79 protein-coding genes, 1 tRNA gene and 1 pseudogene (1 of these 81 running past the window's edge) are annotated in these 88,948 nt (G+C 48.1%); 48 read left to right on the top strand and 33 right to left on the bottom strand.

Translation table 11 applies throughout. The features are described from left to right. The first annotated feature begins 393 nt into the window (after positions 1 to 393). Positions 394 to 672 (top strand): hypothetical protein, encoded by a 279-nt coding sequence (locus V7051_RS04230; RefSeq protein WP_333873657.1) that lies wholly within the window; start codon positions 394 to 396, stop codon positions 670 to 672. Positions 673 to 893: 221 nt separating this feature from the next. On the opposite strand, the gene V7051_RS04225 is transcribed toward V7051_RS04230, so the two are convergent. The 6 genes from V7051_RS04225 to V7051_RS04200 form a co-directional block, all read right to left on the bottom strand. Further along, a complete protein-coding gene (locus V7051_RS04225) occupies positions 894 to 3,215 on the bottom strand; it encodes a heavy metal translocating P-type ATPase (protein ID WP_333873658.1) in 2,322 nt (773 codons plus the stop codon). 28 nt (positions 3,216 to 3,243) lie between these two features. Then, the gene (locus V7051_RS04220) at positions 3,244 to 6,402 is read right to left on the bottom strand and encodes a CusA/CzcA family heavy metal efflux RND transporter (protein ID WP_333873659.1); all 3,159 of its coding nucleotides are present in this window, start codon (positions 6,400 to 6,402) and stop codon (positions 3,244 to 3,246) included. Between the two features lie 17 nt (positions 6,403 to 6,419). Further along, positions 6,420 to 7,904, bottom strand: coding sequence for an efflux RND transporter periplasmic adaptor subunit (locus tag V7051_RS04215; RefSeq protein WP_333873660.1), 1,485 nt, complete (start codon positions 7,902 to 7,904; stop codon positions 6,420 to 6,422). Next, positions 7,901 to 9,262 carry a TolC family protein gene (locus tag V7051_RS04210; RefSeq protein WP_333873661.1) on the bottom strand — a complete coding sequence of 454 codons (1,362 nt, stop codon included), beginning with the start codon at positions 9,260 to 9,262 and terminating at the stop codon, positions 7,901 to 7,903. The genes V7051_RS04215 and V7051_RS04210 overlap by 4 nt, the downstream gene beginning before the upstream one ends. A gap of 95 nt (positions 9,263 to 9,357) precedes the next feature. Beyond that, on the bottom strand, positions 9,358 to 9,807 hold the full coding sequence (locus V7051_RS04205; protein ID WP_333873662.1) for a hypothetical protein: 450 nt from the start codon (positions 9,805 to 9,807) through the stop codon (positions 9,358 to 9,360). Positions 9,808 to 10,158: 351 nt separating this feature from the next. Next, entirely contained in the window at positions 10,159 to 10,950 is a 792-nt protein-coding gene (locus V7051_RS04200) for a sulfite exporter TauE/SafE family protein (RefSeq protein WP_333873663.1), read from the bottom strand. A gap of 114 nt (positions 10,951 to 11,064) precedes the next feature. On the opposite strand from V7051_RS04200, the gene V7051_RS04195 reads away from it, so the two are divergent. After that, a complete protein-coding gene (locus V7051_RS04195) occupies positions 11,065 to 12,288 on the top strand; it encodes a multifunctional CCA addition/repair protein (RefSeq protein ID WP_333873664.1) in 1,224 nt (407 codons plus the stop codon). An 87-nt stretch (positions 12,289 to 12,375) separates the two neighbouring features. Then, complete coding sequence (locus V7051_RS04190; RefSeq protein ID WP_333873665.1) at positions 12,376 to 12,858, top strand: YajQ family cyclic di-GMP-binding protein; 483 nt, start codon at positions 12,376 to 12,378, stop codon at positions 12,856 to 12,858. A 174-nt stretch (positions 12,859 to 13,032) separates the two neighbouring features. On the opposite strand, the gene V7051_RS04185 is transcribed toward V7051_RS04190, so the two are convergent. The 3 genes from V7051_RS04185 to leuA all read right to left on the bottom strand — a co-directional run bounded on the left by V7051_RS04185 (position 13,033) and on the right by leuA (position 15,998). Beyond that, positions 13,033 to 13,713, bottom strand: coding sequence for a helix-turn-helix transcriptional regulator (locus V7051_RS04185; protein WP_333873666.1), 681 nt, complete (start codon positions 13,711 to 13,713; stop codon positions 13,033 to 13,035). A 48-nt stretch (positions 13,714 to 13,761) separates the two neighbouring features. Next, positions 13,762 to 14,133 carry a VOC family protein gene (locus V7051_RS04180; RefSeq protein ID WP_333873667.1) on the bottom strand — a complete coding sequence of 124 codons (372 nt, stop codon included), beginning with the start codon at positions 14,131 to 14,133 and terminating at the stop codon, positions 13,762 to 13,764. A 185-nt stretch (positions 14,134 to 14,318) separates the two neighbouring features. After that, entirely contained in the window at positions 14,319 to 15,998 is a 1,680-nt protein-coding gene (gene leuA, locus V7051_RS04175) for a 2-isopropylmalate synthase (RefSeq protein ID WP_442919725.1), read from the bottom strand. Positions 15,999 to 16,168: 170 nt separating this feature from the next. Here leuA and V7051_RS04170 point away from each other — a divergent pair, with 170 nt between their 5' ends. The 4 genes from V7051_RS04170 to V7051_RS04155 all read left to right on the top strand — a co-directional run bounded on the left by V7051_RS04170 (position 16,169) and on the right by V7051_RS04155 (position 17,782). Further along, positions 16,169 to 16,636: an Lrp/AsnC family transcriptional regulator gene (locus V7051_RS04170; RefSeq protein ID WP_333873668.1), complete on the top strand. Its 468-nt coding sequence runs from the start codon at positions 16,169 to 16,171 to the stop codon at positions 16,634 to 16,636. 75 nt (positions 16,637 to 16,711) lie between these two features. Then, positions 16,712 to 16,966: a hypothetical protein gene (locus tag V7051_RS04165; protein WP_333873669.1), complete on the top strand. Its 255-nt coding sequence runs from the start codon at positions 16,712 to 16,714 to the stop codon at positions 16,964 to 16,966. Further along, positions 16,960 to 17,223, top strand: a complete 264-nt coding sequence (locus tag V7051_RS04160) for a hypothetical protein (RefSeq protein ID WP_333873670.1) — start codon at positions 16,960 to 16,962, stop codon at positions 17,221 to 17,223. Before V7051_RS04165 ends, V7051_RS04160 begins: the two co-directional genes overlap by 7 nt. A gap of 10 nt (positions 17,224 to 17,233) precedes the next feature. Then, on the top strand, positions 17,234 to 17,782 hold the full coding sequence (locus V7051_RS04155) for a histidine phosphatase family protein (RefSeq protein ID WP_333873671.1): 549 nt from the start codon (positions 17,234 to 17,236) through the stop codon (positions 17,780 to 17,782). A gap of 99 nt (positions 17,783 to 17,881) precedes the next feature. Here the strand turns inward: V7051_RS04155 and V7051_RS04150 are convergent, their stop codons facing one another. From V7051_RS04150 to rpsU, 11 genes are all read right to left on the bottom strand, one after another. Then, a complete protein-coding gene (locus V7051_RS04150) occupies positions 17,882 to 18,784 on the bottom strand; it encodes a type II CAAX endopeptidase family protein (protein WP_333873672.1) in 903 nt (300 codons plus the stop codon). Further along, a complete protein-coding gene (locus V7051_RS04145; RefSeq protein WP_333873673.1) occupies positions 18,781 to 19,542 on the bottom strand; it encodes a 16S rRNA (uracil(1498)-N(3))-methyltransferase in 762 nt (253 codons plus the stop codon). Before V7051_RS04145 ends, V7051_RS04150 begins: the two co-directional genes overlap by 4 nt. A gap of 2 nt (positions 19,543 to 19,544) precedes the next feature. Further along, the gene (locus tag V7051_RS04140; RefSeq protein WP_333873674.1) at positions 19,545 to 20,897 is read right to left on the bottom strand and encodes an adenosylmethionine--8-amino-7-oxononanoate transaminase; all 1,353 of its coding nucleotides are present in this window, start codon (positions 20,895 to 20,897) and stop codon (positions 19,545 to 19,547) included. Between the two features lie 50 nt (positions 20,898 to 20,947). After that, complete coding sequence (gene metF, locus V7051_RS04135; protein WP_333873675.1) at positions 20,948 to 21,805, bottom strand: methylenetetrahydrofolate reductase [NAD(P)H]; 858 nt, start codon at positions 21,803 to 21,805, stop codon at positions 20,948 to 20,950. Positions 21,806 to 21,944: 139 nt separating this feature from the next. Beyond that, entirely contained in the window at positions 21,945 to 23,237 is a 1,293-nt protein-coding gene (gene ahcY / locus V7051_RS04130) for an adenosylhomocysteinase (protein WP_333873676.1), read from the bottom strand. 21 nt (positions 23,238 to 23,258) lie between these two features. Further along, complete coding sequence (gene metK / locus V7051_RS04125; protein WP_333873677.1) at positions 23,259 to 24,422, bottom strand: methionine adenosyltransferase; 1,164 nt, start codon at positions 24,420 to 24,422, stop codon at positions 23,259 to 23,261. Between the two features lie 67 nt (positions 24,423 to 24,489). Next, positions 24,490 to 24,566: transfer RNA gene (locus tag V7051_RS04120), tRNA-Ile, on the bottom strand. A gap of 10 nt (positions 24,567 to 24,576) precedes the next feature. Then, the gene (gene rpoD, locus V7051_RS04115) at positions 24,577 to 26,385 is read right to left on the bottom strand and encodes an RNA polymerase sigma factor RpoD (protein WP_333873778.1); all 1,809 of its coding nucleotides are present in this window, start codon (positions 26,383 to 26,385) and stop codon (positions 24,577 to 24,579) included. Between the two features lie 54 nt (positions 26,386 to 26,439). After that, positions 26,440 to 28,218 (bottom strand): DNA primase, encoded by a 1,779-nt coding sequence (gene dnaG, locus V7051_RS04110; protein ID WP_333873678.1) that lies wholly within the window; start codon positions 28,216 to 28,218, stop codon positions 26,440 to 26,442. Positions 28,219 to 28,294: 76 nt separating this feature from the next. Continuing rightward, positions 28,295 to 28,744 carry a GatB/YqeY domain-containing protein gene (locus tag V7051_RS04105; RefSeq protein WP_333873679.1) on the bottom strand — a complete coding sequence of 150 codons (450 nt, stop codon included), beginning with the start codon at positions 28,742 to 28,744 and terminating at the stop codon, positions 28,295 to 28,297. A 16-nt stretch (positions 28,745 to 28,760) separates the two neighbouring features. Then, on the bottom strand, positions 28,761 to 28,994 hold the full coding sequence (gene rpsU, locus V7051_RS04100) for a 30S ribosomal protein S21 (protein WP_006890759.1): 234 nt from the start codon (positions 28,992 to 28,994) through the stop codon (positions 28,761 to 28,763). A 105-nt stretch (positions 28,995 to 29,099) separates the two neighbouring features. Here rpsU and tsaD point away from each other — a divergent pair, with 105 nt between their 5' ends. After that, positions 29,100 to 30,110: a tRNA (adenosine(37)-N6)-threonylcarbamoyltransferase complex transferase subunit TsaD gene (gene tsaD, locus V7051_RS04095; RefSeq protein WP_333873680.1), complete on the top strand. Its 1,011-nt coding sequence runs from the start codon at positions 29,100 to 29,102 to the stop codon at positions 30,108 to 30,110. Here the strand turns inward: tsaD and plsY are convergent, their stop codons facing one another. Further along, positions 30,111 to 30,683 (bottom strand): glycerol-3-phosphate 1-O-acyltransferase PlsY, encoded by a 573-nt coding sequence (plsY, locus tag V7051_RS04090; protein WP_333873681.1) that lies wholly within the window; start codon positions 30,681 to 30,683, stop codon positions 30,111 to 30,113. A gap of 141 nt (positions 30,684 to 30,824) precedes the next feature. Between plsY and folB the strand changes: the two genes are divergently transcribed. Continuing rightward, positions 30,825 to 31,184: a dihydroneopterin aldolase gene (gene folB, locus V7051_RS04085; RefSeq protein ID WP_333873682.1), complete on the top strand. Its 360-nt coding sequence runs from the start codon at positions 30,825 to 30,827 to the stop codon at positions 31,182 to 31,184. Then, complete coding sequence (folK, locus tag V7051_RS04080) at positions 31,181 to 31,666, top strand: 2-amino-4-hydroxy-6-hydroxymethyldihydropteridine diphosphokinase (RefSeq protein ID WP_333873683.1); 486 nt, start codon at positions 31,181 to 31,183, stop codon at positions 31,664 to 31,666. Before folB ends, folK begins: the two co-directional genes overlap by 4 nt. A 3-nt stretch (positions 31,667 to 31,669) precedes the next feature. Here folK and V7051_RS04075 read toward each other — a convergent pair whose 3' ends face one another. The 5 genes from V7051_RS04075 to V7051_RS04055 form a co-directional block, all read right to left on the bottom strand. Further along, positions 31,670 to 32,410, bottom strand: coding sequence for a pteridine reductase (locus V7051_RS04075; protein WP_333873684.1), 741 nt, complete (start codon positions 32,408 to 32,410; stop codon positions 31,670 to 31,672). Continuing rightward, positions 32,410 to 35,070: an aminopeptidase N gene (gene pepN / locus V7051_RS04070; protein WP_333873685.1), complete on the bottom strand. Its 2,661-nt coding sequence runs from the start codon at positions 35,068 to 35,070 to the stop codon at positions 32,410 to 32,412. Before pepN ends, V7051_RS04075 begins: the two co-directional genes overlap by 1 nt. Further along, positions 35,070 to 35,474 (bottom strand): DUF423 domain-containing protein, encoded by a 405-nt coding sequence (locus V7051_RS04065; protein WP_333873779.1) that lies wholly within the window; start codon positions 35,472 to 35,474, stop codon positions 35,070 to 35,072. Before V7051_RS04065 ends, pepN begins: the two co-directional genes overlap by 1 nt. Further along, entirely contained in the window at positions 35,474 to 35,995 is a 522-nt protein-coding gene (moaB, locus tag V7051_RS04060) for a molybdenum cofactor biosynthesis protein B (protein ID WP_333873686.1), read from the bottom strand. The genes V7051_RS04065 and moaB overlap by 1 nt, the downstream gene beginning before the upstream one ends. A 233-nt stretch (positions 35,996 to 36,228) precedes the next feature. Next, positions 36,229 to 37,596: a DegQ family serine endoprotease gene (locus V7051_RS04055; protein WP_333873687.1), complete on the bottom strand. Its 1,368-nt coding sequence runs from the start codon at positions 37,594 to 37,596 to the stop codon at positions 36,229 to 36,231. A 136-nt stretch (positions 37,597 to 37,732) separates the two neighbouring features. Here V7051_RS04055 and V7051_RS04050 point away from each other — a divergent pair, with 136 nt between their 5' ends. Then, positions 37,733 to 39,058 (top strand): cyclic nucleotide-binding domain-containing protein, encoded by a 1,326-nt coding sequence (locus tag V7051_RS04050; RefSeq protein ID WP_333873688.1) that lies wholly within the window; start codon positions 37,733 to 37,735, stop codon positions 39,056 to 39,058. 112 nt (positions 39,059 to 39,170) lie between these two features. On the opposite strand, the gene rpmG is transcribed toward V7051_RS04050, so the two are convergent. Both rpmG and rpmB read right to left on the bottom strand, forming a co-directional pair. Then, complete coding sequence (gene rpmG / locus V7051_RS04045; RefSeq protein ID WP_006890747.1) at positions 39,171 to 39,326, bottom strand: 50S ribosomal protein L33; 156 nt, start codon at positions 39,324 to 39,326, stop codon at positions 39,171 to 39,173. Positions 39,327 to 39,340: 14 nt separating this feature from the next. Then, on the bottom strand, positions 39,341 to 39,577 hold the full coding sequence (gene rpmB, locus V7051_RS04040) for a 50S ribosomal protein L28 (RefSeq protein ID WP_333873689.1): 237 nt from the start codon (positions 39,575 to 39,577) through the stop codon (positions 39,341 to 39,343). Positions 39,578 to 39,813: 236 nt separating this feature from the next. Between rpmB and gshB the strand changes: the two genes are divergently transcribed. The 9 genes and pseudogenes from gshB (at position 39,814) to V7051_RS03995 (ending at position 47,578) form a co-directional block, all read left to right on the top strand. Then, complete coding sequence (gshB, locus tag V7051_RS04035; protein ID WP_333873690.1) at positions 39,814 to 40,833, top strand: glutathione synthase; 1,020 nt, start codon at positions 39,814 to 39,816, stop codon at positions 40,831 to 40,833. Beyond that, complete coding sequence (locus V7051_RS04030; protein ID WP_333873691.1) at positions 40,808 to 41,686, top strand: TonB family protein; 879 nt, start codon at positions 40,808 to 40,810, stop codon at positions 41,684 to 41,686. The genes gshB and V7051_RS04030 overlap by 26 nt, the downstream gene beginning before the upstream one ends. 40 nt (positions 41,687 to 41,726) lie before the next feature. Continuing rightward, entirely contained in the window at positions 41,727 to 42,290 is a 564-nt protein-coding gene (locus V7051_RS04025; protein ID WP_333873692.1) for a YqgE/AlgH family protein, read from the top strand. Between the two features lie 91 nt (positions 42,291 to 42,381). After that, entirely contained in the window at positions 42,382 to 42,840 is a 459-nt protein-coding gene (gene ruvX / locus V7051_RS04020) for a Holliday junction resolvase RuvX (protein ID WP_333873693.1), read from the top strand. Further along, entirely contained in the window at positions 42,841 to 43,347 is a 507-nt protein-coding gene (pyrR, locus tag V7051_RS04015) for a bifunctional pyr operon transcriptional regulator/uracil phosphoribosyltransferase PyrR (protein WP_333873694.1), read from the top strand. 3 nt (positions 43,348 to 43,350) lie between these two features. Then, positions 43,351 to 44,292, top strand: a pseudogene (locus V7051_RS04010) (aspartate carbamoyltransferase catalytic subunit); the annotation flags it as partial. 122 nt (positions 44,293 to 44,414) lie between these two features. Next, the gene (locus V7051_RS04005) at positions 44,415 to 45,704 is read left to right on the top strand and encodes a dihydroorotase (protein WP_333873695.1); all 1,290 of its coding nucleotides are present in this window, start codon (positions 44,415 to 44,417) and stop codon (positions 45,702 to 45,704) included. Between the two features lie 136 nt (positions 45,705 to 45,840). Continuing rightward, entirely contained in the window at positions 45,841 to 46,725 is an 885-nt protein-coding gene (gene argB, locus V7051_RS04000; protein WP_442919627.1) for an acetylglutamate kinase, read from the top strand. An 85-nt stretch (positions 46,726 to 46,810) separates the two neighbouring features. Continuing rightward, the gene (locus tag V7051_RS03995; protein ID WP_333873697.1) at positions 46,811 to 47,578 is read left to right on the top strand and encodes an ATP-binding protein; all 768 of its coding nucleotides are present in this window, start codon (positions 46,811 to 46,813) and stop codon (positions 47,576 to 47,578) included. Between the two features lie 121 nt (positions 47,579 to 47,699). Here V7051_RS03995 and V7051_RS03990 read toward each other — a convergent pair whose 3' ends face one another. From V7051_RS03990 to proC, 4 genes are all read right to left on the bottom strand, one after another. Then, positions 47,700 to 48,692: a DUF4124 domain-containing protein gene (locus V7051_RS03990; protein ID WP_333873698.1), complete on the bottom strand. Its 993-nt coding sequence runs from the start codon at positions 48,690 to 48,692 to the stop codon at positions 47,700 to 47,702. A gap of 86 nt (positions 48,693 to 48,778) precedes the next feature. Continuing rightward, complete coding sequence (locus V7051_RS03985) at positions 48,779 to 49,081, bottom strand: DUF167 family protein (RefSeq protein WP_333873699.1); 303 nt, start codon at positions 49,079 to 49,081, stop codon at positions 48,779 to 48,781. Beyond that, positions 49,078 to 49,653: a YggT family protein gene (locus V7051_RS03980; protein WP_333873700.1), complete on the bottom strand. Its 576-nt coding sequence runs from the start codon at positions 49,651 to 49,653 to the stop codon at positions 49,078 to 49,080. Before V7051_RS03980 ends, V7051_RS03985 begins: the two co-directional genes overlap by 4 nt. Then, positions 49,653 to 50,480 (bottom strand): pyrroline-5-carboxylate reductase, encoded by an 828-nt coding sequence (gene proC / locus V7051_RS03975; RefSeq protein WP_333873701.1) that lies wholly within the window; start codon positions 50,478 to 50,480, stop codon positions 49,653 to 49,655. The genes V7051_RS03980 and proC overlap by 1 nt, the downstream gene beginning before the upstream one ends. Positions 50,481 to 50,605: 125 nt before the next feature. Here proC and V7051_RS03970 point away from each other — a divergent pair, with 125 nt between their 5' ends. The 27 genes from V7051_RS03970 to V7051_RS03840 all read left to right on the top strand — a co-directional run bounded on the left by V7051_RS03970 (position 50,606) and on the right by V7051_RS03840 (position 87,870). Next, positions 50,606 to 51,595, top strand: coding sequence for an SPL family radical SAM protein (locus tag V7051_RS03970; RefSeq protein WP_333873702.1), 990 nt, complete (start codon positions 50,606 to 50,608; stop codon positions 51,593 to 51,595). Positions 51,596 to 51,706: 111 nt separating this feature from the next. Further along, the gene (locus tag V7051_RS03965; protein WP_333873703.1) at positions 51,707 to 52,423 is read left to right on the top strand and encodes an SDR family oxidoreductase; all 717 of its coding nucleotides are present in this window, start codon (positions 51,707 to 51,709) and stop codon (positions 52,421 to 52,423) included. A gap of 293 nt (positions 52,424 to 52,716) precedes the next feature. Then, positions 52,717 to 53,829, top strand: a complete 1,113-nt coding sequence (locus V7051_RS03960) for a hypothetical protein (protein ID WP_333873704.1) — start codon at positions 52,717 to 52,719, stop codon at positions 53,827 to 53,829. A gap of 45 nt (positions 53,830 to 53,874) precedes the next feature. Next, on the top strand, positions 53,875 to 54,990 hold the full coding sequence (locus V7051_RS03955; RefSeq protein WP_333873705.1) for a hypothetical protein: 1,116 nt from the start codon (positions 53,875 to 53,877) through the stop codon (positions 54,988 to 54,990). A 628-nt stretch (positions 54,991 to 55,618) separates the two neighbouring features. Then, positions 55,619 to 57,766 carry an HsdM family class I SAM-dependent methyltransferase gene (locus V7051_RS03950; protein ID WP_333873706.1) on the top strand — a complete coding sequence of 716 codons (2,148 nt, stop codon included), beginning with the start codon at positions 55,619 to 55,621 and terminating at the stop codon, positions 57,764 to 57,766. After that, positions 57,763 to 58,779, top strand: coding sequence for a PDDEXK nuclease domain-containing protein (locus V7051_RS03945; protein ID WP_333873707.1), 1,017 nt, complete (start codon positions 57,763 to 57,765; stop codon positions 58,777 to 58,779). The genes V7051_RS03950 and V7051_RS03945 overlap by 4 nt, the downstream gene beginning before the upstream one ends. After that, positions 58,776 to 59,462 (top strand): restriction endonuclease subunit S, encoded by a 687-nt coding sequence (locus tag V7051_RS03940; protein WP_333873708.1) that lies wholly within the window; start codon positions 58,776 to 58,778, stop codon positions 59,460 to 59,462. The genes V7051_RS03945 and V7051_RS03940 overlap by 4 nt, the downstream gene beginning before the upstream one ends. Positions 59,463 to 59,465: 3 nt before the next feature. Continuing rightward, on the top strand, positions 59,466 to 59,900 hold the full coding sequence (locus V7051_RS03935; RefSeq protein ID WP_333873709.1) for a PIN domain protein: 435 nt from the start codon (positions 59,466 to 59,468) through the stop codon (positions 59,898 to 59,900). Beyond that, on the top strand, positions 59,897 to 60,088 hold the full coding sequence (locus V7051_RS03930) for a hypothetical protein (RefSeq protein ID WP_333873710.1): 192 nt from the start codon (positions 59,897 to 59,899) through the stop codon (positions 60,086 to 60,088). The genes V7051_RS03935 and V7051_RS03930 overlap by 4 nt, the downstream gene beginning before the upstream one ends. A gap of 22 nt (positions 60,089 to 60,110) precedes the next feature. Beyond that, positions 60,111 to 60,356 (top strand): hypothetical protein, encoded by a 246-nt coding sequence (locus V7051_RS03925; protein WP_333873711.1) that lies wholly within the window; start codon positions 60,111 to 60,113, stop codon positions 60,354 to 60,356. Positions 60,357 to 60,398: 42 nt separating this feature from the next. Continuing rightward, the gene (locus V7051_RS03920; RefSeq protein ID WP_333873712.1) at positions 60,399 to 61,709 is read left to right on the top strand and encodes an RNA-binding domain-containing protein; all 1,311 of its coding nucleotides are present in this window, start codon (positions 60,399 to 60,401) and stop codon (positions 61,707 to 61,709) included. Then, a complete protein-coding gene (locus V7051_RS03915; protein WP_333873713.1) occupies positions 61,702 to 64,905 on the top strand; it encodes a type I restriction enzyme subunit R domain-containing protein in 3,204 nt (1,067 codons plus the stop codon). The genes V7051_RS03920 and V7051_RS03915 overlap by 8 nt, the downstream gene beginning before the upstream one ends. After that, positions 64,902 to 66,506: an NAD-binding protein gene (locus V7051_RS03910; protein ID WP_333873714.1), complete on the top strand. Its 1,605-nt coding sequence runs from the start codon at positions 64,902 to 64,904 to the stop codon at positions 66,504 to 66,506. The genes V7051_RS03915 and V7051_RS03910 overlap by 4 nt, the downstream gene beginning before the upstream one ends. Further along, a complete protein-coding gene (locus V7051_RS03905; RefSeq protein ID WP_333873715.1) occupies positions 66,503 to 67,195 on the top strand; it encodes a potassium channel family protein in 693 nt (230 codons plus the stop codon). Before V7051_RS03910 ends, V7051_RS03905 begins: the two co-directional genes overlap by 4 nt. A 164-nt stretch (positions 67,196 to 67,359) precedes the next feature. Then, positions 67,360 to 71,391, top strand: coding sequence for a response regulator (locus V7051_RS03900; RefSeq protein ID WP_333873716.1), 4,032 nt, complete (start codon positions 67,360 to 67,362; stop codon positions 71,389 to 71,391). A gap of 174 nt (positions 71,392 to 71,565) precedes the next feature. Further along, on the top strand, positions 71,566 to 73,101 hold the full coding sequence (locus tag V7051_RS03895; RefSeq protein ID WP_333873717.1) for an ATP-binding response regulator: 1,536 nt from the start codon (positions 71,566 to 71,568) through the stop codon (positions 73,099 to 73,101). A gap of 119 nt (positions 73,102 to 73,220) precedes the next feature. Next, positions 73,221 to 73,949, top strand: coding sequence for a DUF1538 domain-containing protein (locus V7051_RS03890; protein WP_333873718.1), 729 nt, complete (start codon positions 73,221 to 73,223; stop codon positions 73,947 to 73,949). Next, entirely contained in the window at positions 73,946 to 74,725 is a 780-nt protein-coding gene (locus tag V7051_RS03885; protein WP_333873719.1) for a DUF1538 domain-containing protein, read from the top strand. The genes V7051_RS03890 and V7051_RS03885 overlap by 4 nt, the downstream gene beginning before the upstream one ends. Before the next feature lie 8 nt (positions 74,726 to 74,733). Then, positions 74,734 to 75,084: a P-II family nitrogen regulator gene (locus V7051_RS03880; RefSeq protein ID WP_333873720.1), complete on the top strand. Its 351-nt coding sequence runs from the start codon at positions 74,734 to 74,736 to the stop codon at positions 75,082 to 75,084. Beyond that, positions 75,081 to 75,488, top strand: a complete 408-nt coding sequence (locus tag V7051_RS03875; RefSeq protein WP_333873721.1) for a CBS domain-containing protein — start codon at positions 75,081 to 75,083, stop codon at positions 75,486 to 75,488. Before V7051_RS03880 ends, V7051_RS03875 begins: the two co-directional genes overlap by 4 nt. Before the next feature lie 82 nt (positions 75,489 to 75,570). Further along, a complete protein-coding gene (locus tag V7051_RS03870; protein ID WP_333873722.1) occupies positions 75,571 to 76,083 on the top strand; it encodes a disulfide bond formation protein B in 513 nt (170 codons plus the stop codon). Between the two features lie 9 nt (positions 76,084 to 76,092). Next, positions 76,093 to 80,397: a PAS domain S-box protein gene (locus V7051_RS03865; protein WP_333873723.1), complete on the top strand. Its 4,305-nt coding sequence runs from the start codon at positions 76,093 to 76,095 to the stop codon at positions 80,395 to 80,397. 74 nt (positions 80,398 to 80,471) lie between these two features. Next, entirely contained in the window at positions 80,472 to 82,595 is a 2,124-nt protein-coding gene (locus tag V7051_RS03860; protein ID WP_333873724.1) for a CHASE domain-containing sensor histidine kinase, read from the top strand. A gap of 48 nt (positions 82,596 to 82,643) precedes the next feature. Next, entirely contained in the window at positions 82,644 to 83,099 is a 456-nt protein-coding gene (locus tag V7051_RS03855) for a response regulator (protein ID WP_333873725.1), read from the top strand. After that, positions 83,096 to 84,376 carry a diguanylate cyclase gene (locus V7051_RS03850; RefSeq protein WP_333873726.1) on the top strand — a complete coding sequence of 427 codons (1,281 nt, stop codon included), beginning with the start codon at positions 83,096 to 83,098 and terminating at the stop codon, positions 84,374 to 84,376. The genes V7051_RS03855 and V7051_RS03850 overlap by 4 nt, the downstream gene beginning before the upstream one ends. Before the next feature lie 94 nt (positions 84,377 to 84,470). Next, a complete protein-coding gene (locus V7051_RS03845) occupies positions 84,471 to 85,277 on the top strand; it encodes a class I SAM-dependent methyltransferase (protein ID WP_333873727.1) in 807 nt (268 codons plus the stop codon). A 340-nt stretch (positions 85,278 to 85,617) separates the two neighbouring features. Then, positions 85,618 to 87,870: a primosomal protein N' gene (locus V7051_RS03840; RefSeq protein WP_333873728.1), complete on the top strand. Its 2,253-nt coding sequence runs from the start codon at positions 85,618 to 85,620 to the stop codon at positions 87,868 to 87,870. Between the two features lie 104 nt (positions 87,871 to 87,974). On the opposite strand, the gene V7051_RS03835 is transcribed toward V7051_RS03840, so the two are convergent. Beyond that, a complete protein-coding gene (locus V7051_RS03835; RefSeq protein ID WP_333873729.1) occupies positions 87,975 to 88,814 on the bottom strand; it encodes an outer membrane protein assembly factor BamD in 840 nt (279 codons plus the stop codon). 121 nt (positions 88,815 to 88,935) lie between these two features. Here V7051_RS03835 and rluD point away from each other — a divergent pair, with 121 nt between their 5' ends. Next, a protein-coding gene (rluD, locus tag V7051_RS03830; protein WP_333873730.1) for a 23S rRNA pseudouridine(1911/1915/1917) synthase RluD crosses the window boundary here: on the top strand, positions 88,936 to 88,948 show its beginning. It continues 932 nt past the right edge of the window; only the first 13 of its 945 coding nucleotides appear in the window; the start codon lies at positions 88,936 to 88,938; the stop codon falls past the right edge of the window.

Here is an 88,948-nt window from a genome sequence, read left to right as displayed (position 1 = left end):
TTTAGAGTCATTTTCCAGTATTTTTGTATTTGCCGGGTAATCACGAAACACAAAATTATATAAGAAAATCACATATTTGACCCATTACCAATTTTTCTTCGTCGGTCAAATTGACTTTATAGTTGATGGCTGGCATGACTGAACCTCGCTACGCCAAAGCCAATATTCATACCATAAATTAAATCCTTATTCTATCTATTCGGACCAGCGTGACTGAGTACTAGGTATTTGTACCAATTATGCTGTTGTTGAAGTTAGGATAGTTTAATCTTGAAAAAATATACAAAGAGTTAGTTAGAAAATGGGTTTATATGCCTACTCACTAAAATCGCGAGTGTCATTGTTTGCCGCCCCTGAACGAAGTGCAAAAAATTCTTTGAGAAGGATATTAATATGAAAACGTACACCCTATTATTCATATTCGCTTTTATAGCATTGAACAACTCCTTCGCGCTTGCCGTTGAAGAACAACAGAAGACAATGACCGAAAAGGAGATGCAAGAACGCCTGAAGCAGATGGAAAAGGAAATGACCGAAATACGCCAGACAAAGAACCCCGAAGAGCGCACGCGCCTAATGCATGAACACATGGGGCACATGCGCGGCATGATGATGGATGACATGGGTTGCGGCGGAGGAGACCATATGATGGGACATGAGCCAAAACAATAGCGTACCGCAGGTTGGGATTTGCTTCGTTCGACCCAACTTGCTTTACTGTTGCAAAAAAGGCAGAGAGGGTAGGCGCATGCTTTTCGTGTCCACCCGAATTTGGCTGCTGCTATCTCAGATGGATGCACGAAACACCGTAATTTCCGGAAAGGGTTGGCAAAACAGCGTTGCCACCTTACCGGATATATAAAACCGGATATTTTTATTTGTGCTAACAGGATCTAAGAATAATTATATTTAGCCTTTAGCAGCCTCAATCCGTTTGCAACAACCAATAAAGAAGCCCCCATATCGGCCGCAATGGCTTCCCATAACGTTGCAAGCCCTGCAAAAGCTAATAAGGCAAAAGCGGCTTTGATCGTGAGTGCAAAAATAATATTTTGCCGGATAATCGCCAGTGTTCTTTTGGAATGACTGATTAGCCAAGGGAGCTTGGACAGGTCGTCGCCCATTAAGGCAATATCCGCGATTTCTATCGCCGCATCCGAACCCAACACGCCCATGGCAATGCCCAGATTGGCCCGGCCCAGTGCCGGAGCATCATTAATACCATCACCGATCATCGCAACCTGTCCGTATTTTTCGATCATTTGACTAACGATCTCAACTTTATCGGTTGGCAGTAATTCCGCATGTACTTCATCAATACCGATTTGAGCCGCGATGTTATTAGCCGTGACCCGATTATCACCGGTCAACATAACCAGGTGTTTGATTCCCTTTTCTCTGAGCGATTGTAATATCGCTTTAATTTGAGTACGAGGCTGATCAGCGACGGCAATCAAGCCGCAAATGTGTCGATCGTTGCCAATCGCGATAACGGTTTGGCCGGTTTGTTCAAGTGCAATCGCTTTTTCACTGATTTCCGGAACTTCCTGACTACGCTCTAACAAATAGCGACGCGATCCCAGCCAGAAATCAGCCCCATTAAATAGCCCTGTGACACCTTTACCAGGTAGAACGGTCACGTTGTCAGCACTGGCAATACTGATACCCCTGTTTTCCGTGTAGCGTAAAATGGCTTTGGCCAGTGGATGATTGCTACGTGCTTCCAGTGCCGCAGCGCGACTTAACAGTTCTTCTTCGCTATGACCGTTAAAAGGGTAAACACCGGTAACTATCGGCTCACCGCAGGTCAGCGTTCCGGTTTTATCAAAGGCAATCGCATTAATATGTGCAGGTGCTTCAATATAAATACCACCTTTGATCAAAATACCTTGCCTGGCTGCGCTAGCCAATGCCGCGACAATACTGACCGGCGTTGAAATGACCAACGCACAAGGGCAGGCAATCACCAGTAACACCAAAGCACGGTAAAACCACTCGTTCCAGATGCCCTCTAAAAACAACGGCGGAATGATGAACACGGCCAGCGCCAGGATCATCACCGCCGGGGTATAAATGCGGGCAAACTTTTCCACCCATTGCTCGGCTTCCGCTCGCTGGCTATGGGCTTCTCCCACCAGACGAATGATATGCGCCAGCGTGGTATCCGAGGCGAGTTTGGAGGATTTGATTTCCAGTGTTCCTTCACCATTGATACTGCCGGCAAACACCTCATCGTCAACTTGCTTGGCAACAGGCATGCTTTCACCGGTAATCGGTGCTTGATTGACCGAGCTGAAGCCTCCAATCACATCGCCATCCAAGGGAATTTTATTGCCCGGCGCTACTATGAAATGGGTGCCGGTACCGACTTCTGCGGCGGGTACAATACGTTCCTGTCCGCGGTCATCCTTGATCGTAACCGTTGAAGGCGCTAAATCCAGTAGAGCTTCTACCGCATGACGAGCACGGCCAATGCTCCAGCTTTCAATCGTCAAGGACAGTGAAAATAAAAAACTCACGGTGGCAGCTTCAAACCATTCATCAATGAACATGGCACCGATGACGGCAACCATCATCAACAAATTCATATCGGCACGCAATCGTTTCAGCGCATAAAAAGCTTTAACCATCACATGCCGAGCACCGAAAATCACCGCCAGGCCAAACGCGATTTTTTCAGGTAAAGGCATCGCTTGCTGAGTATGTGCGTTAGCTAAGCTAGTGAGATAGTCAGTGATAACCGCCCAGTGTAACGACCAATTTTCAGGGTGGCTGAGAAAAGTTTGCGCATCACTAAAGCCACCGGCCATAGCGATATGAATCAACATGCCGACCATGATCAACAAACCGCTGACCATGGTATAAACAGTCTTCGAACGGTGTAGTTGTTTTACATCAGCTTGTGCCTGACCCGCTTGCCAGCGAGTCGCCTTCATGCCGGTTAAGGCAATCGCTTTAATGATGGTCTTTTCCGTCACCGGATCAGCTTCAGGCAACAGTGTCATTCGTCCGTTTAAAATATCAAAAACCAGCTTGTCGCTGCCGCCCGCTAATGGGCCTATAGCGCTTTTTAAAATGGCGACTTCTTCAGCGCAGTCCAGGCCTTCGATCTTGAAAGTCATGCCACTCGTAGGCATGGATACGCTTGGCTGACTGGTATCCGGTTTGTCTCCTGCACAAGCGCAGGATTTTTCTGATTGATTGCATGATTTCATCTATTTCTCTCCTCATTAAACCCAATCTTCATATTTCCCGTATTATGGAACCGGCTTGTTCGTCTTTGCGATGCGCGAGCCAGTATAGAATCGGTAACACCAACAAAGTCAGCATCGTTGACGACAGGATGCCGCCGATAACCACGGTTGCCAGTGGCCGCTGCACTTCAGCCCCTGTTCCGGTAGCAATCGCCATCGGCACGAAACCGAATGATGCGACTAATGCAGTCATCAGAACCGGCCGCAGTCGTGTCAAAGCGCCCTCATAAATCGCTTTATCCAGTGACTTGCCTTCGTCGCGTAGGCTACGGATAAAGGCAATCATGACCAGCCCGTTCAGCACCGCCACACCGGAGAGCGCGATGAAACCAACCGCCGCTGAGATCGACATCGGAATATCGCGCAACCATAACGCGATCAAACCGCCCGTCAGCGCAAAAGGGATACCGCTAAAGACCAGCAGACCGTCCTTGGCGTTACCAAACATCATGAATAATAGTGTAAAGACCAGCATCAAGGCCACCGGAACCACAAGCTGCAATCGCTGCGTAGCCGATTGCAATTGCTCGAACTGTCCGCCCCAAGTCGTCCAGTATCCGGACGGAGTCTTGACTTGCTGCTCAAGCTTTTGCTCGGCCTCGGCGACGAACGATCCGATGTCGCGACCACGCACGTTAGCACTTACAACAACCCGGCGTTTTCCATTTTCCCGACTGATTTGGTTAGGTCCTGGAGCTATTTCAAGACTGGCCACTTCAGCCAGCGGTATGTAGGTCGTTCGACCATCGCCGTTTTGCGTTCGTGGCAATGAGATTGGTAAACGTTTGAGGGCTTCCAGATCGCTACGCAGGTTCTCAGGTAAACGAACGATAATGTCGAATCGACGATCACCCTGGAACAAGGTTCCGGCTTCTGTTCCACCGATTGCGGTAGCTACAGCATCCTGAACATCGCCGACGTTCAAGCCATAACGCGCTGTTTTCTCTCGGTCAATGTTGACCGTGAGCATCGGCAGCCCTGTTGTTTGTTCGACTTTAACCTCTGATGCGCCGGGAATTTTTTCCATAACCGCTGATATTTTAGTGCCTGTGTCATTCAGAACATCCATATCATCGCCAAATACCTTGACTGCCACGTCGCTACGTACACCTGAAATCAATTCATTGAAACGTAGCTGGATAGGCTGGGAGAATTCGTAAATATTGCCTGGGAGTTTGTTGGCCGCTGTTTGCACCTCAGCCAACAATTCATCCCGCGTTTTATTCGGTTCAGGCCACTGATCGCTAGGCTTTAGCATGATATAACCATCCGAAATGTTGGGTGGCATGGGGTCTGAGGCGATCTCGGCGGTGCCGGTTCGCGCAAATATCCGGTCAATTTCCGGGAACTGCTGTTTTAGAGAACCTTCAATCTGCTGTTGCATAGCGACAGATTGCGACAAACTGGTGCCGGGGATGCGCATCGCCTGAATTGCAAAGTCCCCTTCATTCAGACTCGGCACAAACTCGCTGCCCATCCGCGTCGTCAAGAGACCCGATAGGATCACCGCGACGACAGCAAACGTCAATACCACGGGCTTATTAATCATCACCTGATCCAGCGCTACCGCATAAATACGTTTAGCCGTCTGCATCAGGCTATTTTCTTTTTCGGCAACTCTATCTCCAATAAAGAGAGCCACCGCCGCAGGGATAAAGGTGACCGACAGAATCATGGCGCCCACTAAAGCAATCACAACCGTGAAAGCCATTGGATGGAACATTTTGCCTTCCACACCGGTCAAGGCGAAGATCGGCAAATACACCACCATGATGATGATCTGACCGAACAAGAGCGGCCGTCGCGCTTCTTTGGCGGCAATAAAGACCTCATGATAACGCTCATTGCGGGTCAGAGTTCGGCCTTGCTGCTCCTGAGCATGGGAGAGCCGCCGCACACAATTTTCCACAATCACCACGGCGCCATCAATAATGACGCCGAAGTCGAGCGCCCCCAGACTCATCAGATTCGCGCTAACCTGGTACGTCACCATGCCCGTGAAGGTGAACAGCATTGACAGAGGAATCACCATCGCCGTGATGATGGCCGCGCGGATGTTGCCGAGGAACAGAAACAGAATCACAATGACCAGGACCGCACCTTCGGTTAGGTTCTTCTTGACCGTATTGATGGCTTTATCGACCAGCACGGTTCGGTCGTAGACAGTAATTGCCTCAACACCTTCAGGCAGCGTGCGGTTGATCTCCGCCATTTTTTTGTCAACGGCCTGCGAAACGCTCCGGCTATTTTGGCCGATTAGCATGAAGACCGTACCCAGCACCACTTCACGGCCATTTTCGGTGGCAGCGCCGGTGCGCAGTTCTCGACCAATCTCGACCTCGCCCACATCGCGGATACGGATCGGCACACCCTGCACACTGCCGAGAATGACATTTCGAATATCGTCTATCGAGTGAACCTGTCCTGGCGCACGAATCAAATACTGCTCGCCACGCTTCTCGATGTAGCCGGCACCGATATTGTTGTTGTTGCGATCCAGCGCCGTCACGAGGTCCTGTAAGGTCAAACCGTAGGATGCGAGTTTTTCCGGAATCGGTGCAACCTGATATTGCTTGGCAAATCCGCCGATGGAATTAATCTCGGTGACGCCGATTACATTGCGCAGTTGCGGTTTAATGATCCAGTCCTGAATCTCGCGTAAATCCGTTGCCGTGTAGGGCGAGCCGTCGGGCTTCTTGGCGCCGTCCTTGGCTTCGACGGTCCACAGATAGATTTCCCCCAGACCGGTCGAGATGGGTCCCATCACCGGGGTTACGCCGGAAGGCAGTTTATCTTTGGCTTCCTGGATGCGCTGATTAACCAGTTGCCGTGCAAAGTAAACATCAGTGCCGTCCTGGAAGATCACCGTCACTTGCGATAAGCCATAGCGCGACAGTGAGCGGGTTTGCTCCAGATGGGGCAAACCTGCCATGACGGTCTCGATCGGATAGGTGACACGCTGCTCGGTCTCCAGCGGCGAATAGCCCGGCACCGACGTATTGATCTGCATCTGGACGTTAGTGATGTCCGGAACGGCATCGATCGGCAGTACCTTGTAATTAAAGATACCAAGTACGGCCATGCCGAGCACGGCCAGAAGAACCAGCCAGCGTTGCTCGATAGCTAAATGGATGAGTCGTTCAAACATGTTGAAATTCCTTAGTATCAATGCTCATGTGAAGCTCCGGCTTTGCCTTGCTCGGATTTGATGACGAAGCTGCCATTGACAGCGTATTCAGTTCCCGGTTTGAGCCCTGCCACGATCTCAGTAACTCTGCCATCGGATAGTCCGGTCGTGACCGGTTGGGCGATAAAGCCACCCGGCACGCGAATAAAAATCGTCGGCTCATCGTTGATAGTCTGGAGGGCATCGGACGATACGGCGACCGGCACCTTCATTTCGTTGGCAACGATCTCGACAGTGATGAATAATCCAGGACGCCAGGCCATCTGAGGATTCGCCAATGTCACGCGGGCTTTGGCGGTGCGCGTCTGTTCGCCGAGAAGTGAGCCTACATAGGACACTGTTCCAGAGGCTACGGAGTCGAGCGCCGTAGCTTTGATCGAGACTTTTTTGCCGACCTGGACGACATTGAGGTCTTTTGCCGAAACGATGATCTCGGCCCATACGGACGACATATCGGAAATAGTGAAGATGCTCGCATCTTCCTTGACCGCCTCTCCCAGGGCGATATGCTTTTCGACCAACCTGCCGTCGAACGGTGCGCGAATTTCGTAGCGGTTGAGTGTACCTGAGTCGGCCGATACCTTTGGACTTGCGCCAAGCGCCAACAGCTTCTGTTGGGCATTATGTACGGCAATTTCAGCCTCGCTCATCACCTGTCTGGCTTGCAGGTAGTCCTGCTCTGCCGAGATCTTCGCTTCCCATAAGTGTTTTTCCCGCGCAAAAGTGGAACGGGCTAATTCCAGACGCTTTTGCGCCGAAAGCAACTCACTACGTTGTTCCGCCAATCCAGGACTTGCAATCACAACTAAGACTTGATCTTTTTTAACTTGCTCTCCAAGGTTGGCGGATATAGCCTCGACCACACCGGCAAGTCGGGGGACGACGTGTGAGGTTTTGTCTTCATTGAAGCGAATTTCACCGGGAAGCGACACTACACTACTAATGGATGCAGCACCCGCCGTCTGGATTGTTACGCCAGTTTCCGTAATCTGTTGATCACTTAACTTAATTTTCCCCTCTTCCTTGAGCAAAGAAAATTGATAGGACTGGTCATCATACTGAGCGCTCAAGGTCGCTTCGAATACATGCGGTTCTTCAATGGGCTGAATACTTTGTAAAAAATCTTTTTCCGGCACAAAATTGACTATCTCTTTCTCGCCATCCGGACGCGTTACAATCGCGGAAATCTTGACGGCACTTGGCGGGAGAGGTTTTTCGTTTTTGAGCGAATAGGCACGGAAATGCGCTTCACCACCGTCTTCTACCAGCGAAATTTCCAGCGCAAAGTCGCCTTTAATGAATAGCTCGCCACCATGCGGGCCTTTAGTCCGATCGGTGGCTTCTTCATGAGTCTCTTCTACTTCATTATTGACGATAGGTGCCTCTAGACGGAGGATAAAAAAAGCCAGCACGATGCCAACCGCAATCAAGCCAAAAATAGCCAAACCCTGTTTTTTTTTCATTGAACTGTCTCCTGTTTACGATAGGGCGGCGTTTCATCCAAACTGCCGCCGATTAAGCGTTCTAACTCAACTGCCGACTTGTGGTAATCGGAAAGCGCCAGTAAATACTGGTTTTTTGCGCCAAATAAGGTGCGCTGCGCATCCAGGACATCCAGAAACCCGAACTTACCGAGGCGGTAACCTTCGCGGGCCGCATCGTAGGCGCTTTGAGCGCCAGGTAAAATATCCTGCCGAAGCGCAGCAACTTCGGCATGGGCCGTGCTCAGCTTCTGATAAATCGTATTTAATAGGGTTGTGATTCTTACTTCTGAGCTACGATGATCTTCCTCCGCTCGGGTCAACCGGTGCTCCGCTTCACTGATACCGCCTTGGTTGCGATCAAATACCGGCAGCGGCATGGAGAACCCGACAACTAGCGCGTAATCATTGGGCATGAGGTACTTGCTTGCGCCTACAGTCGCGGTCACGTCCGGGACGGCTTTTGATTTTTCCACACTGATCAGCGCTTCACGTTGGGTAATTTCGGTAACCCAGCGGGCTAAATCCGGATTTTTATCAAGTCGTCGGAGCAATGACTCCAGTGAAGGTAGCGATATAACGGTATCTAAATCTCCCTTGACAGTCTCAAACCGAGGTTCTGTGTTGCCCCAGGTTGCAGCTAAACGCTTTCGTGCGGCTTCCAACTCTTTCTCGGCACGCAACAGCTCGAATTGAATTGAGGCAAAGACAACTTTGGCTTTGGTTTCTTCGACAGGAGAAACCTTGCCCGCTTGTACCCGTGCAGAGGTCGTTACCATCATCTGATTTGCTAATTCTTGAATTTGTTTCGTGAGAGTCAGATGCTGTTGAGCTGTCAGAACCTCAATGAAAGCCTGGGAGACTTGTGTTAGAACATCGACGCGCTTGGTTTCATAATCCCAATCCGCCAATTCTTTGGTTAGGGCGGCAGCCTCCATTCGGGCCGCACGCTTACCGCCCAATTCAATTAATTGACTGAGTTCTAAAGTCACCACATCGCCGTCAAATCCCTTGATGACTCGATTGCCAAAGTTTGCGGCATTAGCGCCGAATGTTGGATTCGGAAAAAAACTCGCTTGCAGGGCAGCGGCTTCCTGAGCGCGGGTTTCCCAGGAAAAAGAGGCCAAGTCTGGATTCTGGGTCAATGCCAAAGCCAGCGCTTGAGCTAAAAGCAAGGTTCCAGTCGGTTCCTCGGATGGGCTTGAAGTACGGTCTGCCCGGCTCTGGTCTTCCAGGTGGACGCGCGGTATTTTCCGGTCTATCGGATCAGCGCCGACCGGACCGGTGGTAAGTATTACACTGAGAGCGATGCCGAGTGGCAGCGCATAATTTGAGCACATGGATAGTCTCTCCGTAGCATGAATAAACGAACGCAGCAGACAAGCAGGCGCTAAACCTGCATCATCGACGACGGGTTACGGCTATGAAGAGATAGTTAAATCAGAAGAACGGTACTGCGTAAGCCAAGCAGGCGGGAATCGGTGAACAGCGGATCGGAAAAAAAAGGCCGCCGTGCAATGACCCTGGCGTAGGGGATAAGGAGAAAAACGAGGAAAACCAAGGGCAAAAGTCCAAGATCGACCGATGCTTTGGATAAATCTGTCAGAGGAATATGAGCGCCATGGTCATCTCCGACCACGGGAATGTCTTCGCAAGGTGAATCCATGTCCGTGAAATAGGCATCGGTCTCGGTCTTGGTTGGATAGACTTTATCCGTATCGGCACCATGATTATGACCGGCATGCTCCACGGCCACATGACCGTCCGTCCCGAAACACAGCACAAAGGCTGAAGCATCGCTATGGCCTAAGCCGAAATGGCCTAGAACCGCGAGCATCAGCACAAAAGAGAGCCAGGTTTTGGAGCGACGTAGCACATTATTCATTGTAACGAGTGTATCCCATCGCTAAAAAGCATTCAAGCCTTGAACTATTTGTCGATCACTTGCGCCATCTGTTTTTACTCAACTGAATAAGATTGCTTGGGGAAAACGATCTCGCTCCAAGCGCCGCAAAATGTTCGTCGTGATAACCGGCAAATACTTACCAGTTAGTCGTCATAACTCAAGTATTATGAGAGTAATCTTTTGGGGGGCGGATATACTTGGTTGACTGTCCGCTGTTGAGGCGGAACCGGATACTCGTTGCGCGGGATGCCAATGTCGCTTATATGTAAACAGCTTCCAACCTTTTTCGCTTTTTGATGTTTGAATGAAATCTTCTAACCGATTACGGTATCAAAACCAAATCAACTTAGCCGCCATTACAAACAACAGCAGCGAAAAATAACGTTTTAATTCTTCCGCGGGCAGTTTATGGGCCAGCTTGGCGCCTATCGGGGCGGTATATATGCTGGTCAGGACAATGCCCAGAAACGAGGGCATATAGATATAGCCTAAACTCCACTCAGGCAAGTGTAACGCATTCTTGCCTAATAGGGCATAGCCAACCGTTCCGACCAAGGCTAGAGGTAAGCCGCAGGCGCTGGCTATGGCTACCGCATTCCGCATAGGTGTTTGGAAATGTACTAAAAAAGGTACAGTGAGTGTGCCTCCGCCTATTCCCAATAATGACGAGAACAGCCCCATGATACCGGCCACACCCACATCCAAGGCTTTGGAAGGTTGCTTTTGTCCGGGTTTTGGCTTTAATTGCAAAGCCATTTGTATACCGACGGATAGCAAATAGATGATGAAGATAAAGCGTAATACGTCACCGGCTATATGGTCCGCGATTACCGCCCCGACAGCAGCGCCGGCCATAATGCCCGGTCCCAGGGCCAGCACTTTATCCCATAGCACGGAATTCAAACGATGATGCGCCAACAGTGAAGAGATCGAGGTAAAGATAATGGTCGCCAGGGACGTTGCTACCGATATGATCATAACCAGTTCCGGGGGAAATCCTTGCCCTGCAAACAATATCGCTAAAACCGGCACAATAACCAAGCCGCCGCCTATCCCGAACAGGCCGGCCATTAATCCTGAAACAGCGCCTAATAAAAGGCTGGTTAAAAAAATTGCTATCATTAGGGTTCCTCTAATTATGTATTAGTTGACTCGTCGGCCAGACCGGCCATTATGCCTTTTTTGGCATGCGTCTGTGCTATTCTAGGTGCATTATTAAACGGCTTGAGTAACTGAGTGGAAATATATCTTGTTGGCGGTGCGGTGCGCGATAAATTACTCGGACTCCCTGTTAAAGAACAGGACTGGGTAGTGATCGGCGAGACTCCTGAATCCATGGTGAAACAGGGCTTCCGGCCGGTGGGCAAGGATTTTCCGGTGTTTTTGCATCCGCAAAGCCGTGAAGAATATGCGTTGGCCAGAACCGAACGAAAAACCGCGCCCGGCTATAAAGGCTTTACGGTACACGCAGCGCCCGATGTTAGTCTGGAGCAGGATTTGATTCGCCGCGACCTGACAATTAATGCGATGGCAATGACGCCGCAAGGACAGCTTGTTGATCCTTACGGTGGGCAAAGTGACCTTGAACAACGTATTTTCCGGCATATCTCACCGGCCTTTGCAGAAGATCCGGTGCGAATCTTGCGCGTCGCCCGTTTTGCCGCCCGTTATAAGCATCTCGGTTTCTCGCTGGCTGAGGAAACCCGGATTCTGATGCAGGCTATGGTCACGGCAGGTGAGGTGGATCATCTGGTGCCCGAGCGAGTATGGGCTGAATTGTTTAAGGCGCTTAACGAAAAATCGCCGAGTGCTTTTTTTTATACCTTAAAAGATTGCATGGCCTTGGAGAAAATTTTTCCGGAAATAAATTGCTTATTCGGTGTGCCGCAGCCGGAAAAACATCACCCGGAAATCGATACCGGCATTCATGTCATGCTCTGTCTGGAGCAGGCTGCGCTTTTGTCGCCGAGTCCCGAAGTCCGGTTTGCGGCGTTAGTTCACGATCTGGGCAAGGGCGTATCGCCTAAAGAACATTGGCCGAGCCATCACGGTCATGAAGCTAAAGGGCTGTCTATCTTGGAGCAAATGTGCATCCGCTTACGCGTACCCAACTCGTTTAAAGTGTTGGCCTTGCAGGTCATGCAATACCATACTCATTGCCACCGGGCTTTTGAATTACGCGCATCAACATTAACGGATATGCTGGCTGCTTTAGGCGCTTTTAAGCCGGTCAATAAATTGTCTGAATTTATACTGGCTTGCGAGGCCGATGCCAAAGGCAGAACCGGGTTTGAAAATTCGCCCTATCCTCAAGCCGATCTATTGATAGGTGCAGCCAGGGCGGCGGCATCGGTTGACACATCGGCTATTTTGAACGGCGAACTTAAAGGCGCGCAAATCGGCGAGGCGATTCGACGCTTGCGAATCAAGGCCGTCAGCGAATTCATAAAATCCGAATAAAGCCTCCGGCACCGGCTGAATGGTGTTGAATAATGCCGCAAAGATCATTATAGTTAAATTCTTTTTGTTATTCTGTAATCATAAACCATGCCTTCTTTCGACATCATTTCCGAATTCGATAAACACGAAATTAAAAACGCCGTTGACCAAGCCAATAAAGAAGTGACCACGCGCTTTGATTTTAAGGGCACCGACTCAAGCTTTGAATTGACTGACGATAAATTGATTATGACGTCTGGATCGACGTTCCAATTGCAGCAAATGTTCAGCGTTGTTTGTTCGAAACTCAGCCGGCGCGGTGTGGATATTGCTTGTATGGAAGTCGGCGATCCCAAGCCCGGCGGCAAATCGGTGCGTCAGGAAATTACCATGAAGCAGGGGCTGGATAAGGAAGTGGCCAAAAAAATCGTTAAATTGATTAAGGACAAGAAACTGAAAGTCCAGGCCGCCATTCAGGGCGACCAAGTCAGGGTGACCGGCAAAAACCGGGATGATCTACAGGATGTGATTAAGATGCTGAGAGAAGAAAAACTGGAAATGCCGTTGCAGTTTGAGAATTTCAGGGACTAAAGCAACGCTCAATAAAGCCAAGGATAGAGTCACTAATAACGTCGTCCCACCACGTCAAGCCGATCATGCTTTAGTCCTGAGCGCGGCCGAAGGCTCAGTACGAACGGCTTGATGACAAAAAACAGTGATTTCGGAAAGATATTTTTAATCAAGTCCTAAGGCTTAAAACAGGCGTCACATACAGGTCATACGCTTGATGAAGTCCTGCAGGCTTTGGCCTCCAACGTCTATAAATGCAGCGCTTTCCTGTTGAATACTTTGAATTCGGTCCAGCCGGAAATTACGGAAATCGTCGCGCAATTCGCACCAACCGACCAAAGTCCAGACGTTTCCCCAAAAATACAGGCCCAGTGGCCGGATGCGGCGTAGGCTTTGTTCGCCGTCGGCTCGGCAATAGCTCATCTTTAACAAATGTTTGCCATCGATGGCTTTGCGGCAAATATCCAGGTTAATATCGAGATCCTGACGCTGACTGAAGCGCAACGAAAACAGTTTGCTGTCATCGATCTTATTCCGAAGTTCGACAGGAATGACCGCGGTAATTTTGTCCAGTGCCGATTGTGCCGAATAACCCAGCTCGGTTCCCGCCCAAGTCTTGGCCATCCGCGCACCGATGACCAATGATTCGATTTCGTCCGGGGTAAACATGATCGGGGGAATGTCGATGGTATGCCGCAACCGATAGCCGACACCGGCTTCGCCTTCAACCGGAACGCCGGACAAGCTGATATCCTGAATATCCCGATAAATGGTGCGCTCGGACACCTCCAGACGCTCGGCAAGCATTTTGGCGGTAACCAAGCGCTTGTTACGCAGGATTTGTACGATTTGAAATAGCCGATCGGCGCGTCGCATGGTTTTCGATAGGCGGCCAAGCCCTGGCCGCCTAAAAACCAATAATGATCAGGACGCTGAATACAAGCCGACGCGGTTGCCTTCGCTGTCTAAAAACAGCGCGAAGTAGCCGCAGTCGCCGTCATGAATCGGCGTTTTGGGCATGAGCACACTGCCGCCATGTTGAACGGCCCTGTCCAATGGAACGCTTAAATCCTCGCCGCCGTTGAAATAAATCACAGCGCCGGTTTGGCTGGGCTGGTAATGTTCGCCCTGCATCAGCATACCACTGACAGCGCCTTCCTCAGCGCTGAAAATCGCCAATTGATGCCCGCCCATTTCTTCATTTTTAAAAGTGGTTTGCAGAACATTTTGGTAAAAATCTTTAGCGCGCTGCAGATCAGTGACCGGAATTTCAAACCAGGTTGCTACATTATTCATTTTTATCTCCGTTGTTTTAAGTGTTAACGAGCAACTATGGTATGACAGCCCTCCTGACAGCGTGGTGTCAGTAGTGTTTACCACCTTAACAAAATTTGGATAGGATCGAATCAAGACTAATGCAATTATCCGATACAAATTTCCCGGCAGCAACAGCAAGACTGATGCCGGTCACGTCCGGTTACTCAACCGGAGGAAACGGCATTTACCGCCAGTCGATTGATGCCGCTGACCAGTGCTTTAATCGACGCGGTCACAATATTGGTATCCATACCAACCCCGAAATATTCACAGTGACTGTCAAATGGAGCCATTGCGATGAAAGCGCAGGCGCGGGCATCGGCGCTACAGTCCATGGAACGCTCCTCATAGCTGCGAACCTTGAAATCCATGCCGATGCCGCGCAATGCCTGTACGGACGCATCGATCGGGCCATTGCCTTCTCCGATAAAGACATGGGAAATCCCATCAATTTCCAGCGTGAGGCGGATGCTCTGGCCGCTATTATGCTCGAAAAGATGGTGCTCGACGTACTGAACAGGCTTGACGGTATCGAGATAAGTCAGGGAAAACAGTTGCCATAGATCGGCAGCGCTTATTTCCCCGCCGTGATTGTCCGTATGCTTTTGCACCACGCCGGAGAATTCGACCTGCAAGCGGCGCGGTAAGACCACGCCATATTGGGATTCTAGCAAATGGGCAATGCCGCCTTTCCCGGACTGGCTGTTGATCCGGATGACCGAGTCATAGCTGCGGCCGAGATCGGCTGGATCAAACGGCAGATAAGGAACATTCCAAACGCTATCGGGCTTTTGCGCGGCAAATCCTTTTTTGATGGCATCCTGATGAGACCCGGAAAAAGCGGTAAACACCAGGTCGCCGGCATAAGGATGTCGAGGATGGATAGGCAATTGAGTGCAGTGCTCAAAAGTGCGCGCCACTGCATTGATATCCGAGAAATCGAGACCGGGAGAAACGCCCTGAGTATAAAGATTGAGCGCCAAAGTGACGATGTCGACGTTCCCGGTCCGCTCGCCGTTACCGAATAGACAACCTTCGACGCGGTCGGCACCGGCCATTACTGCCAATTCGGCTGCGGCGACCGCCGTGCCGCGGTCGTTATGCGGATGAACGCTGAGGATGACACTGTCGCGACGGGCAATATGGCGGTGCATCCACTCGATTTGATCGGCATAGACATTCGGCGTCGTGACTTCCACCGACGACGGTAGATTGAGAATGATCTTGTTGTGTGGCGTCGCGTCCCAGGCGGCGCTGACTGCATCGCAGACTTCGACAGCGAAATCCAGCTCGGTCGCGGTAAAGGCTTCCAAGCTATATTCCAGCACCCACTCGGTTTCCGGGTGTTCGGCGATCAACTGCTTGACCAAATGTACGGAAGATACCGCCATAGCCACGACGTCAGCCTTGCTCATCGCCAACACCAGCTCGCGAAACGGTTTCGAGGTCGCGTTAACAATATGCACGATGGCCCGACGCGCACCTTGCAGAGATTCGATGGTTCGCCGGATCAGGTGCTCGCGAGCATGAGTGAGCACTTCGATACTGACATCGTCCGGTATACGATGCTCTTCAATCAGTTGGCGGACAAAATCGAAATCGGTTTGCGACGCCGATGGGAAAGCCACCTCAATCTCCTTAAAGCCGATGTCGCAAAGAGTGCTGAACAGGTGCAACTTGCGTTCCGCGTTCATCGGTTCGAACAGCGCCTGATTGCCGTCGCGCAAATCGGTGCTCATCCAGATAGGCGGCTTTGTGATGCTGCGATTGGGCCATTGCCGGTCGACGAGCGTGACCGGCGGAAACGGTTGGTACTTGCTGGAAGGATCTTGCAACATAATCATAGACTCCTGATGTTTGATGATAGCCGTATTTGAGACCAATAGAATATGCAAAACAGTCCGGCAGGCGATTGCTTTTATGCGCTAAAATTACACAATGATTGGCAGATAATTGCGTAACTTTTGCAAAATGTTAATATAAATTCCGACTATCAGAATTTTAGTGGTGATTTATGGAGCTTGATCGTTTTGACCGGCAAATACTGCGGGTACTGCAAACCGATGGACGCATCAGCAATCAGGAACTGGCTGACCGTATTGGACTCTCTCCGTCCCCGTGTTTGCGCAGGGTGCGGACGCTGGAAGAATCCGGCTTGATAACCGGCTACCGTGCTCTGTTGGATGCTAAGGCATTGGGACTAACGCTGATGGCCTTGATCCATATTTCCATGGATCAACACACGCCGGAGCGTTTCAACGATTTTGAAACGGCCATCAGTGATATTGCGGAAGTGATGGAGTGCCTGTTGATCACCGGCCAGTCGGCCGACTATCAACTCAAGGTGGTCGTGAAAGATTTAGATGCTTATCAGGAACTATTGCTGAAACGTATCACCGGTATAAAAGGCGTAAGCGGTGTGCATTCAAGTTTTGTATTGCGCCGAGTTGTCGATAAAACAGCATTTCCTATTACTGCATAGATATTTACACAAGTACCGGCTCTTTCTCCGGCGAGAGAGCGCTAAGTCTGTATTTAGAATGCAGAAATTGTGTAGATGGCTATAATCTACCGGGTAATTCGATCAAAAACACCTTTTGGCAGTTTGGATGAGATAAGGCAGCTCATTATTGATTGCTGCGAATTATTAACCGAAGGAGGGAAACTGATCTTGTCTTTCCGGGATTATTCAACAGCACTCTTGGGCAATCTGCGCTTCATCCCGGTAAAAAGTGACGACGCTAAAATACTGACGTGTTGTGTTGATTATGAAGTAGGCAGGGTGCGTGTTGCTATCCAACCGTATTGGTAGTTATTGCCTCTTATCATTTGGCACAGGAAATCGTCATCGGCGTCAATACGTACATCTGGCACGGGGCAGAGGATAACTGGTCGCCGGTCGCTATGGCGGAATATTTGGCATCGACGATTCCCGGTTGCTCATCAGCCGAAGTTTTTAACGGGCTGTCGGATTACTCATGCCTCTATCGGGCGGCGCCTGAAATATGCCGTCAGTTAGGTGCGGCTTCTGATGATCTGCGCTCGCCCTCATCACTTCAACAACATTAGGTTTTCTACGATGAAAATCATCCTCATGCGACACGGAAAGCCTGTCTTGGCCCCAACGGACCGGATTACGCCGGCCGAAATGGAGCGCTGGATTGAGCATTACAATCTCTCCGAGGTGGAAGCTGATAGCGCGCCCATCGCCGGATTGCAGCGGCTCGATTCCACTATCTGCATCGTCTCAAGTACTGCGCCTCGGGCGTTGTCATCTGTTCAGGCCTTGGGTTATACCGCGTCCGTTGTCGACGCCGTGTTCTGCGAGGCGCAACTGCCTTTTGCTCTTTGGCGCTTTCCTCGTTTGTCGCCTTTCGTTTGGGCGGCATTCTTCCGCCTGTTTTGGTTCTTTGGTTACTCGAGAGGTTCCGAGTCAGTCCAGGCGACTAAAACCCGAGCCAAGACGGCTGCCCGGAAACTTATTGCTCTTGCTGAGCAAGGTCCTGTTTTACTTGTTGGGCACGGTATTATGAATCGACTCATTGCCAAAGAGCTTATCGCTTTGGGCTGGACAGGCCCCAGCAAGCATCGGAGCAAATACTGGAGTGCCGGTGTTTATCGGTTTTAAACTTAACGCTACTCCAACGAGCTAATAACACTGGGCACAATCCCATTGTGTTTGAGAACGCTGAATAGTGACAATAAACGCTATGATTAAGGCGGTAAGCTAGCCATGATTGAAAGCCGTGAATATTTGCGGCCGGATTTTTTTATAAACAAAATAGCCGATGATGGCGAGGCTGAGCCAAACGGTAACCAGCGGTCCGACGACATAATTGTAGCTGCTGACCAGGTAAAGATATTCGGAGTTATAGTCGGTATTGAACAAACTGCCGTTCATTTTTATTTGCCATACCCAACCGGCATGACAGCCGATGCATAGACCTAAGCTCTCTTTTACCTGCGTCCTGAGCACGGCAAGAAAAGCGCCGACCGCCAGCAATGAAAAGAATGACGAGGTGTTTTTCGGATTCAGTACATTGGAAAATGCTTCACCTAACAGGATAAAGCCGCTTGATAGATGAAAATTCTGTTGGGATATTTCGGTTTTGCTATCCAGAAAATGCAGCGCCGCAAAATAAGCCGAGCTGATCAAAATTGCTGCAACAACCGGCATGTTCTTTTTTAAGCCGGCCAACAGCATGCCTCGAAAAATCGATTCTTCAACGACGGCAATCAGCAGGGACAACAATAAGGAAAGAATCGTTTTTTCAGCGATGAAACCGACAGTCCACGGCTGCGAGTCGTCAACAACATCGATACCGAGAACATACAAAACAATAAATACCGGCATCAGGGTAATCAATCCGATTCCGAATCCTTGCGGTAACTGCTTCAAAAATATCGGTCTTGCGCTAAATCCCAAGTCTTCTTTTTTAAATTTCAGGTAAGCCATTGCCGGAAAAATACTCAGCAGCAGGAGTATCTGCGTTAAGCGGGTGATTAATTTTCGTAATGCAGACGGATCATCCAGGCCCAGCGCGATCAAATAACCCAATAGACAAGCCGTTGATGTTGCCGCCAGCAAAACCAGCAAGGGCACTATTGAATAAGCAAGGTATCGTTTCATCGTTGACTCTCAATTTCCGGATTTGTAATGTTGCCAAAGTCGCCCCACAACATCTGGACAGCGGCTAGGGCGGCAAGCGATGCGGTTTCGGCTCTTAATATGCGGCTGCCTAAACGGACCGGAATAAAGCCGGAGGCTTTGGCCGCGTCTCGTTCCTGATTGGAAAAACCGCCTTCGGGGCCGGTCAGTAGAGTCACTTTCATGGTTTCAGGTTTTAACTCCGATAATGTCGTTTCCGCGTAAGGATCGAGAAACACTTTAAGTCCTTGCTGATTACCTACCCAGTTTTGCAGTTGTTCAACTTCCAGCAAAGGGGGCAGGGTGGTTCTGCCGCTTTGTTCGGCGGCATGTTGAACTATTTTTTGCCAATGCAACAAACGTTGCGGTTTTTTTTCGCCTTTGAATTGCACTACGCAACGTTCGGTCAATAACGGTGTGATGTGATTAACGCCCAGTTCTACGGCTTTTTGTACGGTCAGATCCATTCTGTCGCCTCTCGATATGCCCAGGCCCAATGTTACCTGTAGCGGTGATTCGACGCTCCGGTCATGCCATTGCCCGACATCAAGCAGCACGGCTTTCCGAGTGACTTCTATGATCGTACACAAATATTCTCCGCCGTGACCGTTAAACAAAATGACTTGGTCGTCTTTTTTCAGCCGTAACACTGTCCTGACATAATGGCCGTTGTCATCATCCAGTTCGATTAGTTTGCCTGTAGCCAGCGGTGCCGGCGTATATAATCTGGAAACTCGCATAATCAGTCCTTAACCGCCTGTTGTATGCCTTGCCAAGCGACTTCGGCGATTAACCTTAGCTGCTCTTCGGTCACAATGTAGGGCGGCATGAAGTAAATGACGTTGCCCAAGGGGCGCAACAAGACGCCTTTAGACAGCGCGTATTGATAGACTCTAAGCCCTCGACGTTCCTGCCAGGGATAAGGTTCGCGGGTGTGCTTGTTTTTGACCATTTCAATCGCCAGGATCATGCCGGTTTGCCGGACTTCGGCGACATGTGGATGGTCATGAAAACGCAGCGCCGCTTTCGCCATGATCGCAGCTAAAGACCGGTTTTTTTCGATAATGTTGTGTTGTCGGAAAATATCCAGGGTAGCCAGTGCGGCCCTGCATGCCAGCGCATTGCCGGTATAGCTGTGCGAATGCAGGAATGCGCTCATCGATTGATAGTCGGCATAGAATGCCTGGTATACCTGATCTGTGGTTAATACTGCCGACAACGGCAAATAGCCGCCGGTTAAGCCTTTGGATAAGCAGATAAAATCGGGGCTGATTGCCGCTTGCTCGCAAGCAAATAACGTTCCGGTGCGCCCGAAGCCGACCGCGATTTCATCAGCGATTAAATGCACATGGTATTTATCGCAGACAGTGCGCAGCAATTTCAAATAGACCGGATCGTACATGCGCATATTGCCGGCACATTGCACCAAAGGCTCAATGATAATCGCACAAACCGTATCGCCATGTTGTTGCAGCGTCTGTTCCATCAGCGTGAAGCGGCGGGTGGAATAATCCGCCCATGATTCGCCGGGTTCGCGCTGGTAACAGTCCGGGCCGGGCACGGTGATGACGTCCATTAATAACGGCGCATAGGTTTCTTTATAGAGCGCCACATTACCGACGGCCAGCGCGCCTAAGGTTTCGCCGTGATAGCTGTTTTCCAGCGTGATGAATTTGGTTTTTTGAGTTTGTCCGTGATTGCGCCAATAGTGAAAACTCATTTTGAGCGCGACTTCCACCGCAGAAGAGCCATTGTCGGCATAAAAGCAGCGGTTCAATCCTGTCGGCGTTATTTCAATCAGTTCTTCCGCCAGTTTGACGGCGGACTCGTGGGTGAATCCGGCAAAGATTACATGCTCCAGCGTATCGAGCTGGTCTTTTAATGCGGCGTTGATGGCAGGATTGGCATGTCCGAATAAATTCACCCACCATGAGCTAATCGCATCAAGATAGCGATTGCCGTCAAAATCCTCCAGCCAAATACCTTGCCCTTTTTTGATCGGGATAACCGGAAAAGTCTCGTGATCTTTCATTTGTGTGCAGGGATGCCACAAAACGGATATATCGCGGTCGGAAAGGGATTGGTTAGACGGCATGGGTTTAAGGTTCAGGTTGATGCTCGCATTTGCTTGCCTGATTGACGTCTTTAGTCGTGGGGCTTGATTTGCAAGTTCTCCAGAATCGCCAAGGTAGGCGCGGATTGATTCATGGTATAAAAATGCAATCCCGGCGCGCCGCCATCGAGTAAGCGCTGGCAAAGGTCGGTAACGACATCCAGGCCGAATGCTTGTATCGCTTCTTTATCATCGCCAAAACTTTCCAGGCGTTTTCGCAGCCAGCGCGGAATATCCGCACCACACATTTCCGAAAAGCGGAACAGTTGCGAATACTGGGTAATCGGCATGATGCCGGGCACAATAGGGATGGTTATGCCGTTTTTTTCACAGCTATCGACAAAGTGAAAATACGCTTCGGCATTGTAAAAATACTGGGTAATGACTGCATTGGCGCCCGCAGCCACTTTACGCTTGAAATTTTTAAAGTCTTCCACGCCGCTGGCGGCTTGCGGATGTACTTCGGGGTAGGCGGCTACATGAATCTGGAAATGATCGCCGGTTTCCTGGCGGATAAATTCGACCAACTCATTGGCGTAGCGAAATTCCCCGGCTGACATCATGCCGGAAGGCAAATCGCCTCTTAACGCGACAATTTTAGTAATGCCGTGATCTTGGTAGTCTTTTAAAATCGCGCGAATATTGTCTTTGGTTGAGGCAACGCAGGATAAATGCGGTGCGGCAGCGATACCTTTGGATTGAATATCAATAACCGTTGAAAAAGTTTTATCGCGAGTCGAACCGCCGGCGCCAAAGGTAACGGAAAAAAAGTCCGGATTGAGCTTAGCCAGTTTACTGTGAACAATCTGCAAACTGGCGGTGCCTTCTTCTGTTTTCGGCGGATAAAACTCGAAACTGAACAGCTGGGGATGTTTTTTTTGTGACTGCATTTTATGGTCTCACTGACGGGAATCTGTAATGTATCGTTCCCACGGTTTCTGTCGAGATACCGCTGTGGACGCATTGCGTTCCGTACCGCCACAGCGGTACGGATTGCATTCCCACGGAGATCGTGGGAACGATGATTGATCAATAACGGTAATGATCAGCTTTAAACGGCCCTTCAATTGGAACATTGATGTATTTAGCTTGTTCGGCGGTTAAGACAGTCAAATTCACGCCCAACTGCTTAAGGTGCGATCTGGCGACTTTTTCGTCCAGTTTTTTAGGTAGTATGTAAACCTTGTTTTCATACTGTGCTGAATTTTCCCAGAGTTCCATTTGCGCCAGAACCTGGTTGCAGAATGAGTTAGACATCACAAAACTAGGATGTCCGGTCGCGCAACCCAAGTTAACCAAACGGCCTTCTGCCAGGATAATCAAGCGTTTGCCGTTAGGGAAAATCACATGGTCAACCTGAGGTTTGATGTTTTCCCAAGTGTATTGACGCAATGACGCAATGTCGATTTCCGCATCGAAATGGCCGATATTGCAAACAATGGCTTGATCTCTCATCGCAAGCATGTGCTGATGGGTAATAATATTAAAGTTGCCGGTTGCGGTAACAAAAATATTCGCTAGCGGAGCAGCGTCTTCCATGGTGACTACACGGTAACCTTCCATAGCCGCTTGCAATGCACAAATCGGGTCGATTTCGGTAATTAATACCGTTGCGCCAAGGCCACGTAAGGATTGCGCGCAACCTTTTCCGACATCGCCATAGCCGCAGACTACTGCGATTTTACCGGCGATCATCACGTCGGTGGCGCGCTTAATACCGTCAACCAGTGATTCGCGGCAACCGTACAAGTTATCGAATTTCGATTTGGTGACTGAATCGTTAACATTAAATGCCGGAACTTTTAACGTGCCTTTGGCAACCATTTCATACAGACGCAATACGCCGGTAGTGGTTTCTTCGGACAAGCCTTTAATATCGGCCATCAATTCAGGATATTTATCATGCATCATGACGGTCAAGTCGCCGCCATCGTCCAATATCATGTTCGGGCGCCAGCCATCGAGACCGTCAATGGTTTGGGCAATGCACCATTCTGCTTCTTCTTCCGTTTCGCCTTTCCATGCAAAAACAGGAATACCGGCAGCCGCCATTGCCGCAGCGGCATGATCCTGCGTAGAAAAGATATTGCAAGAAGACCAACGAACCTCTGCACCCAATGCGGTCAGGGTTTCAATTAATACTGCTGTTTGAATGGTCATGTGCAAGCAACCGGCAATACGCGCGCCTTTTAATGGCTGCTTTGCACCGAATTCTTCGCGCAGGGCCATCAAGCCCGGCATTTCGGTTTCGGCAATATTGATTTCCTTACGGCCCCATTCTGCCAAAGCAATATCGGCGACTTTATAATCTGGCTGGCTCATTATGTTTCTCGTATTTAGTAGTTAGTTAAGACCGGCAGCATCTTTTAATGCGTCAACCTTGTCGGTTTTTTCCCAGCTAAATGAGTCTTCGGTACGTCCGAAATGACCATAGGCAGCCGTCGTTTGATAGATAGGTTTTAATAACCCCAGCATGGCAATCAAGCCTTTGGGTCTTAAGTCAAAAATATCCCTGATGATCTGTACCAGTCTGTCTTCGCTGATTTTGCCGGTGCCAAAGGTTTCGACGGTGATGGACGTAGGTTCTGCAACGCCGATGGCGTAAGAAACCTGAATCTCGCAACGCTCGGCTAATTCGGCCGCAACAATGTTTTTTGCTACATAACGCGCCATATAGGCTGCGGAACGATCGACTTTTGAAGGATCTTTGCCTGAAAATGCGCCGCCACCGTGTCTTGCCATGCCGCCGTAACTATCAACGATAATTTTACGTCCGGTTAAGCCGCAATCGCCGACGGGACCGCCGATAACGAACTGGCCTGTCGGGTTAATAAAGTATTTGGTATCTTTATGCAGCCATTCTTTAGGCAGAACCGGCAGGATAATTTCGTCCATTACTGCTTCATGTAATGCTTTTGTCGCAATTTCAGGAGAATGCTGAGTCGACAGAACAACCGCGTCAATCGCTACCGGTTTGTTGTTTTCGTAACGGAAGGTAACTTGGCTTTTGGCGTCAGGACGTAGCCAAGGCAGGGTTTTATTTTTACGTATTTCAGACTGACGTTTAACCAGCAGGTGAGCATAGGTAATTGGAGCCGGCATCAATACGTCGGTTTCATTGCTGGCATAGCCAAACATCAAGCCTTGATCGCCCGCACCTTGTTCGTGGTCTTCGGCTTCATCGACGCCCATTGCGATATCCGCAGATTGTTTGCCGATAGCGTTTAAAACTGCGCAACTTTGACCGTCGAAGCCTATATCGCCGTGGTCATAGCCAATTTCGCAAACGACTTTTCGAACCAGGGCTTCAAGATCAACCCAAGCATCGGTGGTTACTTCGCCGGCCAAAATGACCATGCCGGTTTTTACGAGCGTCTCGCAAGCAACGCGTGAGCGAGGGTCTTGTGCCAATAAGGCGTCAAGTACCGCATCTGAAATTTGATCCGCAACCTTATCAGGATGCCCTTCTGAAACTGATTCTGATGTGAATGTATAATTATTGCTCACGATTACCACCTTACTAAAATGTAAAACCCAGATGTACAAAAGGCTGCATAGGCAGCCTTCTTGTGTATGGTGGGCCCTGTAGGACTTGAACCTACGACCTGCCGATTATGAGTCGGACGCTCTAACCAACTGAGCTAAGGGCCCTTTCTATTATTTATTCGCCATCCAAAAAGCATCTCAATTGTTCTGATCTTGACGGATGTCTAAGTTTTCTCAATGCTTTGGCTTCAATTTGACGGATTCTTTCACGTGTCACATCGAATTGCTTGCCTACTTCTTCCAACGTGTGGTCGGTATTCATGTTAATACCAAAGCGCATACGCAAAACTTTCGCTTCTCTTGCAGTTAATCCTGCCAATACGTTTTGTGTTGACTCACGCAAGCCGGCAATCGTTGCAGCTTCAACCGGGGACAATACTTTAGCATCTTCTATGAAATCTCCCAAATGAGAATCTTCATCGTCACCGATAGGCGTTTCCATTGAAATGGGTTCTTTAGCAATTTTCAATACCTTGCGAACTTTATCTTCAGGCATTTCCATGCGTTCCGCCAATTCTTCCGGCGTCGCTTCCCGTCCCAATTCCTGAAGAATCTGCCTGGAAATCCGGTTCAATTTATTGATCGTTTCGATCATATGCACCGGTATGCGAATAGTTCTGGCCTGGTCCGCAATGGACCGGGTAATGGCCTGTCTGATCCACCATGTTGCATACGTTGAAAACTTGTAGCCGCGGCGATATTCAAATTTATCAACCGCTTTCATTAAACCGATATTACCTTCTTGAATTAAGTCGAGGAATTGTAATCCGCGATTAGTATATTTTTTAGCTATTGAAATGACCAGCCTTAAGTTGGCCTCAATCATTTCTTTTTTCGCGCGTCTTGCTTTGGCTTCGCCGATAGACATGCGCCGGTTAATATCTTTTAGTCCGCTAATGGTCAAGCCGTACTCGGCCTCTATATCGGCCAATATTTTTTGGGCCTTTCTTACGTCTTTTTCACGTTCTTTCAACGCTTCCGAGTATTTGCTTGCTGTATTTAAATACTGGTCAAACCATTCTGAACTGGTCTCATGCTCAGGAAAAGAAGCAATAAACTCTTTGCGCGGCATTTTTGCGTGATTGATGCAAATATCCATAATGAGCTTTTCCTGTTCACGCACAGCAGTAACGCCATTAGGAATAATAGCCGTTAATTTCTTTAAGTATTGTGGAGTCCATTTAAACTCCATGAACAAGTCGGCCAGCGCTTCAAACTCTTGTTCCGTCTTGTCGCTTGAATAGCCATGCTTTCTGATTGCGGAGGAGGCTATTTTTAGTTGCTTTCTAAGATCTTCAACCTTCTCTTTAACTTCTTCGTAATTTAGTCCTTTCGGCTCTTCTTCTGCCGGAGTTTCTTCGACATCTTCGCTCACAGGCAGGGCAGTTACAAAATCCTCGGGCTCGCTTAAATCTACAAAGCCGGAAATTAAATCGGTAAGACGAATGCCGCCTTCTTCGCCGGAGATATTATCAAAGGATTGTAAAAAATCTTCAACAACGATACAGGAACGGGCAATGGCTTTAACCAGTTGCTGTTGTCCTTCTTCGATGCGCTTGGCAATTTTTAATTCGTCTGCGCGGGTCAGCAATTCCACGGAGCCCATTTCCCGCATATACATGCGTACTGGATCTGTGGTTCTGCCAAACTCACTATCAACGGAAGCTAAGGCTGCGACTTCTTCCGCGTCTTCATCGTCCGTCGTAACGGCTGCTGAATCAGTAATAAGGGAATCTTCATCCGGCGCAACTTCATAAACCTGAATCCCCATATCATTGATCATGCCAATAATATCTTCAATTTGCTCAGGATCAACAATATCACTGGGCAAGTGATCATTAACCTCGGCATAGGTCAAGTAACCCTGTACTTTGCCTTTGGCTATCAATTGTTTAAGTTGGGACTGCTGTTGTTCTTGATTCATCATTTACTCACGGAAGACTCTGCTCGGCCTGACTTCGCCGAACCGAGAATTATACTACAAATTCCTGTTATTTGGCACCAAAATTTTAGCTGTCAACATTTTGCGCAACAGCTCTTTCTCCTGTGCATCCAGTCCTTCTGTTTTGTCTTTATTCAGTAGCTTGGTTAGGGTTGTCTCTCTGGCTTGAATTAATAACCTGTCCAGAGAGTCGCAAAATACTGCTTCTATCTTGTCATCCGAAACCTGTACGTCCAATAAAGCTAATGCTTTTATAGGTTTCTCTTCGTTAGTGTCTCTATAACATTCCACTAAAACAGCTGCATTTGCTGGATTTTTATCTGTAATCACTTGCAGGATGCTTTTAAACAGGGCTGCACCTGAAAATTCCAGTTCGTTCCAGTCAATCTCGCGCTGCTCAACAATATCGGCTAGCCTGGGATTTTGCACCAGCAAGGCGATTGCAACGCGCGCCGAGGATAATCTGCCGCCATCCTGAAGCCTATTCCTGCCTATTATCTGATTTTGTTTCAGGTTTTGTTTAGATGCAAGTGTAGCTGCATTCTCCAAAACATCCAGACTGGCCCATCCAGATAATTCTTTTAATCGTGCAAACATCATCTCTTTAAAAATACTTTCCGGTAATTTTTCCAGGTATGGTTTGGCTTTGTTTACTAATTGCGCTCGCCCTTCCATTTCGGACAGATTCAGTTCATTTGAAAAGTGTCCGAAAAAATATTCCGACAATGTTTCAGCGGTCTGTAAGCGCTCAATAAATCTATCAATTCCTTCCTCTCGCACCAGTGAATCAGGATCATGATGTTGCGGCAACAGCATGATGCGAATCTGTCGTCCATCTTTCAAGCTGGCAAAAGCCGGTTCCATTGCTCTCCATGCTGCTTCCCGTCCGGCTTTATCCCCATCAAAACAAAACACCAGTTCCGGGGAGAGTCGGAATAACAAATCAAGATGCGCTTGTGATGCTGCTGTCCCCAAAGTTGCGACTGCGTAATGAATACCAAACTGAGCCAGGGCGATAACGTCCATATAACCCTCAACGATCAAAATCCTTTGAGGCTTGGTTATCTTTTTTAGGAGTTCATGTAAGCCGTAAACTTCTTTGCCTTTGTGAAATAGGGACGTTTCTGGAGAATTCAAGTATTTGGGTAAAGAATTGTCGAGTACTCGCCCTCCAAAGCCTATAATTCGGGCTCGCTTGTCCCGGATTGGAAACATGATTCGGCCGCGAAAGCGGTCATAGGGCTGTCCGCTCTCTTTGTCGACTAATAATCCGGCTTCAAGTAATAATTTCTGGTCAAACCGGGTCGCCAGGGCTTTCCATTCGTCGGGTGCGTAGCCCAGCATGAAATCGCCGGCACAGCCGCGGCCGACTCCCCTATTTTTTAAATATTCGACAGCCTTTTTTCCTTCATCGCTAGTTCGGAGTTGTTCGGTATAAAAGGTGGCTACCTGCTCCATCAATGCATACAGATTGTTTGTATCTTCTTTCTTCTGTCCTGGCTGATATTCGATTGATTCTCTGGGTACTTCGATTCCGGCAAATCCAGCTAAGTCCTCAATAGCTTCAACAAAATCAAGATGGTTGAAGTTCATTAGAAAGCTAATGGAGTTGCCGCTAGCGCCGCAGCCAAAACAATGAAAAAACTGTTTTTTTTGGTTTACGGAAAAACTGGGGGTTTTTTCGGCATGAAAAGGACAGCGGGCGACGAAGTTGTTACCCGTTTTTTTTAGGGGGACGTGCGAATCGATTAAATCGACAATATCAACCCGCACCAAAAGCTCATCAATGAATTCGCGAGGGATTCTACCGGACATTCAATGCTCCGACGACTGCACGAATGCAGGAGGTAGGGCAACGCAGGAGCAATTGCCAAGAAAGTTGGTAAAAATACTATCCAGCTAGCGCGGCCTTGATTTTGATACTTACAGCCGACATATCGGCGCGCCCTTGCATTTTTGCTTTAAGCAAAGCCATGACTTTGCCCATATCCTTAACCGATTCTGCGCCGGACTCTGCAATAGCGTCTTTGACCATTGAATCAATTTCAGCTTCTGTCAAAGCCTGGGGCAAAAAGTCCTGGATCACAGGAATTTCGGCCTCTTCGATGTCCACCAGGTCTTGTCGACCAGCTTCAGCGTATTGTCGGATAGATTCGCGGCGCTGCTTGAGCATCTTATCGAGAACCTGAATAACCCGTTCGTTATCCAAAGTAATGCGTTCATCGACTTCGACCTGTTTAATAGCAGCTAAAATCAAACGAATTACGCCAAGTCTTGCTTTGTTGCCGCCTTTCATGGCGGCTTTCATATCTTCCTTGATACGATCTGTTAACAAATCCATCGTATTGGCCTTGGTTTTACAGTGCAGGACGTCCGCGACGTAAGTTCTTCAGAGCATAACGTTCGCGCGCTAATTTTTTTAAGTGACGCTTAACAGCAGCAGCGCCTTTGCGTTTGCGTTCTGCGGTTGGTTTTTCGTAAAACTCGCGGCGACGCACTTCCGCCAAAACACCTGCTTTTTCACAAGCGCGTTTAAAACGGCGAATCGCAATATCAAAAGGTTCGTTTTCTTTGATTTTTACTGACGGCATATAATGACCTGAATATGTTAATATTTAAAAAGTTAGGATTTTTTAATCCACCGAACAAACAGAACCCTTAATTATACCTTTACTTTTATAAATTTCAAAAACTCAATGTACGTTTTAGGCATAGAAACTTCTTGCGATGAAACCGGTGTCGCGATTTATCACTCCGAACAAGGCCTGTGCAGCCATCTTTTATACAGTCAGGTAGCAATGCATAGCGAGTACGGAGGCGTCGTCCCAGAGCTTGCGTCGCGCGATCACATTCGAAAATTAGTGCCATTGATTAAGCAATGCTTACAAGAAAGCCAGCTAACCAGTAGCGATATTGGTGGCATTGCTTACACGGCAGGACCTGGCTTAATGGGGGCATTATTGGTCGGCGCGGCGACGGCCAGAAGTCTGGCTTGGACATGGCAAGTTCCCGCACTTGCCGTTCATCATATGGAAGGGCATTTACTTGCGCCTATGTTGGAAGAAAATCCGCCGGAATTTCCTTTTGTTGCATTGCTAATCTCCGGAGGGCATACGCTACTTGTGCATGTTGAAGGTATCGGTCGCTATCAATTGTTAGGTGAATCCCTCGATGATGCGGCCGGTGAAGCTTTTGATAAGACCGCGAAAATGCTGGGCCTGGGTTACCCTGGAGGACCGAAATTGTCCGCGCTTGCAGAACAGGGCAGACCGCAAATTAAATTTCCTCGCCCGATGACCGACCGTCCCGGATTGGATTTTAGTTTTAGCGGCTTAAAAACATTCACGTTGAATACCGTTAATGCCTCTAAAAAAACCGATCAGGATAAGGCCGATGTCGCTGCTGCATTTCAAATTGCGGTGGCCGAGACGCTCAGTATTAAATGCCGGCGGGCTTTGCAACAAACCGGCCTGAAAAGACTTGTTGTTGCCGGAGGCGTCAGCGCCAATAAACAAATTCGCGCGTGTTTGTCGGAAATGGTTGCCAAGGAAAATGCCCAGCTCTATTTTCCGAGACTCCAATTTTGCACTGATAACGGCGCAATGATTGCTTATGCCGGTTGTCAGCGATTAATGACAGGCCAACAGCAAGGGCTGGAAATTTATGCCCGCCCTCGTTGGCCGATTAGTGAATTAACCGGCTGCTGATCAACCTTCCTGTCCGGCCAGCAGCCGCTGAATATTACCTTTATGTCGCCACAACAAGAAAATCATCATCACCACGGAAGCCGCAACAATGGCTTGATCGCCAACGATGAACCAGGCAAAAATCGGCGACAATGTCGATGCAATTAATGCAGACAAAGATGAAATTTTGCCCAGCTTATAAATCAGGTACCAGGTTGCCATGAAGGCAAGACCGAGTGCCCAGAAAAAACCGAGCAACACCCCGACCGATGTCGCGACGCCTTTCCCGCCTTTAAAACCGAAAAACACCGGATAAAGATGCCCCATGAAGGCCGCCAAGCCGGTCGCAGCCACTAACTCGGTCGACAACCCCAGTGCATTCGCGGCATAGACTGGGATCAATCCCTTCAGCATATCGCCCAACAGGGTAATCGCTGCCGCCTTTTTTCCACCAATACGCATCACATTGGTCGCTCCCGGATTGCCCGAACCCTGCTCGCGAGGATCCGGCAGGCCCATCAGGCGACAAATAATAATTGCACTGGAAATTGAGCCTATTAAATAAGCAGCCGGAATAAACAACCATTCAACCATTGCGTAACCTTTTCATCATTCAGAACTTGTAAGCACAGTGCGTTTCCCTGATACTTACAGCCCCATGGATACGGGACGTAGAGTAATGCAGGAGCACAAACCGAGCAATTTAAAAAACACGCATCATAACCGGAAATCACAATGGACATCATATTTTTAGGCGGGCTGGAAATTAAAACTATTATCGGTATTTACGATTGGGAAAGAGTGACCAAACAAACCGTCATTCTTGATATTGAGATGGCTTTTGATATTCAAAAAGCCGCTGAAACCGATGATATTCAATACACTCTTGATTACAAAACCGTTTCTCACCGCATTATTTCATTTGTCGAAGCCAGCCAGTTTTTGCTGGTTGAAAAGTTAATTTCAGAAATAGCCGATATTATACGTAATGAATTTAGCGTGCCTTGGGTGAAAATAACCTTGAATAAAAAAGGCGCGATCAGTGGCGCCAGTGATGTTGGTATTGTGATTGAGCGAGGAGTACTGAAGCCGTGACCAAAGGCTATATCAGCATAGGCAGCAATATAGACAAGGATAAGCACATTCCTGCCAGCCTGCTGGCGCTTGAGCAAGCCTTTGGCAAACTGACGGTTTCAAGTATTTATGAATCCGAGCCTGTGGGCTTTACGGGCGATACTTTTTATAATCTTGTGGTTGAGTTTGAGTCTGATTTGGATGTCAAGGCGGTCGCTAAACAACTCAGGCAAATTGAACTGGATAATGGGCGCGCTCGCGACAGCCAAAAATTTTCTGCACGTACCCTCGATCTGGATTTGATTCTATACGGCAATTTGATCATCAATGACGGCCGCCTGAAGATACCTCGGGACGAAATTGAACATTACGCTTTCGTGCTTGAGCCTTTAGCGGAAATTGCTCCGGGCTTAAAGCATCCTGTCAGCCATTTGAGCTATGCCGAGCTTTGGAATAAATTCGATAAGACCGGCCTCAAGCAAAAACGCCATATACAGCCTTGATATCTAGCAGAATAGCGTGCGCCCGCCATCGACGGTCAGTATTTGGCCGGTGATATAGTCGGCATCCTTAATCAAAAAAAGCACGGCTTTGGCGATATCGGCCGGTTCACCCTGACGTTTTAAAATTACCCGTTGCAGTATCTCCAGTTTGGCCGATTCGGATAAATCGTTATCGGCCCAGAGTATGGCTCCCGGAGCGACGGCGTTGACTCTGACAGACGGTCCCAGCTCCTTGGCTAAGACTTTAGTCATCGCGGCCAGTCCGGCTTTTGCGATACTGTACACCGGATAGCCGCTTAGTCCGCGTTCGGCATGGATGTCGACAATATTGACTATACAACCCTTATTGTCGGCTAAAGTTTTCGCCAAGGCTTTCGCCAGAAAAAACGGCGCTTTTAAATTGCTGCCCAATAATTCATCCCATTGCTGTTCGGTTACATCAGACATCGCCGTCGGATAAAAGGATGAGGCATTATTTACCAGTACATCGATACCGCCCCAGGCCATGCTGGACTCTTGTGCAACAGCTTCCAGCTCGGTCATGTTCAGTAAATCGGCTTGGATAATTTTTGCCGAATCGGGGCGCTGCTGATTCAGTTCATCGCAAAGCTGCTGCGCTTCTGCTGTCGAAGACCGGTAATGCAAAAAAACATTACAGCCCTCGCTATGCAGCAAGTGCGCACAGGCCGCGCCTATACGCTTGGCCGCGCCGGTAATCAATACGTTTTTTGCCCGACCGTTCATCAGGCTTTGTGTGCCAGACTTTTACTCGCCACTTCGTAAACATCTTTGGAAATTGCTTCGGTCGATATAATCCGTTCCAGTTGTGCTTTCATCAGCGCCTGCCTGCCTTCATCATATCTTCGCCATGCTGTTAACGCGCCGACCATGCGGGATGCAACCTGCGGGTTCAGTGTGTTCAATGCAATAATTTGGTCGGCGAGAAATTGATAGCCTTGGCCGTTGGCGGCGTGGAAATGCAGCGGATTAGACTGACTGAATGCACCTATCAGCGATCTGACGCGGTTTGGATTTTTTAAATCAAATGCCGGGTGCTGCATTAGCGCCTGCACTGTCGCAAAGGTGTCGGGGGTGCTGCTGGAAGCTTGCAGCGCAAACCATTTATCGATAACCAGTGCTTCCGCTTGCCATTGACGATAAAAACTGTCCAGGCATTGCTGTTTGGCAGGATGCGGGTTATTGACGATAGCCGTCAACGCCGCCATCTGGTCGGTCATGTTCTTGGCGGCGTTAAATTGTTGCTGAGATAATTGATGAATATCTTTATTTTCCAGCGTGCTTAAATAACTTAAACAAGTGTTCTTGATGCGTCTGCGGCCTATTGTGCCGGAGTCGAATTTCCCTGATTCATCTTTATGATTTTTATGATACAAAGCCTGGAACTGCGTTTGCAGCTGTTCGGCTAAAGTCAGGATGACAAATTCGCGGGCGGTATGGATGGCTTCTACATCGACTACTGGCATTTGTTCGGCCAAGTAGGTTTCTGACGGCAGGCTTAATAGCAAAGAAAAATACGACAAGTCATCCCACGGTTGCTCCAGCACCTGCTTAAAGGCTGTGGTCATAATGGGGTTGACGTGCAGTTCCCTGCCGTTTTGTATGTCGGCAATCAGTCCGGTAATAATTTGTCCTGCCAGTTGCTGCCCGGCTTCCCAACGATTAAAAGTATCGCTGTCGTAGCTTAATAAAAACGCCAGCTCATCCAGGCTGCGCTCCATCACCAGTTTAACCGGCGCTGAAAAGCCTCTTAAGATAGAAATCACCGGTTGTTCGGCCAGGCCTTCAAAGGTAAAGGTCTGTTCGGGCTGAGTAAGTTGCAAAATGACTTCATTACAAGCCTGATCGACGCCTTGTAGTTTGCAGGATGCGACGGAGCCGTCTTTATTAAGCAAGCCCATAGTTACCGGAATGTGCAGCGGCTCTTTTAGCGCTTGTCCAGGCGTCGGCGGGCAGCTTTGGCTGATGGTTAAAGCCAGGGTTTGTGTGGAGGCTTCGTAGTGCTGTTGAACCGTTAATACCGGCGTTCCGGCTTGGGCGTACCAGCGGCGGAATTGGGTCAAATCAATGCTATTAGCTGCTTCCATAGCGCTGACAAAATCATCGCAGGTAACCGCTTGTCCGTCATGACGTTCAAAATATAAGTCACTGCCTTTGCGAAAACCTTCCGCGCCAACCAGCGTATGAATCATGCGTACCACTTCGGCGCCTTTTTCATACACGGTCAAGGTGTAAAAATTGTTGATTTCTATGTAAGCGTCAGGGCGTATCGGATGGGCAAGGGGGCCTGCGTCTTCGGCAAACTGGCGGGTGCGCAGCATGTTGACATCTTCGATACGTTTAACGGCTCTGGAGGTACGGTCTCCGGTAAATTCCTGGTCACGAAACACCGTAAAGCCTTCTTTTAAACTGAGCTGGAACCAGTCCCGGCAGGTGATGCGATTGCCGGTCCAGTTGTGGAAATATTCATGGCCGATGACGGCTTCGATATGTTCATAATCGGAGTCGGTCGCGGTATCGGGCCGCGCCAGCACAAATTTGGTATTAAATACGTTAAGTCCCTTGTTTTCCATCGCGCCCATGTTGAAGTGGCTGACTGCGACGATCATATATAAATCCAGGTCGTATTCACGGCCGTAGACCTGTTCATCCCAACGCATCGCGTTTTTCAGCGATTCCATCGCATGGTCGCATTTATCCATGTCGTGCTTTTCGACAAAAATTTGCAGGTCGATGTCGCGACCGGATCGCGTGATAAAACGGTCTGCGATGCATTCGAGTTGCCCTGCTACCAGTGCAAACAAATAACACGGTTTATTGAACGGGTCTTCCCAGGTTACCCAGTGGCGATTATCCGGCAATTCTCCCTGAGCAACTTTATTGCCGTTGGATAATAAAACCGGATAACGGTCCTTGTCGCCGGTTATGGTTGTGGTGAACAGGGTCATCACATCGGGGCGATCCAGAAAATAGGTGATTTTCCTGAAACCTTCCGCCTCGCATTGAGTGCAGAGCATGCCGTTGGACAAGTACAATCCTTCCAGAGCGGTATTGGCTTTCGGATTAATCGTGTTCTCAATGGTCAGCACAAAACGTTGCTGTTGCGGAACATTGTTAATGATCAGCGCGTCCTGGGTTTGCAGGTATTGGTCTTTGCTTAAGTCATTGCCGTCATCCAGATTAATACGGATCAGTTTCAGGTTTTCGCCCGCTAAGATCAGCGATGCGTCGTCAGACCGGCTGGCAGGGTTGCGGCTCAGCGTGAGCCGGGAGCTAACCTGGGTGTTTTCATCATCGAGGTTAAAATTTAACGCAACGCTGTGAATCAGGTATTCGGGGACAGTGTAGTCTTTTAGGTAGATGGTTTGAGGATTAGGGTCGCGCATTATTTATACCTGCTGTTGTGAGCGGAATATCGGATGTTTGGGGCGGCGAACAGTGCGATTAACAACCAGGCTGTTAAGAAACAAACGCCGCCGAAAGGAGTGATCATGCCTAGCCAATGATGGTTGAGCAGTGCCAGGGCATACAAGCTGCCGGAAAACAGCAGGATGCCTGCGAACATCAACCATCCTGCCCAGTGCAATAATTTGGAGTCAGGCGCTTGCCGGTGAATCAGGGCAATGCCGATCAGTCCAAGTGCATGCCACATTTGATAAGTCACGCCGGTTTGGTAGACAGCCAGCATCTCCGGACTGATCACGGTTTTTAAGCCGTGGGCGCCGAATGCGCCCATGCCGACGCCAATTAATGCGCTTAATGCGCCGAGCAATAAAAAAGTCGATTTCATCATTTTTCCATCAGCCTGGGCATGAGTTGCACCAGATTACAGGGGCGGGTGCGGTGATCGAGTTGCTCCTTGATCAAGGCGTCCCATGCGGTGCGGCAGGCTCCCGATGAGCCGGGCAGGCAAAACAGATAGGTCGCATTGGCGACTCCGGCAATTGCCCTGGACTGGATGGTTGAGGTTTTAATGTCCTGATAGGACAGCATCCTGAAAACTTCGCCGAAACCGTCCAGCATCTTGTCCAGCAACGGCGCAACCGCCTCAGGCGTGCCGTCCCGGCCTGTCACGCCGGTGCCGCCGGTGCTGATCACGACATTAACGTCATCAGCGGCAATCCAGTTCGAAACGGCCGCCCGGATTTGATAAATGTCATCCGGTACTATTTTCTTTTCGATAACCTGATGGCCTGCATCGGTCGCGCGGTCCACCAGAGTTTTGCCGGATATATCATCGGCATCGGTGCGGCTGTCGGAAACGACCAGTATGGCGATATTTAAAGAGATGAACTGTTTTTCTGTGCTCATTGATTGATGCTCGGTGTAGGGACAGCTTATCGGGCGTCCGGCTAATGCAGCTGTGGTTTGATATCAGGGCGAGCCAGAAAAAGGATGGCCAGCATGCATTGACTTAAGGCGTAAAACCATGAAGAGCACGAACAAAAGCTAAAGTGAAAACTTTGTGCCTGCTGTGCTCTTCGTAATTTCAAGCAATTGATTGAATATACCGGCTTTCCGCTTCTAAGTGAATGCTTACAATTTTATTTTAACACAACAAAGAACCCTTCCTGGCCCCTCTGAATGTTAATCAGCAAAGGGCCGTTCGGATCAATTACCTGCTTTAATTCTTCAATATTATGAACGCGAAAGCGATTTGCCGATACGATAACGTCGCCGGGGCGCAGGCCTGAGCGCCACGCATCAGATGTTGTGTCTATTTTTTCAATTAAAACGCCTTCAACCTGGCCTTTTAGCGTTGTACTTAACAGCGCGCCCTGTAAGGCATGGTGCAGCAGATTGCCTGCCAGTCGCGGGAACTCCTGTTTACCTATTGTGGCGGTAACTTGTTTTTTCTCATTGCCGCGGAAATATTCCAGGTCAACTTTATCGCCAATTTGCATCATGCCGATAATATTGCGTATGTCATGGCTGTTTTTAATGGGGCGGCTATTGGCTGAAATGATGATATCGCCCGGTTCCAATCCGGCTTTTGCTGCGGGTGAATTGGTTTCAATCCGGCTGATTGCAGCGCCTTGTATGTTTTTTAAATTGAACGCTTTGACCAGCTCAGGCGTCAGATCTTGCGTGGTTACGCCCAACAAGCCGCGACGAACTTCGCCGTGCTTGACCAACGACTCCTTGATGCTCACGACCATATTGGAAGGAATCGCAAAACCGATGCCGACATTGCCGCCGGTAGGAGCAAGGATGGCGGTATTCATGCCGACAAGTTCGCCACGCAGGTTGACCAGCGCTCCCCCCGAATTGCCGGGATTAATAGAAGCGTCGGTTTGGATGAAATCTTCATAGCCCTCTATGCCAAGGCCGGAGCGGCCCAGGGCGCTGACTATGCCGGATGTTACGGTTTGCCCCAAACCGAACGGATTACCGATAGCGACTACAAAATCGCCGACTTTCAGCTGGCTGGAATCGGCAATGGGCAGCATGCTCAGGTTGTCGGCAGGAATCTGAATGATAGCGACATCCGCGTCAGGATCGGTACCGATTAATTTGGCGGCAAGCTGGCGGCCATCATTCAAGGTCACTGTGATGGTGTCCGCTTTATCGATAACATGGTTATTGGTCAGGACAAAGCCTTGTTTGCTGTCGATAATAACACCGGAGCCCAAACTGTTTCTTTGCTGCCGCCGCAATTGCTGATCGGGAATATTAAAGAATTGACGAAAAACCGGATCCTGCATCAGCGGATTTTCACTGACCGTAATATTGGTCGAGGTTGAAATATTGACCACCGCCGGCATGCTGCGCTCAAGCATCGGAGCCAGAGACGGCAATGCCTGTCCTTCCACGAAGGGCGGCAAAGCTCCCTGCGCGGTTGGGGCGATGCATAAGTAAAGGGGCAAAAAAGTTATAAGTAACAGCTGCTTTACAGATTTAGTTTTTATCATGGCTTTTCCGGTGTTTGTGAAACATGCATAAGCCCCAATATATGTGTAAAAATGTTTAATACAAGGTGTGTTAAAGTAGATTATTTTTAAATAACCGGCACTGTCATTTAATTGTCATCTTGCTTAGAATATTTAAATGGCCGTAGACGTCAACTCCGAAGATGGGCTCATCATTCGTAAACTAATTCCGCTCGCAACATTGCCGGGCTCTCGGTTTAATGCGTTATGCGCTGAAATGACGGTTGAGGGAACACAAGACGGTTTTTTGTTTAAAAAAGGCGATGTTTCCCCCGAACTTGTTTATCTGATAAACGGCGAAGTTACACTTCAGGCAGCCGGGCTGGTTGTTGAAGTCATTGCGGCCGGAAGTGATTCCGCCAAGTTTGCGCTGGCGCATCAGATACCAAGAAAGATTGACGCAGTCGCTAACGGAAATGTACGTTTTTTGCGGCTGAATGCTGATATTGTTAATAATCCGCTCTCCCTTGCTTATAAAGAGGACAACAGTTACATGGTCATTGACGAGACTGAAGGCGATCCAGACGACTGGATGACAGCGTTATTGAGATCGCCTATTTTTCAACGTCTTCCCCCCGCCAATTTGCAAAAAATCTTAATGAGTCTGGAAGCCGTTCATTTCCAAAAGGGCGAGACCATACTCGAGCAAGGCGGTGCCGGGGATTATTATTACCTGATTAAAAATGGACAATGCCTGTTAACGCGTAAGCCGTCACCCAATGCAAAAGAGATTAAATTAGCCCAGTTGGCAAATGGCGATACCTTTGGCGAAGATGCCTTGCTTTCCGGTGCGCCTAGAAACGTGACGATCACAGCGCTGACGGATATTGTTTTGTTGCGCCTGGATAAAAAACAATTTGTATCCTTAATAAAAGAGCCCTCTTTAAAGTTTGTCGATTATGCAGGAATGCAGGATGCAGTAAAGCAAGGGGTGGTTTTGCTGGATGTGCGTTCGAAAGATGACTATGACGACCAGCATCTTGACGGTAGCATCAATCTGCCTTTTTTCTCCTTAAGGATGCAGCTTAAAACATTAAGCCATGAAAGACCGGTCGTTGTTGTTTGCCAGGATGGCAGAACCAGTGAGGCCGCTGCATTTTTATTGCTCAGGAATAAGATTGACGCCATAATTCTGAAAGGCGGAATGGAAAGCATTGCGCCAAAGCCGAGTATTACGCCTGAGCCGGAATATGAAGTTTCTGTTTCCACTGAAAATCGCGCTGAAAGTAGTGATCGGAAGCAGATTATAACTACCAATAGTTTGGAAGATCAGGTAAGAGCCCTTAAGCTTGAAAATGAAGCGCTCAAAAATACCAATCAACAGCTCAGTGATAAGTGCATGAAGCTGGAATTTGACAAGCAAAATGCTGAAAAGCAATGCCGCATACTGCACAAGCAAATGGAGAAGCTAACCCAGGTTCTGGATAGGCTAAAAGGAGGATGAGATTATAGATTGACTATAGAGAGCATAGCCCGGTAGTCAAATGTGAAAATACCTGTATCCGGTTTGTGCTCATTGAGCACAAACCGAAAAGGAAACTTTTAAAGCCAAATAATTATTTGATTTTGGCTTCTTTGTAAATAACGTGTTTACGAACAACAGGATCAAATTTTTTGATCTCCATTTTTTCAGGCATTGTCCGTTTGTTTTTTGTTGTCGTATAAAAGTGCCCGGTTCCTTCGGTCGAAATCAATTTAATTTTGTCGCGCATTTTTGTATCCTCTCTTAAGAGTTATCGCCGGCTTTACGCAAATCAGCAAGAACAGCATCGATGCCTTTCTTGTCAATGATACGCATGCCTTTGGTGGAAATTCTGAGGCGAACCCAGCGGTTTTCGCTCTCTACCCAGAATCTGTGGTGTTGCAGATTTGGACAAAAGCGTCTTTTAGTTCTGTTATTAGCGTGTGAAACGTTGTTACCTGTAACTGGGCGTTTGCCTGTTACTTGACATACTCTGGACATGATTAACCCCTAATGCGTGCCTAAATTCAAAAGTTAGCCGAGCTTTATACCAAAAAATCTTTTCAAGGTAAATAACAATCTATAAAATAAAGCCAGCATAACTCTACCGTTCAGGTTGAAAAGGCAGAAAGTACAAGGCAGAAAGCGTAAAAATCACAATATTTTTTTAATCTTTCCGTCTTGTTCGCTACGTCTTTTTATATAAACTGTTTCTCCGTAATTATCAGGAAAAAATAATGCCCATTAAGCTCGGCATGGTCATGGATTCCATCGACCATATCAACATAAAAAAAGATACCAGTTTTGCAATGTTACTGGAAGCGCAGTCCAGAGGTTGGGAACTGCATTATATGGAACTCAACGACCTGTTCCTGAGAAACGGCAGGGCTTATGCCAGAACGCGGACGATTAAAGTTCAGCGGGATCAGAAAAACTGGTACGAGTTTAGCGCGGAGCAGGATATTTCGCTGGATGAGCTGGATGTGATCATGATGCGCAAAGATCCGCCTTTCGACCAGGAATATATTTACGCAACCTATTTGCTGGAGCGGGCAGAAAGTATGGGGGTTTATGTGATCAATAAGCCGCAGTCGCTACGGGATGCCAATGAAAAACTTTTTACCGCGTGGTTTCCGCAGTGCTGCGCGGAAACCTTGGTTGCTCGTGAGCCTGCCAGAATCCGGAGTTTTTTGAAGGAACAGGGCGAAATCATTTTAAAACCGCTGGATGGCATGGGTGGCACCTCTATTTTTCATTTGCGCCAGGACGATCCTAATCTTAGCGTGATTCTGGAAACCATGACCCAATACAACAGCCGCTATGTGATGGCGCAAAAATATCTGCCGCAAATTGTAGACGGTGATAAGCGTATTTTGCTGGTTAACGGCGAGGTCATACCCTATGCCCTGGCGCGTATCCCCGCCCAAGGCGAAACTCGCGGCAATTTGGCGGCGGGCGGCCGCGCCGAAGGCCGCCCATTAACCGAACGGGATCGCTGGATTGCAGGTCAAGTAGGTCCGACATTACGGGAAAAAGGCCTGATTTTTGTCGGCATTGATGTGATCGGCGATACGCTGACCGAAATTAATGTCACCAGTCCTACTTGCGTTCAGGAATTGGATCGCCAGTTTGGGTTGAATATTTGCGGTCAACTCATGGATCATATTGAAAAGACCCTTGCCGCACCTGCTCCCGGCAGGTTTGCGGCATACACACCATCCATGGCGATAAATGAAAACACATCAGGTAATGTTTGATCCGCCTGCGCCGCTGTCTAATAATGATTCATTATTAATTGCTTTATTTTTAGCGGCTGTAATTCATGTCATTATTGGGTTGGGGATTAATTTTACAGCGCCGCAACCGGAGCAAGTCAGCCGATCTATTGATATTACCCTGGTCAATATGCCGGCCAAAAAAGCGCCTGAAAAGGCGCAATTGCTGGCGCAGGAAAATCAGGTTGGTGCGGGTGAACAAAGTAAGAAACCGGAGCCTCCTCCGCAACAACTGCCCAGTCAAGGCAATAACCAAGTCAAGCAGGTAAAAAAGAGCGAACCCGAGCACAGCGCGCCCAAAGCGGTAAAAAAACTGATTACCCAGCTTAAGGCGGAAAAAAAGATCGTTACCGCAAGCAAGCCGGATACTGAGCCTCATGTTGAAAAACACCCGCAATTGACTGCGGAAATGCTACAGCAACAAATTGCCCAATTGGGTACAGAAATCAGGCTCAGCCAGCAAAGTGGCGAGCAGGCCAAGATAAAATTTGTTGACTCGGTGAGCGCCCATAAATATGTTGCGGCTCAATACATGAAGGATTGGGAAGATAAAGTGGAGCGTACCGGTAATCTTAATTATCCTGAAGTAGCGGCCAAGAAAAATTTTTCCGGCACCTTAACCATGGATGTCGGAATAAAATCAGATGGCAGTATTTACAGCATCCGCATCAACCAGTCGTCGGGAAATCCGGCATTGGATGAGGCGGCTAAAAAAATTGTCCGGATGAGTGCGCCCTTTGCGCCATTACCTACAGAGTTGTTGAAAGAACTGGATGTGCTGGTGATTACCCGGGTTTGGAAATTTTCTGATGAGTCAGGCATGACCACTCGATAAACAGTTGCTTAAGTTAACGTAAACTTTGATACTAATATCTATGAACGACACTACTTACTTAAATAACCAATTCATTATCGCCATGCCCACTCTGGCGGATCCCAACTTTTTTCATACGGTTGCCTACTTGTGCCAACATAATGAAGAGGGTGCATTAGGTATCGTCATTAACCGGTCGACGGATATGAAGTTGGGCGAAATCTTCAAGCAGATGGATATAAGCGTCACTGCGCCTGATGCAGCTGAAGCACCTGTTTTTGCCGGTGGCCCGGTGCAACAGGAGCGCGGCTTCGTGGTGCATACTTCCGGCGGGGACTGGCATGCAACCATGCCGGTTTCAGAGACTATTTCCCTGACAACATCCCGTGACGTGCTTGAAGCTATTGCCGCCGGCGAAGGCCCGGAGCAGTATTTGATTGCTTTAGGCTATGCCGGTTGGGGTGCCGGGCAATTGGAAAAAGAAATCATGGATAATGCCTGGCTTAATACGCCTTGCGGCGAACGGGTTTTGTTTGATACGCCGGTTAACTTGCGCTGGAGCGCGGCAGCCGAGCAAATCGGCATTGATATTAACCAGCTGACCACTCCGGCAGGACATGGCTAATTCCAGTCTGTATTTGTTTGAGCAAAGCCCAGACGCCGCAACTGCTCCCGGCAGGTTTGCGGCATACACACCATCCCTGGCGATATAAGCTATGCAAGACCCATTACTAGCCAAAAGCAATGCCGATACCTATTTAGGTTTTGATTTCGGCACTAAAAAAATAGGCGCGGCTGTCGGTCAAACGACCACGGCCACCGCAAGTCCGCTACAAACCATTCGCTCGATCAATCAAAACCCCAACTGGGAAATAATCGGCAAGCTGATACAGGAATGGCGTCCCACCGGGCTAGTGGTCGGCATATCCAAGCAGGCCGACGGCTCGGATAATCCCGTAACGCCTCGAATGTTAAAGTTTTGCAGACAGCTGGAAGGGCGTTACCAATTGCCTGTTTTTCAGCAGGACGAGACCCTGTCGACATTCGAAGCCAAGCAGATGTTGTTTGATGACGTCAACGTCAGCGCCAGCAAGCTCTGGGAAGTGCAGGATCAACTCGCCGCCCAGCTTATTTTGCAAACCTGGTTAAATGATCGTACAAAAAAGGACCATTAAGTGTTAGATATTTCTGAATTATTAAACAATCTGGAAGCCGAGTTAAAGCGCATTATCGACGACAGACAGCTGGTTAATCCATTGATGATAGGCATTCGTACCGGCGGCGTATGGATTGCCGAACAAATGCATCAGCGTTTAAATATCAGCGAACCTCTGGGGTTGCTGGATATTTCGTTTTACCGGGACGATTTTTCGCAAATCGGCGTTAATCCCAACGTAAAGCCCAGCCAGTTGCCGACTCATATTGAAGGCCGCGACATTATCCTGATTGATGATGTTTTTTATACCGGCAGAACCATACGCGCCGCAATGAATGAGATTTTCGATTATGGCAGGCCGAACCAGATCGTCCTGGCGGTATTGATAGAGCGCGATGGCAGGCAAATTCCACTTAACCCGGATTGTGTTGGCGCACGGATTAGCTTAAATGCCAACCAACGGATCAAACTAACCGGGCCGGAACCTTTAGGAATTCATCTGGAAACCATTGACGCGGTGGCCTAAACAATGACTGATAACCTGCAATTAAATGCGGAAGGCAAGCTTAAACACTTTTTGACCATTGAAGGTCTGGACAAGAGCTTATTGACGGAAATCCTCGATACCGCCGAGTCATTCGCCGGTATGTCCGAGCATCAGGTTAAAAAAGTCCCTCTGTTACGCGGCAAAACCATCGTCAATCTGTTTTTTGAAAACAGCACCCGTACCCGGACGACTTTCGAACTGGCTGCGACGCGCTTGTCGGCCGATGTGATCAACATGAATATCTCAACTTCGGCAACGTCAAAAGGCGAAAGCCTGCTCGACACCATCCGCAACCTGGAAGCCATGTTTGTCGATATGTTTGTGGTGCGCCATGCGCTCAGCGGCGCGGCGCATTTCATCGCCCAACAAACCGCGCCGCATATCAGCGTCATCAATGCCGGCGACGGACAGCATGCCCATCCGACTCAGGCCATGCTGGACATGTTTACGATACGCCAGCTTAAGCCGGATTTTTCCAACCTGAGAGTCGCCATTATCGGCGATATATTGCATTCCAGGGTGGCGCGCTCGGAGATACAGGCTTTAAATACCTTGGGCGCGGCCGAAGTCAGGGTGATTGCGCCCAAAACTTTGCTGCCTGCGCATGTGGAAAGCTTAGGCGTGACTGTTTCGCATAATCTGACCGAAGGGCTTAAAGATATCGATGTGGTCATGATGTTACGCTTGCAGAAAGAGCGAATGAGTTCGGCGTTACTGCCCAGCGAAAGCGAGTATTTCAAATGTTTCGGATTGACCGAAGAAAAATTGAAAATCGCCAAACCCGATGCGATAGTCATGCATCCAGGCCCTATTAACCGCGGTGTGGAAATCGATTCTAAAGTCGCAGACGGCCCGCAGTCGGTGATACTCAAACAAGTCAGCAATGGTATAGCGGTACGCATGGCTGTCATGGCGATGGCCATGCAAACGGCCGCACCTGCTCCCGGCAGGTCTGGCGGCGTACACACCATCCTTGGCGATCGCCACGCCGGTTCCGTACCGGCTAGTGGCATACACACCATCCCTGGCGATAAGGGGGCTGCGCAATGAAGCGGATACGCATAGAGCTCGGAAGAATCATCGATCCGGCCAACAACATCGACCGCGTCGGCTCTGTTTATATCGAAGATGGCAAGATTGTTTCAGTGACTGACGAACCGGCCGGTTTTGAACCGGATGCTGTCATTAATGCTGAAAATAAAATCGTCTGTCCCGGCTTTATCGATTTAAGTACCCGCTTGCGGGATATGGGGCACAGCCGCAAAGCGACATTCAAAAGCGAGGTGCTTGCTGCCGCTGCTGCAGGCGTCACCACGCTGTGTTTGCAGCCGGATACCGTGCCGGTCATCGATACGACTGCTGTTGTCGAACTGATCAAGGAGCTGGCGGAAAAGGCCGATTATCCGCAAATCTATGCAATCGGCGGACTTACCCAGAAGCTGGAAGGTACGGAACTAAGCTCCATGTTGTCGCTTAAACAAGCGGGATGCATTGCTGTCGGTAATGCCAATCAGCCGGTGAAAAACCTGTTGGTATTGAGGCGGGCCATGGAATATGCGGCCAGCCATGACTTATTGTTGATGTTCCGGTCCAATGATTTTTGGCTCGGCAATAACGGTTGCGCGCATGAAGGCGAGGTTGCTACCCGCTACGGTTTGCCCAGCATTCCTGAAGCAGCGGAAACCATAGCGCTGGCGCAATGTTTGGAACTGGCCGAGCTGACCGGCTGCCGTGTGCATTTTGGTCAGTTAAGCTGTAAGCGCTCGGTGATTAAAATACACCAAGCCAGAAAGTACGGTTTGAAGGTCAGCGCCGATGTCGCGATTCATCAGCTGCATCTGACTGAAAACGATATGACGCCTTTTGACAGCGCCTATCATGTATTGCCGCCATTACGTACCGAAGCGGATAAACAGTATTTAAGAAAAGGCCTGGCCGGAAGCACCCTTAACAGCATCTGCTCCGACCATCAGCCGCATGATTTGGACGCCAAACTGGGCGCGTTCCCGGAGACTGAGCCGGGCATGTCATCGTTGGAAACCTTGTTGCCGTTAATGCTCAAACTGGTTACCCAGCAGGCGATAACGCTGGAGCAGGGCATCGCTTGTTTAAGCACAAATCCGGCGCGGGTTCTGCGCTTAAATAGCGGTGCATTAACGCCGGGTTTTTCAGCCGATGTCTGTATTTTCGACCCGGAACTCGACTGGCAGGTTAATGCGGAAAACTGGAAAAGCCAGGGCTCCAACACGCCGTTTTGGGGGCAAACCTTGAAAGGTCGGGTAACCCATACCTTGCAGGCAGGAAAAATTATTCACCGGTTAGAGAGTTCAGCGTAACTTCTCATTATCGCCAAGCGATTAATAATTTTTTATTTACCACGAAGGCACGAAGGACACGAAGAAATAAAACTTCGTGTCCTTCGTGCCTTCGTGGTGATAATTTTTTTTAAAATAACGGAAAGACCACAACATGATGCAAAAAAGAACAGCTCACCAGATCGCCGATGTGCTGATTGAGGCTCTGCCCTATATCCAGCGCTTTAAAGGCAAAACCATCGTGGTTAAATTCGGCGGCAACGCGATGGTTGATGAAGAACTCAAACACAGCTTCGCACGGGACATCGTGCTGATGAAACTGGTCGGCTTAAACCCGATTGTGGTGCATGGCGGCGGCCCGCAAATCGGCCAGCTGCTGGAAAAACTGGGCAAAACCACCGGCTTTGTCGACGGCATGAGGATCACCGATAGCGAAACCATGGACGTGGTCGAGATGGTATTGGGCGGGTTGGTAAACAAGGAGATTGTCAATTTAATCAACATGCACGGCGGCAAAGCAGTCGGTTTGACCGGTAAGGACGGCAATTTCATTCGGGCCAAAAAACTGCACCTTACCCCGCGCGACAAGCTTGCTCCCGAGATCATTGATCTAGGCCATGTCGGCGAAGTGAGCAGCATAGACCCGGCGGTTCTCGATATGCTCGGAAGTAGCGATTTTATCCCGGTTATTGCGCCGATCGGGGTCGGCGATGACGGGCATTCTTATAACATCAATGCCGATCTGGTTGCCGGAAAAATTGCCGAACAGCTAAAAGCCGAGAAATTGATTTTACTGACCAATATACCGGGCATTTTGGACAAACAGGGCGCACTGCTGACCGGCTTATCGATCAAAAAGACCGAGGAACTTATCGCGGATGGCACCATTTCCGGCGGCATGATTCCTAAAACCCGTTGCGCGACCGATGCGATAAAAGGCGGAGTCACCAGTGTGCATATTATTGACGGCCGTGTCGATCATGCAGTGTTGTTGGAACTGTTTACCGATCAAGGTGTTGGAACTTTATTGCTTAAGGGCTAGTGCTGTAGGATGGGTAGGGCAACGCGAAACCCATGTTAATCAATAGCTTCTATGTGAAGGGTTTTTGATAGAAAGGACATAGTTTATGAATATAGATTGGAAGCAAGTCAATGCCGCTATATGGCGGCAGCAAACCGGTACGCTACGCCCTGTTAAAGCTATCGATCCGATTACGCTGGATGCGTTAATTGGCATTGATCGGCAGAAAGCGGAGCTGATAAAAAATACCGAGCGGTTTATTGCGCATAAACCGGCTAATAACGCGTTGTTGTGGGGGGCGAGAGGTACAGGAAAATCGTCACTGATTAAAGCGATACTTAATGCCTATAAATCGGACGGATTGCGTTTGATTGAAGTATTTAAGAGCGACTTATATAACTTGCCCTATATTGTTGATGAAATAAGAGAGCTTCCGCAGCGCTTTATCATTTATTGCGATGACTTTTCGTTTGACGCCAATGAAAACTCGTATATGGTTTTAAAGACTGTGCTTGAGGGATCTATTGAGCAGCCGCCGGAAAATGTATTGCTGTATGCCACATCCAATCGCAGGCATTTGCTGCCTGAGTATATGAAAGATAATCTCGATGCAAAACTGGTAGACGGCGAGTTGCATTATTCCGATGCGGTTGAAGAAAAGATTTCGTTGTCCGACAGATTCGGCTTGTGGTTATCGTTTTATCAGGCAAATATGGAGAGCTATTTGGACATTGTCGACAGCTACTTTCCGGATTATCGCGGCGATAAAAACGTATTGCACGAAGCGGCGAAAATGTTCGCCATGTCCAGGGCTTCCAAAAGCGGTAGAACTGCGAAGCAATTCTACAATTATTATTCGGAGGCGGACGAATAGTACTATGTGAAGGGCCGTACTTGTGGAGTGTCGTTGACTATATATCGCTTCGTGTCTCGGCAACTGCTCCTGCATTCATGCAGTCGTTGGTGGTGAATTTATAGACTGTTGCGAACACCCGTTACTTAACCGCCGCCGCTTCAATAAACGGCCTGAAAGCAGACCTTATATCACGCACTTTCTGGCTGGCGCAAAGCTCAGTGCCCAGCGACGATTCCCGGCAGTGAATATCCAGAAAAAGCTGCTGTTTTTTATCTTCGTCTTCTATTTTTGAGACCGACAAGCTCAGGTCGCTATCGGTTGCAGGCGCGCGGCCCATAATCAATTTGTCGGTATCGGTATCAATCGGTGTGGTGGCATGGGTATTGATAAAGTCATGCGCGGCTGCCCATGCCTTTGCGCATAGCGCATCGGTTTCGCAGGTATACAGGCCGATCTCATTGGCGACTTTATTTTGTGCGATGTTGTCAGATGCTTTCGATGGATCCGCATTGTTTTGAGTCAAGAATTTAAAGCGTTCGATGTTCGCTTCAAACTCGGCTTTGGCGCGATTCTTTTTCTCAATCTGTTTGTTTATCTCGGCGTAAGCGGCTTGTATCTGGACTTCTGTTTGCTTGATTTCGTCCAGCAAATTCTTTGGAATTTTTTTACCGTTACGCTCGAGTTCCGCGGCTTTCTTTTGTTGTGATCCGAGTTGGTCTTCGACGCGCTTTAAATTGCCTTGAGCCACATTTCGTTGTGCATCCAGGGATTGCATGGTTGTGTAAAGGCTCGCTTCCATGTCCTTTAGACTGCGAAAAGTGCTGAGCAACACTTTGTCGTTAGCCGCTTGCTGGGCGATGATTTTTTCCTGGGCTTTTTTCAGGGCATTCAAGCGATCATCGATAGCTTGCTGCTCTTTTGTTTTAGCTTTTTCGGTGACTTCAACAACCCGGCCTTTTTCGTTTAGAGATTCCCTGCGTAATTCAGCGTGTTCCGGCGGTACCTGGTCGGAGAAAACGGTTTCGCCCTTCTCGTTGACCCATCGATACATCTTTTTAGCAAACACAGACTGGCTGCTTAGACAAAGGAAACAAACTAGAAAAAAGCTGGCTGAAAAAATGCGTGTTTGCATGGCTGATTAATGATTTTTACAAGAAAAATAAATTATATTGCAAAGCTAGAGGATGTGCAGTTTTATCGCCTTGGCAGTCAACGCACTTATAAGGAAAAATCAAAGTGCAGCGAATCCGGCAGCGCCGGCAGCTTTTTTGGCGAGCTGATGGCGATGCGTTTTTCCCGTCCGGATTCGCCTGAAATGAGCTTGCAGGCCGATTTGCTGACCGCAAATTCATCAGCTATAAATGCAATCAGGTGCTGATTGGCTTTGCCGTCGATCGGCGCAGCCTTGATTCTCAGCTTCAGCCGGTCGCCATGCAGACCGGCCCATTCATCTTTGCTGGCTTTGGGTTGAACATGCAGACTCAGCGTTAAAATTCCATGTTCCCAATGGTACCAGTTCAACCGATCAAACTGGCTAATTGATGCAACGGCGGCAGTATGACCATTTTTGCCAGTTGCAAAAGCATCAACGCGGCCAAAGGCGACAAGTCTATGCCGCCCAAGTCTGGAATGAATCTACGGCAGAGGTTAAGCACAGGCTCAGTCAGGCTGTACAAGATAGACGATGCTGAGCTAAACGTGCCGGGGTTGAACCAGCTGAGTATGGCTCTGGCAAACACTGCATAGATGAAAATATTGATCAGCAATGAAACCAGCTGGGTCAGCGATAAAATGGTCAATGCGCCGATACTGATAGCAACGCCTTTCAACAGCAATATTGAAAAATCGGCCAGCATTTGCAGGCTGAGCACCAGCACCAGCGAGGACGTATCTATTTTTCCGATAGACGGCACAAAGCGGCGCAGCAGTTTTAACGGCGGATGCGTTGCCTTGACCAGAAATTGTGAGATAGGGTTGTAAAAATCGGCGCCGCACCATTGCAATAAAAAGCGCAGCAAAACAGCCAAAATATACAGCGAAAACAGCGAGTCGATTATAAAAATAGCCGGGTCGGTCATATAGCTGGAATCCATTATGAATTCTCCATTTGTTTAGACATTTCAATAGAGCGGTCTCGTGCCGCGTGTAATGCTTTTGCAACCAGCTCGGTAAAACCGCCTTGCTCAAAAGTCTCTATAGCCTGCTGCGTGGTACCGCCGGGAGAGGTGACGCGCTTACGCAGCTGTTCCGGCGATTCGGCCGATTCCAACGCTATTTTGGCGGCGCCTAATGCAGTTTGCTGCACCAGCAAACGTGCGGTTTCCTGGCTCAGGCCCAGTTCCAATGCGGCTTTTTCCATGGCTTCCATCAGCAGGAAATAATAGGCGGGGCCGCTGCCGGAAACCGCGGTCACCGCGTCCAACTCGGCTTCGTCTTCGACCCATAGCGCAATACCGACCGCACGTAAAATATTTTCCGCCAGATCGCGTTGCTCAGCCGTCACCTTGTCGTTGGCATGCAGAGCGGTTGCTCCGGTCAGCACCAGCGCCGGTGTGTTGGGCATGCAGCGTACAATGGCGGTGTCAGCGCCTAACCAGCGGCTCAAACTGTTCTGGTTAATACCGGCGGCGATCGATACCACCAGCGATTTTTTTTGTTGAATCAGCGCGGCGATACCTTGCGCCACAGCGCCTAGCGTCTGCGGCTTGACTGCCAGAACCACGACGTCAACCGCATTGACGACGTCATCATTGTTTGCCGACGTGTTAACGTTTAACTGTTCAGCCAGATTATTTAACGTGTCGGGGTTAATATCCGATACCCAAATCTGTTCAGGAGCATGGCCGCTGGCAATCAATCCGCTGATCAAGCTGGACGCCATATTGCCGCCGCCGATAAAACCTATCTTGTTTGTTTTCATGCTTGTTTAATGTGTTTGTTGAGTTGAAAGTATTTTACCCTATATGAGGTCTGCATAATAAATCACAAGGCTTTTGATCTGACAAGCTGTGCTACATTACGCGCATCAAACGATAAACAGAGCTTATGATCGAAACCATTTATATAGAAGAAGCTATCCGGCAACACCCGCGAGTTTTGGATATTGTTGCGCGATTTTCGCAAGCCAGGAGAATAACCTGCGGCCGTTACGGGGAAGTATTTAATCCCAAAGCGCAAAACTTCCGTCTGCAAAAGCAACAACCCGCGTTGATATTGGCGGAGAAATATAAGAACTTTGCGCTGCCTGCGCCGGTGGGTTACGGCATCGGAGCGAGCAGGAATTACTATTTTTCGCATATGCTCAACTGTCTGTACGATTGCCGTTACTGTTTTTTGCAGGGCATGTACCAGTCGGCTAATTATGTGCTGTTTGTCAATTACGAAGATTTTCAGCAAGACATCCGGCAGCTGTGCTTTGAGTCGCCTGACGAAAAACTGCATTTTTTTTCCGGCTACGATTGCGATAGCTTGGCCTTGGAACCGGTCACCGGCTTTGCCGAGCAGTTTTTGCCGTTTTTTGCAACGATACCGAATGCCTGGTTGGAGTTAAGAACCAAAAGCACCCAGGTCAGAAGCCTGTTAAACCGCGAGCCGCTACCCCGGTGCATAGTCGCTTTCAGCTTGTCGCCGGATGAAATAGCGGAAAAAGTCGAAGCTAAAGCGCCATCGCTACAGCGCCGTCTGGATGCGTTATGCAAATTGCAGGACCAGGGCTGGCAAATCGGCTTGCGTTTTGATCCGCTGATTTATCAATCGGGCTATCGGGAGCAATACCGGGAACTGTTCGAACAGGTTTTTTCAAGAATCGATTTAAACCGGTTGCATTCGGTCAGTTTAGGCGTGTTCAGGTTGCCGGAGAACTTCTTTAAAAAACTGCACAAACTTTATCCTGAAGAAAAACTTTTTGCCGGACCCTTGATTAGCCAGCAAGGCATGGTTTCTTACAAGCAGGAACTGGAGCAGGAGATGATGCACTACTGCACCGAGCAACTCTTAAACTACATTCCAGCCGAGAAGTTTTTCCCATGCACCTAATTTCGTCCAGAAAGTGATTAAAAGTATTTTATTTACCACGAAGACACGAAGGACACGAAGTTTTATTTCTTCGTGTCCTTCGTGGTGATATTTATTAATGAGAAACCAGTTATGAATCCTATTAAGCGCACGGTTTTGATAACCGGAGCCAGTTCCGGCATCGGCCGCGCGATAGCCCGGAATTTATTGCAACAGGGCCATCATGTAATCGGCGTATCCCGCGATAGCGGGAAGTTTGCCCGGCAGATGGATAACTTCACTCCCGTGCAGCTGGACTTAAGCCGGTTAAGCGACATTCCGCAAAAAATCCACGAACTGGAGCAAGCCTTTCCCGGAATTGATGCGGTAGTTTTATGCGCCGGGCAGGGCCGGTTCGGTTCAGTGGAAGAGTTTTCCTACAGCCAGATTGAAGACCTGATGACCTTGAATTTTACCAGCCAAGCTTTTTTGGTTAAGGCGCTGCTGCCCGCTTTAAAGCGCAAGGATCACAGCGATTTGATTTTTATCGGTTCGGAAGCCGCCTTAAAAGGCAGCCGCAAAGGCGCGATGTATTGCGCGACCAAGTTTGCGCTGCGTGGTTTTACCCAAGCCTTGCGCGAAGAATGCGGCAAAAGCAATGTGCGGGTCTGCCTGATCAATCCCGGCATGGTCAAAACCGAGTTTTTCGAGCAACTGTCTTTCGAGCCGGGCGATGAACCAAGCAACTTTATCGAGCCTGAAGATGTTGCCGAGGCGGTGTCTTATGTGTTGAATTCACGCGTGCAGATAGTGATTGATGAAATCAACCTGAGTCCTTTGAACAAGGTTGTGAAGTTTAAGAAGCCTTGATTGAAAATGGGCGACGTAAATTACTGACGTTATAAAGCAATAAGAAATTGGCTTACTTTGAAGAGCCTCATATCTTGACAGGAACATATCGCTTGCTAAGCCACTGAGTTATATAGATAGGCAAAGCTTGTCTTGAGAGAGCCTAATATTATGTTTTTATTATTGAATTTATAAGCCAACTGATTGCTTTTTACTTTGATGGTTTAGTGAGCACTGAGTTCTGGTACTAGCGCTGCAATGACAGTTAAAATATGCCGCCCGACATACCGAACTTTAACATCAAGGATAAAAGAATGAATACAAGCTCCACCTCACAGCCCATTGACGTACAATCCCCCGCATTTTCTTTCACTAACCGCATCTTGTCTGCACAACTGATGGGCGTTTCCGAGCAAAACGGAAAAACCACGCTGACTCCCAGCTCGGTCAATCCTGAAAGCAATGGCTATCAATCTCCCTACCAACTTTCTTTTAACTTTAGCTGGGCCGACCTGGTTTCAGGTTTGACGCAAACACCTTTCACCGAATGGCAGCAGGAAGGCAATCCAAATTATTTTAAAAACATTCCACAAGACTGGTTCGATCCATCGATTTACAAAGAAAACGCATCTAATTGGCAACAAGTTGGTTCATTATCCTGGGGGCCAGGACCCGGCTATTACCCGCAACCGACGCCGCCATCCGATGTGACAAATAGCACCGAATGGCGGCTTCAGCGCTTAGTCGCCGTTGCTGCCTCAATGATAGGCTATGGTTATCTGCATCATCATATTCCGGACTGGAACCCCGGTCAGAATTGGTATACGGCAATCAATATCACGCCGACCGATCAACTTGTAGGGCAGGGGTTGGATTGCAGCGATTACACGTCATGGCTACATAACTATGGATTGGGCATTTATTTAGACACGGATGTAGCGAATCAAGGTGCGATGGTGCCTGGAGCTAAGTTGGGAGCTACCGCGATAATAGCGAACAACAGCAATCCTTCGTTTACCGTTACGCGCATCGCCGATGCATCAATGGATTATGAAACCCTGCGTCAAACGCTGCAAACAGGCGACCTGCTCTATATCGCAGGAGGCGTTGCCGAATCAAAAACCGCCATTCAAAATGCGCTTGCAGCCAACCAAGCCGATCCTGGCACCTCTTCGACGCCGCTCCCCGCAATCACCCATGTCATCATGTGGTTAGGTAATGTCGGCGTTTCAAACGGCAGCATACCTTTGGTGACCGATAGCCATGGCGGAGAAGTCATGGATGAAAACGGAGTTCTCGTTCCAACCGGAATCCAAGTACGACCGTTCAACAATTCGGGCTCAGGATCGAACCCGAATATTCCAACGCCTGAAACCTCACCGAGTTGGTACTTCGATCATTTCCTTTGGGCGTTGAGAATCAGCTAATTCATTGAACCGCATAAAAATAATTACATCATCAGGAGATAAACCATGTCTAATTCATCCCCGCTCAGCCTGCCGCTTTATGTTTTCCCTTTACCCGACAAAGGCGGGTTCAAAATCGGCATCAAAATCAGCTTTGATAACACCACATTCAAAATGTATGAGTTCGACACAGGCGGTAGCGGCTTCTGGGCGGCGGGCAATTCGCATTGGTGGTCACAATTCACGCCGCCCAATCCGAATCCCGGCCCGCAACAAATCAACTATTCAAGCGGCATCCAATACACCGCCAATCCGGTCATAACCACTTTATACTTTGAAAACCCGGATATTCCGCCCCTTTCCACGACGGTCGCACAGATCACCCAGGCAACGAAGAACAATAACACCGGGTTCGAACAACTCTGGCAAAACGCATTTAATGAAGCCGATCCGCAGCCGCCGCTCTGGGGTAATTTTTTCGGTGATTTCGGTATGGGTCTCTCACCATTCATGGACAAATCAAACAACACGGGATTGCTATACGCCATATTGCCGCAGCTGACCGATCCATTATGCAATGGCTTCATCATTGACCTGGGGCCTTATCCCGGCAATACTGAGCCCAATGCAGAAGGATGGGTGCAAAAAGGCAGCATACAAATCGGCTTGAATACAGACGACAGCCAAAGCTTTCCATCCAGGTTCAAAATGCTGGTCTCACCCTCGAACCTTAAATTTCCGGATTCAGGGATGCCGACCTATAGTGAAAAACTGGTCACGGCAACGCTGGAACTTTCTCCGCCCAATTCGAATTTCAGTCAAGCGATTGATGTGGTGTTTGATACCGGCGCGCCCTCCATAGAGATTCATGTAGGCGCGCCGACCATTACAACCGAGGCGCTGAATCCTTATCTTGAGCAGGCTCTTAACGACAACATAAAATCCTCCGAAGTCAAAGGCGGCATTGCGTTTAATTTGACAGCCGAAGACATCAACGCTGTATCGAAAACAGTGGTGCAAGTTCAAAAAACCGGCGGAGATTCGGGTAGTAACGAAGCCAGCGCTACTCAGCTCAACTTGAATCCGCCCGGCTATGTCAATGTCGGGCTTGTGCCATTCTTCAATGGCCAAGTGCTTTATGACCTCCGCAATGGAATCATCGGATTCAAACCCTATAGCTGATGATTGAAGAAATGGCCGATAAAGTCGATCAAAGTTTGCCCATTTGGATCTTTCGCACGGTTGGATTGTAAAGCAGGCGCTTGGCTGATTGCCTCGGGCAGGAAAAACAGCACAGGCGCCTGACGCTGTAAGCATTTGCAGATGTTGATGCAGGCAGGCCATTTCATCAATTGGTGCAAGCTTGAGCCAACCAATAAGCCGCGACAGATTCCACGCTAATAGGGTTGCAGTAGACTGGCAATGCGATGGCTGGGTCCGGCACGACTATGACTTTCTAGCGACGGTGAATAGACCGGCTGTCCAATCCTTAATCAACTCACACTCGGTTTCTGCAACAATCCATTATCGGCGAAAAACTGGAAGAGTTCGAGCCCCGCGAAGTTCGCCGTATCTTGGGCGGACGATATGAAATGCACTAGGATTCAGGAACTCACTACTATATATTGCGGCTGTGGCATATGCGTGAAGATAGGTAGGCATGCCGGATATACATGGGCGCACCAGTCAGTATGACGCCATCAAAAAATTATTTCTTTCTTACGTCCACTGGTAATAGGAGAATAGTAAAAGGTGGGCTGAATATCTAAAAACTTCAGGAAAGTAGAACCAAGGACAGACAAACACAATAATGAATAACAATATCCTCCAGTACGAATCAAAAATCTGGGCCACTGCCGATCTACTGCGCGGCTGCGGCATTAAAGAATCCGAATGGCCTTCATTTATGATGCCGTTTTTTGCCCTCACCATGATTGAAAGTCGCCTCGTCAGAATGTTTGACAGCCTTAAGGACGAAATCGGCGAACAAGCCTTTGCCAACATCGCTAAAGACGATCTTTACGATATGATTAAAGATCAGGGACAGGGCTATAACATCTTCATTTTTGAAAAAAGCCAGTCGTTAACCGACATCTGCAAAAACGACAAATCGTTCGAGATCGACTTTGACGCCTACCTCAAAGGTTTTGATGGCGAGACCAAAGACCTGCTCGGCGTGGATGCGACCGATGGCGAAAAATTCCTCGACATTAAAGGCGTGATCAACAAGCTCAAAGCCAAAAAAATCTTGTTGGGCTACACCAAGTTATGGGCCGAGATTGACCTTAAACCGTTCAACAACTCCGAAATCACCACGCTGGAAGAGCACATCAAACGCAAATGGGCGGATATTTCCGCCGAAACTGCGGGGGAGCAATACACGCCCGACGACGTGATCGCGTTGATTGCCGAAATCATCGCCTCCAAGCTTGAAGAATCCGACACCCTGCTCAAAATCTACGATTGCACTTGCGGCGGCGGTAACCTGTTGTTTGGTGTCGAAGATCGCATTAACCAAAAATTCAAGCGCCTGACTCAAACCTTCGGCCAAGACTGGAACGATGCGCTTTATGCACTCGCCAAGATTGAAAGCCGCTTTCGCCCCGATTCCAAAGTCGAACACGGCAATACTCTAGTGAGCGACAAGTTTGATAACGACGAATTTGATGTCGTCATCGCCAATCCGCCGTATGGCGTCAGCTGGAAAGGCTACGATAAAGACATCATCAACGACAAGACCGGACGTTTTAAATTTATACCGTCGATCTCGGACGGGCAACTGCTGTTTATGCAGCACCTTATATCCAAGCTCGACAGCGTCGGCATGGGCGTCGTGGTGCATAACGGCTCGACGCTGTTTGGCGGCGATGCGGGATCGAGCGAGAGCAATATCCGTAAATGGATGTTGGACAGCGACGTTGTCGAAGCAGTGATACAACTGCCGACCGATGAGTTTTTCAATACCGGCATTTACACCTATTTATGGGTGCTGAATAAAAACAAGCAGCCGCACCATAAAGACAAAGTGATGCTGATTAACGCCAGCGACAAATTCAAACCGCTGAAGAAGAGTAAAGGCTCCAAGCGCAAAGAAGTCGATGCAGCCAGCCGCCTGGAAATCGTCGCCACGCTCACCGCGTACCAGGATACCGATTACGCCAAAGTGTTTGACAAGGAGTTTTTCTATTTCAACAAACAAGCCATTATGCTCACCAATGTCGATGAACACGGCAACAGCTTTGCAGAGAAATTGAAAGAAGGTAAAACCAGCGAAAAACTCACGCCTTTAAGCCTGACTAACGGAGAGCGTGAAATCACTGAATTTGTCATAACCAACGTTAATAGCGATAACTATCGCAAGATAGGCGAGCGGCATGCTTACCTGAAGGTCAGCGAACAAAATGCCGAGTACGCAAGCCCTTTGATGTCCATCAACGCGGGCTCTGCCAGTCCTAACTCGCTTGCCGAATACTTTGAGCGAGACATCAAACCCTTTATTATTGGACTGGATTACAAAGAACAGCCGCTGGTCGTCACCACCAGCCAAGGGCGATATTATTTTGATGTAAGCCAAGAAACCTTGATTAAGGAAAGCGCCGGAAAAAAAGAAGCCTTAGGTTGCGGCAAAATTGTAGTGAAATCCGCCCTCAAGAAATCCAGCAAAACTCAGCCGGAGCGCATCGAAATCAGTGTTGACCTCACGCCCGATTATCAGAAAGATTACGAGATTATTCCTTTTCATAAAGACCAAGCCGACAATCGGGCGGCTATCGAAGCCTTTATGGCGAAATACATCAGCAAGCCGTTTGAATATTTGGAGAACGTCGTCGGCGTGGAGCTGAACTTTAACAAAATTTTCTACAAGCCGGAAAAGCTGCGCGAAGTGGGCGATATTTTGGGCGAAATTGCCGCGCTTGATCAGCAGTTGAAAGCATTGGAAGCGGGGTTGACGTTATGACGATGACAAACGCATCAACGGCATTGATTGAAGAAATAAAAACCATACTCACGGTTGCTAGGCAAAAGGCAGCAACGGCGATTAATTTTGCCATGGTTGAAGCTTATTGGCTTATCGGAAAACGTATTGTCGAAGAAGAGCAATACGGGAAAGGGAGAGCAGGTTACGGACAATTTTTATTAAAAGAATTGTCACAAAAATTGATTGTCGATGTAGGTAAAGGATTTGATGAAAGAGAGCTACGACGGATTAGGCAGTTTTATCAATGTTTTCCAATATGGGACGCAGTGTGTCCCGAATTGTCTTGGTCACATTATCGGTTATTGATTAGGATTGAAAACATAGAAACAAGACGGTTTTATATGACCGAAACAATACAGCAGCACTGGAGTACACGAAAATTGGATAGAAACATTAGCCCCCAATATTTTCAACGTATTTTAGCCAATCAATCGCCAAAAGAAATAGGCGCAGTGACAAACGCAAATTTAGATTTTATTAAAAACCCCTATGTGCTTGAGTTTTTAAACCTGCCTGCTAACTTTACCTATAAAGAAAAAGATTTAGAAGCAGCGATTATTAAGCATCTGCAACAATTTTTATTAGAGTTAGGTAAGGGATTTGCCTTTGTGGCACAGCAAAAACTTATTCGCACCGAAACCTCGGATTTTTTTATAGACCTTGTTTTTTATAATTATCTGCTCAAATGCTTTGTAGTCATTGATATAAAAGCAGGTAAATTAGCGCATAAAGATATTGGGCAATTGGATATGTATGTACGAATGTTTGACGACCTTGAAAAACAGGCGACCGACAATCCTACTATTGGCATTTTGCTGTGTGCTGATACAGACGATGTCGTGGCTAAATACTCTGTACTTAACGACAAAAACAATCTCTTTGCCTCAAAATACCAACTCTATTTACCAAGCGAAACCGAGTTAAAACAGTTACTGGAAAATGACCGCATTATGTTTGCCTTAAATCAAGCGGACCAGGGAAATCAGCTATGAATGTACAGAGTATAAAGCGCTATGAGGCTTATAAAAACAACGGAGGTGAGTGGCTGGGAGATGTGCCCGCGCATTGGGAAGTGACGCGGGTTAAGGAAATTTCCACAGTAGTTAATGGTGCAACGCCTAAAAGCAGTGTTGCAGAAAATTGGGATGGTGAGTTGCCATGGGTAACTACGGATGATCTTGGCAAGTTAAATACAAAATTTATTACGGATACAAAAAGAAAAATTACCGCGAAAGGTTATGCAAGTTGCGGAACATCTATTTGCCCAATCGGTTCGGTTGTTATTTCTGGACGTGCGCCAATTGGTCACATTGGTATACTTTCGATAAAAGCAAGTTCCAATCAAGGTTGTAAGACATTGGTTTTGAGGCATAAGGCTGCAAATAATTTATTTATTTTTTACAGTTTATTGTCTTCAAAATCAAAACTTGAAGCATTAGGGAGAGGCACAACATTCATTGAGTTATCCACTAAAGAGCTTAGTCTTTTTAATTTACCTATGCCGCCATTGGCGGAGCAACAAGCCATCGCCAATTACCTCGACGAAAAAACCGCCCACATCGACCGCATCGTCGCCACCATCAACAGCCAAATCGACAAACACAAGGAACTGCGTCTTACCCTGATTAACGATGTGGTGACCGGGAAAATTAAAGTTTGTGAAACAATTGAATAAAAAATGAAAATCTATTTAGACAACTGCATGTTTAATCGCCCCTTTGACGAGCAATCACATATTCGTATCAGGTTGGAAACTGAGGCGAAACTTGCAATACAAGAAGAAATTAGACGGGGAACTTATCAACTGATATGGTCATATATTCTTGATTATGAAAATAGCAAGAATCCATTTCAAGAACGCAAAGAACAAATTGTCAAGTGGAAAAAATACGCAATAACCGATGTTGAAGAAAACCCGGAAATCATAAGCATGGCCATTTCGTTAAATGACAAAGGACTGCAAAAAATGGATTCATTGCATATTGCTTGCGCCATTTTTGCTAAGGCTGACTATTTTCTCACCACGGATGATAACGTGATTAAGAAAGCAAACACAATCACCAACGTAAAAATTGTTGACCCTATTGATTTTATAAAACAGGCATTACCATGATAACTGACACAGAAATTAAATTAAAAGGCATTCATTTACTCAGCGAATATTTGGGTGATGTTGAAGCTGAAAGGTTTATCTCCCTAATTCAACGCGAACCGTTTGACTATACAAAATGGCGGCAAGGATTGGATGAAAACTTATCTATTGAAGACATCAGCCACAAAGCGATGTTATTAAGAAAATGAATTAACAATTAAAAATTTGACTATGAATAAAAAACCACTCAACCCCGATGAACTTAAAAAAATCATTCAAACCACGCAAGCCATAGAGGGTTACAAGCCCGCTACAACCGAAGTGATTCAAAAAGTTCAGCACTTACGGCGACAAAATGGCTTGAGGTCGTTAACCGAAGACTTTATCAAGACGATGTTGACTGGGGATTGCATGGCGACGACTAAGCTGCTGAGCCGGGAGTTGATTGTCACGGCGGCTCGGAGCTTCGCCTCTTGAGTACCCAAGCTCCAAGCTTGGGAACTAGCGCAAGATAGCGTAATGCAAGAATCCAACCGTATCGAACTCAAACGCGAGCTGACCGACACGCTCGAAAAAGAGGTGATTGCTTTTCTTAATTATCGAGATGGCGGCGTGATTTATATCGGTATCGACGATAAAACCCGGGAAATCATAGGCGTTAGCGATGCCGATGCCTTACAACTGAAAATCAAGGATCGCATTAAAAACAATATCAGCCCGTCGACGATGGGCCTGTTTGATGTAGTCGCCGAAACCCGCGATGAAAAAAAGATCGTCAAAATTACCGTAGTCGGCGGATCTGAAAAACCGTATTACTTAGCCAAAATGGGCATGTCGGCCAAGGGTTGTTATATCCGAATCGGCAGCGCTTCGGAACCTATGCCGGTCAGGATGATTGAGGATTTATTTGCCGGAAGGATTCGCAACTCCATTGGCACCATTAAATCGCGCAAACAAACGCTGAGCTTCGAACAGCTGAAAATTTATTACAGCGAAACGCCGTTAAAACTGAATGACCGGTTTGCGCGTAACCTGGAACTGCTGACCGAGGATGGCGCTTACAACTATGCCGCTTATTTGCTTTCGGACGTTAACGGCTTGTCGATTAAGGTTGCCAAGTATGCAGGCACAGACCGGGTGAAGCTGATTGAAAATGAAGAGTACGGCTATTGCTCGCTGGTGAAAGCGACCAAAGCGGTGCTGGAAAAGCTCAAGGTTGAGAATAAAACCTTTGCCCGCATAACGCCAAGCCTGCGCCAAGAGCGCAAATTATTGAATCCCGTCGCACTGCGCGAGGCGCTTATCAACGCGATCATCCATAATAATTACAGCAATGAAGTGCCGCCCAAATTCGAGCTTTTTGATGATCGTTTGGAGATTACTTCTGCCGGCGGCCTGCCTTCGGGATTCGATGAAGAAGAGTTTTTTATGGGCTATTCGGTTCCGCAAAATAAAGAGCTGATGCGGGTTTTTCGGGACCTGGATATGGTTGAACAGCTGAGCTCCGGCGTGCCGCGTATTCTTGAGCATTACCCCCGTAGCATTTACCGTTTTACCCCCAATTTTATTCGGCTGGTGTTGCCTTATGCGGAGGGCTTCGAACAGGTTACCGGACAAGCTGACGAGCTGTTGCAGTTTTGTGCAGTTCCCCGTTCAACCAAAGAAATGATGCAGCATCTCGGCTTAAGCCATCGCGAGCATTTTCGCGATACCTTTTTACTACCCCTTATTGCCTCGGGCAAACTGGCGCCAACCATTCCCGACAAACCTTCCAGTCCCAATCAACGTTACATTACCGTCAAGCCAGAGGCCAGTAAGCCTAATGAATGAACTCCATCTGCAAGATAAGTTTTTAATCCCCTTCTTTCAGGATGGTCTGGGCTACAAGGAAGTCAAAGCCAATACCGTCACCCAATCCCTGATTATTGAAGAGGATTTGCAGGCTTTTATTTCCGGCGCCGAGTTGAACAAAAAGCCCTATGAAACCTTGCTGAAAAAATACCGGGGCAACGAAAAGCTATTGCTGCAAGAGTTGATTGCGCTGATCCAGGAGCGTATCGCCAGCAGCCGTAATATGGCTTTGTTTATCAATGCCAATAAATCCATCACTTTACACGGCATCAAGCTGCATCTGTTTTATACCAGCGACAGCGTGATTCATGACAATGCGCTGTTCGATGAGAACATTTTTTCCGTGGTGCAGGAGCTGCCCTATAAATACAACTACCAAGGCAAGCAGGTGTTCTCTTTCCGCCCGGATATTGTGTTGTTTGTGAACGGCATTTATTTGGCTTATAGCGAATTAAAAAATAACTACACCAACCAAAGCGCTACCAGGAATGGCCGTGGCAAGGTAATTAAAGATTATTTTGATGCGGTAAAGGTGTATCACCAACAGATTGATAGCAATGCGATGTTGAGCGATTACGAAAAGCAGGTTGAGCGTAAAGACTTCCTGAAAATTTTTGAAAAAGCCATTCCTATCACCACCACCGATATTGGCGAAACCTTTGTCATTCGCACGATTGCGGATTATTTTGACGAGATTTTAGCGACCTGCCGCGAAGGAAAATTCGACCGCGAAGAGCTTGAGAAAAAAGCCCGCGGTGTGTTCAAACCTTATCCGCTGCTGAGGCCGGACGCCGATAAGAAAGACAAGTTGAAAGAGCTGTTTACCGCGTTGTACGGCAAGTTCTTTATTGAAAAAGAAATCTTGTATTACAACTTTATCGAGCGCGATGTGTACGTGAACAAGGGCGTGAAAGAAGTCAAAAATGAAACGGGGCATTTAATTTCGCCGCGCCCGAAACAGAAATTCGGCACCGATAAAATCATGGCCAAGATTGATGAGTTCTTAGCGCATGAACAAGAGCCCGATTATTTTGAAAAACTGCTGGAAAAACAGTTGGCGGGCGTAGGCGAAGCCAAGAAAAAAGAGCTGCTGGAAAAGCGCAAAGCCTATTCGAATAACAAAAACGTGTATTCCTTGTTGATGCAATACGCGGCAGGATTCGGCAAATCCAATATCATCGGTTGGTCTGCATTGCAGCTGAAAGATTTGCGGAGGGATGGCGAATACGTTTACGACAAAATCATGATCGTGGTGGACAGGCTGCAACTGCGTAGCCAGATTGATTCGTTGATGCTGAATATGAACATCGATAATCGCATGTATATGGAAGTTACCAATAAAAAAACCTTTCAAGCAGCGTTGGCATCCGATACCCGGCTGGTGATTGTGAACTTGCAGAAATTCGGTTCGGTGCGCGAGATGCTTGATGCTGACGTACTGCAAAAGCTCGCCAAACTGCGCATCGTGTTTCTGATCGACGAGATCCACCGTTCCAACAGCGGCGACCAGCATGAAGAAATGGTCAGTATTTTTGATGAACTGCAAAGCCCGTTCGATAATGCCGCGTATGCCGAGGCCAGGACCAAAAAGAACCTGATTATCGGCTTTACCGCTACTCCCGATGACCATGCGCTGGCGCGTTTTGGCGAATTCAGCGGTTATGCCGAAAGCGAAAAACTCTGGCGGCCTTTCGATAGCTACACAATGAAAGAAGCGATTGAGGATGGCTTTATCCTGAACCCGCTGAAAAACATTGTGCCGGTGGCATCCAAAATGTTGTTCGACTTGCCAAGCAATCCGCTGGAAGGCTTCACCGAAAAAGAATACAAGGACGCACAAAAAAAGCAGGTCTATGAAAACCGCGAGCGCATTGATGCGATCGCCAAGTATGTGGCCGATTTATTGGTGAAAGATGTATATCGCCAAATTCGCGGCACGGGCAAGGCGATGTTGGCGGTGCATTCCATTAAAGCGGCGATTGCCTACCAGCAGGCGGTAACCAAGTATTTCAAGGTTTTAGTGCAGCAGCCTAAATATGCCAAGTATGTCGAAGCGCCGATCCATGTGGTGTATTCGAGTAATCAGGACGAACAAAGCGCCACGGGACTAAATGGCGGACTGTCGGAAGAAAAGGTCTTGGAAAGCTTTGCGCTGAATAAAAACGGTTTGATGATCGTGGTGGCAAAACTGCAAACCGGCTTTGATGAGAAAAGATTGCATACTTTGTTTCTGGATAAAGAAATTAAAGGCATCAGCGCCATTCAAACCATTTCCCGCGTCAATCGCACAGCTAAATATAAGAACGACTGCAAGATTGTGGATTTCTCCTACAACAATGTGAATGTGCAAAACATCAAAGACGCGTTTGAACATTTCTCCGATGTGGTGGTGAGCGATTTTGACCCGTTTGGCGATAAGAAGGTATTGGATATTTTGCTGACCGAGCTGAAAAAGTCGGATACCTTTGCTAAGTTTTTCACGGTGTTTATGGCGATTTACAAAGACCAAGCCATGCGTGAAGACCCGGAAAGCTATCTGGACTTTGAAAGCAGCTTGAAAGAATACATCGACGCTAATCCTCAACACACTGCGGACATCAAAGCCAAGGCGGCGCAGTATTTTACTATCCTCAACCGTATTGAATATGTGATTGAGCTGGATGCCAAATATAGCGAGCCGGGGTTTCTATTTTTCTGGCGCAAGTTCAATACGCTCTACAACATGATGCACCGTTCTGACGACGTGAAAGATCCGATTGAGGTGTATTTCGATAATCAGATCGGAATAATTGAAGCCGTCACTTACGAGCCGGTGGAAAAGAAAAAGAAACCGCTCAAAGTAGCGGAGGGAGCCGAGTATGGCGGCGGTTATCAGTTTGATATTCTGCAAATCATTGCCGCGCGTAATGAGCAAGAAGCTTTGGTTGGTTCAATGATTCTGGATTTTGATTTAAAGATTAAAGATTTTTTTGATTATGTTCGAACTGCCAATGAGGGCGAACGTTTAATCGTCAAAATTAAATCACACGCATCGGAAGCCGAAATTTATGATGATTTTGCCAAACTATACCGTCGCTACAAAGCACTAAACCGCCAGAAAGTGGGAGATTATTTTTTCAAGGAAATGGATGATTTGGTTGATAAGCTGTGTGATGATTTTGAGGCGACAATATGATCACACAATTCATTGTTTATTTTGCGTACTTGATGAAAACCTCGAAGCGTTACCAAGGCGCCAAGCTGTTTTTCTATAATCTGCTGGAAAACCCGAACAGCCGGCTTAAATCGTATTTTGATGTTTTCATGATTTGCCTGGTGATGCTCAGCGTTTTCCTACTGATTTACGAAGTGGATCACAGGCAGGGCGAAAGCGAGGTGCTGTTCGAGCATTGCGTCATCAGCCTATTTATCGCTGAGTACCTGTTGCGGGGTTGGCTGTACAGCGACAATCATAAAACCATTCTGGAGCATTATGAAAAATCCGAATATTTAAATATTCCTTTTCGTTTGGATAAGGTTGCCAAAATCATTCTTGCCGAGAAAATAAAGTATATTTTTAGCCCCTTGGCCTTGATTGATCTACTTGCTATTTTGCCTACCTACAGGCCGCTACGGGTTATGCGGGTATTTCTTCTGTTTCGCTTGTTTAAGCTGTTTCGTTATTTCAATAGCATCAAAGTATTTGCCAACGTGTTGGTCAGCAGGCGTTTCGAGCTGATTACGCTGGGCGTTTTTCTGGGTTTTCTGGTGTTTATCGGCAGTACTGCGATTTATTTGTTTGAAAATCCGGCTAACGGCGGGCAGGTTAATAACTTGTTCGAGGGCTTTTATTGGGCGATAGTCACAGTTGCAACCGTCGGCTATGGCGACATATCGCCGCAGACCACCGGCGGACGAATCATTGCTATGCTATTGATTTTGGTCGGCCTTGGCGTCTTGTCTTTTCTTATCTCGATCATTGTCACGGCATTTAATGAGGAAATGGACGAATTGCGTGAAAGCAGTACCTATGCCGAACTGAACCGGTTTAATGACTTTATTATCATTTGCGGATTTGGCCGGGTAGGGCAGCATATTGCCAGACAGCTTAAAAAAGACCGGCAGCATTTCGTTATCATTGATACTAAAGAATCTAACGTCTCGAAAGCAAAGCGGCTGGGTTACCTGGTTATCCATGAAGACGCCAGCAAAAACGGCGTGATACAGAATGCCGGTATCAATAACGGCGCAACGGCGGTTATCTGCACCACCGGCGATGATGTGATCAATGTGTATATCACGCTGACCAGCCGGCATTTAAACCCGGATATCAGGATTATTTCCCGCGCGAACAGCCAGGAGAATGTCAGAAAACTCTATCAGGCCGGCGCCAGCAATGTGATTCAGCCGTTTGAAATCGCAGGTATGGTGGTTGCCGAATATATCGGCCAGCCGGTCGCTTTTGAGGCGATTTTGGGTATTATCCGCGAGGAAAGCCATATCATCATGGAAACGTTATGCGTGCATTCGGTCTCATTCATTGAAGGGATGAGCATAGCCGAGGTTGGCTTTGAACAAAGAAAACTCATGTTGCTGGGCATTATCAGTGCAAATCCGGTACATCAAAAGCATAAGAACAGCTATCCGATAAAAAATCAGCATTTTTATTTTAATCCGGAGCCGTACTTTGTCTTGCGGGAGAGTGACTTGCTGGTCGTTATAGGCAGGGAATACGCTATCGGCTATTTTCGCGAGCAGATTGAAAAAAGCCGGTTAAAAAACGGGAGAAAAAAATGAAGCGCATTGCGGTATTTGGTTACAGTGTCATGTCTTTGGAAGCGATGAGCCGGTTGAATCGGGAGCAATGCAGCATTATTTTTATCGGAAAGGACGATGTCGAAGCCGCGCTGGTTGCAGAAAAAGGCTTTGACACCAAAGTCATTGATTTTCGCAATGATGATGCGTTGAGATCGATAGGCATAGGCACTGACGTCGATACGCTTTTTTGTTTTTATCCCAGGGATTTTGATAATGTATTTTTAACGATTTCGGCGCGGGCAATCGATAAAGATATTACCATTGTCGCTATTGTCGATGACCCGGAATCGGCAGAAAAATTGTTAGCCGCGGGCGCTAATAAGATCATTGATCCTTATGAAATCTGCGGCAGAAAAACCCACGAAATGTTAACCAAACCGGATATTACCAATATTCTGGATAATACTGTTTTCGGGCGGCACGATTTAAAAATGGCGCAAGTAGAAATTCCTAAAGGTTGCTGTCTGGAAAATACCAAGACCAGCGACTTGAAGTTGAATGAAAGGCATAATCTGATACTTATCGGTGTTGTCGACAGAGAATTAGGCGATCAATTGCATTTCGCGCTCGGCGATAAGGAGCACTTCCTGGATGCGGGGGATGTCCTGGTGGTAATGGGGCCGGCAAGGGAAATAAAAGCGTTTAAAAAAGAAGTTGAACTATGCTGATGTTAGCGAGCTCACAAACGAAGTGTGTTTTTTCATGCCCGGGGCTTTATTTTTCAGTAGTTTGGAAAACCGCAAACGTGAATTCTATTATGGCGCTGTTGCCGTTAGATGGGTTGCCATATAAAGGTAAACTCCGGTAATAATTTTTTTATTATATTTAAGTCATGATTCCACCTTTCACTAATGATCAGGAACCGCCTCAAGATAAGCAAGGCGTCTTGTCACCGGCCAAGCCGGGACTGCTGAGCAATGAGGCTATTCTTCGGTTAATCACAGAGAATGTCGATGATTTAATCGTTTTACTGGATACTCAAGGGCGCCGTCTCTATAACAGTCCTTCTTACCAACGCATTCTTGCTGACAGTAGCGGCAGGGTAGAGGATTCTTTCCAGTACGTTCATCCTGACGACCGGGAGAAAGTTAAACGCATTTTTCAGGAAGTGGTCTCTTCCTGTTGTGGCCAGCGCACCGAATACCGCTATCTGCTGCAAGATGGCAGTATTCGTTATATTGAGTCCCAGTCGAACGTTATCCTGGATCAAAATGGATCTGTCCAGAATGTATTGGTGGTTTCCCGCGACATCAGCGAGCGTAAGCGTAACGAACAAATACTGCATAAGAGCGCCATTGCCCTGGAGCAACAAAAATACGCGCTTGATCAGCATTCTATTGTTGCTATCACCGATACCCAAGGCCATATTCTCTACGTCAACGATAAATTCTGCGCTATCAGCAAGTATTGTTCAGAAGAATTGTTAGGACAAAATCACCGTATCGTCAACTCCGGTCATCATTCGAAAGATTTCTTTGTCGCGATGTACCGGACCATTATCAAAGGTGAGGTCTGGAGTGGTGAGATGTGTAGCCGTGCCAAGGATGGCAGTAATTATTGGACAGATACCACCATTGTTCCCTTCATGGATGAAAACGGGCAACTGTTTCAATACATCGTGATTAGCACCGATATCACCAAGCGTAAGCGAATCGAGGAAGCACGGCTGGCCAGCGAGCAACGTTTCCGCATACTGTACGAGTCTTCGCGTGACGCTCTGCTGACGTTAAGTCCGACGCGGGGTTTTTTGGGAGGTAATCCGGCTGCGGTTGCCCTGTACGGCTGTCAGGACGAACAAGCGTTTACAGCCTTGTCTCCCTCCGCTGTCACTCCGGAGTTTCAGCCGGATGGCTCTTGTTCGGCAGATAAAGCTGCAGCCATGATGCAAAAAGCGCTGGTAAACGGCACCCATATTTTTGAGTGCGTGCATCAGCGCCTTAACGGTATGACGTTTTGGGCTGAGGTGCTGTTGACGCGCATGGAAATCGACGGTGAAATCGTGTTACAGGCTAATGTACGAGACATCAGCGAACGCAAACTGGCCGAAGAAAATATTCATCTACTCAATCATAACCTGGAGTTACGGATCGCTGCACGTACCGAACAGCTCCGCTTTCAGCGCGATGTCTTGGTTGAATTGGCTCGAAATGATAAAAGTGATTTTGACGCTGCCCTCCTCGATATTCTGCGTGCTGCCGCCGTTACGCTGGAAGTTGAACGGGCCGGTTATTGGGACCTGGATGAAAGCGGCGATTGGATTGAGCTTAAGCAATTGTTCATCCGTTCGCGTTCCGCAGTTGATTCGGAGGCGGCCGGTACGCGCCTGCGCCGGGCCGATTATCCCGAGTATTTTGCGGCCACCCTGCAACAGCGGCGGACGCTGGTGGCTGACAACGCTTATGCGCATCCTGCAACAGCGGGTTTTGCGGAATTCTATCTAAAGCCGCTGAACATTGTGTCAATGTTGGATGCGGCCGTTTGGTTCCAGGGGAGCGTGGTCGGCGTCGTCTGCTTTGAACAAGTAGGTCAAATGCATTGCTGGTCGCCCGAAGAAGTGGATTTTGCCGCCTCCATTGCCACCATGGTTGCGCTGGCGCTGGAGGCTTCGAATCGCGCCTTGGCTGAAGTTGAGCTGGCCCTGATGCGTGATCGTGCATTGGAAGCGTCCAAACTTAAGTCGGAGTTTCTCGCCAATATGAGTCATGAGATTCGTACGCCGATGAACGCCATTATCGGTCTGTCGCATCTTGCTTTGCAGACCGATTTGACGCCCAAGCAGCGCGATTACATCTCTAAAACCCATCGGGCCGGTACTGCTCTGCTTGGCATCATCAACGATATTCTGGATTTTTCCAAGATTGAAGCCGACAAGCTAGAGATGGAGTCTTTGGATTTTGACTTAGAGGAAGTACTGGATAACGTTTCAAACCTGGTAGGATATAAAGCCGGTGATAAGGGGTTGGAGTTGTTATATAAAATCCCAGCGCACATCCCGCGTTACCTGGTCGGTGATCCGTTGCGGTTGTGGCAGATACTGGTGAACCTACTCAATAACGCGGTAAAGTTTACTGACCAGGGCGAAATCGAAATAGCCGCCGAATTGCTGGAGCAAGTTAACAACCGGGTTAAATTACGTTTTACCGTGCGCGATACCGGGATCGGCATGACAGAGGAGCAATCGGCGCGGTTATTCCAAGCCTTTTCCCAGGCGGATGGTTCGACCACGCGTAAATATGGGGGGACAGGTTTGGGCTTGACTATCTCCAAACGCCTCGTTGAGTTGATGCACGGCAAAATTTACTTGGAAAGCGAAGTAGGCCAAGGCAGCCGTTTCATTTTTACGGCCTGGTTCGGGTTGTCTGCCGGAGCCACAAACAAGCAGCGCGTTTTGCCGCAGAACCTGATCGATTTACGCGTGCTGGTGGTCGACGATAATGCCGCCGCGCGGGACATAATACGGGAAATGTTGCTGCGCTTTTCTATTGAGGCAGACACGGCATGTTCCGGTCAGGCCGCTGTGGCGGCGGTCGAGTGTTGCGATAGTATCGCGCCTTACGATTTGGTACTGATGGACTTGAATATGCCGGAAATGGGGGGGCTTGAAGCAGCCCGGCTCATTAAGCAAAATGCCAATCTTGTTGATACACCACGGATGGTGATAGTAACCGCTTTTAACAATGACGAAGTGCGGCGACGCACGGAAGATATCTGGGTCGATGGCTTTTTAGTCAAGCCGGTTAGTGAACCGGCGCTATATGATATGCTGGTTAACCACTTCGCTAATACCGAGTTTTTGGGTACAGCGCCCACAGGCAGCGCGTTACCGTATTACAGCGGTTTGGAAGGTGTGCGCATTCTGTTGGCCGAGGACAACGAAATTAACCAGCAAATTGTCGTCGAACAGATGGAAAGCTTCGGCGTAATTATTGATGTGGTCAACAATGGACGTGAGGCGGTCGAGAAGATAATCAGCAGTTCCCGGCAAATCTACGATGCGATACTGATGGACTTACAAATGCCGGAAATGGGAGGGCTTGAAGCAACCCGGATTATTCGCGCCGATACGCGTTTTGGTAATATACCGATACTCGCGATGACGGCGCACGCTATGGTCGAGGAACGTGAGCGTTGCCTTGCCGTAGGCATGAACGATCATATTATCAAGCCCGTAGATCGGGATACAATATTGCAGGCGTTGGTTTACTGGATAAAGAAGGATCAACAACCGATTAAGCATACTGCCGTTTTCGAGCAGTCCGCTTTGGAACCGCTACAGATACCGGGTATTGATACCGAGGCAGGCTTGCTTCGTGTGGTGGGTAACCAGAAACTTTATTTAAGCCTGCTGCGTCAATTTTGCCAAGGCCAGTTCGACGTGGCTGCGCGCATTGGCGAGGCCTTGGCGGACCAGGATCGTATCGGCGCCGAACGTATTGTGCATACGATAAAAGGCATCGTCGGCAATATCGGTGCGGTAACCGCACAAGAGGCGGCAGAGCAACTGGAATCGCTTATCCTGAAAAATGCAGGTTCGGCAGCGATACAGCAGGCGCTGCATCATTTCGACGCGATCATGACGACGTTGGTGAACCATATCAAGCTGACGCCGGGTGTTATCGTAACAGAACGTCCTGTCGAGACAACGGTGCTTGATCAAAATGCTTTCAAGCTTGTGCTGGCAACGCTTACCGGCTATCTGGCCGATGACGATAGCGTTGCGATTGATTATTTCGACGGTGCGCGCGACCAATTTAGAGTGGCTTGTAATGATGCCGACTTTACCGAGCTTGATAAGGTTATCCATAAGTTCGAATTCAGTCAGGCTTTACAGCAATTAAAGGCTATAGCCGATAGTTTGGCATGAATGCGATGCAATGTTTTGCTGCAAATATTCAATGTAACGACTGCCTGATAAATTATCCGGTCAGAAACGGAAGATGTGCCGGGGGGAACATGTCAATCCGCTTTAGAAAACGGACTATTTGTCTTCGTCCATGACTAATAATGTCTGACTTCCCCTTGCAAAGGAACTTACTAAATGCTTAAAAAGCAGCTCATCTTTCTTATCGTTGACGATTTTGACTCAATGCGCAATGTCATAAATTCCCTGTTACGGTCCCTGGGATACGAAAATATACTGACGGCAAAAGATGGGGCGGAAGCGCTGCGCATATTAAGGTCGCAAACGGTTAACGTGGTGCTGTCTGACTGGGATATGCCGGTAATGGACGGACTGGCATTGCTCAAGGAGGTACGAGCCGATGAGCGCTTACAGAAGCTGCCCTTTCTGATGATTACCGATAAAACCGACCGGCAGCGTATAGAAGAAGCTATTAACAATGGCGCCAGCGATCTTCTAATCAGGCCTTATACGGGGCGGGATTTGGTGCGGCGAATAGAAAAGGTTCTGTCCTGGAGACCGCGGGAAATATCAGCCACACTCGAGCCCGTTGAGCAGAAGAAGTCCACTCGGCCGACAATTCTTGTTGTCGATGACATGCCGGACAATCTATCCATATTATCTAATCTGTTTAAGAATGAATATCGGGTACGCATTGCTGATAATGGCGAAAAAACACTGGCGATCTGTCAGTCAGACGATCCGCCGGATCTGGTGTTGCTGGACATTATGATGCCCGGCATAGACGGCTTTGAGGTAGCAAGGCGAATGCGAAATCATTCGGGTTCGGAACACATCCCGGTGATTTTTGTTACGGCAATTAATAATGATGATGTTCGACTTAAGGGCTTGGAGCTGGGAGCGATAGATTTTGTTGCCAAGCCTATTAATCCGGCGGTATTAAAGCCCCGTGTCCGCAATTTCCTGCGTTACGTGGAAGCGCACAAGCAGTTGCAAGCCGATTACGATTCAATGCAGGAGTTGGCCCGGCTAAGAGACGATGTGAAAAATATTATTCGTTATGACACCAAGACGCCACTGTCCGAGGTTATCGGTTTGGTCCAAGATTTGGCCGATGATGTGACTTTGGATCCTGCACAAGCCGACAAATTGCAAACAGTTGAAGAAACGTCTTTGCAAATGCTGAATATGATCAACCTGTCTACAGAACTCTATAAAATTGAGACAGGTATTTTCAAGCTTAATGCTCAGCCGGTAAATGTTTACAAGATTCTGCGCTGTCTCGTTGAAATTTCCCGTAAAGCTTATGCTGACAAACAGCTCACTGTGACGATGTCGATTATTGATATCATGATGCAGGGTCAGGAAGCGCCTAAAAGCTTGGGTGATGCGATGCTTTGTTATACCTTATTCAATAATTTAATAAGAAATGCCTGCGAGGCGGCGCCGACAAAAAGCATTGTGCTTATCAGCCTACTGAATGAAGACCCCATGCAGGTTACGATTCAGAATAGGGGAGTGGTTCCTGTAAACATTCGGGAAAGCTTTTTCGACAAGTTTATCGCTCAAGAGAAATCTGCCGATATCAGAATGGGCTTTTACTCGGCCAAATTACTCGCCGAGGCTCAGAACGGAAAAATTGCTCTGGATGTTTCAGATGAGAAAAACCTGACTCTGGTATCGGTTAGCTTGCCACGATTTTCAAGCACATGAGTGATTAAGCGAATTTTTCCGGGCGGGTTTAAACACGGCATCACCTAAAATAGCTGTTGCGTAACCGGCTTTACCGCGATAATCGTAAGCATTATTAATGAATTCAGATAAAAGCCTTAATGTTACAACACCCTTTCATTAAACAATTGTTCAGTAGCTTTCTGGATTTGGCGCCTATCCTGGCGGTTGTTTTGGTATTTCAGGTTTTAATCATTCACCAGCCTATCCCCGATGTCGGCAGTTTAATTGTCGGCACCCTCTTTGTTATTATCGGTCTTACCCTGTTTGTTCAGGGGCTTGAGCAAAGCCTGTTCCCGATTGGCGAGTCGATGGCTTATGCGCTCGCCCGTAAAGGTAGTTTGTTCTGGCTACTGGCCTTTGCTTTCTGTCTGGGATTTGGCGCTGCCGTCGCTGAACCGGCACTGATCGCGGTTGCCGAAAAAGCCGCAAATATTGCCGGTAATGGTCATCTGATAGAACAAACCGATGCGGCAAAAGCTGGTTATGCGCTGGGGCTACGCATTACCGTCGCGTTGTCCATCGGTCTTGCTATTTTGATCGGCGTATTAAGAATTATCCGGGGCTGGCCGGTGTATTACCCGGTTTTCTTCGGCTATGTTTGTGTTGCCATCATGACGCCTTTTGCGCCGGTCGAGATCATCGGCATCGCCTATGATTCCGGCGGTATCGCCACGTCCAGCATTACCGTTCCGCTGGTGACGGCTCTGGGCGTCGGTTTGGCTACATCAATCAAAGGCCGTAACCCGATGACCGATGGTTTTGGTCTTATTGTCCTGGCGTCATTGATGCCGACGATTTTTGTGATGGCTTACGGGATGGCTATATGATCGACTGGCTAATGCATTTTGCGTTGAAGCTGTTGGAAACCTGTCGCGATATTTTACCGATTGTTGTGATTATTATCGGATTTCAGCTGCTGGTCATTCGAAAACCGTTGGCTCATCCCAAAAAAACCATTATCGGCTTCTTCTATGTCTTGCTGGGCATTGTTTTTTTTCTCGAGGGACTGGATTTAGCCTTGTTTCCGCTTGGCAGTTTGATGGCGTCGCAGTTGACCACCCCGGAGTTTTTGGGTGTTAATTCTGTTACTGAGGCCATCACCTGGCAATCTTATTTCTGGGTCTATGTTTTTGCGGCCAGCATTGGATTTTCAACGGCGTTGGCTGAGCCTTCCCTGCTTGCTGTCGCCCTTAAAGCCGAACAAATTTCAGGCGGCACGATCCGGGCCTGGGGGTTAAGAATTTCTGTCGCCATCGGCGTGGGTTTCGGTCTAGCTCTCGGTACTTTTCGGATTGTTACGGGGTCGGAACTCTATTTATATATTATTGGGGGCTATATCATCGTTTTGATACAAACCCGGTTCGCCCCCAAGCTGATTATCGGTCTGGCCTACGATTCGGGCGGTGTAACGACATCAATGGTTACTGTGCCTCTGGTTACCGCATTAGGTCTGGGGTTGGCCTCTACCATTCCCGGCCGCAACCCGTTACTGGATGGCTTTGGCTTGATTGCCTTTGCCAGTCTATTTCCTATCATTGCTGTCTTGGGTTACGCGCAAATCGCACAGTGGCGTAGCAAAGGCAGTCTTTCATCTAAACCTTGAGGCTTACCATGCATTTCAAATTAATTATCGTCTTTGTTGAAGATGACAAAACCGACCTAGTGCTTGATACCGCGCGTGAACACGGCGCTAAAGGCGCAACCATTCTCAATAATGCCCGTGGCGAAGGCATGAAACAATCGAAAACTTTTTTTGGCTTGACGCTGGAAACGCAGCGCGATGTCTTGTTGTTTTTGGTCGAAGAGCATCTGAGCCGGCACATTCTGGAAGCCATCGCCAAAATCGCGCAATTCGACAGCAAACCCGGCACCGGTATCGCCATTCAAATTGATGTTGAAGATGCCGTTGGCGTCATGCAGCAGGTTGAACAATTAACCCATGAACTTGAGGACAAAATATGATTGAGCCACGCGTTGTAATTCGTGTCAAAGATGTAATGAAAACCGACTTCGCCACCATCGACGGCATTGCTACGGTAGGCGATGCGTTAAGGAAAATGAAAGCGCTTAAAACTTCGGTGTTGGTGGTTAATAAACGCCATGAGGATGACGAATACGGCATGATTAATTCCGGCGATATTGCCCGTCATGTGCTGGCGAAAGACCGCGCGCCGGACCGGGTTAACGTTTATGAAATTATGAGTAAGCCGGTCATTTCAGTCCATCCCGATATGGACATCCGCTATTGTTCGCGTTTATTTGCCGACTATAATCTGGTCAGGGCGCCGGTTATTGAAAATAACAAGATTATCGGCGTGGTCAGCCCGAATTCATTGGTGCTGGATGGAATGTTCAATTTATTGTAAATAAACAGGCTCCTGTGAGCCGTACAGTTTCCGCTCCGATGCTGGGGGCGATAAATAAATTTTTTAAAAAAGGCAGTTGATCATGTTGAAATGGTTAAGATTTAATTCCAGGATCTGGTTCTTTCTGGGCTTTCTCGGTTGTGTTTTTTTGCTGTCGATGGGCGCTTATTTCCAATTTGTTCAAGGATTGGATCCCTGTCCTTTATGCATTTCCCAACGCATTGCAATCTTGCTGACCGGGCTGGTTTTTTTAAGCGCTGCTATCCATAATCCGGTACAAGGCGGTACGACCGCTTACGCCATTGCAGGCGCGGTAACGGCTTTGTGCGGCGCGGCTATTTCAACCCGGCATGTCTGGATACAGCACTTGCCTGCTGATAAGGTTCCTGAATGCGGCCCTGGTCTGGAGTATGTGCTGCAAAACTTCCCTTTGTTTGAAACAGTTAAATTAATGCTCAGCGGTACTGGGGATTGCGCTAAGGTGGATTGGACGATGCTGGGTTTCAGCATGCCTGCCTGGACATTACTGGCTTTTTTGATGTTGGCAACTCTCAGTTTGTTGCAGATCTGGAATTATAAAGCAGTGAATCGCTAGGGTGTCGGGATGTCTGCCGACTCCATTGCCAGACCAAACATGATGACCGGATGGTTAAAACAGCTCGGCATTGCCTTGCTCTACCTGCTTCTCGGCTATGTAATCAATCACCACTTCACCAATAATAACGTCGTTTGCACTGTCTGGCCGGGTGCCGGGCTGGCGTTGGCGGTGTTGCTCATTGGCGGCAGGCGTTATATCCGGGGGCTGATTCTCGGCTCGCTGGCGCTTAATACACTCTCCAATGATTCGGTTTGGGCAATTGGCGGCATCACCCTGACGCATACCGTGGAAGCGCTTTTGGGCGTTTGGCTGCTCACCCGTAATGGCCGGTCTGTCTTATCCCTGCACACGCTACGAGACTACCGGCGCTTGGTTATATCGGGAGGTGTTGCCGGCATTGCGGGGGCGATGATCGGCGGATTGTCCATCCTGCTTGCGGGCTACATCACCCCAGCCGATTATCTTGCAAACGTATTGCGTTGGTGGATGGGCGATACGCTCGGCGTTGTATTGGTTACGCCGTTAATGTTGGCTTGGTGGCAGGAAAAATGGGAACCGTTTAAGGCAAGGCAACCGCTTGAAGCGCTGCTGTTGAGTGGCCTGTCTTTCCTGGTCGGACAAATCGTTTTCATGGGTTGGTTCCGTGAATACCTGACCGAGGCGCCCAAAGGTTATTGGTTGTTTCTTTGCGTGACATGGGTGGCCCTGCGTCTTGGTAATCGAGGGGTAACTGTCGTGTTATTGATGATTGCAGTCCAAGCTTTAACAGGTGCTTACTATCAAATCGGTTTTTTTGCGGAGGAAATAGCCACAGCCAATCTCTACAATTATTGGGCGTACATGTTGATCCTGTCTGTAGTCGGGATGACATTCGCGGCCTATGTGAGTGAACTCAAGCGAACACTCACTGCATTGCAATTAAATAGCGCACGTATCCAACTACTGCTGGACTCGTCATTGGATGGCATCGTCAGTATGGACCATAATGGTAATGTCATAGGCTGGAATGCTCAGGCCGAGCATATCTTCGGTTATTCCGGCGAGCAGGCCTTGGGACGCGACACAGCAGAGTTAATTGTTCCGCCTGCTTACCGGGAAAGACATTGGCAAGGCTTGTCACGATTTATGGAGACAGGCGTATCGGACATTATCGGTACGCGTTTGGAGGTGACAGGTTTACGTGCCGATGCTTCGGAGTTTCCAATAGAGATTGCTGTTCATGCTCTGAAACAGCAGGACAGTTATTTTTTTAGCGCTTATATTCGCGACATTTCCAAGCGTAAACAAGCTGAGGCGGCGCAGCAGGAGGCTCTGGACAAACTGCACAAAATAGCCCGCCAATTGCCCGGCGTAGTGTTTCAATTTCGCTTGCGTAAAGATGGCAGTTCCTGCCTTCCTTATGCCAGCGAGGTATTGCGCGATATTTATCGGGTCGATCCCGAAGACGTGGTTGATGATGCCGCCAAGATATTTGCCGTTGTTCATCCGGATGATTTGGATGGGCATTTGGCGTCTATTCAAACATCGGCGCGGGATTTAAATCCGTGGCGTAATGAATACCGGCTCAGGTTTGCAGATGGCACAGAACGCTGGTTATTCGGTAACGCTCTGCCGCAACGCGAAGAAGACGGTTCGGTGCTTTGGCATGGCTTCGTGACTGATATTACTGAGCGTAAGCAAATGGAGGAAAAACTGCGTGACAGCGATGCCTTTAATGCCAGCATACTTAACTCACTGACCTCGCATATCACCGTGCTGGACGCGCAGGGGGGCATTATTGCAGTCAACGACGCGTGGCGGCGCTTTGCCAAAGAGAACGGTTTACCTGAATCCAGCCGGGATATGCTGGGCTTCAATTATCTGGATGCGTGTAAAAATTCCTTTAATCAAGCTTATGGCGATGAAGCAAGCATTGCCCAAAGCGGCATTACGGAGGTGCTGGCGGGGGATCGGAAAATATTTCATTTAGAGTATCCGTGTCACTCGCCAACTGAGCAACGCTGGTTTCAGATGAATGTATCGCCATTACAAGGATCACGTCCCGGAGTTGTAATTAGCCATAAAAACATTACCGAGCGTAAAAAAGCTGAAGAAATTGCCCAGGCCGCTTCTCAATATGCGCGCAGTCTGATTGAAGCGAGCCTGGATCCCTTGGTGACGATCAGCGCAGAGGGCAAAGTCACTGATGTCAATACTGCCACGGAACAGGTGACCGGGGTGAATAGAGACAGCCTGATCGGTAGCGATTTTGCGGATTATTTCATTGATCCTGAAAAAGCGCGCGAGGGGTATTTAAGGGTATTCTCCCAGGGTTTTGTAACCGATTATCCATTAGCTATCCGTCATGTATCCGGTAAGATTACCGACGTGCTTTATAACGCCAGCGTATACCGTGACAGTAATGGCAATGTCCTTGGTGTGTTTGCCGCTGCGCGCGACATCACCAAGCGCAAGCAGGCAGAGGAATCGTTAGAGATGATGCGATTCAGCGTGGATCACGCGGGCGACAGCATCTTCTGGATCAACCGCGAGGGGCGTATCCTTTATGTGAATCGTGCGGCCTGCACGGAACGCGGCTATTCCAGAGAGGAAATGCTCGAAATGAGCATTTTCGAGCTGGACCCGGATTATCAGCCCGGCGTCTGGGGGCCGCACTTTGAAGATCTCAAGCGGCGCGGCACCATCACGCTTAAGACCCGTCACCGCACGAAGGACGGCTACTTATATCCCATTGAGGTCAACGCCAATTACGTTCACATCGGTGGACATGAGTTCAATTTTTGCTTCCTCCGCGATATCACCGCCCGCAACCTTATGGAAGACGAGCTAAAAGCCAGCGAGGCAAAATTCCGTTCGATTATTGAAGCTTCCCCGGTACCGATGGCGTTAAATAACGGGCAGTTGAACATTACTTTCCTGAATCAGGCTTTTGTGCAAACTTTCGGTTACAACGTCGACGATATTCCCACTCTGGCTGACTGGTCGCTGAAAGCTTATCCTGATCCGAACTATAGGCATTGGGTAACTCAGACTTGGCAAGCGGCACTGGAACAAGCCGAGCGTGAATGCCGGTCATTTTTGCCGATGGAAATTAACATTTGCAGTAAAGATGGCGCTTTTAAAACCGTGTTGGCGAGTGCGGCGGTAATTGTCGATTCTTTTAAGGACGAGCATTTAGTGGTGCTGTATGACATCACCGAACGCAAACAGGCAGAACTGGCAAAGCATCGCAGCGAAGAGCAGTTGCGGGCATTTTATGAATTGGATCTCGTGGGGTTAACGATTACCTCACCCGAAAAGGGTTGGATTCGAATTAATGAATGTTTATGCAGAATGCTGGAATATTCAGAACAAACCTTACGCCAAATGACTTGGGCGGAGTTGACCCATCCCGAAGACTTAGCCGCCGATGTTGAGCAATTTGAAAGGTTATTGGCTAATGAAATCAATGGTTATGCCCTAGAGAAACGCTTTGTCAGTCGTACCGGAAAAGTTATCCCGACCAAATTGGTGGTGCGTGGTTTACGTAAAGCCAGCGGTGAGCTTGATTATGTCATGGCGATGGTTGAAGACATCACTGAATACAAACGAGCAGAAACCGAGTTAAAACGTTCCAATGCCGAATTGGAACAATTCGCCTATGCGGTGTCCCACGATATGCGCCAGCCGTTACGCATGGTGAGCAGTTATTTATCCTTGATTGAAAACGCATTGGCCGGCCAATTGAATGAAGAAACGCAACAGTTTCTCAATTTTGCTAGGGAGGGTGCGAAACGTATGGATGCAATGATTTTATCGTTGCTGGATTATTCTCGGATAGGGCGTAAATTTGAAGCCAAAACATGGATCAGCAGTAAGGCCTCTTTAGATGAGGCGTTGGCTTTTCTTAAGCCCGAGCTCAGCGCTTGCGGTGGGGAAATTAAAGTAACCGGCGATTGGCCTGAATTATTTGCCAGCCGCGATGAATTAACGCGGCTGTTACAAAACCTGGTGGGTAATGCGCTTAAATATCACGAAGAAGACCAGCCGCCACAGGTGGATATTCATGGAACAATCCATGCCGGATCATTACGGGTGGAGGTGCGCGATCACGGTATCGGTATCGAGCCGAGTCAAGTAAACCGTCTGTTTAAGGTGTTTTCCCGGTTACAGGCCCGCAGTCGTTTTGAAGGTACCGGCGTCGGCCTGGCCTTGTGCCGTAAAATTGTCGAACATCACGGGGGCGGCATTGGCGTAGAATCGGCGGGCGAGGGGCAAGGTTGTCTATTCTGGTTTGAATTGCCCCTTGTCAATGCCGTAAATCCGGAATAGAAATATGATCAATAATATCGCTATGCCACTTCCTGCTATGCGAATTTAGAGTTTGGGAACAAGCGTAAAAAATAATGAGACTGTTAGCCAAACGCTCTTTGCGATTCATGCTGCCCTGGATGTTATTACTGATCGGGCTGCTCGGTACGGGGTTTGCCGGCTATTGGATGAAACACGACATAGAGCACGACGAATATCGCAAGTTTGCTTTTTACTGTGATGAGATCCGGTTACAAGTAGAGGCACGGCTTGATGCGCATAAGCAGACATTATTGGGAGGCGCCGCGCTATTCGACTCATCGGATACCGTGACGCGTCAGGAATGGCATCGTTATGTCCAGCGCTTACGTGCTGATGAACATTTTAACGGTATTCAGGGCTTGGGCTTTTCAGTGTGGATTCCGGCCGGACAATTAGCCGCACATCAGGCGCAGCTACGCGCTGAAGGCTTTCCTGAATATACGGTGCATCCTGAAGGTAAGCGCGATGTTTATTCTTCGGTCATTTTTTTGGAACCGTTTAACGGGCTGAATTTACGCGCTTTCGGCTATGATATGTATTCCGAACCGGTGCGCCGTACGGCAATGGAACAGGCACGAGATAAAAATGAAGTTATCCTGTCGGGCAAGGTGACTTTGGTACAGGAATCGATAGAAAATGCGCAGGCGGGTACGTTGATGTATGCGCCTGTCTATCAAAAAAGCCGACCTCTCGATACTGTCGAGCAACGTCGGGCTGCATTGTCGGGCTGGGTGTACAGCCCTTTTCGTATGGGTGATCTGCTTGATCAGCTGGTGCCGAATGTTGAAGGTAAAACGGCGACGCATGTACATTTTCGCGTTTATGACGGCCCCTCTGTGCAAGCGGATAAGTTGCTGTATGACAACGCAGAACCGTCTTATGTTGAGACTGTCCGGCCATTGTCCATCAAAGAAATAATGATCGATTTTAACGGCACTGTGTGGACATTGCAGTTCGAGCAGGTTGTCGGTACACAAGGTATCTATGATTACAGCAAGTTGTGGATTATGCTGGGAGCGGGAATCCTGAGCAGTTTCCTGCTGTTTTTGCTGTTGCGTTTTTATCTTAATATGAGCATCAATGCCTCGAAAATAGCTCATAAACTGACCGCAGAATTGCGCGAGAGTGAGCAACGTTTCCGGCTATTGGCGGATTCGGCGCCGGTGCTGATCTGGCAATCGGATACTGATAAACTCTGTTATCACTTCAATAAGGTTTGGCTGGAATTTACCGGTCGTACTTTGGAGCAGGAACAAGGCAACGGCTGGGCAGACTGTGTACATCCTGATGATTATCAACGCTGCCTTGATCTTTATATAACGGCTTTTAACCGGCGCGTAAGTTTTTCCATGGAGTACCGTTTGCGTCGCCATGATGGCGAATATCGCTGGCTGATAGATACCGGCGTTCCCCGTTACACCGAAGATAAAGTTTTTCTTGGTTATATCGGTTCATGTGTAGATATCACTGAGCGAAAGCAAATGGAGGATAAGTTGGCGCGCGCCCATGCTGAATTGCAACAGTTTACTTATATTGCCGCACACCATTTACAAGAGCCGGCGCGGCGTTTGGTGAGTTTTAGTCAACGCTTGCGCGAACAAATGCCGGTAGAACTGCTAAACGAAGACCTGACCGCCTCGTTGTATTTTATTGAACAAGGCGCGGTGCGGCAAAGTGCCCTGGTGCGCGATATCCAGTTATATCTTGCCGCCGACCAAGCGCGCAGTATGATCGGGAAAATTGCCGTTTCCGAGGTTATTGCTCACTTACTGAAGCAGAGGTCGGCGTTAATCCGCAAAACAGGTGCGCAGGTGGATTACAATGACCTTCCTTCCGTCTATATTGACCGTCCGCGCCTGAAAGATATTTTCAGTATTCTGTTGGACAATGCCTTAGACTATCGTCATCTTGAGCTTACGCCGCATATATCGATTAGTGGTGAATTAAGGGCCGGGCGGGTGGTTTTCCGCGTTTCGGATAATGGCCTTGGTATTCCTACAGAATACCGGGAGCGCGTTTTTGGGGTGTTTGAGCGCTTGCAGGTGCATGATAATCAAAACTCCACAGGCATCGGTTTGGCAATTGTACGGCGTATCGTTGAAAGTTGCGGCGGTTCTGTCAGCTTGAAAGAAACGCAGGGTGGCGGGACTACTGTTTTATTTGATTTACCTGAATAAATGTCGGGTTACGCTATTGCTAACTCAACCTGCATAAGAGATTTAATAATGAGCGATATCGGTAATCCTCACGTCGTTGAAATTTTACTGTTGGAAGATGAACCTTCGGATGCGTATTTGGTAAAAATGGCGTTAAGAGAAGGCAAAGTGCTGGCGCACTTACATCATGTGGTTGATGGACGCGAAGGACTGGATTTTTTAAACAGAACAGAGAAATATGTCGATGCGCCGCGTCCTGATTTGATTTTTCTCGACCTTAATATGCCGCGCATGAACGGCTGTGAATTTTTAACCGTCATTAAGGCCGATGAACGCTTTAAAGGCATTCCTGTGGTGGTGTTGACGACCTCCGATGTTGAAAAAGATGTCGTATATTCTTATCAGCTCGGTGCGACCAGTTATATCACCAAACCTGTAGATATGCCGCAGTTTGTTAAGGCTATTCAGCAGATTGGCGATTATTGGTTTAGCCTGGTGCGTTTGCCGCAAGATGGCAAGCTATGAACCGGTTCGGGACGATTCGAGTATTGCTGATAGAGGACGAGGCCGGCGATGCGTATCTGGTAAAAACGAAATTGGGACAAACTCAGAGCGGACGTTTTGAGGTAACCTGGACGCAATCGCTTAGTGAAGCACAACAATGTTTGGCGGACTCATCTTTTGATGTGATGTTGTTGGATTTGACATTACCCGATTCAGAAGGTTTGGCAACTGTTCACAGTGCGCGCAGCATGACCATGGATATTCCTATTGTGGTGCTCAGCGGACACAGCGATACCGATTTTGCATTGACCGCGCTGGAGGCTGGAGCCGTGGATTACATGGTCAAAGGCGATTTTGGTTATGACGGCCTGGCTCGGGTGATTCGTTACGCGCTGTTGCGAACCGACATGGAGGCGCGGAATAATTTATTGATAGCGGCATTGGAAGCCGCGGCAAACGGTATTGTTATTACCGATAAATACGCGACGGTGATATGGGCTAACCCGGCTTTCGGTCGATTAACCGGTTACAGCCCGAAAGAAGCGGTGGGCAATAAGCCGAATCAACTGCTCAAATCCGGCTTTCAGGATGAGGCATTTTATCAGGATATGTGGGCTGATCTTATAGTCGGTCAACACTGGCGCGGCGAACTGATCAATAAGCGCAAAAACGGTACCCTGTATCATGAAGAGCTTAGCATTGCGCCGGTAAAAAGCAGCACCGGCGAAATTACCCATTTTATCGGCATTAAAGAAGATATTACCGAGCGTAAGGAGATGGAAGCGCAATTGCAAAAACTTGCCAGCACCGATCCTTTGACGGGATTATTTAACCGCCGCGTATTTTTGGAGCAATTGGAGCGGGAAAGAGCGAAAGTGGCGCGATTGCCCCATTATTCATCGGTATTGTTAATGCTGGATTTGGACTATTTTAAACGGGTCAATGATGCTTACGGCCACGCTACCGGCGATGCGGTATTAAAAGCGTTTGCCGAAGTCGTGCGCAAGACTTCCCGCGCCATAGATATACCGGCGCGCCTCGGCGGTGAAGAATTCGCCATCTTGTTAACCGGAGCTTGCAAGAAAGACGCCCTGACAATGGCGGAACGGTTACGCGAGCAAGTGGCAGAGGCTGTTGTCGATCATAAAACAGGCCCTGTGAAAATTACGGTCAGCATCGGCGCCGCTACGTTACTGGCTGATGATATGAATGGCGAAGCGGTGATGCATCGCGCAGATGCCGCTTTATATGAAGCTAAAGACAGAGGCCGCAATCAAACCTACTGGTCTTGCTTTTAGTTGCAGGTGCGGATTGCTCTGCTTGGCTGATAAAAGAATGCGCGATCTGTCAGGATTGTCTCCCTCTACACAATTACTCCTTGGAATAAATGATATGAAAAGTATTTTATTGGCGCTTTTGCTGGCAAGCAGTTTTTCATTGTCGCAAGCCGCAGAAAAAACCAGCTCGTTACATCAGGTCATTGCCGGAGAACAGCGTTCTGCCGAGCATAAAAAACGGGATAAATACCGGCATCCGCAACAAACGTTGGAATTTTTTGACGTTAAGGACAATATGACGGTCGTCGAAGTTTGGCCGGGTGAAGGTTGGTACACGGAAATTCTTGCGCCTTATCTAAAAAATCACGGCAAACTGTATGCCGCGCATTTTTCAGCCGATGCCGAAGAGCCTTATTTTAAAAAGAACTTGCATGACTTTGTTAAAAAAATAAAAAGTCAGCCGAAAATCTACGATAAAGTCGAGTTAACCGTATTGCAGCCGCCAAATTTTTTGCAAATAGCCCCGGATGGTTCGGCCGACAGGGTTTTAACATTTCGTAATGTGCATAACTGGATGAAAGGCGGCCAGGCCGCAGCGGTATTTAATTCGATGTACAAGGCATTAAAGCCCGGCGGTATTTTAGGCGTCGAGGAGCATAGAAACTCAACGTTAAAGCCGCAAGATACCAAGGCTGTGTCCGGCTATGTCAGTGAGGATTATGTGATTGCGCTGGCAAGAAATGCAGGCTTTGAGTTTCTGGATAAATCCGAAATCAATGCCAATAGTAAAGATACCAAGGATTATCCCGAAGGCGTCTGGACTTTGCCGCCTGCTTTAAAACTTAAGGATAAAGACAAAAAGAAATATCTGGCCATTGGCGAAAGCGACCGGATGACGATTAAATTCATCAAACCCCGATAAATATAGATCATCGTTTTTTGACGGCTGTATATCACATGTGACTATCACCGGACTGAATTTGCGAAACAATCCACAAATTGTGCGGGTGTTAAATAAAATCAGAACGTAAACAGCAAAACAGCTGATATTTACGCTATAAAAAATAATAAGTATTTGAAAATTAAAGAAATAAAATGATGTGTAAAAAGTGTCCATTTTAACAAAACTTTAATAAAAACCGCTAGTAAGGGTTGTTAAAAACGATTTTTCCACAGAGTTATCCACAGATACTGTGGGTAACTCGAATACTTTAATACGTATAATCACTTAGCCTTAAAACATCAAAAATAATTCAAATATTATGGCCAAGTTGCAAAGCGGGAGTGAGTCGGTTTTCAGGGTTGCCATTGCCGTTCCTGTTTATCGGCTATTTGATTATCTTGCCCCAGAACAATTTGAGCCGACCCATATCAAACCGGGCATTCGCCTCGAAGTGCCTTTTGGGAAGGCTAAAAAAATCGCCATTCTGGTCGAGTGCGTTCAACATAGCGATATAGACGTCGGTAAATTAAAACGCGTCGAACGGATACTGGATGAGAAATCGCTACTATCAACAAAAGATATGGCGCTGTTGCATTGGGCCAGTCGTTACTATCATCATCCGTTGGGCGAGGTTTTCAGTGCTGCTTTCCCGGTAGCGCTACGTCAAGGAAAGTCAGCCGTTATTCAAACGGAAAAACGTTATGCTTTGACCGAAGCAGGCAAAGCTATCGATAGCGAGCTGTTGAAGCGGACGCCCAAGCAAAAAAGCGTATTGGAAAAATTCCAGGCACATCAAAGTTGTTTATCCGAAGCGGAATTGTCCGCATGGAATCAAAACTGGCGTACTTCGGTAAAACAGCTGGTAGACAGGCAATTGCTACAGCTTGCGGCCTTGGAATCCGGCACAGATTTTACCCTGAGCAAAGCCGGAGGGGGCACCCATCCGGTAACAAGGAGTAATGCTCTGCAATGTAATCCGCCGCAGCAAGCGGCGATAACGGCAGTATGCGATAGCTTGGGACAGTTTGGCGTTTTTTTACTGGAAGGAGTGACCGGCAGCGGTAAAACCGAAGTCTATATGCAAATTATTCACTCCGTGCTGGAACGGGGGCAGCAGGTGTTGGTGTTGTTGCCGGAAATTACCCTGACGCCCCAGCTTGAGGAACGGTTCAGGCAACGATTTACTGTCAGCATTGCCATTTCACATTCTAAATTGACCGACCGGCAGCGAGCTTGTGCCTGGCTTAAAATGCAGCGAGGCGAATGTTCCATTTTATTGGGCACCCGGTCCGCCCTATTTACGCCGCTAAAGAATCCCGGCTTGATCATTCTCGATGAAGAGCATGATGCCTCGTTCAAGCAGCAGGAAGGTTTTCGTTTTTCCGCCCGCGATGTCGCCGTGGTGCGCGGCAAGCTGTTAAATATTCCGGTATTACTGGGTTCGGCAACGCCGGCACTGGAAACTCTGCATAACGTCGATAACAAACGTTACCGTTTACTGCATCTGCCGGAAAGAGCAGGCAATGCAACTGCGCCGGTCTTGCAGTTGCTGGACATCAGGAACAAAAGGATGCAGGAGGGTTTGTCCGAAGCGCTTATTGCAGAGATTCATAAAACCCTGGCAAAAAATGAACAGGTATTATTATTCTTAAACCGGCGCGGCTTTGCGCCGACCCTGATCTGCCACGGCTGCGGATGGGTTGCGCGTTGCAGGCGTTGCGACGCTAATCTGGTGATTCATCATGATGAAGGGATATTGCGTTGCCATCATTGCGGACATGAACAACGCCTGATAAGAGACTGTCCCGCCTGCAAGGCAAGTGAATTGACGCCGCTGGGCCTGGGTACCGAACGGGTAGAAAAAGTGTTGGCGGAGTTATTTGCCGATAAAACGATTGTTCGTCTGGATCGGGATTCCACTCAGCGCAAAGGTTCATTGGAAGATTATTTGCAACAAATCAACCAAGGCACGGTGGATATTATTTTGGGTACGCAGATGCTGGCGAAAGGCCACCATTTTCCCAATGTGACTTTGGTGGCGATACTGGATGTGGACAGCGGCCTGTTCAGCATTGATTTTCATGCTCCCGAAAAAATGGCGCAAATGATTGTGCAGGTTTCAGGCCGTGCCGGGCGTGCGGAAAAGCCCGGCAGAGTTATCATGCAAACCCGGCAGCCTGATCATCCTTTATTAACAACGCTGATCAGAGAGGGCTATAGCAGTTTTGCCAAAACCGCGTTAGCGGAGCGCAAAGAAGCGTCATTGCCGCCGTTCAGTTATCAGGCGTTATTAAGAGCGCAGGCTACAGATACTGATATGCCGAAGATGTTTTTGCATGCGGTTGTTGAATTGGCGCAAGAGCATAGTAAAGGTCATACCCAAGTTTTGGGGCCGGTTGCCGCGCCGATGGCCAGACGTGCGGGACTTTACCGCTACCAACTGCTGTTTCAAAGCGACAGGCGGCCGGAGCTGCATGCGTTGCTTGATGTGCTGATGCCGAAAATTGAAAAGCTTAAGCAGGCAAAAAAAGTGCGTTGGTCGTTGGATGTCGATCCGGTGGATTTGTATTGAGGCTTAAAAATCTTCACCACGAAGGCACGAAGAACGCGAAGCTTTATATTTTCCTTCGTGATCTTCGTGCCTTCGTGGTGAAAAGTTCTTTGATCTAAAAACAACTATTTTTCCAAGCCGATAAAATCCCAAACCTTGTGCGAAAAGGTCGAGTCTTTATGCTCAGGTACCGGCGGGCCATTCGGATAATTTAACTCATAGACTCGGGCGGTATCTTTGGCAAGATCCGGCAATTCAAGCTTAGTGTAGGCTTCCTGCATGATTTGCAATGCGAAAGGGACCGCAGGCGTGCGCTGGTATTTGTCAACGACGGTAGACGCTCTGTTGACGGCAGCAACATAAGCTTTGCGTTTCATGTAAAAACGGGCGACATGGACTTCATACATTGCCAGATTGTTTTTGAGCGCGATCATGCGTAGTTGAGCATCGGGTACATATTTGCTGCTTGGAAACCTGCGGATCAGTTCGGCAAAATTGTCATAGGCATCACGAGCATTTCCGGGATCGCGTTGTGACGTATCGGTAGGCAGGAAGCGATCGATGAAGCCTATACCGCGATTGTAATTAACCAGGCCTTTTAAATAATAAGCGTAATCAACGCTGGAGCTGCGCGGATTGATTTTGATAAAACGGTCTGCGGCGGCGATTGCGGCCTCAGGATCACCATTCTTGTAATAAGCGTAAGCCACATCCAGCTGGGTCTGAGCGGATTCATCGCCGAAAGGGTAACGGGATTCAAGTGCTTCGTAGAGCTTGATTGCTTTATCATAATTACCGGCATCCAGCGCGGTTTTGGCCTGTTCGCGGAATTTCTCGGCATTCCAGTCGGCGTATTCGTCTGTAGTATCTGAATCGCCGGAGCCTAGGCTTTTAAGCGTCTCACAGCCTTGAAGAGTCAGGCCTAAACAACAGATAAGTAAAAATTTAATTAAAATTAATCGCATAGTGCTAACGACACGCTGTAATATAAGGGGTTTTTCTCGCTGGATATAACTGCGATACTTTGGGATGGCTTGAGTATCCGCCGAGTATAACTTAACAATGGGTTAATCAGAAGAACTTGTTATGACAAGATTAA

Origin of the sequence: Methylobacter sp. (genome assembly GCF_036845245.1) — a bacterium.
Taxonomy (GTDB): Bacteria; Pseudomonadota; Gammaproteobacteria; order Methylococcales; family Methylomonadaceae; genus Methylobacter_A.
This window is presented reverse-complemented; position numbering and strand designations above follow the sequence as displayed.

Coding starts and splice junctions, on each gene's coding strand:
- ahcY (WP_333873676.1), bottom strand. CDS start 23,237: ATGAGCCAGCCAGATTATAAAGTCGCCGATATTGCTTTGGCAGAATGG.
- V7051_RS04200 (WP_333873663.1), bottom strand. CDS start 10,950: ATGATAGCAATTTTTTTAACCAGCCTTTTATTAGGCGCTGTTTCAGGA.
- V7051_RS04075 (WP_333873684.1), bottom strand. CDS start 32,410: ATGAACGGTCGGGCAAAAAACGTATTGATTACCGGCGCGGCCAAGCGT.
- V7051_RS04215 (WP_333873660.1), bottom strand. CDS start 7,904: ATGAAAAAAAAACAGGGTTTGGCTATTTTTGGCTTGATTGCGGTTGGC.
- V7051_RS04105 (WP_333873679.1), bottom strand. CDS start 28,744: ATGGATTTGTTAACAGATCGTATCAAGGAAGATATGAAAGCCGCCATG.
- V7051_RS04140 (WP_333873674.1), bottom strand. CDS start 20,897: ATGCCGTCTAACCAATCCCTTTCCGACCGCGATATATCCGTTTTGTGG.
- V7051_RS03865 (WP_333873723.1), top strand. CDS start 76,093: ATGTCTGCCGACTCCATTGCCAGACCAAACATGATGACCGGATGGTTA.
- V7051_RS03905 (WP_333873715.1), top strand. CDS start 66,503: ATGAAGCGCATTGCGGTATTTGGTTACAGTGTCATGTCTTTGGAAGCG.
- dnaG (WP_333873678.1), bottom strand. CDS start 28,218: ATGTCCGGTAGAATCCCTCGCGAATTCATTGATGAGCTTTTGGTGCGG.
- V7051_RS03880 (WP_333873720.1), top strand. CDS start 74,734: ATGCATTTCAAATTAATTATCGTCTTTGTTGAAGATGACAAAACCGAC.
- rpoD (WP_333873778.1), bottom strand. CDS start 26,385: ATGAATCAAGAACAACAGCAGTCCCAACTTAAACAATTGATAGCCAAA.
- V7051_RS04005 (WP_333873695.1), top strand. CDS start 44,415: ATGAAGCGGATACGCATAGAGCTCGGAAGAATCATCGATCCGGCCAAC.
- rpmG (WP_006890747.1), bottom strand. CDS start 39,326: ATGCGCGACAAAATTAAATTGATTTCGACCGAAGGAACCGGGCACTTT.
- V7051_RS03955 (WP_333873705.1), top strand. CDS start 53,875: ATGTCTAATTCATCCCCGCTCAGCCTGCCGCTTTATGTTTTCCCTTTA.
- V7051_RS04145 (WP_333873673.1), bottom strand. CDS start 19,542: ATGCGAGTTTCCAGATTATATACGCCGGCACCGCTGGCTACAGGCAAA.
- V7051_RS03915 (WP_333873713.1), top strand. CDS start 61,702: ATGAATGAACTCCATCTGCAAGATAAGTTTTTAATCCCCTTCTTTCAG.
- V7051_RS04050 (WP_333873688.1), top strand. CDS start 37,733: ATGGCCGTAGACGTCAACTCCGAAGATGGGCTCATCATTCGTAAACTA.
- tsaD (WP_333873680.1), top strand. CDS start 29,100: ATGTACGTTTTAGGCATAGAAACTTCTTGCGATGAAACCGGTGTCGCG.
- V7051_RS03935 (WP_333873709.1), top strand. CDS start 59,466: ATGAAAATCTATTTAGACAACTGCATGTTTAATCGCCCCTTTGACGAG.
- plsY (WP_333873681.1), bottom strand. CDS start 30,683: ATGGTTGAATGGTTGTTTATTCCGGCTGCTTATTTAATAGGCTCAATT.
- V7051_RS03990 (WP_333873698.1), bottom strand. CDS start 48,692: ATGCAAACACGCATTTTTTCAGCCAGCTTTTTTCTAGTTTGTTTCCTT.
- gshB (WP_333873690.1), top strand. CDS start 39,814: ATGCCCATTAAGCTCGGCATGGTCATGGATTCCATCGACCATATCAAC.
- pepN (WP_333873685.1), bottom strand. CDS start 35,070: ATGCGCGACCCTAATCCTCAAACCATCTACCTAAAAGACTACACTGTC.
- V7051_RS03925 (WP_333873711.1), top strand. CDS start 60,111: ATGAATAAAAAACCACTCAACCCCGATGAACTTAAAAAAATCATTCAA.
- V7051_RS04205 (WP_333873662.1), bottom strand. CDS start 9,807: ATGAATAATGTGCTACGTCGCTCCAAAACCTGGCTCTCTTTTGTGCTG.
- V7051_RS03890 (WP_333873718.1), top strand. CDS start 73,221: ATGTTACAACACCCTTTCATTAAACAATTGTTCAGTAGCTTTCTGGAT.
- V7051_RS03850 (WP_333873726.1), top strand. CDS start 83,096: ATGAACCGGTTCGGGACGATTCGAGTATTGCTGATAGAGGACGAGGCC.
- V7051_RS04155 (WP_333873671.1), top strand. CDS start 17,234: ATGAAAATCATCCTCATGCGACACGGAAAGCCTGTCTTGGCCCCAACG.
- ruvX (WP_333873693.1), top strand. CDS start 42,382: ATGCAAGACCCATTACTAGCCAAAAGCAATGCCGATACCTATTTAGGT.
- argB (WP_442919627.1), top strand. CDS start 45,841: ATGCAAAAAAGAACAGCTCACCAGATCGCCGATGTGCTGATTGAGGCT.
- V7051_RS03930 (WP_333873710.1), top strand. CDS start 59,897: ATGATAACTGACACAGAAATTAAATTAAAAGGCATTCATTTACTCAGC.
- rpmB (WP_333873689.1), bottom strand. CDS start 39,577: ATGTCCAGAGTATGTCAAGTAACAGGCAAACGCCCAGTTACAGGTAAC.
- V7051_RS03995 (WP_333873697.1), top strand. CDS start 46,811: ATGAATATAGATTGGAAGCAAGTCAATGCCGCTATATGGCGGCAGCAA.
- V7051_RS03960 (WP_333873704.1), top strand. CDS start 52,717: ATGAATACAAGCTCCACCTCACAGCCCATTGACGTACAATCCCCCGCA.
- V7051_RS03875 (WP_333873721.1), top strand. CDS start 75,081: ATGATTGAGCCACGCGTTGTAATTCGTGTCAAAGATGTAATGAAAACC.
- V7051_RS03980 (WP_333873700.1), bottom strand. CDS start 49,653: ATGGATTCCAGCTATATGACCGACCCGGCTATTTTTATAATCGACTCG.
- V7051_RS03940 (WP_333873708.1), top strand. CDS start 58,776: ATGAATGTACAGAGTATAAAGCGCTATGAGGCTTATAAAAACAACGGA.
- folB (WP_333873682.1), top strand. CDS start 30,825: ATGGACATCATATTTTTAGGCGGGCTGGAAATTAAAACTATTATCGGT.
- V7051_RS04025 (WP_333873692.1), top strand. CDS start 41,727: ATGAACGACACTACTTACTTAAATAACCAATTCATTATCGCCATGCCC.
- V7051_RS04065 (WP_333873779.1), bottom strand. CDS start 35,474: ATGAAATCGACTTTTTTATTGCTCGGCGCATTAAGCGCATTAATTGGC.
- V7051_RS04190 (WP_333873665.1), top strand. CDS start 12,376: ATGCCTTCTTTCGACATCATTTCCGAATTCGATAAACACGAAATTAAA.
- V7051_RS03965 (WP_333873703.1), top strand. CDS start 51,707: ATGAATCCTATTAAGCGCACGGTTTTGATAACCGGAGCCAGTTCCGGC.
- rpsU (WP_006890759.1), bottom strand. CDS start 28,994: ATGCCGTCAGTAAAAATCAAAGAAAACGAACCTTTTGATATTGCGATT.
- V7051_RS03860 (WP_333873724.1), top strand. CDS start 80,472: ATGAGACTGTTAGCCAAACGCTCTTTGCGATTCATGCTGCCCTGGATG.
- V7051_RS04055 (WP_333873687.1), bottom strand. CDS start 37,596: ATGATAAAAACTAAATCTGTAAAGCAGCTGTTACTTATAACTTTTTTG.
- V7051_RS03870 (WP_333873722.1), top strand. CDS start 75,571: ATGTTGAAATGGTTAAGATTTAATTCCAGGATCTGGTTCTTTCTGGGC.
- V7051_RS04185 (WP_333873666.1), bottom strand. CDS start 13,713: ATGCGACGCGCCGATCGGCTATTTCAAATCGTACAAATCCTGCGTAAC.
- moaB (WP_333873686.1), bottom strand. CDS start 35,995: ATGAGCACAGAAAAACAGTTCATCTCTTTAAATATCGCCATACTGGTC.
- V7051_RS03900 (WP_333873716.1), top strand. CDS start 67,360: ATGATTCCACCTTTCACTAATGATCAGGAACCGCCTCAAGATAAGCAA.
- V7051_RS03845 (WP_333873727.1), top strand. CDS start 84,471: ATGAAAAGTATTTTATTGGCGCTTTTGCTGGCAAGCAGTTTTTCATTG.
- V7051_RS04230 (WP_333873657.1), top strand. CDS start 394: ATGAAAACGTACACCCTATTATTCATATTCGCTTTTATAGCATTGAAC.
- V7051_RS04165 (WP_333873669.1), top strand. CDS start 16,712: ATGGCTATAATCTACCGGGTAATTCGATCAAAAACACCTTTTGGCAGT.
- V7051_RS04150 (WP_333873672.1), bottom strand. CDS start 18,784: ATGAAACGATACCTTGCTTATTCAATAGTGCCCTTGCTGGTTTTGCTG.
- V7051_RS03885 (WP_333873719.1), top strand. CDS start 73,946: ATGATCGACTGGCTAATGCATTTTGCGTTGAAGCTGTTGGAAACCTGT.
- V7051_RS03855 (WP_333873725.1), top strand. CDS start 82,644: ATGAGCGATATCGGTAATCCTCACGTCGTTGAAATTTTACTGTTGGAA.
- V7051_RS03970 (WP_333873702.1), top strand. CDS start 50,606: ATGATCGAAACCATTTATATAGAAGAAGCTATCCGGCAACACCCGCGA.
- V7051_RS03840 (WP_333873728.1), top strand. CDS start 85,618: ATGGCCAAGTTGCAAAGCGGGAGTGAGTCGGTTTTCAGGGTTGCCATT.
- metF (WP_333873675.1), bottom strand. CDS start 21,805: ATGCAGTCACAAAAAAAACATCCCCAGCTGTTCAGTTTCGAGTTTTAT.
- V7051_RS04210 (WP_333873661.1), bottom strand. CDS start 9,262: ATGTGCTCAAATTATGCGCTGCCACTCGGCATCGCTCTCAGTGTAATA.
- V7051_RS04170 (WP_333873668.1), top strand. CDS start 16,169: ATGGAGCTTGATCGTTTTGACCGGCAAATACTGCGGGTACTGCAAACC.
- V7051_RS04030 (WP_333873691.1), top strand. CDS start 40,808: ATGAAAACACATCAGGTAATGTTTGATCCGCCTGCGCCGCTGTCTAAT.
- leuA (WP_442919725.1), bottom strand. CDS start 15,998: ATGATTATGTTGCAAGATCCTTCCAGCAAGTACCAACCGTTTCCGCCG.
- proC (WP_333873701.1), bottom strand. CDS start 50,480: ATGAAAACAAACAAGATAGGTTTTATCGGCGGCGGCAATATGGCGTCC.
- V7051_RS04220 (WP_333873659.1), bottom strand. CDS start 6,402: ATGTTTGAACGACTCATCCATTTAGCTATCGAGCAACGCTGGCTGGTT.
- V7051_RS03895 (WP_333873717.1), top strand. CDS start 71,566: ATGCTTAAAAAGCAGCTCATCTTTCTTATCGTTGACGATTTTGACTCA.
- V7051_RS03835 (WP_333873729.1), bottom strand. CDS start 88,814: ATGCGATTAATTTTAATTAAATTTTTACTTATCTGTTGTTTAGGCCTG.
- V7051_RS03945 (WP_333873707.1), top strand. CDS start 57,763: ATGACGATGACAAACGCATCAACGGCATTGATTGAAGAAATAAAAACC.
- V7051_RS03920 (WP_333873712.1), top strand. CDS start 60,399: ATGCAAGAATCCAACCGTATCGAACTCAAACGCGAGCTGACCGACACG.
- V7051_RS04225 (WP_333873658.1), bottom strand. CDS start 3,215: ATGAAATCATGCAATCAATCAGAAAAATCCTGCGCTTGTGCAGGAGAC.
- V7051_RS04180 (WP_333873667.1), bottom strand. CDS start 14,133: ATGAATAATGTAGCAACCTGGTTTGAAATTCCGGTCACTGATCTGCAG.
- V7051_RS03950 (WP_333873706.1), top strand. CDS start 55,619: ATGAATAACAATATCCTCCAGTACGAATCAAAAATCTGGGCCACTGCC.
- V7051_RS03910 (WP_333873714.1), top strand. CDS start 64,902: ATGATCACACAATTCATTGTTTATTTTGCGTACTTGATGAAAACCTCG.